Here is a 112,362-nt window from a genome sequence, read left to right on the forward strand (position 1 = left end):
ACACCGCCTTTCGGCGTCACAGGGGCCGGATCCCGGACATGTCGTGTCAGCTGACGCCAAGGTCTGGCATGCTGGACCCCATGGCTAGCCGAGCGGGCACAGTTGCCCTTCCCCAGGACCTTGTTGACATCACAGCCCTGCTGGACGCGTATTTCGACGTAACTCCGGACTTGGGCGATCCCGCGCAACGCGTGGCATTTGGAACGTCGGGACACCGCGGATCCAGTTTGAAGGCGTCGTTCAACGAGCCGCACATCCTTGCGATCACCCAGGCAATCGTTGAATACCGCGGCCGCCAGGGCATCACCGGTCCACTCTTCATCGGCCGGGACACCCATGCGCTGAGCGAGCCGGCACAGAACTCCGCCTTGGAGGTGTTGGCCGCCAACGGTGTGACCGTCCTGGTGGACGCCCGCCACGGATACACCCCGACGCCGGCATTGAGCCACGCAATCCTCAAATACAACCGCGAAGCCGCGCCGGGCACCCCCCAGGCCGACGGCATCGTGGTCACCCCCAGCCACAACCCGCCAGGCGACGGTGGCTTCAAGTACAACCCTCCCCACGGCGGCCCGGCGGACACGGATGCCACAGGATGGATTGCCGACCGCGCCAACCAGCTCCTTGAGAACGGCCTTCGCGGCGTCAAGCGCATCCCCTTGAACGATGCCCTTGCTGCCGACACCACCGGCAAGTTCGATTTCCTCAGCAGCTACGTGGACGACCTCCCGTCCGTGCTCAACCTTGACGCCATCCGCAACGCCGGCGTCCGCATCGGAGCCGACCCCATGGGCGGCGCCTCCGTTGACTACTGGGGTGAGATCGGCGAGCGCCACCAGCTCAACCTCACGGTCGTGAACCCCACCGTCGACCCGCAGTGGGCTTTCATGACCCTCGACTGGGACGAGAAGATCCGCATGGACTGCTCGTCGCCGTCGGCCATGGCATCCCTTATTCAGCGCATGGCCCCTGGTGCCAACGGCACCGCCGCGTACGACATCGCTACCGGTAACGACGCCGACGCCGATCGCCACGGCATCGTCACGCCTCTTGTTGATGGGGTGGGTGGGCTGATGAACCCGAACCACTACCTCGCCGTCGCCATTGATTACCTGTACCGGAACCGCAGCGGCTGGAACCCGGAGTCCGTGGTGGGCAAGACCCTCGTGTCATCCTCGATCATCGACCGCGTTGCCGGCGGTTTGGGCCGCAAGCTGGTTGAGGTCCCCGTGGGCTTCAAATGGTTCGTGCCTGGCCTCCTCTCCGGCGAAGGGGCTTTCGGTGGCGAAGAATCCGCCGGCGCTTCCTTCAACAAGCTCGACGGCAGCGTGTGGACCACGGACAAGGACGGCATCCTGCTGGCCCTGCTGGCGTCCGAGATCACGGCCGTCACGGGGTCCTCACCGTCACAGCTTTACAAGGGCCTCACCGATCAGTTCGGCGCACCCGTTTACGCCCGGATTGACGCCGCAGCAACCCGGGAACAGAAGTCCAAGCTGGGCAAGCTCTCCGCTGCTGACGTCACCGCCACGTCCCTTGCGGGCGAGGAGATCACGGCCAAGCTCACCGAGGCCCCCGGCAACGGCGCCTCGATCGGCGGCCTGAAAGTGGTCACCGAGAACGCCTGGTTCGCGGCCCGCCCCTCCGGCACCGAGGACGTCTATAAGATCTACGCCGAGTCCTTCAAGGGCGCCGACCACTTGAAGCAGGTGCAGGAAGAGGCCAAGGCGCTGGTCGACGGGGTCATCGCCTAGCCGCTCGCTCCCTCACGTCCCCGGGGGTTCCAGCCCCACGCTCTCTCACATCCCCGGGGTCTGCGGCGAGCCCTCTCTCACAACCCCCGGGGTCTGCGTCGAGCCCTCTCTCACCTGCCGCTGGAGTCGGGGCATAGACATCCACTACCTGGGGGAAAATGATGAGGCTTGAGGCATGGCACGTCCTGGTTTTACTCATCCTGCTGGTTGTAGCCGTCGTGGTTATCGTGGCAGTGACCTTGCTGGTCCGATGGGTTGTCAGGACGGCCGATCGTAGGGGCGGGTCCAACGGTTCCAAACGCAGGTGATAGAGGGTTCGGCTGAAACCCAGGGGACCTGAGAGACCGTCCGGCCCCAACCTGGGGGACCTGAGAGAGGGCTTGGCTTATGCCCAGGGGATATGCGAGAGGGTCTAGTAAGTTGGGTGGATCCGGGTGTCGAGCAGGATCCGCAGGACTTGTTCGAGCGGTTCGGTGAGTTGCTGCGCCGACGAGGAAGCCAAAGGCTGCACCTCCGTGGCCGTCCGCAGCATTACCAGCCCCAGCATCAACGCGATGGCCATCTGGGCCCGGAGAAGAAGTGGTTGCGAGTCGGGGTCACCGGGAGTCCAACCTGCCGCCGCGGCCAGTTGCTCGGTGAAGTGTTCCAGAGTCCTGCGGCGGATCGCGTCGGCATTTTCGTCACCGGATGAGCGGAGCAGGAGCAGGAGTTGCAGGGGGTCGTCCGCGTTCGGGGCCTGGACAACGTGTGCCAAGAGCCGGGCGATGACTTCGTCCACGCTTGCTGCAGATTGCCGGGTTTGGGGATCCAGCTCGTCCACCGTGCGGCTCATGCACGCTTCGAAAAGGCCCTCTTTCGAGCCGAAATATCTGTTGATGAGGGCTACATTGACTCCTGCGTCGGCTGCAATATGCCGGACTGTCGTGGCACGGTAGCCCTCGGTAGCGAAGCGCCGTCGGGCAGCGCGAACCAGCGCACGCCGCGTAATGTCCGAGTCCCGACCCGAACGGACCAGTTCGTCGTCCGCCACTGAACCTGCGCCGTCGGGAGTCTTTGCTGCTTGCTTAGCCACTCTCCCACTCTAGCCCGGCCAATCGACAAGTAAACGATTGTTGACATGAGCAACCAGTTGGATTTAGAGTCAATGTAATCAACCGTTTACATGCCGAGGAGAACCATGTCCAGCACCATTGAGCGCACCGCAAGCGCACCAACACCTGGTACGGAGGCCCACCGTAAGCGCGGTTCGGCGATCATCGCCTACCTTTCCCTCGGCGGCCTCTCCTTCGCAGTCCTGCAATCCCTCGTGGCACCCGCTTTGGGCACCATTGGGCGGGACCTTGGCGTGGCTACGAGCGATGCGAGCTGGGTGCTCACCGCTTACTTGCTCTCCGCTTCGGTGCTGACCCCGATCCTTGGCCGCCTGGGTGACATGGTGGGCAAGCGCAAAGTGTTGATAGTTGTCCTCTCACTGCTTCTGGTCGGCGCTGTACTGGCTGCCCTTGCGCCCAACCTGACAGTGCTGATCATTGGCCGCGTGCTTCAAGGCGCGGCAGGTGCAGTGATGCCACTGTCCATTGGCATTGTCCGCGACGAGCTTCCGAAGGAACGCGTGAGCGTCACCATCGGCCTCCTGTCCGCCATCTTTGGCATAGGGGCCGGAGTTGGAATCGTGGCTGCCGGCCCGATTGTTGAAGCATTGTCCTGGCACTGGCTGTTCTGGCTTCCTGCGGGCTTGGTGGTTATCGCCCTCCTGGGGGCGATCTTCGGAATGCCCGAATCTCCCGTAAAGACACCCGGCAAACTTGACCTCCTCGGGACAGGCATCCTTTCCGTAGGACTTGTCGCCGTACTTCTGGCCATCAGCGAAGGCCAAACCTGGGGTTGGGGAGACGGCAAAACCGTCAGCCTGCTCATCGGTGGCGGCATCGCTTTGATCGCCTTTGTGCTGGTGGAACTGCGGGTGGCGGAACCACTGATCGATGTTCGGCTGTTCCGCAACCGCGGCGTGTGGACCGCCCATATCGTCGCTTTGGCGTTCGGCTTTGCAATGTTCGGCACGTTCGTCCTGGTTCCCACGATCCTGCAGCTCCCAACGGTCCTGGGCTACGGGTTCGGCAAGACTGTCAGCGAGGCCGGTATTTATCTGTTGCCGACCGTCGTCGCCATGGTGATTTCCGGCGTCGTTGCAGGTGCCCTCATCCGGAAGGTGGGGCCAAAGATCCCCATGATCCTCGGCGCGGTTGCCGTCACAGTCGCCTTTATCATTCCGGCTCTGGGACATGGTGAGGAATGGCAGATCGTGGTCTCGGGCATTCTCACGGGCATAGGTATCGGCATGGCTCTGGCCGCCACCTCCAATGCGATTGTGGAGAGTGTTCCCGCAACCCAGACCGGCGAAGCCATCAGCGCCAACACAGTGTTGCGCACCATCGGCAGCAGCATCGGCACGGCCGTCATCGCCGCCCTCATCTCCTCCAACATCACCCCTCAGGGCGCACCGGCGGACGATGCTTTCACCATCGGCTTCTGGGTGTCCGCAGGTGTTGGCGTGCTGGCGCTCCTCGCAGCGCTGGTTGTACCGTCCCGGGTGAAGCGTCGCCAGAACGCCGAGGCGGCCGGTATCGACGACTTCAACGAAGCTCCCTAACCTCCATCAACGCAAAACGCCCGCTCACAGGACAATGAGCGGGCGTTTTTGCTGCGGAGAACTTGGGCCGTCCGGACTTAGATGGTGCGGACTTGGACGGCGCGAAACTTAGACTGTGCGGACAACGTCTTCGTAAGCGAACTTGGGCTTTGCTTCGCCCCATGCGTCCGGGCCGGGCTGGCCAATGTTGACCACCAGGAAGCTCTTCTGGTCGCCGGCCGGGAAGAATTCGGCGTCGATCGCGGAGAAGTCCGCACCGGTCATGGGGCCGGCCGCGAAACCGAGCGAGCGCACAGCCAGGATGAAGTATCCGGCCTGCAAATGAGCGTTGTTGTTGCCAGTAGCAGCGGCGAAAGCGGGATCGGCGTCGTACATCGCCTTGGGCGCGCCGTACTCGGGAAGGAACTTGTCCCACTGACCCTGCCAGTCGGTGTCGTAAGAGAGGATGGCGACCAGCGGAGCGGAAGCGGTCTTGGCCTGGTTGCCGCGGGAAAGTGCGTCAACCAGCTTGGCGCGGGCCTCATCGGAGCGGACATATGTCACGCGGAGCGGCTGGGAGTTGAAGGCCGTGGGGCCAAACTTGGTGAGCTCGTAGATGGCGCGGGCCTGCTCCTCGGTGACCTCACCGGCGAAGCTGTTGGCGGTACGGGCTTCGGCAAAAATGGCGTCGACTGCTGCGGCGTCAATGACTGCTTCTTCGTGGGCGATCGTCATTTCGTGAACCTTTCGCTGGGCCTGACCCTGAGCCGGCCGGGCACTTCTGCTTTCCATGGTTGCAACTTCAAGTTCCCTTGTCCTCTTCCCGTGACGGCCCGTGACGTTGAGCACACAGCGTGACTCCGCGTGTCGTTTTCTTGCGTTGCGGGGCCCGCTTTGCGCTTCATTCGGCGCGCGAGGCGCGTAGAGCGGGCCCCGCAATGGCGGTAATGTTGCACCGAATCCCAACACTCTTCTGAGGAAGGCCCCGCCATGAGCATGCTCGGCATGAAATGGAAGCTCCACGGTAACGGCAAGTCCATTCGCCCAGGCCACGTGGTTGCACCCGACGAGCGGCTCGCGTGGCCCCTGACCATCGGCATCGGCATGCAGCACGTGGTGGCCATGTTCGGTGCGACGTTCCTGGTCCCCATCATCACGGGCATGCCGCCGGCCACCACCTTGCTCTTCTCCGGCATCGGCACTCTACTGTTCCTCATAATTACCAAGGGCCGGGTGCCCAGCTACCTGGGTTCGAGCTTCGCGTTCATCGCCCCGATCATGGCGTCCCAGCAGCAGTACGGCGTCAGTGGCGCCCTGGGCGGCGTGGTGCTTGCCGGCGTCGTACTGGCGCTTATTGGTGCGGTGGTCCAGAAATTTGGCGCGGAATGGATCAACCGGCTGATGCCGCCGATCGTCACGGGCGCCATTGTGGCGCTGATCGGCCTGAACCTGGCACCGGCGGCGAAGAATAATTTCGACGCCGCACCGGTCACCGCCCTCATCACGCTGGTCACGATCATCCTGGTTTCTGTTCTGTTCCGCGGGATTCTGGGTCGCCTGAGCATCCTGGTGGGCGTCGTAGTGGGGTATCTCGTGGCGATGATGCGCGGCGAGGTGTCCTACGAAAAGATGGACGCCGCCGCATGGATTGGCCTGCCGCTGTTCCAGACCCCCGAATTCCACATAGGTGTGGTGGGGCTGTTTGTTCCGGTGGTCCTGGTGCTGGTTGCCGAGAACGTGGGGCACGTGAAGTCGGTGGCCGCGATGACAGGCCAGAACCTCGACGGCGTCTCCGGCCGCGCGCTGATGGCCGACGGCGCCGCGACGGTACTTGCCGGGTTCGGCGGCGGTTCCGGTACAACGACATACGCGGAGAACATCGGCGTCATGGCCGCCACCAAGGTCTACTCGACGGCGGCCTACTGGGTGGCCGGTATCTTCGCCATCCTGCTGAGCTTCTCCCCGAAATTCGGCGAGCTGATCGCCACCGTCCCGGCCGGTGTCCTGGGCGGCGCCGCAACGATGCTCTACGGCATGATCGGCGTGCTTGGCGTGAAGATCTGGGTGCAGAACAAGGTCAACTTCTCCAACCCGATCAACCTGACCACGGCTGCTGTTGCCCTGATTATCGGCATCGCGGACTACACATGGACCATTGGCGAGCTGAAGTTCACGGGTATTGCCCTGGGTTCCGCTGCTGCCCTGGTGATCTACCACGGCATGAAAGGGCTGGCCCGCTGGCGCGGGACCGTCGCTGAGCCGGAGACCGAGACGGCGGGGCTGCCGCCTGCGGTGAAGTCGGCGATGAACGCTGCGGCTAAGCGGGGCGGGAAGAAGGGGAAGTAGGGTTGCCCTTCAGGATTGCACGCACTGAACGTGGCACTGCGCCGTAACAGAATCGGCAGGCGCACGATGCATTGCCAGCGACGGATCTCGCGGATGCTCTGCTCCAGCTTGGGAGCCAGGATGTGGTGGTCGTCTTCGCACCAGGCTCGGTTGGTGAACCCATCGTCCTACTGAAGGATGAGCCTGAATCCTTTTGCATGACCTGGCTGACAAGTTGAACCCTGCGCCGCACACGGAGGCGTTGCCGTCGATCGTGCTGAGTGACGTCCTGGTTCAGGCGCTGGTTTCCGTGGATCACGAGCAGGCCGTGGAATCGTCGCACCAGCTCACGGCATTGCGCGAGCAGCTGGGGTACTGAGCCCGCCGATCACCATGGCCTACAGTGGACCACTCAAGGCCCTTGCGACTGTGGACGTACTGACTCCCAACGTGTCAGCAATCTCGCTGAGAGTCATCTTCTTACTCCTGAGGTTCCGCGCCGCTTCCAATTTGTGCGGGGTCATCGCCGGTGGCCGCCCACCAAGGCGCCCGCGGGCCCGGGCGGCCGCGAGCCCCACCGTGGTTCGCTCGGACAACCTGCTGCGTTCATAGTTCGCTATGGATTCGAACAACCCGAGGATCACCCGACCGTGCTGGCCTCCGGTATCCAACCAAGGTTCCGCCACTACCCGGAAAGTCACGCTCCGCTCGGCCAGCAGCGCAATGATGCCCACCAAGTCCGAGGTACTGCGTCCCAGCCTCGTCAGGTCACTCACCAGCAGCGAGTCCCCTGGCTTGAGTGCCTCTAAGCAGGCCCGCCATTGCTCCCTGAGCTCAGTTGCCCCGGTTGCACGCTCCTCATAGACATCCACGGCGCCGGCCGCTTTGAGCACTTGGACCTGATCCGCAAGGGACGGACCAAAGTTGCTTTCCCTGGCGTAACCAATAGAAATATTGAGTCTTTCCAATTTCCCAAAAAACCCCCATTTTTGAGTTGAAACCATTTGAATACCGTATTGGGTTTTGACACATGCGTATCCGTAAATATGCCCAGTAGATACACGGCGCTCACAAGTGCCCGATAATGACTTTTGGAAAGCGCATCCGCGGCTCTGCCATGACTGGAAACACAGGATCTGCCACGCCAGTATGACACAGCGAAATTAGAAACTAAAACAATTTTAAGAAAGTCCTTGATGTCTCTTGTCACATTGTCGACCAGAAGTGATACTCGAGTTACAACCGGCAAAGTGGCCGTGTAATTATCACCTAGGGAGGAGGGATGATGATGAAAAGCAACTATTCTGCTCCGCGTGTAGCGCGGGTGGGTTCGTTCCGTGAAGTGACAAACGGTGTTTGGTTCGGACGCTGGCGCGACATCTTCGGCGGTCGGGCATTCGTTAAGGTCGACATCGGCTGATAGCAGTACAGAGGTACGAGCGGGAGCCTCGTCATCATGACGAGGCTCCCGTTCTGCATCAGGCTTCCATCCGCCCAACACACGTCAGGTGCCAGGACACAATGCCACAACTCTTCTTAGCCAACAGGGGCAGTGCCACGGGATTGATCGACGAATCCACGGCATTGCCGTCCAGCGCCGATGTCATCATCCTCGATTCCAGGCTCAGTGAGCGGCAGCTGAGGGATTCTGTCATCCCCCATCATTCACGTGATAACAATGGAGCAACGCCGGGCTACGCTCGCGCCACCACCGGATCAATCTCAACAGCAGAGACGCTGTACTGGACTGACATCGGCGGAACACCGATTGCCTCGACATCCCAGGGAGCACTGCGGCGGATTGCCCACAGCAAGCTCGATGACAGCCGGGTCCGTCTGGCCCTGTGCACAAATTTGCCCGGCTTCCTGCGCCACCTTTCCTTCTGGGAAGGAATCAATACAGTGAAACCAGGTTCCACGCTCACCTACCACAATGGGCGTCCCCAGGTGCTGGATCAGGCAGTTGCGACGGACCACCCCAACCTGGATCTACCCGAAGCGGCTGAACTGCTGCTCGCTGAGCTGACACGGTCCATAGAACGCCGCATCTTGTCATACGGGACATTGAGCGCTGATGTGTCGGGCGGCATGGACTCCACCAGCTTGGCCTACGTACTGGATTCACTTCAGAAAGACAGCATTTACTACCATGCGGGTACGGACGATCCTCATAACCGGGATAGCCAGTACGCACGTCGAGCAGCATCGGAATTACACGGGGATTTCACTGAGCTAGAGTCGCTGACCGCCACAGCAGGCGCGTTCAGCGAATTCGATCAGAACATCCAAGGCCTCGATGACGGCCCGCTGGCATGGGCGGGGAATTCCAAGCACCTTAGGTTACTGCTCATTGATGCCTCCCAACGTGGGGTCAAGGCTCACCTGACGGGCGTTGGCGGCGACGAATTGTTTGATCCACTTCCCGCGACGGCCCTTGATCTCCTCACGACGTCATCGTGGAAAGCAGGTCTTCGGATAATTCGCCGGCTAGGGAAAATGCAGCGATGGTCCACGCTGGCTGTAGCCCGAGCGGTGGGGTCCAACGTCAACTTTGAAACTGAAATGCTGAGGCGCGTTGAGGCCCCAGCGGGGAACATCGTGGGGCCTGCTGAAGCTTTCTCGTGGGCGCCCGGATTCGGCATCTCCAAATTCGCCACAGCAGAAACCCGGGAAGTAGTGGCGGAAAAAGCCAAGGATGCGCTCAGACAAGGAGCCGGTCCGCACCATAAGGATCGCTTCAGGCATCAGATGACCGAGGCGGTCATGTTCCAAGGCGAAATTGTGCGTCAAGTGAATCATGCCTACGAACACCTCGGCGTTGCTTGGGAGGCGCCCTACTTGGACGATGCAGTATTCCGTCTCGTTCTGAGTCTGCCTACAGACATCCTCATTGGAACGCGCGACAACAAACCGCTCCTGGCACGGGCGACGGAGCCTGTTGCCCCCCGTTGGTTGTTCACTCGCGAAGACAAGGGTGAATACAGTTCCGACCTGTTCACCGAGTACAAGAAGCGACGACACGATCTGTCCCGCCTTTTCGACGAAAGTTACCTAGTGGACATGGGCCATATCAACGCTGACGCTGTACGCGATGCCTTAAGCATGCCGGTAGTCAGCACGGACGAACTCTTTGAAATCGAACAACTCGCCGGCGTCGAGAGATGGGTCAGGACCATTCAATGAGGAAGAACACAACCCGAACCGTCGAAGCTGGAGACGTATTCCAACCTTCACCGAAAATCACCTTCAACGTAGATGATGACGGGGTAACGGTCTTCGACGCCCGAGGCGGCACTTACTGGCGTGGAAACGCCACAGCGGCCGACGTCATGGCTGCAATCGAGCAAAATCTTCAGGTGGGTGACGTCGTTGACAAAATCTCTGAATCCTACGGAGTTGACCCCCACCGTGTGCGCCGGGACGTCCACGCTTTGATTGGTGAACTACAGCAGTCCGGAATTATCCGGAGGGTCAGCCTATGAGCCTCCCCATTAGTCGACAGCCGACCGTCGTGCCACGGCGGCTGTTCCGGTTTCGGACTCACGCGGCAGTCGGCGTCGCCTGGGTGATGACCTTGCTGCCGCCGACGCTTCTTCGGTCAGTTCTCCATGGCCTTTCGCATCCACACCGTTCCACCAACACCCGTCAAGCACGCCTCATGCGGGCGGCCGTATGTGCCGTTAGTGCCCGCTGCGCCGGCGAGGGGTGTCTGCAGCGGTCGATCGCAGCCTTCATGCTCTGTCGGATGGAAGGTCACTCTCCGGGATGGAAAACGGGATACCAACTTGAGCCCTTCGCTGCCCATGCATGGATTGAAGTGGACGGGGTGCCGATCGACGAGCCGCATCGTATCCGCAGCTACGTCCCTGTCCTCACCGTGGCTCAGCCCGGAGAAACGAGCAACAAATGAAGACCACAGCCAATACCTCTCGACGTGCCGGACTGACTGAATTGTTCCGTCACGTAGCCGTTCAACGCCGACTCGTTGTCCTCATCGTGATCCTCAGCCTTTTGGGATCTGCGCTTTCTTTGGCACAACCTTTGCTGGTCCGTGAAGTGATCGACCGAGTCAGCGCTTCCAAGCCCTTGGAACTCCTGCCATGGCTTGTTGGTGGGCTCATCCTTGTGGGGGGAGTTCTTGGTGGCATCAGGCAGTACCTAATCCAGCGCACCGCCGAGACCGCCATCAGGAGGTCTCGCCACAACCTCATCGACCACATCCTTCACCTTCCGGTTCCCACATTGGACCAGCGCCGCGTAGGCGATCTTGTGGCACGCGTGACGACGGACACCACAGTGATACGGAACATGCTGAGCCAAGGCTTTGTGGAATCCTTCGCAGGTGTTTTCACCATCATCGGCGCACTCGTGGCAATGCTCTTCCTGGACCCCGTTCTGGTGATCATTGCCTTGGGAGCCGCTCTGGTTTCGGTCGCAGCAGTCGTTTGGGTCACCTCCTACATCGAACGCGCCAGCCTCGGCGTACAAACTGCCCTGGGGAAGCTCTCGTCCTCCATGGACCGCGCCATCCGAGCGACACGAACTGTGCGTGCAGCCAACGCAAGTACACGTGAATCCCAACGCGTTAAGGAAGACGTGAACAGCGTCTGGACCATTGGACTACGCGTCGCGGCCACTACAGCATTGGTTTCCCCTATTTCCTCCATCGCCATGCAAGTGACCTTCCTCGCCGTTATAGGAGTCGGCGGGCTAAGAGTGGCATCGGGCGAATTGACGGTGGCCGACCTCGTTTCGTTCATTCTCTTCCTGTTCCTCCTCATCATGCCCCTCGGCCAACTGTTCGGCACCGTGAGTGCCATAGGGGAAGCGCTTGGAGGCGTGGCGCGTATTAACGAAATCCTGCAGCTCCCCACCGAACGGGACACACCCGTCGTGGCGGGCAACACGGTCCCCACCATCAGAGATTCCAGCCTGGTTTTCCGTGGTGTGAGCTTTGAGTACGACCATCCTTCCGAGGAGACGGAAGGGTCCAGTCAGCGGTCAACGTTGAGCGATGTCTCATTCCAGATCGGATCAAGTCAGCGAGTTGCAATCGTTGGTCCTTCCGGGGCAGGTAAGAGCACTATCCTGAACCTCATCGCCCGCTTCTACGATGCTTCCGATGGGCAAATCTTGTTCGGCGGAACCGACGTCAACCAAGTAGCCAGGTCAGCGGTCCGGGCCAACATCGCCTATGTCGAGCAGGACGCACCCGCTGTTGCCGGGACCCTCCGGGACAACCTAAACATAGGGAGTCCGGATGCCTCCGACGAGGACATGATGGCCATTCTTGAACGACTGAATCTCACATCTGTCCTTCGGAGGTCAGAACTTGGCCTCGACGCGGAGGTCGGTGAAGGAGCCGTGCTCCTCTCCGGAGGAGAACGGCAGCGAATTGCTGTGGCCCGGGCCTTGCTTGCAAACCCTTCGATGCTTCTTCTGGACGAATCGACCTCCAACCTGGACGGTGTGAGCGAGGAAAAGGTGAGGGAACTCATCGCCGACGTAACTTCGGGGTGCACCTTGGTCATCGTTGCCCACCGCCTCGCCACCGTGCAAAGCTCTGACTTGATCCTGGTGCTCGATGAAGGCAAGGTCGTGGCAAGCGGTACCCATACAGAATTGATGCAGACGTCGCCTCTTTATCGGGAACTCGCTCAGAACCAATTCCTGACAAATGAGATGGCCTATGAAGCAACGACACCCGAGCACGACGCGCAGCGCTGATCCAGAAAACGTTCGCCCCTCCGTAGTCCGGGAAACGATTATTCCGGTTCTGCTAAACGGTCTGGTCGGCCTCATTGTGGTGGCCGGGCTTTGGATCACCGTGGTTCCGCCGGAATCACCAGGACGGTTGGTCCAGCTGGCCCTGGGGGGCCTTGTTGTCCTCGGGCTCTGCCTTCGGTCCCGGTTTCCATGGCTTGCCGCTGCCTGGACCGGCGCCGTCACGGCGGCGGGGTGGGCGTTAGGAATGACTGAGGATCCTTTCCTGCTTACAGGGCTCTGTCTCTACATCGCCGCGGAAAGATTCGGGACACGCCTCTTTCCTGCATGGTTGATCGCGCTGGAAATTCTTCTGTTCGCATCCTTGCTTCTTGTCTCCGCCGAGGGCGCCGAAGCGCGCATCCGGGGAATTATCCTTGGCGCTGTCATCATCGGGGCAGCGTGGGTCTTGGGAATCCGCACCCAGCGCATGCGGTACGAAACCGAGCGCAATGCCCGCGCGCAGGAACGGCTTCGGCTCGCCCGTGATATTCACGACGTGCTGTCTCACACCCTGGGAGGGATTGGACTGCGGGCAGGTGTCGTGGCCCATGTAAAGTCGTCCACCACAGACGATCTACGATCCGCGCTGCAGGACATCGAGTCCGACGCCCGTGACGCGTTGAGGCAACTCCATGTCTTGATGCGCCGGGAACGCAGTGAAGCGGCTGACGACACTCCCCTGGGAAGCCTTCCGGAACTGGTGCAGGAGCTGTCGCAGCCGGCCATACGAGCCGGGATATCTGTTGTGATCGACGCCGACGAAGGTACCCAGGGCCTTCCGGCCGCGCAGCGAACCACCGCGTATCGGATCATTCAGGAGGCCCTGACAAACGTGATCCGTCATTCCGGAGCAAAAACCTGCCGGATCACCATCAGGACCGAAGGCGACGACCTGCGAATCAGCGTCCTCGACGACGGTCCGGGGGCAGCATTGGCTTCCAAGAACGGTCACGGGCTCACAGGAATGCGTGAACGGGCTGAGTTATTGGGCGGAACCTTCCAAGCAGGACGGGAGGCCAATGGATACGGGGTGGCTGTTTCACTGCCGGGAACTGCAGCGAGGGTGGAACACCGATGAACGAGATCAGCGTCCTCATCGCAGACGACGATGCTCACATCAGGACATCGCTGCGCCTTTTGATCGAGGATGAGCCGGACATGACGGTGACCGCCGTGGTTGTGGACGGCGCAGAGGCCGTAGAAGCCATCATGGATCATCAACCAGACGTGGCGTTGATGGATGTTCGAATGCCCCGGATGACCGGTCTTGAAGCTGCGGGGGTTCTGGCATCACGGAAGTCCCGCACCCGGCTGGTCATGCTGACCACCTTCGATATGGATGACTACGTCTATCAGGCGCTCCGCCAGGGTGCCTCCGGCTTTCTTCTCAAGAACGCACCGTTGCCTGACATTCTCAAGGCAATCCGAACCGCACATGAAGGAAACGCCCTCCTCGCCCCAGAGATCACCCGCCGCCTCATAGACCGCTTCACTCTGGGCCCGGCCGCACACGAACGCATCAGCGAACTGACACTTCGCGAACGCGAAACCTTGACCCTCATCGGACAAGGCGCCTCCAATAACGAGATAGCAGCGGCCCTGTTTCTCACGCGAACCACTGCGCGGACTTATGTGAGTCGAATTCTGACAAAACTGGGCGCCCGGGACAGGGCACAACTCGTAGTTATCGCCTACGAAAGCGGCCTGGTCGGCCCCTCGACCGTCTAATTTGGGTGACACAACTGTCTACACCTGCAGACAGACAAGCGGTGCCGGGCCGGATTGACTTGAGTCATGCCAGCATCTTCCAACGCGACCTCCGATGTGCGGACGGGATCGCGAACCACCATGATGCGCGCCGTCAGGGCCGAAACCACCAAACTTCTGACACTGCGTCTTTGCCTCAACACCATGGCAGGAACGGTGCTGCTCACGGTGCTTCTTTCCTGGATACTGACCAGCCTGATCGACGCTGCCCATAAAGCAGGGAGACCTGACGAGGCAGCCGGCCTTGAGGCTGGCACGGCCTTTTTGGTCATCCTCCACTATGGACAAATAGGGGTCATCCTTCTGGCGGCGTGGTCCATGCACCAGGAATCGGACACTGGCTCTCTTCGGAGCACCTTGATCAGCCTCCCGCAGCGCAGTGTTGTGTTGGCGGCCAAAGCGATCGTGATTGTCGTTGCCGTTTTCGTCACGGCGGTTCTGAGTGTGTTCGGGTCGGCCGGGATTCGTTGCGTGGTCATCGACTGCACCGCCGAAAGCAGCCAGATAGCAGCCACTCCACAAGCGGGATCAGGAATCCTTTGGGGCGTGGTCCTTTACTGGATCCTCATCGCTTTGTTCACCTACGCCTTGTCGGTGGTCCTGCGCAGCGGACTGGCAGCCATGGGTACGGTCTTGGCGATGGCCCTCATTGTCTCCACGTACCTGGTGAACATCACCCCCTTCGCCAAGTTCCTGCCGGATCAGGCCGGAGCCCAGCTCTACCAATTGCCGCATCCTGCGCCGGGCGACTTGGGACCTGCTACGGGCGGATTGGTCCTCGCGGTTTGGGTGGTCGCGGCTCTGATCGCTGCACTTGTTCTGTTCCGCCGCCAACCAGTTCGCCGCTAAGTGACATCGACTACCAAGGAGATCAATCAGTGATCGAGATCAAGAATTTGAGCAAGAAATACGGGCAGTCGGACGGAATCATCGACGTCTCACTGACTGCCGAGCCCGGGAAAGTTACTGCCTTTCTCGGGCCGAACGGGGCCGGCAAATCGACAACTTTCCGTCTGCTTCTAGGCCTCGATCGGGCGGACAGCGGGTCCGCTCTCATCGAGGGAAAACCCTACCGGGACCTCACCGCCCCCTCTGGACCGTAGGAGCTCAGTTCGACGGCTCGGGAGCCCACAAAGGCCGCACGGCCAAGGCCCATCTCACCTGGCTTGCGCAATCCAACGGCATTCCGCAGTCGAGGATCGGTGAAGTTCTGGAGGTCGTCGGGCTTTCGGACGCCGCCCGGAAGCGCGTGGGAGCGTACTCACTGGGTATGGGTCAGCGACTGGGGATCGCCGCGGCCCTCCTCGGCGATCCACGCATTATTGTTCTCGATGAGCCGACCAACGGCTTGGATCCCGAAGGCATTCGCTGGATCCGGGGGCTCCTGAGGACCCTTGCAGCCAACGGCAAGACGGTTCTTATTTCCAGCCATCTTATTAATGAGGTCCAGCACGTCGCTGACCACATCGTGGTCATTTCCGGTGGCCGCATTGTTCAGTCCGGAAACGTCGATGATCTGGTAGCCGGTCACCATGACCTGGAAGCCGCCTACTTCGATTGGACCGGCAGTGCGGCTAAAGGAAACGCCGTATGACTACGCTGGTGGACACTACCCGGAAGTCCAGCCTATTCCGTGCCGAACTCACCAAACTCATCACGTTGAGGTCCGTATGGATCACTGCAGCCCTGACGTGGCTCATCGTTGTTCTCATCGGGTGGTCCCAGGCGGCCCCGGTGGGAGACGCACTCCGAACCAACGACCCCGGGCTTGCACCAGGAGCGAGCCCGGAGACGGTGGGTTTTGACTGGGTTGCGCTGGGACTGATCGGAATCATTGTCATCGGCGTCATAGCCGCATCGAGTGAATACGTGTCGGGCCAACTGCGGAGCAGCCTGGTGGCCGCGCCGAACCGCGAGCGCCTGTATTGGGCGAAATGCGCTGCGTTGACAGTGTTCGTCACACTGCTGGGGCTCGTGACCATTCCGCTGTTGAGCTTGCTATCCCAGTCTGGTCTCGGCGAACTTTCCGTCATCAACGGGACCGTTCCGGCAGGCCTCCTTCTCCGCTGGGTTGGTGCCATAGCTTTCTGGGATGCCATAGCCCTCATTGGGTTCGCACTGGGCATCCTGCTCAAACAGACGCTGATACCGCTGTTTACGCTCATTGTGGTGTCGCAATTGTCGTTGATGTTGCTGCTGCTGACTCCAGCTTTTGCCTATTTACCCACTGTGGCCGGGGTCCTGCTGTTCGACCCAGGCCTGGTTACAGGTTCCTATCCGAATGCAGATCTGGGTTCTCTCACCGCCGCGATAGTAACCTTCACCTGGACAGCCGGCCTCGTGGCTTTTGCAGGGTTCAGGTTCAGCACGCGTGACGTCCGCGGCTGACTGAAGCACGACGGCGGTCCTCACCGAATGCTCGGGCGGGGACCGCCGTCGTGGTTCTCAACAGAACGTGCGGCGACGCCGTGTTCTTTCCAGTCACTGACCCGCTCCAACCACTCACCAAGGAGGGCCGCCGTTAGCTCCGGCTGGTCCAGATGCGCGTTATGCCCGGCCCGATCCAAGACGGCGGTGGTGGACTGTGCGTAGCTGCGCGCCAGCGCAGTCTGATCCTCAAACCCCACCACATGGTCCTGGCGCCCGGCGAGAATCAGCGTGGGCCCCTTAAAGCTGGCGAAGCGATTTTCCGGCTCGGTACGGAGTGCGTAACTGCTGGAAATCCGCTGGACTGCTGCCTGATCAAAGACTCGAAACCCCGGCAGAGCCGCGTCTCGGAAACGAAGCCAATTCTCGGGGGATTGGACCACGGCCATGGCCTCATAGTCGGCCGCATCCGCGGGTTCCAAGGCCGCCAAAAGGGTCGGGTCTGTTTGGAGCACTGTCTTGGCAGGCAGGGTTCGGGACCCGTTATCCGCAACCACCACTGGGCAAAGGAGTGCCAGGCCAAGAACCTGCTCCCCGAATTCTGCGACCATGTGACGGGCGATCATGCCGCCGAAGGAGTTTCCGAGGACTGCGAACTTTTCGGCACCGAAGGTCTGCCGGGCAAAGGAGACCACTGTTTCGGCCACGGCATCCGCGCTATCGATCTCAGGTCCTGCTGCGGATTGACCCATGCCCGGCAAGTCCACGTAGACCCGCCGCCACTGACCGTGAGCTTCGAACACGGGGTCGAGCCCCAGCAGTAGGCGATGATCGACACAGAATCCGTGGATGATCAGGATTGGGGTCCCCGCCCCGCAGTCAACAGAATGCACCCTCGAACGCTAACACCGGCGGCATGTGATCGCGGGTCAAACGTGACGAGTTGAGGACTCGTGAGCATCAACAGTGAGCGGTACGCAGCCACCGAGGGGCGGGTTCTCGGCAGAAAGAGCCCCCAATACCCCCGAGAACTAACCCCTCACCAACTTGAGATCTAACCCCTCGGCGAGCGGACTTACGAGGACACAGAACCACCGCGAGAGAGCGCTCTCTTGACGTACGTGACTTGCAGCACATACATTGGTCCCACATCCCAGAGAGCGCTCTCTCGCCCCAGGCGTACGGTCGCTCGAACACACAAAGGAGTGATCGTGGAGTTTTCGCGACTAAGGAAATTCACTGCCCTGGCGGGCGTAGCCTCACTGGCCCTCGTGGCAGCAGGCTGCAGCGGCGGAGGCGATAAGGCGGCGAGCGCCGACAACCCCGTCACACTGACCGTGACCACGTTCGGCACTTTTGGATACGACGACCTGTATGCCGAATACGAGAAGCAGAACCCCGGCGTCACCATTGAGGCCACCAACATTGACCGTGGTTCCAACGCCCGGACCGATGCGTTCACCAAACTGGCCGCCGGCTCCGGACTCAGCGACGTCACGGCCATCGAGGAAGGCTGGCTCGGCTCCATCATGGAGGTCTCGGACCAGTTCGTTGACCTCAAGGAGTACGGCGCCGAGGACATCAAGGACAACTGGGTGGACTGGAAGTTCAAGCAGGGCACCGACCCCAACGGCCGCGTTATCGGCTATGGCACGGACATTGGCCCGCAGGCCCTGTGCTTCAACGGCAAGCTCTTCGAAGCAGCCGGACTCCCGAGCGACCGCGAGAAGGTCGCGGAGCTTTTCGGCGGCAAGGACGCGAGCTGGGATACGTACTTCAAGCTGGGCCGCCAGTACAAAGAGGCAACCGGCAAGGCCTGGTATGACCAGTCCGGCTTCGTGTGGAACTCCATGGTCAACCAGATGGACGAGGGTTACTACACCAAGGACGGCAAGCTGAACGTTGAGGGCAACAAGGAAATGCGGGCAAAGTTCGACATGCTCGCTGCCGGCACTGCCGATGGCCTGTCCTCCAACCAGACCCAGTTCGACTGGGGCAACGGCAAGGCATTCGTTGACGGTTCCTTCGCAACCCACGTATGCCCGGCCTGGATGCTCGGCACCATCAAGGGCCAGCTCGAGTCGGCGGGCGGCGGCGCAGCCAGCGGCTGGGATGTAGCCGACGTCTTCCCCGGCGGTGCCTCCAACTGGGGCGGTGCTTTCCTCTCCGTTCCCAAGAGCTCCAAGCACCCCGCTGAAGCAGCCAAGCTGGCAGCATGGCTGACCGCACCCGAGCAGCAGATCAAGCAGTCCGCTGCGGCGAACAACTTCCCCAGCACGCTGGAAGCACAGGCAAAGATCGTTGAAGCAGCAAAGCCGAACGAGCTGTTCAACAACGCTCCCTACGGCGCCATCTTTGAGTCCCGCGCCGAGGGTGTCATCGCCCAGTTCAAGGGTCCGGATGACTCTGTAATCCAGGAAAACGTCTTTGGTCCGGCCCTTAAGATGCTCGATTCGGGCAAGGGCAACGCCGATCAAGCCTGGAATGAAGCCGTCAAGCTCCTCAACGACCTCGTGGTCAACAACTAGCAGCACCCGGCCGTGGGGCCTCCGGGAAACCGGAGGCCCCCTCACAGAGTCTGAGACCCGACCATGACCACCACATTGAACCGCCCGGCCGCCGGTAGAACGGCCGCCACCAAACCGAAACCGACCTTCCGCCAACGCCTCAACGTGTTCGACATGAAGGCGTCCCCCTACCTATATATCGCCCCGTTCTTCATCTTGTTCGCCTTGGTGGGCCTCTTTCCCCTGGGCTACACGTTCTTCGTCTCCCTCTTCGACTGGCACCTGCTCAAAGGCCAGGGAGAATTCGTTGGATTCCAAAACTTCGCGGAAGTACTGCAGGACCGTTTCTTCTGGAATTCCCTGTTCAACACGGTCAGCATCTTCCTGATCTCCACCATCCCGCAGCTGATCATGGCCACCATCATCGCTGCCGTCCTGGACCAGAACCTCCGGGCCAAGACCTTCTGGCGCATGAGCATCCTGCTCCCCTACGTTGTGACTCCCGTGGCTGTCGCCATGATCTTCACCAACATGTTCGGCGAGCAGTACGGGCTCATCAACAACATCCTGTCCAGCTTCGGCATCGATCCCATCATGTGGAAGAACGACACCCTCCCGAGCCACATCGCCATTGCCACCATGGTGAACTGGCGCTGGACCGGCTACAACGCGCTGATCCTCCTGGCCGCCATGCAGTCAGTACCGCGCGATATCTACGAGTCCGCTGCAATCGACGGCGCCGGCTCCATGCGCCGCTTCTTCAGCATCACGCTGCCGAGCATCCGGCCCACAATGGTGTTCGTTATTGTCACGGCGACCATCGGCGGACTGCAGATCTTCACGGAGCCCAGGCTGTTCGATCCCGTTGCGGCCGGCGGAACGGCCCGACAGTTCCAGACCACCGTGCTGTACCTGTGGGAGATGGCGTTCCAGCGCCAGAACTTCGGCAAGGCCTCAACCATCGCCTGGCTCCTGTTCCTGATCATCCTGCTCTTCGGCATCGTGAACTGGCTGATCTCCCGCCGCATCGCCACCAACGGCGACGATCGCGGAGCAGCCGGCCGCCGCCGTCGTCTGCGTTCTTCCGCTGCGAAAACAAAAGCGGACGACGCCGGCCTCGCCGCCCAGGCGGTCACCGCACCGGCAGCGGCACCAGACTCGACCCCGAGGAGCGGGAAATGACCCTCACGCAAAACCGGCCGGCAGCACCGGCTGCCCAGCAGAGTTCCCGGGCCCTGGCCACGCGGAAAGCCCTCTTCGGCAACGGCCGGCGCCCCGGCTTCCTCACTTACGGGCTCCTGATTGCGTTCTTCCTGGCCTCGGCCTACCCGCTGTGGTGGTCCGTGATCATCGGCAGCCGCTCCAACGAAGCCCTCGGTGAGACCTGGCCGCCGCTTCTCCCCGGGGGCAACTTCTGGACCAACGTGGGTGAAGTCTTCGACACCGTCCCGTTCTGGCTGGCACTGGGCAACAGCGTGCTGATCTCCGGCATCATCACCATCTCCGTGGTGGGGTTCTCCACCCTTGCCGGATACGCGTTCGCCAAGCTGCGCTTCCGCGGCCGGAACTGGCTGATGGTGGCAGTGATCGCCACCATGGCCATCCCGACGCAGCTGGGCATCATCCCGTTGTTCATGCTGATGCGCACGCTGGGCTGGACAGGTGAGATCGGCGCCGTCGTGATCCCTACTCTGGTGACAGCGTTCGGCGTCTTCTTCATGCGGCAGTATCTGGTGGACGTGATCCCGGACGAGCTGATCGAATCGGCACGCATGGACGGCGCGTCCATGATCTCCACGTTCTGGCATGTGGCACTTCCCGCGGCGCGTCCGGCCATGGCAATCCTGGGCCTGTTCACGTTCATGACGGCGTGGACCGATTTCCTCTGGCCCCTGTTGGTGCTCGACGCCGGCAACCCCACTTTGCAGACGGCGCTCAGCCAACTGCAGTCGGCCCGTTACGTGGACTACTCGATCGTCCTGGCCGGCGCCGTCATGGCAACACTTCCGCTACTGGCCCTCTTCGTCCTGGCGGGACGTCAACTCATATCCGGAATCATGCAAGGAGCAGTGAAGGGCTAATGCCATTCGAAGCAACAAACCACCCCGCGACCCCTCCCTTTAACAGGGTGTGGCCCGAGGGCTTCCTCTGGGGCTCGGCTACCGCCGCAGCCCAGGTGGAAGGTGCCAGCCATGAAGGCGGCAAGGAAGATTCCGTCTGGGACGCTTTCGCCCGCGTTCCTGGCGCCATTGCCAACGGCGAGACGTTGAAGGACGCGGTGCAGCACTACCACCGCATGCCCCAGGACGTCAGGATCATGAAGGACCTGGGCCTGGATTCCTACCGGTTCTCCACCAGCTGGTCCCGCGTCCGGCCCGGCGGCCGCACTGCGAACGCCGAGGGCTTGGACTTCTACTCACGCTTGGTGGATGAACTGCTCGACGCCGGCATCCTCCCTTGGTTGACCCTCTACCACTGGGACCTGCCGCAGGCGCTGGAGGAGAAGGGCGGCTGGGCCAACCGGGACACCGCCTACCGCTTCGTCGACTACGCGAACGATGTCTATTCGGCCCTCGGTGACCGTGTGCAGCACTGGACCACGTTCAACGAACCGTTCTGCTCATCCCTGCTTGGCTATGCGGCGGGCGTGCACGCACCCGGCCGCCAGGAACCGGAAGCAGCCGTCGCGGCCATCCATCACCAGCACCTCGCCCACGGTCTGGTAGTCAATGAGCTGCGGGGCCGGGGCGCCCAGCAGTTGGGAATCACGCTCAACCTCAGCAACTCCATTCCGCGGGATCCTTCCGACCCCGTGGACCTCGATGCCGCACGCCGGTTTGATTCGCTGCAGAACCGGATCTTCCTGGATCCGATCCTCCGCGGCGCTTACCCGGAGGACACCCTCAATGACCTTGAGCAGTTCGGCATCCGGGATGTCATCAAGCCCGGCGACCTGGACATCATCGGTGCACCCATCGATTTCCTGGGCGTCAACCACTACCACGATGACCTCATCAGCGGACACCCCACTGCTGAACACGGCGACGGCCACTCGGGCGGCGCAACCCGTCCGACGTCGTCGTGCTGGATCGGTTCGGAAGACATTTCCTTCCCGAGTCGCGGCCTGCCGCGTACTGCCATGAACTGGGAGGTCAACCCGGACGGACTGCGGAAGCTCCTGGTACGCCTGGGTGAGGAATACCCTGCGCTGCCGCCGCTGTACATCACCGAAAACGGCGCTGCCTACGACGACGTCGTCAGTCCCGACGGCGCGGTCCACGACGCCGAGCGGACCCAGTTCGTCCTGGACCACATCACGGCAGTAGGGGAAGCACTGGACCAAGGCGCCGATGTGCGCGGCTACTTTGTGTGGTCCCTCCTGGACAACTTTGAGTGGTCCTGGGGCTACGGCAAACGATTCGGGGTGGTCCGCGTGGATTACGATACTTTCGAGCGCACGGTCAAGGACAGCGGACTGGCCTACTCCCGGGTCATCGCAGCGGCCAAAGCATCATCCGCTGTCACCGCGAACGCCTAAAGTAGCCTTCAGAGGCATATTTTTCTTTACGTTCCGGAGATGACCATGACGCAGGACACCAGCGGCCCCCGGCCGGTACCCACCCTTGAGATGGTGGCTGCCTTGGCCGGGGTGTCGCGGGCCACGGTGTCCCGGGTGGTCAATGACAGCCCGAGTGTTGACCCTGAAATGGCGCAGTCGGTGAGGAAAGCCATCCTCGCACTCGACTACACGCCAAACCGTGCAGCCCGCTCCTTGGCCAAACGGCGGGCGAATGCGGTCACCCTGATCGTTCCGGAGTCAACGTCCAAGGTCTTCGCGGATCCGTTCTTCGCCTCCGTGGTCCAAGGCATCGCCCTGTATCTCACCGATACCGAGTACACGCTGAACATGGTGATTTCCTCGGAGTCGAAGCCGGAAAAAACCCGCAGCTTCCTGCTCGGCGGCAACGTGGACGGCGTCCTGGTGGTCTCGCACCACAGTGGCGACAACTCCTGGACGCACCTGTCAGGATCCCTTCCCATGGTGTTCGCAGGACGCCCCTTGGTGGGCGGCAAGGAAAGCTACTACGTGGACGTGGCCAACGAACAAGCTGCCTACGAAGTCACCAAGTTATTGACCCAGAGCGGCCGAAGGAACGTGGCAACCATTGCCGGCCCGCAGGATATGCCCCCTGGCTTGGACCGCCTGGCCGGATGGAGGACTGCAATGAGGGAGGCGGGTCTTGGGGAGGGCTTGATGGAGGAAGGCGACTTCACCTTGGCCTCCGGCGCAAAAGCCATGCACCGTTTACTGGATCGCGGTGTTCCCCTTGATGCCGTATTCGCTGCTAATGACCAGATGGCTGCAGGCGCCTACACCGCAATCCAAGGGCGGGGTCTTCGCATCCCGGAGGACATCGCCGTCGTGGGTTTTGATGACGATTCCTTTGCCACCTCGGTGACCCCCGCCCTTACTACTGTCCATCACCCGATTGTTGAACTCGGCAAGAAGATGGCCGAGACCCTGGTGAACCTGATCGAAGGTAAACCGGCAGAACGCGTCACCAGGATGCCTACCTCGATCGTGATCCGCGATTCCGTTTAACCCCATGCCTTGAAAGGCCGTCCATGCTTCCTGCTCCTGTCAGCACCGTCGCGCCTTCGGTCGCAACCGGCCGTCCGATCCGTTGGGGAGTAGTGGCCACTGGCTCCATTGCCCAACGCGTGGTGGAAGACCTTGCGCTCCTTGACGACGCCGTCCTCCAGGCTGTCAGTTCGCGCTCGGAGGCCTCTGCCCAGGCCTTTGCGGCGAAGTTCGGATTCGCCACGGCCTATTCGGATATAGGAACGACGCCCGGCTACCAGCGGCTGCTGGCCGACCCCGCCGTCGACGTCGTCTACGTCGCCACGCCGCACGCGCAGCATCACGCCGTCGCGCTGGCCGCCCTAACTGCGGGCAAGCACGTCCTCTGCGAGAAGCCCATCGCCATGGATGCCTCGCAGGCGCGGGAGTTGGCTGAACTGGCCCGCGATAAGGGGCTTTTCCTGATGGAAGCCGTGTGGACCCGGTTCCTGCCCAGCTTCTGCCGCGCCGTCCAGATCCTGCGGTCAGGGGAGATCGGGGAGCCGCGCTGGCTCCAGGCTGACCTCGGTTTCGTGCCCGCCTACGATCCCGCTGCGCGGATCTGGGACCCGGCCGCCGGGGGTGGGGCGTTGCTGGACCTCGCCGTGTATCCGCTGACATGGGCGGATGGAGTCTTCGGCGAGCCGGGCAGCATGGTTGCCAGTGGTGTCCTGACTCCCGAGGGCGTGGACCTGCAGAATTCCCTGGCCCTGAGCTACCCGGGCGGGGCGTATGCCCAGCTCATCACCTCAATCGGTGCGGAGTGCCCCAGCATAGTGACGGTGGGAGGTTCCGAGGGTTGGCTGCGTTCCTCCGCTCCCCTGTTCAACCCGGCCGAGCTCATCATTCAACCACGCAGCGGCACGTTGCGGACGGAGAAATTCGAGGTGCTCGGGCATGGGTTCAGCTACGAGTTGCGTGAGGTGACCCGGTGCCTCCAGGCCGGACTGACCGAGAGCCCGTTCATGACCCCTGGGGAGTCGGTTGGGATGATGGAACTGCTGGATGAGGCTCGTCGGCAGATGGGTCTGCGGTATTCGAGCGATCATCAGACTCCCACCGCAACAAATCCCCCGGCTGGCACTCCAGTACCTCGCACAGCGCTTCGAGCGTTGTAAACCGCACGGCTTTCGCGCGACCGTTCTTGAGCACAGCCAGGTTGGCCGGCGTAATTCCCACGCGTTCGGCGAGCACTCCTACGGGCATTTTGCGCTTGGCAAGCATGACGTCGATATCCACGATGATTGCCATCAGATGACCTCATCCAGCTCAGCCCGCAGGCCGGCGGCTTCGACGTCCCGGGCTACGGCTTGGGCGAGCAGGGTCCGCATGACCAAGACAACCAGGGCCACTCCACCGATCATCAGCGCTGCCCCGCAGATCAGCATGACGACGCCGGGCGCAATATCGCCGGGCGCCAGGATTACTGCTATGCCGAACATCAGTACTGCTGCGGCAGCGATGGCGCCGAAGATCACGTCCACAAAACGGAACGCTCCGTGGGAAAAGACAGTCCCTCGCCGCACCATCGTCAGCAGCCGCAACACACAGACAGCAACCACCTGCACACAGAGGATCCCCAGGACCACGATCACCAGCAGCGCCACGCGAGGACCGTCGGGCGCCCCGGCTTCAACCAGATCAGTTGAGAGCAGGGGAACCATCCACAACTGCACGAACAGTGAACCCGCCAGCACCATCGCGATCACTATCCGCAGTGCGAGGATCGTTAGCTTTCCCATGGAGACTCCTTTTATCGAACAACAACCTGATTCTATCGATATTCGATACTTAAGCAATTGACGCCCCTTTCAGGACATTAGTCAGCTTGCTTACTAGCGCGTCCTTCCCTAGGCTTGAACAGTTCAGACAAACAACTCTCACAGTGGCGGCCCACGCTCAAGAAGCACCCGCCGCGCAATGGAGGAGGAACAATGTCAGAACACAACATCGCAGGCAAGAAGGTCGCATTCCTGCTGACGGACGGCGTGGAGCAGGTGGAGCTCACCAGCCCATGGCAGGCGGTCAAGGATGCCGGCGGCGAGCCGACTCTCGTAGCTCCCTCCAAGGGAAAACTCCAGGGGTTCAACGGCGTGGAGAAGGGTGACACCTTCGACGTCGACCTTGCAGTGGCGGATGCCAACGCCTCCGATTTCGACGCCTTGGTACTCCCTGGAGGCGTCGTCAACGCCGACCATCTCCGCGTCGACAAGGACGCACAAAACTTCACGCGCGCCTTCTTTGAGCAGCACAAACCGGTGGCCTCGATTTGCCACGGACCGTGGATCCTCATTGAAGCCGGAGTGATCAAGGGGCGGAACGTCACCTCGTATCACACGCTCCAGACCGACCTGAAGAACGCGGGAGCCAACTGGACCGACGAGGAAGTGGTGGTGGACCAAGGCCTCGTCACCAGCCGCAACCCTGACGACCTTCCCGCCTTCAACAGCAAGGTTGTTGAAGAGATCTCGGAAGGCCAGCACGCCGGCCAGACCGCCTAGCGGTCACCGACCCCCATACGGCAAGTGCCGCCGTCGTACTTTCACAAGAAGTACGACGGCGGCACTTGCCTTTTTCCGTACCTCTCACTGCCCAGCTGGGCTAAGAAGCCCAGGGTCTCCGGCCCACGCACCGCGGATCCCCTGGCTGAGAGGAAGATACCTCGCGACGCAGCTTCCCTATCAACCTGGATGGAACTAATAGTGCAAATTATTTGCTAATTTATGTTCCGCCACTTTCGGCTAGTGACACACTCTGACTGCGCCCGCTTAATGTGGGGGCTTGCTCTTGTTTAATGATGGCGGGTCGGCTAACAATACGAACCTGAGCCCGCACCCAGCGAGGTGCACGGCCAGATTTCAATATTGACTGAGGCTAACCGTCCTGGTGTTGGATATTGGCCTCCAACAAAGGGGGAACGATGAAATTTTCGAAAATTGCCACGCCGAGGAATTCCAGGCGATCCGGAATCATTCTCGCAGTGAGCCTTCTCTTCGGAGCCACGATGCTCTCGGCGGCACCCGCACAGGCAGCCAACGGCGGCTACTGTTCCAAGCAAGTCATCATGTGGGCAGCAGATAACAACTACTACACGGTTCCGGCTGATTCGAACTTCAACATACTCTGCCGCTTGGACCAAGGAGCCAACTCCATCGCCGTGAAGTCCCTCCAAGCAGGTTTGAACGGCGCTTGCGCCGTAAGGGCAGGGCTCGTGGTCGATGGTGCTTTCGGTCCGGCCACACGGTCCGCACTGATCCGGGCTCAACAGAAGTTCGGGGTGACGGCGGACGGTATCTACGGTCCAAACACAGCCAAGGCATTCCGATGGACGTCGGGCAAAGGAAATTGCTACTCACATCCGAACGGGTAACTGATCGATCAGCAGCACTGCCCGTGGGTGCCGACGTCAACAACAATTTTGGCGTCGGCACTCGCGGGCAAACAGCCTAAAATCGGCAAGGATCCGCACCAGGCTGAATGGATGCATGATGAGATCCAACGCATAACGGCTCTAGGCGCCAAAAATATCAGGATCAACCAAAAACAAGTGGATTTTGGCTCTACTAAGGTGCTTGGTAACAACCGCCCAGACCTTCAATTCGACTTGGGTGGGAAACACCACGTGGTGGAACTGGATAGGCCAAAAACGGACTTCAGTGATGACACTGACCGGGGCATGGGTCACTTCCTGCGGATCCTGGCCAACGACCCGTCCTTGGCTAAAGACCAGCTTCGAATACTGCCGGTAGGGGATCCGATTAAAAGTGGTGGCAGTGAGACTGGTCAACGGAGAGGAACGGAGGAGGCCGTGGTGGTAAGAAGTGTCAGTGATGGTGACGCGCTGGCTGCTGAGCTGTTGCTGGGCAGCCGATGGGCGCCTATCACCAATCGGCTTTCGTTCATCAACCTGCCCCTGGAGGACGCCGCAGGCATTTGGCGTGAGTGGGAGGAGTCCAGGGACTACGAGGGCAAGGAAGGGGTTGTCACATCGGCCCATCATGGTGGGCTTGAGGACCTGCTAGGCGCACTCCTGCCCTTGGGATCGGTGACAAGAGTTCTCTTTTTGGAGACGGCCAATCCCAACTGGACCCTGGCAGTAGAAAATTCCTCCAGGAGTCCGGACCTTCATTCGGTCTTGACCGTCCAATACGGGCAAAAGAGGAAGATCAGGTCCGTTATCGTAACCGAGATCCCCCACACGCTGGAAAAGAAAACTCGTCAAGATCAATACCGAGGCTGCTACGGGGCCCGTAAACTCCAAGTGGTCGGGCCTGGAGGTTTCGCACGCACGGTTGCTGTGATCAACGAGGACAAATGGGTCTTCATCTCCAACGGCGACCCCTTCGACTTCGAGAACACAGCAGCTTATGGCCGGCCGCGAAAGGCGGAGCGTTTCACCCATGAAATGTTGGTGGACTACTGCCGGCACTTGGGACTCGATCCCTTCAATGAAAGCTTCTACGTTCCCAACGGTCGCGCCATTCTCGTGGAAAGCATCGTCAGTTACCCCGTAAAGGAATACACCTTGGCCGAAGCGCGGGCCGGTAACGAGGACCGGGACGTTCCACGAACCTGACTCGACCGGGCACCTCAATCGACCAACTGGACTACGAAACAGCGACGCTCAACGACCGTTCGTTGCTCGAGAAAGATCTGCGAATCGGCAAGCGGAACTACAACTTAGACAGCGCCCGTCCCGCCAGCGTTGGGACGACGGAAACGAGGAACCGATTCATGCAGAAACAGTTGATCCAGGCGGATCAGCTTGCCTCCCAGTTGTTGCTTGGCAGCAAGTGGGCGCCGGTGACGAATACGTTGTCGTTTATCAACGTGCCCCTGGAGGAAGCAGCCAAGGTTTGGCATGAATGGAATCAGTCGAAAGCTCAAAATAAGGACGATGCCTTGATGATCGAGGCCACTGGGACTTTGGAGGAACAGTTCGCCAGGTTGGTGCCGCTGGACAGTGGAGGGAGGCATCTGTTCCTGGAGACCAAGAACCCAGAATGGACCGCTGCTGTGAATAACTCCGTCTCAGGTCCAGACCTTAGCTCGATGCTCTATTTTCGATACTCACAGGCACGGGGCATCCGCTCGGTGACAGTCACGGAGATCCCACACTCTGTGGACAAGAAGAGCTATCCCGAGTACCGGGGAAGATATGGTGTCCGCAACATCATGGTGATGGGGTCTGAGGAATTCGCTTCCTATGTCAGCTTGGTCAACGATGACAGATGGGTGTTCGACAGGGACGGTACGGCGTTCGCTGATTTTGAGGACAAGGAAGCCTACAAGTCAGTCAGGGCCACCGATCGTTTCACTCACGACATGCTCGTCAGCTATTGTCGCCACTTGGGCCTTGATCCCTTCAACGAAGACTTTTACGTCCCCAACGGGCGCGGGATACTTGTGGACTTCAACAATCACTCAACAAACAAAACCTTCACCCTGGCCGAAGCCCGCGCCGGACGGGAAGACAGGGATGTTCCTTCTGTCGGACGCTAAACGACGGAGTCCTCGAGCCACGGAAATGACAGGAATAGACGTGACAACGGTGGACGAGATTCAAAAAATTCTCACCGGACAAGGGTTTCCCTCTCCGGTCCAGGCAGTGACCCCGGCCGGTGCGCCGGCGCTGGTCTGGGACCCCGAGCTGGCCGGCGAGGCATCGTGGCAGGTTCAGCGGGAGCTCACAGGTAAACTACCGGGCTGGCATGTCTTCACCTACGGAGTGGAACCCTCAGACCCTGAGGAACTCGCCGAGGCATGGGAAGAACAAGGCCCCGAATCCGACGACATACCTCCCCTGTTCGATCCGGACGCTGAACAGCAAGCACTGCACGAGTTCACCGTCACACCCGCCACGAGTGAAGAACCCGCGGACGCCGTGGCCCGCTCGGCGGTTCTGCCGGCAGAGGTTCCGGCGTACAGCGTCAGTGTAGGGAACCTGGTTGCTGTCCAGGTCGAGAATCCCGGTGACGTCGTCCACGCCGTTGAATGGGAGGGCGCCGACAACCTGGGCACACGGACCGAACTCGCGGTGCTGCTACGCCGCTGGAACCGGCTGGCCGGCGCTGTGCCAGTGCACCTCTCGGACACAGACAACGCCATCCTCGTCCTGGCCGTCCCGGACCTACCTAAAATCCAAGACGAACTGGAACAAGCCTGCGACGAAATCGCCATCATCTCCACTAACCCAGGCAGGACCGCTCTCATCGAACTCTGGTGGGACTAGCACCCAAACCCAATGCATAACCGAGATTTGACGCAGGCCCCGGGACCCTGGCGTCAAAGGTTCGGCGTGCACGAATACGAACGATTCCGTGCACATCCTCCTGAGTTTCCGTGCACATCCTCCGGAGTAAGGTAAGGACATAAATCCACGGCATCGCTCGGACGCGGACACCGTGGCCATCAGGGGCACGGGTGGCTGCGATTGCTGGCCGTCGAGGAAGCCGGCACAGGTCAGAGATGAAGTTGGTCCGCCAAGGAGCGGAAGGGCAAGGCAGCTGCTGAATGAGTGTCCCAGTTCCTTGGAACTGGGACACCCACGTTGGGACGGTCCCACCAGGCTGTTTTTGGCCGTAGCGGCACCCCGCCGCCGCGAAGTACCCGTTAGGCGGACTTGAAGAGCGTCCACTCCGGGGCATCTTGCAGACGGCTTCAGGGCACTCATCAAGGCACTTTTGAGCACTGGTGCATTGCCGATTGAGCATCCACGTAACATTTCAGTCCCGTATGTTGTCCCAAAACTTCTCTCACAAACAACAGTCACAAAGACAACTTCCGGGACAGTTGGGAACGTGGCTCATCAGCCCACATCCAAGCATGGGTTCGCAATGACCGACCCCAACGATCTTCGGCCGCGGCTGCCGACCCCCGACCGCCACAATGTTGCGCAGGTCACACATGCCGCATACTCTGGGGGACGCTGCAGCGTGGCAGCAAGGATGAAAGGCAGTGCATTGGCCAGCGAGAAGCTCTCCGTTGTTGTTCGGGTCGACGTTGACGGCGAACAAATTCAGATCGCCGCGACCGGTCGTGTGACCACTTTGAGCCTTCAGGGTCTTTACCCCGTGGTTCAGCGCACCAAGAGCCTAGGCGGCGGCTTGGGAGTCGAGATGGACCTGTCCCAAGCCACCATTGATGAAGACGCGTTGCGCCAACTCCACGTCTACTCCGAAATTCATGAGGTCCCCGTGCGCCTGAACCCGCACCACAACAACGTGACCGCCCTGCCATCCCGTGAACTCCAGACGGCCAGCCGCGCCGCCTGACGTCGCCACTCAAACCCGCCACACAACAGGAGAAACTGATGCGTAAAGTTACCGCCGGGCTGTTCCATTCTGTTGACGGGGTGGTCCAGGACCCCTTCAAGTTCCAGTTCGACAGCTTCGATGAGGATCTGGGCAAGGGACTGAGCAAGATGATCACCACCGTGGACACAGTGGTCCTGGGCCGCGTCAGCTACCAGGAATGGGCTGGATACTGGCCCAACGCTTCGCAGGATGATGATTTTGCTGCCTTCATCAATCCCGTGGAGAAGTTCGTCGCCTCGCGCACCCTTACAGAACCGTTGGAGTGGGAAAACTCGCACCTTATTGAAGGCGACGTGCAGCAGTTTGTCACCGACCTGAAGAGCCGCGACGGAGGCGAAATTGCCGTCTGCGGCAGTATTTCACTGGTTCGCCAACTCTTTTTCGCAGGCGTCCTGGACGAACTCACCCTCATGACCCACCCAGTGGTAGCCGGCAGCGGGCGGCGCATCTTCGAGGAAGGCGACCCCCTCCACCGCCTCACGTTGGAGGATCAGTACGCCACCAGCAAGGGCAACGTGGTCAGTACGTACAGCCTGCGCAAGGATTGAGGCACGACGCCGATACTCACCTGCCGCCGTCGTCCCGCCCGTGAAGTCACCCAAGCAGCAACGCCGCGCCCAGCTCGCTCCTGAAGTAGAGCACGCTGCGGCCGTAGCGGGTGGAGGTCACGAGCCCGGCGTCCCGAAGCACCCTGAGGTGCTGGTTTACAGCAGATGTTGAGACGCCAAAACGCAGCCCCAGCTCGGTGGACGATGCCGGTGCAGCCAAGGCCGTGAGCAGGCTTGTCCGGACCTCACCCAACACGGCCACTATGGCGGCCGGGTTCGTCACGCGCTCCGCTTCCCACATGGCACCTTGCCCACGCACCGGGTACATCAGCATGGGTGGGTCGCCGTGGTTTACGGGAGCCGAGGCCCTGCGGGTGAACATGGTAGGAACAAGCGTCAGCCCCAGGCCCTCGGTCTTCTCGGTCCTCGATGCCGGGTTCTTCAGCCTCACGGAGATCACCCGGCCATCGAATTCCACAGCACCGGACAAGTCGTTGAGCATGGTGAACAGCCCGCCCTGTGCAATCTGCCGGCCGCGGTAGACGATGTCCGCTTCCAGGATGGTGCGCATGCGCAGCCAATGCGGCGCGAAACAGGTGTCCCAGAATTCCCTGAGGATACGGACCAGGCGACCGACCGCCGGGCCGACAGGTCCGGAAAAGATGGCCGGAACGGTGCCGTGCACCCTGATCAAGTCTCCGTGAAACTGCTCCGCAGAAATTTGCTCCAAAACCGTGAACTCGTCATCGATCCGAGTAAGTGGGGACTGAGGACGGGGGTTCAGGAAGTCCGGCGTCCAGAGCCGATCATCAACCAGGGCAAGCAGTCCATCGAGGTCCAACCGGGACCGGGCCTCTTCAGTCCTGCGCAACCAAGGCAACTGAAGGGGATAGTGGCTGGGGTCGCGGATGGCCCTCAGGGAAAGCCCGAGTTCGCACAAAGGTGAGATGCCAAAACGCACACCACCCAGGTCTGCCTCTGACAACTCGTACTTCAACATGAAGCAATACGCTACATCAATACCGCGCGCCGTCCGTGGGTGACAGAACTATGGGGTGACCAAATCCTCCGCAACCGCTGCCCCAGCCGCAGAGCACAGCCTCCGTATGGCGCTCTCTGACCCCACCCTCAGGATCCTCGCTTCTGCCATCCTCGTCGCAACAGTAGGACGCGGCATCTTCCTCACGTTGACGGTTCTATATTTCAGCCGTTTCGTTGGGCTGAGCGCGGTCGAAATCGCCGTGATCCTCTCGGTTTCCAGCGGCGTGGGAGTCGCGACGTCCTATATCGGCGGCCGGCTCGCTGACCGCTTTTCCGCCCGTCGACTCCTGGTGGGCATGGTCGCCATTGAAGGTCTCGCGATCGCGACCTATACGTTCGCTGCGAACTTCAGCACCGCCGTCGTGATTGCCTGTATCGCGGTAGGCGTGAACCGGGGTGCGAACGCCACACGTTCGGCGATCATTGCCCGGGCCTTCGAGGGTCCGAACCGTGTGAACGCCCGCGCGGTCCTCCGCACAGTAACGAATCTTGGTATCGCACTGGGAGGCATGATCGCCGGACTCGCGCTGCTGGCCGGAACTGCCGAAGCCTTCCGGGCAATGATGATCGGCGCCGGCGTGGTCTACCTCCTCAGCGCGCTGCACCTGCGCCGCCTCCCCACCCGCGTGGACGCACCGCGCCATGACCCGGCCAGCCCGCTTCCGCAGCGACGCGTCTCCCCCTTTCGGGACCGCCGCTATCTGGTCCTGACAGTCCTGTCCGGCATCTTTGGCATGCAGTTCGGCCTTGCCGAAATGGGCGTGCCACTGTGGATTTCGCAGGACACCAGCGCGCCGGATGTCCTGATATCCGTCATTCTGGTCATCAACACTCTGTGTGTCGTTCTCCTGCAAGTCCCGCTCTCCCGCGGCACGCACGACCCACGGCGCGCAGGAAAGATCGTCATGACGGGCGGCGTGCTCATGGCCGTGGCTTGCGCACTCTACGCGACGGCGGGAGGAGTCCCGGTGGTGGCGGCCGTGTCCCTCCTGTGCGGCGCCGCGCTCCTGCACTCGTTTGCGGAGATTCTGTCGCAGGCGGGTGCGTGGGGACTGAGTTTTGAGCTCGCCGACCCGCTCCAGGCAGGGGCTTACCAAGGAATGTTCGGGATGGGATCTGCCCTCGGAGCCATGCTCGCACCGCTCGTGGTGACCGCCACCGTCGTCGAACATGGCGCGTTGGGTTGGGGCATCCTGGGTGCCGTCTTCCTTGGGTCTGCGGCAGGAGTCACGCTGATCGCGCGGAAAGCATCGACGACGCCGGCACTCGCCTGAGGGCGGTTGGCCAGCAAGAGGCGCCTCCCGCCGAATTGATCCTGCGGGAGGCCCCTGATGCTGATGGAGCCAGGGTCAGTGGCTACCGGTCACTTCCTGCCAGGGAAGCCGGTGTCCGTTGCACAGCTGGCTGGGCGATTCGCCGGCCGCAGCCAGGTCTGCCTTGAGTCCCTGGCGGACCAGCTGACCGTAGGACTGCACCCTGCCGCCCTCGGGAGCGGCGGCATTGGGGGTGTCGTTCTGACCCGAATACGAGCAAATGGAATTGGCGTTATCCGGGCCGCGTTCCACCTGTCCTGCGGCGAAAGCCGGTGTGGCCGACAACGCCGTCAGCGCACCTACACAGAGGGCAGCGGAGAGAAGTTTGATTCGCATTGTGTTACCTCGCTTTGTTGTGACGTGGCGTGCGCTCCCCAGCCAGCCCGACGCAGGTGGGAATAAGATAGCGCAACTCCGCGCCGAGGGTAAGAGCCTTTCGGTGGCGCCCCTGGGCAGCCCCGCCCTTACCCGTAGTCCGACCGAGGGGAAGTGCAGGCCTGACGCACCACAACAACCTTGCCGCAAATACTAAGCATGCTTATGGTAGTGGTGCGGCAGGCCCTATCCGACAGGCTCGAAAGGAGAGCGACCATGTCCATGACCGAGGTAGCCGACGGTGTCCATCGCTTCTCGGACGCCTTCGTAAACTTTTATGTGGTGGAAAGCAGCGATGGCTTGACCCTGGTGGACTCCGGACTCCCGGCCATGTGGACACCCCTGGAGAAGTCGCTCAAGGCTTTAGGCCACTCCCTCCAGGACATTCGCGCCCTGGTCCTGACCCACGCCCACTTCGATCACTTGGGACTGGCCAAGCGTCTTCATCAAGAGTTGGGCATTCCCGTGTGGGTCCATCGCGAGGACTCCTACATTGCTGAACATCCCTACCGCTACCGGCACGAACGCTCGCGGTTCATCTTCGCCCTGACCCACCCCAAGGGCCTGCCCGTGATGGCCAGCATGACCAAGGCCGGCGCGCTCAACGTCAAAGGCGTCAGCGAGCTGCGGCACTTCCCGGGGACCGGCGCGCTGCCGGTCCCGGGGAGCCCGGAAATCATCTTCTCCCCGGGCCACACGAGCGGCCATTGCGGACTTTTCCTGCGGAAACGCGGGATCCTGTTCAGCGGTGATGCCTTAGTCACCATGGATCCCTACACGCAACGAACCGGGCCGAGGATCGTTGCCGGGGCAGCCACTGCGGACAGCGCACTGAACCTTGCATCACTCAAGCAGTTGGCGGACACCCGGGCCGGCCTGGTGCTTCCCGGGCACGGCGAGCCTTGGACCAGGGGCATTGAAGAGGCGGTAACCATCGCCCGGGCAAACGGTCCGGCCTGAAGTGCTACTTCTTGCCGGCTTTCAAATCCGCAACAACCTTGGCAATTCGCCGCGCACGCGTTTCCTCGGTCTTGGCATCGGCGATCGGTTCGACGTAACGCCGTTGGGCGCTGTAGTTGAGTGTTCCGTAGAAGGCCTTTGCCTCGGGCTCAGCGTCCAGTGCGGCAGCCAGGTCATCTGGCACCTCCACCACGCGGGGCTCGGTATCCACTTCAAGGCCAACACCCACCGTGTCGCCTGCGGCAACGCCGGTGAGCTCACGGTTCGCCGAGCTGACGCCCACCATGTATTTCCCGGCCATCACCGCGATGCTGCTGCGGTAGCTCTTACCGTTGATGGTCACCACCACCGGGGGCCGCTTGCCGGCACCGAGGGCATCCACCACCTCCGGGGGAACCTCGATGCCTGCCTTGTTTCCATCGCCCACGATCGTGGTTGTGAATTCCATGTCCCAAGTATGCCGCCAGGCACCGGTAGACGCACTGCACGCACAGGACTACTTTCGAGATAACCGCAATCCAACAACCCAACCGCAAGGAGACAGGTAATGGACAACCAGGATCTTTTGGAACGCATCCAGTCACTGGTCGAGGAGGAGCACCGCCTCCGCGACTCCGCAGGATCAGAACACGACGGCGACGACAACCGCGCCCGCTTGGCCCACCTTGAGGCCCAACTGGACCAATGCTGGGACCTGCTCCGCCAACGCCGCGCCAAGAAGGACGCCGGAGAGAACCCGGACGAAGCCGAGCCAAGGCCCGTCAGCGAAGTGGAGGGCTACCGGCAGTAATTACGCCCCTTCAAGGAATTACGCTCCTTCAAGGACCTGGCTGGTAGCCCACGCGAGGTACTTCGCCGCGTTGGCAACGGCGTCCGCCACATCCGGGACGCCGCCTTTGCGCTGTGCGACATCCAGCAGTTGGGCGGCGGCAACAATGCCGTGCTTGGCCAGGTCCTCGGGCGTTACCGTAATGCGCCCCGCCACGGCGATCACGGGAATCCCGTGCACACTCGCGGCATCAGCCAAAGCGATGGGCGCTTTCCCGGTGAGTGACTGCTCGTCCATGGAACCCTCGCCGGTAATAACCAAGTCGGCCTCGCCGAGGTGCTTGGCCAAACCCGTAAGGCCCGCGACCAGTGCGAAGCCACCTTCCAGGGCGGAGTCGGTGAAGGCAAGGAACGACGCCGGGAACCCGCCTGCCGCTCCCGCACCAGGTACGTTCACATCGCGGCCAGTTGCTTCCCGAAGGAGCGACGCCCAGTTGCGTAGACCGGCGTCGAGCTTCTCCACCGCATCCTCGTCCGCACCCTTCTGCGGACCAAAAACATGCGCCGCACCTTCGGGCCCGTAGAGCGGATTTTGAACGTCGACGGCGATCCGGAACTTCACGGCGGACAGTCGCGGATCCAGTTCGGAGGCGTCCAGGGCCACGACGTCCACCAAGGATCCTCCCCCGAGCGGCACCACGTTCCCGGCCGCATCAACGGGCTTGAGCCCCAAGGCACGCAAGGCTCCACTGCCGGCGTCGGACATTGCCGAACCGCCCAAGCCGAGGACGATTTCGGTGGCGCCTGCGTCCAGGGCCGCGGCGATGAGCTGGCCGCAGCCGTAGCTGTGGGCGCGGAGCGAATTCTCCGGAGTGGGTTCCATGTGCGCAAGGCCGGAAGCCATGGCAGTCTCAATGACAACACTGGCCCCGCCGAAGGCGCCTTTCCGGATGGCCCATGAGGCTCCCACTGGCTTCAGGATCGGGCCGACAACTGCGTTGTTCCGCTCCTCATATCCGGCGGCAATGGCCGCGTCCAAGGTGCCTTCGCCGCCGTCGGCCACCGGGAACTGGGTGGTCACGGCGTCAGGGTAAACACGGAGGGCGCCTTCGGCCATGGCTGACGCGGCTTCGGCGGCGGTCAGTGATCCCTTGAACTTGTCCGGGGCGATGAGGATACGCATGGGTCCATCTTGCCAGCTTTACTCGGAAAGCGCTTGCCCGCGCGTAATGTGGGCGCCGGGACTACCCGCTGATCATCCGGACCGGGGCCCCGTCCAGCCACCCCTTCACATCTTCAAAAGCCCCGCCATAGAACTGGCGGTAACTCTCATGCGTCACGTAGCCAATATGCGGCGAGAGGACCGTCCGCGGGGAATGAAGCAACGCATGCCCGGCCGGCAGCGGCTCCTCGTCGAACACATCCAGCGCAGCTCCGCGGATCCACCCCTCTTCCAGCGCCTGGATCAGCGCAGCCTCGTCCACCAAAGGACCACGCGCAGTATTGACCAGCACGCCTTCGGGTCCGAGCAAGCGCAGTTCCTTGGCCCCCACGATTCCCTCTGTCCGCTCGGACAGCCGGAGGTGGAGCGTCACGACGTCGGACTCACGGAACAGTTCCTCTTTGCTGACCTTGCGGGCACCGGCTGCCTCTGCGGCGTCGGCCGTGAGGTTTTGGCTCCACGCCAGGACGTCCATACCGAACGCCTTGGCATAACCAGCCATCCGCTTGCCGATCTTGCCCAGGCCCACGATTCCCAGCGTCTTGCCTTCAAGCTCGAAGCCGACGCCGGCCTGCCAGCCCCCGGCGCGCAGCGAGTTCTCCTCCACCGTCAGATTCCGGGCAAAGGCCATCAGCAAAGCCCACGTCAGTTCGGGCGCAGCGGCCGGCGATCCACTTGTCCCGCACACCACGATTCCCCGCTCTGCCGCTGCCTCCAGGTCAATGGCTGCATTCGCCATGCCAGTAGTGACCAGCAGCTTCAGGTTGGGCAGGGCCTCAAGGACATCCTGCGGGAAGCGGGTTCGCTCGCGCATCGCCACAATGATGTCGAACGGCGCCAAGGCGGCCACGGCCTGCTCTGCCGAGACGAAAGGTGCGCTGAACACGCTGACCTTCACGCCGTCGTCGAGCAGTGAGTCCCACGGGGCATAATCGCCGGAGACCTGCTGGTAATCGTCCAGGATGGCTAAACGGAATCGGGTCACGTCCCTTATCCTCGCGCGGCGGCCGGTGGTACTCAACCCCATCTCGCGTTAGGTTTTTGAGTGTGAGCCAAAATGTGACGTCCACCATGCCCAAGCCCGAGCACCCCCGCCCACAATTGGTCCGTGAAAACTGGCTGAACCTGAACGGCACCTGGAGTTTTGAGATCGACGCCGGTGACTCCGGTTTGGAGCGCGGCCTCACCACCCGCGAACTCAACAGCGAGATCCTGGTTCCGTTCGCACCTGAATCCGCCCTTTCGGGGATCGAGCACGTCGATTTCATGGAAGCCGTCTGGTACCGGCGGACAGTGAGCATTCCGCAGGAGTGGGCCGGGCAGAACGTACTGCTGCACTTTGGGGCCGTAGACCACGACGCCACCGTGTGGGTGAACGGGGTTGAAGTTGCCCGGCACCGCGGCGGTTTTACGCCGTTCACCGCGGACCTCGGAGGAGTGGCCGAGCCCGGTACGGAAGCAGTAATTGTGGTGCGGGCCCGGGATTCCCGGCACGAAATGCAGGCCCGCGGCAAGCAGGCCACGTGGTACAACAACACCCACTGCCAGTACACCCGGACCACCGGGATTTGGCAGACGGTATGGATGGAGGCCGTGCCCGAGGTGCACATCAAACGCCTCCGGATGACGCCCAACCTTGCAGATTCCAGCATCACCGTGGAGGTGCCCGTCAGCCGGAATCGAAGCGGACATACCGTTACCGCCGTCCTCAGCGACAAAGGCGATGTACGTGTTGAGGCCAAGGCCAAGGCCAAGGCCGACCTGGACCTCACGCCATCTCTCCGGCTGACCATCCCCGAAGAATCCCTGCGCCCCTGGTCCATCGAAGACCCGTTCCTCTACGACCTCGAGGTCAGCGTGCGGGACTCCTCCGGCACTGTGGTTGACCAAGTCAGCAGCTACGCAGCGGTCCGTTCGGTTGCCCTGGACGGCAAGGTTGTCCGCATCAACGGCAAGGCTGTCTTCCAGCGACTGATCCTGGACCAGGGTTACTGGCCCGAATCGCTCATGACCTCGCCGGACGACGCGGCCTTGGTCAATGACATCGAGTTGTCCATGGCCGCTGGCTTCAACGGCGCCCGGCTGCACCAGAAAGTCTTCGAGGAGCGCTTCCTCTATCACGCTGACCGGCTCGGCTACCTGGTGTGGGGCGAGTTCGGAGACTGGGGAGTTTCCGGCGGAGGAACCGTGGGGCACAACCAAAAGCCCACAGCCAGTTTCGTGGCTCAATGGCTGGAAGTCCTGAAGCGCGATTTCAACCACCCCTCCATCATTGGCTGGTGCCCGCTCAATGAGACGCACCAAGTGATGCATGATCGCCCCACCGTGCTGGATGACGTCACCGAAGCCATGTTCCTGGCCACTAAGCTCGCTGATCCCACACGCCCGGTCATCGACGCCTCCGGCTACTCGCACCGCATCCGGGAAACCGACATCTACGATTCCCACTCCTATGAGCAGGACCCGGACCGTTTCCGCCTGGAACAGCAGGGCCTCGCTGACGGAAAGCCCTACATCAACCGGGCGACGGACGGCCAGGAGTACTCAGTTCCCTACGCCGGCCAACCGTACTTCGTCTCGGAATTCGGCGGGATCTGGTGGAACGAAGTTGAGGCACGCCAGGCCGTGGACGGAAGCGACGTCTCCTCTTCATGGGGATACGGCCAGCGGGTCAGCAGCGAGGAAGAGTTCTACACCCGCTTTGACGGGCTCTGCTCCGTGCTGCTGGAAAACCCGGACATGTTCGGTTATTGCTACACCCAGCTGACGGACGTTTTCCAGGAGAAGAACGGCATCTTCACCTTCGATCGCAGCAATAAGTTCGATCTGGAGAGAATCCGTGCCAGCCAGGTCCGGCCAGCCGCGATCGAAACCCGGAACCAGCCCCGCCGAGGTGGCATTTAACGGCAATGTGGGCGCCTGGGATTGTCATCAAATGCCAACTCGGCGGGGGTCCTAGACCCACTGGCCGCGGCGTACCAGGACTTCCTTGAGCAGGTCCAACCGGTCCGACACCAGCCCGTCAACGCCCAGGTCCAGCAGCCGTTCCATTTCCCCCGGCTCGTTGATGGTCCACACATGCACCTGCCGTCCCAGCCGGTGGGCACGACGGATAAGTCCCGGCGTCACCACGGGCAAGCGGCCGTACCGGACGGGAACCTGGAAGACGTCGACGCCGGAGAGCAGCTTGCGTGCCACAGCGGCAGGAAGTACTGGGCCCAGAAGGACGAAGAGCGCGGTCAAGGAGCTGCCAGCCGAGGACGCTGCACGCCGCGAAAGCCTGGACAGGACGGCCCGCCGTCGCCTGTCCGAGAAACTGGTGACCAAAACCCTGTCGTGGATGCCGTGCTTCTCGATTGCCGTAGCCATCGGGCCCACGGAGTTCCAATCCTTAACGTCCAGGTTCAGCCGGGCACCCGGCAAGGAAGTGACAAGCTCCTCAAAAGTTGGCACCGGCTCCACCCCGCCAATCCGGGCAGCCGCGACCTGGGCGGCCGTGAGCTCGGAAATCCTGCCCACGGAATCCGTCACCCGGTCCAGGGAAGAGTCATGGAATACCAGCAATACCCCGTCCGCGGTGGTGTGGACATCCGTCTCCAGGTGCACGGTCCCCAGGTCCACAGCGGCACGGAAGGCGGACATGGAATTCTCCAGGCCATTCAAGGAGAAACCCCGATGGGCGAAAGCCAAAGGGCCCACCGAACCGTCCTTGCGAAGGAAATAGGGCAGCGTCACTCCCGTAGCGTAGCCCATTGCCAAGGTGCGGCTAGGACTCCTGCGGAACCGCCGCCGTCGTCGGTTGTGGAACGATCGCAACGCCGTCGCTGACGTGGACCAGCGTGCGGCCGCGGCCGCCGTCGAGCTCCACCCACACTGCAGTGGCATCACCGGTGACGGCATCCACCACCCCGGACGATTCGTAGCCGGGCATCAAGGTGATGTTGACGCGGTCACCCTGGCGCAGCGAACGCCAATGGTGGTCCGGTTCGATCCGTCGCAAAGGCGCGGTATTGATGCTGCTGATCCGACGCTTGGCCATGATTTCCCCTACACATTTCAACGAGACGATTTCACCGTGCAAATTTCACCGTGCAAACGGGTTCTTGGCTGGAAGCCTACGGAGCCAAGTTGAACGCCGGTTGTATGGAAGCTGGGAACTGCGTGACACTGCGTGCTGGCAAACTGGGGGAATGACTGTGTTGATTGCCGGTTGCGGCGACCTTGGAACCGAAGTTGGACTGCGTTTCGCCGCTGCGGGACATGACGTGGTGGGCCTGCGCCGCTCCCCCGAAAAGCTGCCTGCCGGGATCCGCGGCATGTTCGCCGACATCTCTACCTCCGTGCCGGAACTGCCCGGGGACGTGGACATTGTTGTGGTGGCTGTTGCAGCGGATTCCTCCACGGAAGAGGCGTATCGCGCGGCGTACTTGAACGGGGTGAAGAACGTCCTGGATGCACTGGAGCGGCAAGCGATCGAGCCGCGACGGATCCTGTTCGTCTCCTCCACGGCTGTGTACAAGGACTCCGGTGGGGCTGTTGTGGACGAGTCGACGCCCACGGAGCCCACACGGTTCAGCGGCAAGGTCCTGGTAGAAGCGGAAGAGCTGCTGTTCAGCCGGACGCGCGGAACCAGCAGCGAGTCCATCTCCCTGCGGCTGGGTGGAATTTATGGGCCGGGTCGAACCCGGCTGATCGACCAGGTCCGCAGCGGCAAAGCCGCGATCCCCGCCCAACCGCGGCACACCAACCGCGTCCACAGGGACGATGCCGCGGCAATGATCGTGCACCTCACCACCATGGAGGCCGCTCCGGAGTCCGTCTATGTTGGCGTCGATGACCTGGCAGCCGAAATGGGGGACGTCATGCGCTTCCTCGCCGCTGAACTTCACTGCCCGGAACCCCCGACGGCGGCACCCGGCGACGCGTCCGACGCCGGCCCCGGCGACAAACGCTGTTCCAACGAACGCCTGCGGGCCACCGGCTTCCAACCCACCTTCCCCACCTACAAAGAGGGCTACCGGGCTTTGCTGGCCGGTGAGGGCGTGCGGCACCCGTGACCGTGGGGGCGCAGGGGGCTCAACTATGGGGGCGGGTTTACTTCGCTGTGCAGGCCGGGGCTGGACTGGCGTGGTGGATTGCCGTTTTCCTGTCGCCGGCGGTGCGCGGGGCTACGCTCGGCGGCCTGGACCCCGTACTTGTGGCGGCCTTTGACTTTCCACTGTTCGTCATCGGCTCCGGTGTGGCGGCCTTCGGCGTCAGGGCTGCAGCCGCCGTGGCCACCGGCTGGACGGTCCTCGTTGCGATCGCCTTGGCCGCCTACGGCACCATCACTACTGAAGCGGGGTGGGGCGTCCTGATCATGCTTGCCGCCGCCGCTTGTTCAGTTATCGCCTTGTTCTTTCTGGTGCGGGGCCGGGTGCCGACGGAACTGATCGTGCAGGGACCGTTCGCGTTCCGGCCGGCATCCACCCACCGCGGCACGGCAGCCAACGTGGCGGCAACCATGGGTCAGTTGGTTCTCTTCTGGGGATTCTTTCTGGTGGTAGTGCCGTCATTGCTTTCGTGGCTCGAGCAGCGCTGGCAGGTTGCCGTGACGTTCCCCTCCGCGGCGGCGCCTACAGGGCTGGCCTTGCTGGTGCTGGCCAGTTTCCTGGGCATTGCTTCGGCGGTGACCATGTCCTCCACGGGAGGCGGCACCCCGCTGCCCTCCTCCATGCCCAACCGACTGGTGATCGCCGGGCCATACAAGTGGGTCCGGAACCCGATGGCCGTGGCCGGCATTTCCCAAGGAGCAGCCGTGGGCATGATGCTGGGCTCGTGGTTGGTGGTTGCCTACGCGGTGCTCGGCTCGCTGCTGTGGAATTACGCTGTAAGGCCGCACGAAGAAGCGGACTTGGAGCATCGGTTCGGCGCCGAGTTCCAGCGATACCGTGAGTCAGTACGCTGCTGGGTTCCCCGCTGGTGAATGGACTGCCCTTGCAGTGATGGGGAGGCCCCTCAGTTCTTCGTCGACGAGTCCATCAAGCCATTGAGGAAGCCGTAATCCAAGGCTTCCGCCACCGTGGTGTACGTGCCCGTAGTGTTCAGCTCTTCAGTTGCCCGTTGCGCCACAGCGTAAGCGGCTTGGGCGATGCTGGATCCCAGGCTGACCCGGCCTACGCCCAGCTTTCCAAGCTCACCAACGCTGAGCGATCCTGCCCCCACCATGACATTGACGGGGACGGAAATCCCGGCGGTCAGGGCGGCGATGGTCCCTGCCTCTGATGCTCCTGGGACGAAGATGCCGTCGGCACCTGCCTCAATGTACTTTTCTGCCCGGGCCAGGACTTCCTCGATCTGCTCCTCAACAGTGCCGGCACCGGCCAGAAAGACATCTGTGCGTGCATTGATGAACAGGTCCTTGCCCGCTTGCCGTGCGGCATCCCGCGCTGCCGAAATCCTGGCGCAGAATTCCTCCGGGCGCCTGGAGCCGTCCTCCATGTTGATTCCCACCGCACCGGCTTCAAGAATCCCGGCGACTGTCGTAGCGATTCCCTCGAGCGTTTCGGAGAATCCGCCCTCGATGTCCGCAGTGACGGGTACGTTGACGGCCTCCACGATGCCGGCAACTACGGCCACGGCGCGCTCCCGGTCCAGCCGGTCGCCGTCGGGCAGGCCCAACGACCAAGCGACGCCCGCACTGGTAGTGGCAACAGCGGTCGCACCGGCTGCCGCAGTAACGACGGCGCTGGCCACGTCCCAGGCGTTGCTCAACGCCAAGGGCTTTTGGCTCGTGTGAAGGGATCGGAAGTGGGCGGCCGTTTGGTGATGTTCGAAGCTCATGAGTTCATTCCATCAGCCGGTGTGGAATCTGGCTGGCGGAAATCGGACATTACCAGTGCGGCGCCTGACTAGACCCGCTGCTCCGTCAGCATTGCCTCGAGAACCTGGGCCACGCCGTCGTCGTCGAAGTGCGGCGCCTGCTGCCCGGCGGCGAGGATGGCCTCAGGGTGCCCGCTGGCCATCGCGTAGCCGTGACCGGCCCAGCGAAGCATCTCGATGTCGTTCGGCATGTCGCCGAACGCCACAACATCAGCGGCTTCGATCCCCAGGGACTCAGCGTATTTCGCCAGGGTGACGGCCTTGTTGATGCCCGGAACGGACATCTCCAGCATCGCCGTCCGCGGCGCCGAGTGCGTTGTGCTCACCAGATGCTCCACCGCCGGCTGGACCTCGGCCAGGAACTCGTCCGGAGTACCCTTGCGGGTTATTGCCAGGAATTTCACGACGGCGTCATCCGCCGTGAGCGTCTCGGCAAGCGGTGCGGGGGTGAACTCGGCCAGAAGCTCGCTGGTTTCGTTCTCGATGAAGCCCGGCTCCAGCTGGAAACCCGTGAGGGTCTCAACAGCGAAGAGTGCATCGGGCCGGATGGATTTGATGATGCGGCGCGCTTCAAAAACGGACCCGGCATCAAGGACAGACGAGGACAGTGCCTTCTCAGATTCGAGATCCCACACCACGGCGCCGTTGGAACAGATCACGATCCCGCTGTGACCCAACTGCTCCTGCAACGGGTACAACCAGCGCGGCGGGCGACCCGTGACGAAGACGAGTTCCACCCCTGCGTCGCGGCACGCCTGGAATGCCTTGATGGTGCGGTCACTGATTTTGCCGTCGTGACCGAGGATGGTGCCGTCAATATCGCTTGCTACGAGCCGCATCATGCCAGTCTACGTGGGTAGCCCGTGCGTCCTTCACCGCTACAGCTGGTCAGGTTCATAGTCGAAAAACGCCGCTCTCGGGAGCACCTGCTTTTCCCAGAGCCTCTGTTTGTCTGCCCTACCCAGCCGTGCAATATCGGCAGCAGCGTCCCAATTGTCACGGATACTCGACACGAGATTGTCAATAATCTCCCGGCCTTGTGCTGCGCTGAGCCCGTATGTCTCGGACTCGCCCACCAAAGCTGCGAAGTTGGAGACCTTCGCGCCGCGATCACCGCGTCCGTAACGCATCGCCTGTTCGAAAGTATCGCCGGACCTCTGCCCTGGGGCCAGATCGTAAGCCGGTGTCAGTTCCAAATGTTTCCCGTCCCAGAACGCCGCGTGATTTCGCGCGTGATCGTCGTTGTTGCTAATGGCAATATTCATCGCGATGCGTTGAAACAGCTCTGGTCCTGGCTTGGTGGCATCCTTGGCGTACTCGCGGAGCACATCAAGGATCTGGGGGTATGACACGTACCGTGCGTACATCTCGTCCGTCTCGGCCATGGTCAGCCCCGACACTGCGTGGCGTCTCCCGCCCGCCCCGTCACGGTCGAATCGCTGGACAAGAAGGACTTCCCGTCCGAGAGACGGCACAACCTTGCTATCGGCCACGTTCATACCGGCGCGCCGGGCTAGTTCAAGCATCGCCCCCTCAGCGTTTACCACCGAGAAGACGCGGTCGTCGGACGAGGAAAACTTTGCGAGCCACTCGCTCCCGTCATCCTCAGTGAGCGTCGCCTTGGGACGCGCACCTCCGAGGCTGGTGCCATGAATCATGGCTGCCTCAAGACTTGCCGAAAGCTCGCCGCCTTCATCGAGGATGGTGGCGGCCCTGTGCAACTCGTCCAAGGTTGCCGAGTCATCCCTGGCCACGTACTCATCCCGATCAACTTGGAAGTCCAAAGCGCCGAAGCGGTTCGAACCCGAACTCAGCATGTAGTCGATCTCGCTAAGGGAGTTTGGGGCAACATTCCGCCTCCTCTCAATGACACCGCGACCCCACCTATCGGGGCTGCCATCCCTGAGAACGCCAGCGATGCTCAGTCCGTCTGAAGGCTCCTGCACTCCTGGCCGAAGGGGAAGCTCAGGGGCGAACAGGCTGATAGCGTCCGGGCGGGATCTGTAATTCAGGCCGTAGATGAACGTGACGAGCGGCCCGGATTGCTCCACCCTCCCGGCTACCACAGGCTCGGTTCCGCCCGGCAGCCAAATCCAAACGTAGAGCTCGTCAGAAATCGTCATCGACACTCCTGCTCTTCGGTCGGCGCACACGGCTGGGTAGGAGAGCCAGCATCTCCTCCCCACGCTGACGACGAATCGCCAGCTCTGCACGGTCTTCAATACCGAAGATGGGAACGCCTACGAGGTCCGCGAGTTCCATCATGGTGCCTACGGCCGCACCGCGGCTGCCGGCCTCAGCTGCGAGTACCGTCTGCTCCGAGACATTCGCACGAGCCGCCAGTTCCTTTGCGGTCCATTTTCGTTCTGTTCGTCCTTGGCGGATGAGTTGCCCCCACACGGTTAGGGCGTCCTGAATATGAGGACGAAGGGGGACGCTACGCTTCGCCATAACCAGCCTTCTTAAAACATCGCTTATTGCCCTTTAGAGATGTTTTATTATAGCGGTACCGCCGCCTTCAAGACGATGCTTGTCTGGAACGGAGGGAGTTGTCAGAATGTCCAGATCCGGGGCATAGTGTGAAGCCATGAGTGAGAAGACCAGCGAAGTCGAAGAACACAGCACCCGCGGGGCGTACGTCACCGGCAGTGAGTTCACCCGGGACACCAATTACATCGAGGACAGAATCACCCGCGACGGTGCCGCCGGACCCAATGGCGAGCCTGGCTGGCCTGTTGAGCCGGGGCGGTACCGATTGATCGCAGCAAGGGCGTGCCCCTGGGCCAACCGCGCTGTCATTGTGCGCAGGCTGCTGGGCCTTGAGGACGTCATCAGCCTCGGCCAGCCCGGCCCCACCCACGACGCACGCTCCTGGACCTTTGACCTGGACCCCGACGGCAAAGATCCCGTGCTCGGCATAGAACGCCTCGAGGAAGCATTCTTCCGCCGTTTCCCGGACTACCCGCGGGGCATCACGGTTCCGGCGCTTGTGGACATCCCGAGTGGCCAGGTGGTGACCAATAACTTCCCGCAGATCACCCTCGATTTCTCCTCGGAATGGACAGAATTCCACCGTCCGGGCGCACCGCAGCTATACCCGGAGCACCTGCGCGAGGAAATCGACACGGTCAACAAACGCGTCTTTACCGAGGTCAACAACGGCGTCTACAGGTGCGGATTCGCCGGATCCCAGGAAGCGTACGACGCCGCCTATACCCGGCTCTGGAACGCTTTGGACTGGCTCGAGGAGCGGCTGGCGGGGCAGAGGTACCTGGTGGGCGATTCCATTACCGAGGCCGATGTCCGGCTCTTCACCACGTTGGCGCGCTTCGACGCCGTCTATCACGGACACTTCAAGTGCAACCGGAACAAGCTCAGCGAGATGCCGGCGCTGTGGGCCTACGCCCGGGACCTGTTTCAGACGCCGGGGTTTGGGGACACCATCGACTTCGTGCAGATCAAGCAGCACTACTACATAGTTCACGAGGATATTAACCCCACGCAGATCGTCCCCGCCGGACCCGATCTATCCGGCTGGCTCACCCCGCACGGACGCGAAGCCCTGGGCGGGAGCCCGTTCGGCGAGGGAACTCCGCCGGGACCGGTGAAAGCTGGGGAGGAAGTAGCTGCGGGGCACGGAGCGGGCTAAGCGTCCTGGGCTCATGCCCGCTCGGCCCCCCGTTTATGCCTCGTCTATGCCTCGTCTATGCCACACCGTGATTAAGCTCGGCGCGCGTGGGCGGGTTCGCGCCTGCCCGTGACACCGTAACTGCAGCCGCCCGTGTGGCGTGATCCATGATGGCTTCCAAGGTTTCTGCAGGCATCGCCCGGAGCTCTGCGCGGTTCTGCGCGCCATCCAGCCCGTGGTCCACAATCGCGGACAACAGGCCGGCCATGAATGAGTCCCCCGCACCCACGGTGTCCACCACGTTCACGGACGGGGCGGCAACCTGCGCTTCCCCTGCCCTGGTCACACCCCAGGGACCCTGCGAACCCCGCGTGACCACTACCAAAGCCGGGCCTTCCGAGCCGCCCAACGTCAGCCAGCGGCGTGCGGATTCCACCGGATCAACACCGGGGTAGAGCCATTCAAGGTCCTCATCCGAGGCCTTCACGACGTCGGACAGCACCACGAAGCGCTCGGCCTGGGTCCGTGCGTATTCAACGTCCGTAATGATGCTCGGACGGCAGTTGGGATCGAAGCTGATGGTGCTGTTCGGGTGGGCATACTCGACGGCGGCAAGCACCTCCGCTGCGCCAGGCTCCAAAGCGGTGGCGATCGAACCTGTATGCAGCAAAGTGGCGCCTTGGAGCATCAGCGGCAACCGCGCGGCGAGTCCGGGCAATTCCCAGGCGAGGTCGAAAACGTAGGTGGCGGCGCCGTCGTCGTCGATCTGCGCTGTGGCCACGCTGGTGGGCTTTCCGTCGGGCGGAAGCGGCACCATGACCGAACTCGACCGCAAATGCGCAGCAATGGAATCACCGTAGGCGTCCTTGCCGTAGCGGCCGATGAACTGCACAGGGTGGTCCAGGCGAGCCAGGCCGACAGCCACGTTCAGCGGACTGCCGCCAACGTGCGCCTCAATTCCGGACGGACGTTGCACCACATCAACAAGGGCCTCACCAATGACTGTCAGCATGGGACAACTCTGCCAGAGGTCGGGAGCGCCCGACCAACAATTACGAGAGCAGCCGTTGCACCAATTCCCGGCACTTTTTATATGCCACGGCTTTTGGATCAATCAGGTCGAAGTGGTCGCCGGGTACGCGAAGCAACTGGGCTGCGCTTCCAGCAGCCGTAGCCGCAGCAACATATGCCTCGGACTGGCTGGCGGGAACGTCCTCGTCATCCGTGGCGTGAACGGCATATACGGGGACATCCAGCGGCAGCGAACTCATGGGATCCGCATACTTATGCCGTTTGGGGTATCTGGCGGAATCGCCGCCCATCAGGTTGCACACGGCGCCGTTGCTGAGGTTCAGCTTCTCCGCGGCGGCGAGGTTCAGGAGGCCGGACTGACTGACGACGCCGGTCAGGTGCACGGCGTTGTCCTCCGGGCTGCGCTGGAGCTGGCGATCGGCGTCGGGCGTTCCGATGTCCGAGAGCCGCTGCCGGCCAGCAGCCCAAACAGCCAAATGGCCGCCGGCAGAGTGACCCAGGGCCACCACTTTGCCGAGCTGGAGGTTGTGGTCGCCGGCAATGGTGGACAGGTGGTCGATGCCGGCCAGGATGTCCTCGAAAGTATGGGGCCAACCACCACCGTTACCGGCCCGCCGATATTCGAGGTTCCAAGCAGTGATGCCGTGCGCTGCCAGATCCCGCGCGAGGGGCTCGCCGAGCTCCGCGCCGTACTGTGAGCGCCAATAACCGCCATGGATCACAACAGCGATTCCACCGGCAACCGCAGACGCGCCACGATGGTTTCCGTTGGACGGTTCAGGTATGAAGAGTTCGCCCCATTGGCTGGGGTGTTCGCCGTAGCTGTACTTGTGCCGCAACATTGCGCCCTCCTTTGTACTGAGCCTATCGTGACGATTCACTGGTTTGGCTAGAGGCACCCCGACGGCGAGTGGCTCGGTTCAGTGTCGGACCCGCACCGTAAGCTGGGGGCATGGCAAGCAATTGGGACAGCCTGGACCAGGAACAGCGCGACGCGGTAGAGGCGAACGTGGCGCTCTATGAGCGTGTCCGCCCAGCTTTGAAGCGGGTTACGCGTGATGTCCTGCTGACCTTGAGGGACATGCTGAACGACGCCGAGGTCACACCTTTGTTCGTCACGGGTCGGACCAAGACGGTGGAGTCATTCCGGGAAAAGATTTCCCGGACGGACGATCCCCTGGAGCCGGGCGGGCCTCGGTTGCTGAAGTTCCCGGATCCTTTCCGCACGTTGAACGACATGGTGGGCATCCGCGTGATCACCAAGTTGCCGGCCGAAAACGCTGCCGTTGCCAACATCATCAAGCGCCAGCGGCAACTTTTTGATTGCCGTGGAGACCGGGAGAAGGACATCGGTTCAATCGAGTCCGGAACCTACGGTTATTCCAGCCGCCACCTCATTCTGCGCACCATCCAGAACGAGGCCGTCAAGGAGTACCAGCACGTCTTCAACCCGGAAATGCCCGCCAACGGCAGCTACTTCTTCGAATGCCAGATCCGCACCGTCTTTGCGCACGCGTGGAGCGAGATCGAGCACGATATCCGTTTCAAGGCCGAAGACCCGCGCGCCTGGACCCCGCATTTCGACCGCCAGTTCACGGCCACTGCAGCCATGCTGGAAACGGTGGAGAGTGCCTTCGCCGATCTTCACGAGCGGTACGAGGAAGTCCGCGGCTACTGGGACCTTGAGGGTGAGGGCGGCTCACCGCTGACGCCCAACAGGGTCCGTGACGTCTGGCGTACGCTCCTTCCTCACGTTGACCGTAAAGTTGATGATGACTGGGGATGGGCTGCCGAACTGCTTGCCGCCCACGGACTGACCAAGACCGTGGAGCTCGCCGGACTGCTCAGCGCCAACCGGATCACCGAGGTCCGCAAGGCCCTGGACCATCGCTATTCCCCAGGCCCGGACCGCCTTTTGGATGACCTCCTGCTGTGGCAGTACGGAACCGGACACATCGATCTCACCGCTGAGGCGCCCGACGTCGTCCCGCACCCGCGGCGCGACAGCCTCCAGCGGCGCCTTAAGCAGATTGAGCGCTACCGCCAGACTGCGCTCTAGGACAACTGCACTGTAAGGACCCATGACTCCCGAGCAACTCATGTCACTGCGGGCGACGTTCCGCTCGCCCCGCCGCCTCTTGACTGAATCCCTCGCGGGGCTCGTTGTGGCCCTGGCTTTGATCCCCGAAGCCATTGCGTTCTCCGTGATTGCCGGGGTGGATCCGCGTATTGGCCTCTTCGCATCATTCACCATGGGCGTGGTCACGGCCTTGGTTGGCGGCCGTCCCGCCATGATTTCCGCGGCCACCGGTGCCGTGGCCTTGGTGATCGCCCCGGTGATGAAGGAACACGGGCTCGACTACTTGATTGCCACGATCATCCTGGCTGGCGTTTTCCAGATCATCCTGGCGGTCCTGGGTGTCACGAAACTGATGCGCTTCATCCCCCGATCCGTGATGATCGGGTTCGTCAACGCCCTGGCAATCCTGGTGTTCATGTCCCAGATGCCCGAGCTCTTCAACGTGCCGTGGATGGTCTATCCCATTGTCATCGTGGGCCTGGTGATCGTGTTCGGACTGCCCCGCATCACTACCGCCATTCCTGCGCCGCTGGTGGCGATCGTGGCCATCACGCTGGTGACCGTACTGGGTGGCATCGACGTTCCCACCGTCAGCGACAAAGGCGAACTCCCGGACAGCCTGCCCGGGTTCTTCCTTCCCAACGTGCCCCTTAACCTGGAAACCTTCCAGATCATTGCTCCCTTCGCGCTGTCCATGGCACTGGTGGGCTTGCTGGAATCGCTGATGACGGCCAAGTTGGTGGACGACATCACGGATACGCGTTCCAACAAGACACGGGTGTCCTGGGGCCAAGGTGCCGCGAACATCGTCACCGGTTTCCTTGGTGGCCTGGGCGGGTGTGCAGTGATCGGCCAGACCATGATCAACGTCAAGGGCTCAGGGGCTCGAAGCCGCCTCTCGACCTTCCTGGCCGGCGTGTTCCTGCTGGTGCTGGTGGTTGTCCTAGGCGATGTTGTGGGCATGATTCCCATGGCGGCCCTGGTGGCGGTGATGATCTTCGTTTCGCTGATTACCTTCGATTGGCACTCCATCCTGCCCTCCACGCTCAAGCGACTGCCGAAGTCTGAAACCGCCGTCATGCTCATCACCGTCGCTGCGGTGGTGGCGACGCACAACCTGGCGGTGGGTGTCGGCGTCGGCGTCCTGACCGCCATGGTGCTGTTCGCGAGGCGGGTAGCCCACTTCGCCACGGTGGAGCGGACCGAACTGGAGCTCAACGGCGAGCATGTTGCAACGTACACCGTGGACGGCGAACTCTTCTTTGCCTCGTCCAACGATCTGTACACGCAGTTCGACTATGCGAAAGATTCCTCAGAAGGCATAGATCGGGTGATCATCGATCTCCATGGTTCACACATCTGGGATGCCTCCACGGTGGCGGTGCTGGATTCAGTGACCGAGAAGTACTGGAATCATGGGCGGGAAGTGGAGTTCATCGGGCTCAACGAGGCCAGTATTCGGATGCGCGAGCGCCTCGCGGGGAAGCTCAACTCCTGACCCCAACCAAGTGACATATACGCTCCGACGAATGTCACGAAGTCGCGGGGCCGCCGGGGTGAATGTGAGCATGGATGAATGCTTGAGGCAACCAATTCCCCGTCGAAAACCGAAGAAGCCGCTACCCCTGCCAACCCCGCACTTGCTGCGGAAGCCCGGATTGCACGCATTGCCGTTACCGTATTCCCCATTTTGGTAGTGGTTGCAGGCGTGCTTGGCTTCCTGCTTCCGGACCTCTTCAAACCGATGGGCGTCGCGGTTCCCTACCTGCTGGGCGTCATCATGTTCTGCATGGGCCTCACGCTGACCCCGCCCGACTTCGCCTCGGTAGCACGGCGCCCGTGGGCTGTGGCGCTGGGCATTATTGCCCACTACGTCATCATGCCCGGTGCCGGCTGGCTCATTGCAGTGCTCCTGCAGTTGCCGCCGGAACTGGCCGTCGGCCTGATCCTCGTCGGCTGCGCCCCGTCCGGCACTGCGTCCAACGTCATGGCATTCCTGGCCAAGGGCGATGTGGCGCTGTCCGTGGCCGTTGCCTCGGTTTCCACCTTGATCGCGCCCATCGTGACGCCCGCACTGACGCTTTTCCTGGCAGGCTCCTTCCTGCACATTGACGCCGGGGCCATGGTGATGGACATCGTGAAGACCGTCTTGCTGCCCGTGATCGCCGGACTGTTGGCCCGGCTGTTCCTTTCGAAGCTCGTCGCGAAGGTTCTTCCGGCACTTCCTTGGGCCTCCGCCGTCGTGATTTCACTGATCGTGGCGATCGTCGTGGCGGGCAGTGCCAGCAAGATCGTGGCTGCCGGTGGGATCGTTTTCCTCGCAGTAGTCCTCCACAACGGGTTCGGCCTGGGCCTTGGCTACTTGGCGGGCAAGCTGGGCAGGCTGGATGACAAGGCACGCCGGGCCCTCGCCTTTGAGGTTGGCATGCAGAACTCCGGCTTGGCCGCGACCCTGGCCACCGCACACTTCAGTCCCCTGGCTGCCCTGCCATCCGCAGTGTTCTCGCTCTGGCACAACATCTCGGGGGCGATCGTGGCAGCCTGGCTGGCACGACGGCCCCTGATGGACTAGCTCCTAAGACTGCGTGGTGCCGCGGTGGTGCAGCTTCCACGGCGATGCCACCCGGATGCCCTCCGCCGGGGTGGTGCCCGCCAAGCGGTCAAGCAGCATCCTGACTACTTGCTCGAACATCGGCTCCGGACCCACGGTGGTGAGCGCCGGATCATATTCCTGGCCTTCGGTAGAGTTTCCCACTCCCACGATTTGGACGTCCTCAGGGACCCGTAGGCCCAGGCGGTAGGCGGCGCGAATGGCTTGCAAAGCTTCCATATCGTCCGTGCAGAAGATGGCCGTGGGCCGGTCCGGAAGTTGGAGCAGCTGCAAAGCCGACTGGTACGCTGTGGCCGGCTGATGCTGCGATGTCCTGACCAAGGACTCGTCCAGGGGTATGCCTGCCTTCTTCAGTCCGGCTGCGTAAGCATTGAACCGGCTTTTGGGCCGGCCATCCGGAGCGGCCATGCGGATGCAGGCGATCCGACTGTGGTTTGCAGTGAGATATTCCATGCACTCCGCCAGCCCTTCGTCGGATTCGGGAGCCAGGACATCGAACCCGGCGGGCTTCATGGTTCCGGAGATCACCACTTGCGCAACCCCGCGGCGGGCCAATTCGGTCACTGTTTCATCCTCGGAGCGCGCTTCCGGGAAGTAGCCGATGATGACGCCATCGGCGCCGCCGGACATCATGAACTTCCTCCAGTCGTCGCCCAGGAGGATGACCGGCTGGTAACCGTGCTCGGGGAGAATCCGGGCTGCGGCTGTTGCGAGGGCCCGGTCCCACGGCCAGTCCAGGTTTCCAATGGCCACCGCCACCACATCCGTCTTGCCGCGACGCATCCCCCGGGCTGCCTGGTTGGGCACATACCCGAGCTCCTTGACCGCGGCCAGAACCCTGTCCTGCGTGGGCTGGCTGATCCGGGTTGTGCCGCCGTGACGGCCGGAGAGAACGTAGGAAACTGTTGTCAGCGATACATCCGCCGCCATCGCTACGTCCCGGATGGTGGGCTTGGATCCCTTGCTCACGTTGCGACTCCTGGTAGACGGCCAATCTCTTGAACTCTAGCCGCAACCGGCGTGGACTCCCCTTGACGCAATTAGTTGAGAACGTTAACAATTGCGGGAGCCTACAAATACGAGCGGGAGATCTTTCGATGAAGAACTGGGCAGGAAATCTTGAGTACTCGTCTGCGGACGTCCAGCGGCCCACAACCGTGGAGCAGCTGTGCGGGCTGGTAGCCAAGGCAACGCAGATCAAGGCCCTTGGTTCCCGGCACTCCTTCAACACCGTTGCCGATACCGAAGGCACCCACCTCCTCCTCGATGCCCTTCCGCAGGAGGTCGTTTTGGACACCGCCAAGGGCACGGTGAAAGTCAGCGGTGGCATCAGCTACGGCGCCCTCGGCCGCGCGCTCGAGGAACAGGGCTATGCCATCCACAACCTGGCCTCGCTCCCCCACATCTCCGTTGCGGGTGCCATCCAAACCGGCACGCACGGCAGTGGAGTCAACAACCCCTCCTTGGCTGCCGCCGTCGTCAGTATTGACCTGGTGCGCGCCTCCGGCGAGCTGGTGACCCTGACCGCGGACGACGACGAATTCCTCGCCAGTGTTGTGGGCGTGGGAGCCTTGGGCATTGTCACGGGACTGGAGCTGGCAGTCCGGCCGAGCTTTGAGGTCCGGCAGCGCGTGCTCACCGGGCTGTCCTGGGATGGCGCTTTGGCGAACTTCCAGGCCATTGCTTCCAGCGCGTACAGCGTCAGCTTCTTCACGAACTACACCGGCGACACCATCCCCCAGGTTTGGCTCAAGGCGCTGGACTCCGAAGCTCCCCTGCCTGATTTGTTCGGGGCAACGGCTGCGACGACGGCCATGCACCCATTGCCGGACATGTCGGCCGAAAACTGCACGGAACAGCTGGACGTGGCCGGGAAGTGGCTCGACCGCTTGCCACACTTCCGCCACGAGTTCACCCCCAGCAACGGAGAAGAACTCCAGAGCGAATTCCTTTTGCCGCTCGACCAGGCACCGGCTGCCCTGCAGGCCGTCCGGGCCCTCGCCCACAAACTGGCCCCGCTCCTGTTCATCTCGGAAGTCCGGACCATTGCGGCTGATGAATTCTGGCTCAGCCCGTTCTACCAGCAGCAAAGCGTAGCGCTGCACTTCACGTGGAAACCCGTGCAGCAAGAGGTGGAAGCTGTGCTGCCCGAGCTCGAGGAAGCTCTGCGCCCGTTCGGTGCCCGGCCGCACTGGGGCAAGCTGTTCACGCCCGGCCAGTACGACTTTGCCGCACTGTACCCGCGGTTCGAAGACTTCCGGGCCCTGGTGCAGGCCCACGATCCCTCGGGGAAGTTCCGCAACGAGCTCCTGGACAGCGTGCTGGGCGTAGCCGTTAAGTCCTAGCCCCCAACCACGTTGCCCACCCTCTGTTCCCTCGCTGGCTGCAACGGGAAAGGGTTGTCAGCGTGGTTGGCGGGTTTAGGAGATGTGCGCCAACACGGCGCCGGCAGTGACCACGCCTCCTGGCGCGGACACGACTTCCGAGAGCGTTCCTGTGCGGTGGGCGGGGACCTGGGTTTCCATCTTCATGGCCTCCAGCACCACCAAAGGGTCACCGGCGGATACCTCTTCGCCGGGTTCGACAAGCCACTTCACTACTGTTCCGGCCATGCTGGAGACGAGGGCTGATTCGGCCGGGGAGTCACCTGTGCCGATGACAGAACCCGGCGTATCGGTCGATGGTGAAAAGGCCGGAACACCCTGTCCGGAGCGGGCCCAACCATCCAGGAGGTCAGCCGGGAGCCCCACAGCGAGGCGTTTTCCGTCGACATCCACGGTGATGGTTCTGCGCTCACCCTCCGGGGCCATCACTTTGAACTCCGGATCCACCGGGATCTGGTCTGCGAAGTCCGTCTCTATCCAGCGGGTGTGGACCCGCATCCCGGCAACGGAGGTGAAGTCCTCGGACTCCAGGACTGCGCGGTGGAACGGCAAAACGGTCGCCAGGCCGGTGATGTTGATTTCGGCAAGTGCCCGGCGTGCACGGCGGAGTGCCTGTTGGCGGTCAGCGCCCGTCACGATCAGCTTGGCCAGCAGCGAGTCGAACTGGGGCGCCACGAACGATCCGGAACGGACTCCGGTGTCCAGGCGGATGCCCGGACCGGTAGGTGCCTCGAAGACGGCAACGGTGCCTGGTGAGGGAAGGAATCCGCGGCCGACGTCCTCGGCATTGATGCGGAACTCGAAGGAGTGGCCCCGCGCCACAGGATCTTCCAGGACGCTCAGCGGCAGGCCGGCGGCGATGCGGAACTGCTCCTGCACCAGGTCGATACCTGCGGTTTCCTCCGTAATGGGGTGCTCAACCTGGAGCCGTGTGTTCACCTCAAGGAAGGCCACGGCACCGTCGGCCGAGACAAGGAACTCCACCGTTCCGGCACCGTAATAGCCGGCTTCGCGGACAATTGCCTTGGCACCTTCGTAGATTTGTTGCCGCTGCACGTCACTGAGGAACGGGGCGGGAGCCTCCTCCACCAGCTTCTGGTGGCGCCGCTGCAACGAGCAATCGCGGGTGCCCACTACAACTACGTTCCCGAGTTTGTCTGCGATGATCTGTGCTTCCACGTGCCGCGGCCGGTCGAGGTACTGCTCCACGAAGCACTCGCCGCGGCCAAAGGCGGCAACAGCTTCACGGACTGCGGAATCGAACGCTTCCTCAACTTCGCCGAGCTCCCGGACCACCTTCAGCCCGCGGCCACCACCGCCAAATGCGGCTTTGATGGCGAGGGGAAGTCCGTGCTGCTCAGCGAAAGCACGGGCCTCCGCAGCCGACGAAACAGGGCCGTCGCTGCCGGCAACCATGGGTGCGCCCGCGCGGACGGCGATCTCCCGTGCCGTGATCTTGTTGCCAAGCAAGCGGATGGACTCAGGTGAGGGGCCGATCCACTCGAGGCCGGCGTCGAGTACCGCCTGTGCGAAGTCCGCATTTTCGGACAGGAAGCCATATCCGGGGTGGACGGCGTCCGCACCGGACTGCGCTGCGATATCGAGGAGTTTCCCCATGTTCAAATACGTTTCAGCCGGCGAATTTCCCACCAAGCTGTAGGCTTCGTCGGCAGCACCGGCATGCATGGCATCGGCGTCGATGTCCGCGTAGACGGCGACAGACTGTATGCCTGCGTCATCGCAGGCTCTGGCGACGCGGACTGCTATTTCGCCACGGTTCGCGATCAGGACCTTGCGCATCAAATACTCACTTTTCTGGGGACTTGTTGGTGGTGAAATCCGGGGAATCCGGGACGAGGCGGAAGCGGATCCTTCCGCCGATGGGAACCTGCGCGGCGAGGTCAAGGTGTTCGGCACGCACCACGCCAATCACCGGGTATCCGCCCGTGATGGGGTGGTCCGCCAGGAAGAGGACCGGCAATCCGGCCGGCGGGATCTGGAGGGCTCCGGCCATGGTTCCTTCACTGGGCAGTTCGCCATCCCGCGTGCGCTGCAACGGCGTTCCGTCCAGGCGCATGCCCACCCTGTTGGACTGCGGTGTCACCAGCCACTCCTGATTGCAGAGCGACTCCAGGGCATCGGCGTCGAACCAATCCGCCCGCGGCCCGGGAATGACGTCGAGCACAGTGACTCCCGTTCCCCGGAGGTCCGGGAAATCCGGCTGGAGTTCGGGGCTTCCCACCGCTGTGGACGCCGTTTCGTCACCCACAGCAAGGACCTGCCGGATGGTCAATGGGGCGGGTCCGATCCCGCTCATAGTGTCCGCGGACCGGCTGCCCAGAACTTTTGGAACATCCACACCACCACGGATCGCGATGTAGTTCCGGAACCCCGCTTCCGGAGTGCCCACAGTGAGGACTTCGCCGTCGAGCAATGCGAAAGGAGCGGCCATGGGAACGGTCCGCGTAGCACCCGGCTGGGCGCCGGCGTCGTCCGCCTCTTCGGCTTCAACCCACGACGGCGACTCGATGGTCAGGGTCGTCGGCGCACCGGTCACAGCAATCACCTGATCACCAACAGCTTCCAGTGCCAGCCCGCCGTTGACCGATTCGATGGCCGCAGCTGAAGCGGCGTTCCCGACCAACCGGTTGGCCCGACGCAACGAGGCCCTGTCCAGGGCGCCCGCAGCCGAGACACCGAGGGGACCATAGCCTCGGCGGCCGAGGTCCTGGATAAGGCTCTGCGCGCCTGGGTTCAGTATCCGCAGGCCGGGCTCAGCGTGATCCTCCTTATCGGGTTCGCGCGCTGGGGATTCAGCAGCCGTGACCACCTCGCGGACGGCCCGGTACTGGACCCGGTCACCTGGCCGGACAAGGGCCGGCTGTGCCCGGTCCAGGTCCCACATCCTTGAACCGGTGCGTCCAATGAGCTGCCAACCGCCCGGAGACCGGCGCGGGTAGACCGCGGAATACTGTCCGCCGAGAGCTACGGATCCGGCCGGCACAGCCGTCCGGGGGGAAGAGCGTCGTGGAACCGTGAGGACTTCATTTTCGCCCACCATGTAACCAAACCCCGGCGCGAAACCTGCAAAAGCAACAGTCCAGATCTGGCCCGTATGGGCGGCTACGACGCCCTCAACACTCAGGCCGGTGAGCTCCGCGACATCCGCCAGGTCCTCGCCGTCATACACGGTATCGATGACCACCAGCCCGGAATCGGTCACGTCCGGCGCAATGAGTTCCAGCTCCAGCAATCGTGCGCCGATTGCCCGGGTGGCCGCTGCGGACTCACCCACCACCATGACAGTTTCTGCGGCGGCCAGAACATCCACTTGTCCCGGCAGCGGGGACTTGTTGAGCATGCCCTGCAAGGCAAGGACGTCCGGGAGTCCGTCCAGTTCCGCCAGCACGGCACGGGTGCCCACCGGCCTAACGGAGCGAACCCGCTTGGCAGTGGCTGTGTGCATCACGGTTCCCATTGTTCGTTACGCCGCCGGCTGGGCGTGCGTCCCCTGCATGAGCCGGACGTCTTCTTCCGGCTTGGGGTCGCGGCCGAGGAGCATGCCAACGATCGTGACAATGGCAGCAACGAGGATGTAAACGGCAATCAGGTACCAGCCGCCGGTTCCTCCTCCGTAGAGGAGGGTGAAGATCACCGGGGCGAATCCGCCGCCGATGACGCCGGCCAGGGTGTAGGCCAAGGAACTGCCGGCATAGCGAAGCCTTGCCGGGAATTGCTCGGTGATGAAGGCAGCCTGCGGACCGTACATGAAGGCGTGGAGCGCCAGGCCGATAACAGCGCCCAGGATCAGCATTCCAACGGACTTTCCTTGAATCATCAGGAAGAATACCGGGATGTAGGCCGCGGTTGCAGCGGCAGCGATGCCGTAGACCCAGCGGCGGTTGAAGCGGTCCGTCAGGGCGCCGGCAAGCGGGATCAGGAAGAGTTGGAAGGCCGAGCCGATCAGGATGGCGGACAGCACGTTGCCCGTGGTCATTCCCAGTTCCTTGGTGGCGTAGACGGCCACGAACACGGTGAACAGCGAGTAGAGGATGTCGGGGCAGATGCGGGAAAGCGAGGCAGCAATCAGCGCCCGGGGCTGGGTGGTGAAGACTTCTTTGATGGGAGCCTTGGGACGGTCTCCCTGGGCTTGGATGGCCTTGAACACTGGGGTTTCCTCCAGCTTCAGGCGGATCAGCAAGCCAAAGACCACCAGCACTGCCGAGGAGAGGAATGCCACACGCCATCCCCAGGAGAGGAAGGCCTGGTCGCTGAGCGAAGCCGCAAGAATGGCGAGGACGCCGTTGGCCATCAGGTTTCCTGCCGGCGGGCCAATCTGTGCCGCCGACGACCAGAAGCCGCGCCTGTTGGGGTCGCCGAACTCACTCGAGAGCAGTACGGCGCCACCCCACTCGCCGCCGACTCCGATGCCCTGCGCGAGGCGCAACAACACAAGGATGATCGGGGCCGCCAGGCCAATCACTGAGTAATCGGGCAAGGCTCCGATGAGGACTGTGGCTGCGCCGATCAGCAGCAAGGTGAAGACCAGGACGTATTTGCGGCCGATCTTGTCGCCGAGCCGGCCAAAGATGACGCCACCGATCGGACGCGCAAAGTAGCCAACTGCGAAGGTGGAGAAGGACAGGATGAGCGCAACGAATTCGTCGTTGCCCGGGAAGAAGATCTTAGGGAACACGAGGGCCGAAGCCACCGAGTAGATGGCGAAGTCGTAGTACTCAAGCGAGGTGCCGGTGAGGCTGGCGATGTACGCCTTGATGGCGCCGGCCGGTGGCTTCCTTGTCACGGCCCTGGCTGCCTTGTTGGTGCTGGTCATGATTTCCTCCGGGGGGATGAGGGATGTGATGCAGAGTCTTGTTGCAGTTAGAGGAACGAGCCGACGGTAACGCCGGCCTCGCCCAGAGCGGACTTCACGGCGGTAGCCATTGCCACGGCTCCGGGTGAGTCACCATGCACGCAGATGCTCTCCGCGCGGATTTTCAGGATGGAACCGTCACGGGTCTTGACGGATTGTTCGGTGGCCATGCGCAACACGTGTTCAGCCACTTCTACGGGGTCATGGAGAACCGCGCCGGCTTGTGAGCGTGCCACGAGTGTTCCGTCCGGGTTGTAGGCACGGTCAGCAAAAGCCTCAGCAACGCCACGAAGTCCTGCTTCTTCAGCGAGACGCAGCACTTCGGAGCCCGGGAGGCCGAGAATCGGGAGGTTGGGGTCCACCGACTTAACAGCATCCACCACGGCACGCGCCTGGGCCGTGTTCTTGACGATGGCGTTGTAGAGGCCACCATGCGGCTTGACGTACTGGACGCGGGCACCAGTGGTGGCGGCAAGCGCCTGCAGCGCACCAAGCTGGTAGACCACGTCATCAGCCAGTTCAACAGGATCGATGTCCATGAAGCGGCGACCGAATCCAGCGAGGTCCCGGTAGCCAACGTGGGCACCAATAGCGACGCCGGCCTTGGCCGCCTTTTCGCAGGTGCTGCGGATGACACTGGGATCGCCGGCGTGGAAGCCGCACGCAACGTTGGCGCTGGAGACGGAGGTGAACATGGCAGCATCATCGCCGAGCGTCCAGCGTCCGAAAGACTCTCCGACGTCGCTGTTCAGATCGATGGTTGCCATGATGTGATCCCTGCCTCGTGATGTGCGTTACATCCAGCATGCACCAATCTGCTGGATTGTTCAACAATCCAGCGATCCTATTTTTCGGCAATCGTGTAATTTTGGAGTTATGGCCAGTGAAGATCAGGAACCAAGCGAACACGCTGGCTTTGACGGTGCGCGGGCACGCGTCCGCATGAAAGTCCCCTCCGTGGCAGAGCGGGTCGCTGAAGAACTGCGCTACCAGTTGGCCGAAGGCTTCCTGGTTCCTGGCGCCAAACTGACCGAAGCCACCATTGCCGAGGATTTGGGCGTCTCCCGGAACACGGTCCGGGAAGCTTTCGCGGAACTGGCCGGGGAACGGCTTCTCCTGCGCCAGCCCAACAAGGGCGTCTTTGTGGCAACCCTTGAAGCAGGCGATATCCACGATGTTTATACGGTTCGCCGCGCCATCGAAGTCAGCTCCATCCGGGCGGGGGGTTCACCGGAGCGCATTGCCGCCGTCAGGGCCGCCGTCGAAGAGGGCAAGCGGGCCGCTGCGGCCAACGACAACGAGGGCCTGGGCAGCGCCAACCAGCACTTTCATGGCGCAATCGTCGCCCTGGCCGAGAGCACCCGGCTGGACACGATCATGGCCCAGATCCTGGCGGAGATGCGGCTCTACTTCCACAAAGCCACCATGAACGCCCACTTCTACAGCGATTGGCTCAAGGAAAACGAGCACATCTGTTCGGCGCTGGAAGCCGGCGAACTGGAGCGTGCCGCGGACCTTCTCCTTGCCTACCTCAACCGCTCAGAGCAGCAGCAAACAACAATTCACGGCGAGTAGTCAGCGCTCCTCCCCAGTTGGTCACCCCAAACGCGCCAAATTCCCGCTACTTGGGCGCAGGAACGCATCAATTTCCCCACCAACCGGGCAGGAGCGTCACGGCGGAGTGATCCAACCGGGCAGGAGCGTCACGGCGGAGTGATCCAACCGGGCAGGAGCGTCAGCGTTTGCCCTTCTTGCGTGAACCTTTGCCCCGGCCCTTGTCCGGATTCGGAGCGTAGCGCTGCGCGACCGCAGGCTTCCTGGGGCCTCCACCGCGGCGATCCGGCTTGGGTTCCTTCTTGGGCTTCTCCTGCTGCGCCGAGGGCTGGCGCGAACTCTGTGCGGTTCGCCCACGGACAATGCCGATGAATTCCTCGATCACCGGACTGTCAGTACCAATCAGCCATGCCAGGCCAATCTGGGTGGTGGGGGCACCGGTCAGGCGGCGCATCACAGTGTCCTTGGCATTCAGGTGCCGTGCCACCGACATGGGCAGGATTGCGAGTCCGGCGCCGGAGGCAACCACTTGGAGGGCCATGTCCGGCCCGCCCATCTCGTCAATGTCGAGGAAGTTCTCCTCGGAAAGATCGTCGAGGGCCACCTCTTCAAACACCGAAATCTCGTGCCCCTTGGGAGCCACAACCACGGGCTGTTCTTCATACAAAGGGATGACGTTCAAGCCTTCGCGCTCAACGGGCAACCGAACGAAGCTGAGGTCGGCGGAACCGTCACGCAAAACCGAAACCTGGGCGGCGTCGTCGGACATGAAAGAGTGCAACGGGAAGTTCGGCATCCGTTCTTCCCACCGCCGGATCCATTTCCCAGGAGTCACACCGGCAACATAGGCGAAGCGGAGGCCGGCTAGGGGTTCGGTTGTTTCGGCGGAATCTTCAGCGTCTGGCACACACTCACAGTACCGGCCAGATACCCTTGAAGCATGACGTCCTCGAACTCCCAGTCCATGAAGCCGGCAACCGTTGCCAAGAAACTCGGCATCTACCTGCCCGCAACACCCCAGGAGTTCCAGGATTCGTCCATCTCCCGTGAAGAATTCGCTGAACTCCAGGCCAACCCGCCGGAGTGGCTCGCCGAACTGCGCCGCAACGGCCCGCACCCGCGCCCGGTGGTGGCGCAGAAGCTGAACGTCTCCATCAGCGGCCTCGCACGCGGCGGCGTCGAGGATGCGCTGACGACGGCGGAGATCACCGAGCTGCTGCAGACTCCGCCGCAGTGGCTGGTCACCGAGCGCGCCACACACGCCGCTGTCCGGTCCGAGGCGCAGCGTGTCAAGGACGAGGCCGCCAAGAAGGCCGCAACGAAGGAAGCCCGCGACAACGCTGCCGCAAAGCGCGATGCTCCGAAGACCTCCAAGCGCGACCACGCGTAGCCTTCACGAACTGTGGCCGGGACCTGCGTCCCGGCCACAGTTGTTTAAGCTCAGTCCTGGTGGAGCTGGACGAAGTTCCCGCAACCGTCGTCGAAGACTGCGCTGACGCCGAAAGGGTCCTCGGAAGGTTCGCCTTGGAACGTCACTCCGGCGGCAAGCAGACGCTCGTACTCAGCCCTGACATCCGGCACGCCGAAGGTGATGGCGGCCAGGCCGGACTCGTGCAGGGCGTTCATGTAGTTCGAGGCGATGGGGTTGTCACTGGGTTCGAGCAAAAGCCCTGGCGAACTGCTGTCTTCCGCGCCTGGATCCTTGATGATGTACAGGTTGTACTCGGGCGTACAGGTTGTACTCGGGCATGGCCATCAGGGTCTCGAAGCCGAGCGTCTCCGTGTAGAAAACGTGGGCGGCGGCGGGGTCCTTGACGTGGATGCTGCACATTTTCAGTCTCATGGTGCCTAGGCTACGCCCCGGGTCTGACAACCTGACCGCGAAGGGGCATACTCTAGAGGCGTGAGCATCAAGGAGTAAGCCCTTGAATCGCACCAAAGAGCGCATCGCGCTGAACAAAGACCCGATTGCCGTCGGGTCTTTTGTTTGTTAACGATGCGGCAGGCTCTTGCCCACTGCCACAGAGTCTACCGAGAGTTGACTATCTGAATAGCAGGCCACTCCGAGCCACCCCTCGCGCCCACGCAGCCACTGCCGCATACTGAATTCAAAGCAGCGAATTCGCCTGGAGGTGGTCCGATGCCCGCCATGATGCTCCTGTGGGGTGTTGCCCTGGTTCTTGCAACCGCAGCAACCACGTATGTCCTGCACAGGAAACTGACCCACGGCCGCGGCCCGGAGCCGGACGGCGTGTTTTGGGACTTGTTCGGGGGGCTCGTCGTCATAGCGCCCGCCATCATTGTCCCTGCCGTCCATTGGTCTCCCGCCGGGCTCATCATGGTTTTTGTGGGGGTCGCTACTGCGGCCGGAACCCTGCTGAGCATCCGCAAAGTGGAGCGCCTCCACGCAGCTGAGCCCCGCCGTCGTGCTGGTTTCCCGGACGACGCAGCCCGCCACGAAAACATTCTGGAGCAGTGGCGTCAATACGAGCTCGATCCCGCCCGGACCATCGATTTTCCTGCCATGACGGACGTGAGGGCTGCCGAAACAGCGGCGCTGACGCGGGCCATGCGGGAGGCCGAGTACTGCAAGGTGACAGCTGGAACCGATTACCGTGCCGCCGTCGAGCGTCTTGCCGAGGCCCTGGCCGCGGCCGAGCGGGCCGCCGGCGTCCCTGCAGCCGCCCTCCCCTCGCCCAGATGACACCTAACGACAATCCCAGTGATCAGGATTGTCGCTAAGTGCAGTCTCGGCGGGGCGGCAGGAACCTACAGAACCTTGCCCTTGAAGAACTCGGGCCGCACCCGGTACATCACCAGCATGATCACCACGCCCAACAGGATGACGCCCATACCCAGGACGAATACCATCCCGACGCCGCCCACCGATGAGCCCGAGCCGTATTCCGGATCCAAAGAGTCGATGGCCGTCTTCACGAACATGACCAGCAGGATGACGCCGCCCACCAACGGTGCCAGGAACTTGAAGAAGAACGAGCGCGCACCGCGGAAGGCCTCTGCACGGAAGAACCAAACGCAGGCCAGCGCGGTGATGCCGTAGTAGAAGCAGATCATCATGCCGAGGGCCGTGATGGTGTCCCAGAGTGCATTCTCGGACACTGTCCTGGTGATCACGTAGAACGCCGCAGCGGCTATGGCGGCCGCGATCGTGGCGAAGCTTGGCGACTTGTAAGTGGGGCTGATCTTGCCGAACTTCGGCGAGATGGCGCGGTAGTGGCCCATGGCCAGCATGGTGCGGGCCGGGGAAACGAACGTCGACTGCAGCGATGCTGCGGAGCTGCTCAGGATGGCCAGCGACATCAGGATCGCGAACGGGCCCATCACCGGACCCGCCAGTACGGCGAAGATGCTGGACTGGTTCTCCGGATTTCCTGCGCCCAAACCGGTCTCGCCAACGCCGGCGAAGGACAGGGTTGCCAGCGCGACGGTCATGTAGATGATCACAATGACCAGCACCGTGATGGTCGCTGCACGCCCCGGGGTCTTCTCCGGGTTCTTCGTTTCCTCGTTCATGGTGAGGGTGACGTCCCAGCCCCAGTAAATGAAGATCGAGAGAGACACACCTGCGGCAAAGGAGGAGAAGGAGTCCACGGCGAACGGGTTGAACCAGTCCGGTGAAATCGCGGTGGCATCGAAAGCCGTGCCGTTGGCGACGTGGGCGAATGCAGAGACCGCGAACCAGCCCAGGACCAACAGTTGGAAGGCCACAAGCACGTACTGGACGCCTTTGGTGGTCTCCATGCCCCGGTACGAGATCCAACATGCCAGGGCAATGAAGACCAGGGTGGTGGCGATGTTCAGCGGCAGGATCTTGCTGAGATTGGCCAGTTCCGGATTGCTGAAGATCTGGGCGAGCATCAGGTAGAAGAAGTCCACCGCCACGGCCGCCAGGTTGGAAAGCACAATGATGGTGGCCGCGATCAGCCCCCATCCGCCCATCCAACCGATCCACGGACCGAACGCGCGGGTGGCCCACGTAAAGGAGGTACCGGCGTCGGGCATGGCGTTGTTCAGTTCGCGGTAGCCCAAGGCCACCAGCAGCATGGGGATGAAGCCCACCAGGAAGATGGCGGGCAGGTGCACGCCTACTTCGGACACCGTTGGCCCCAGGGCCGCGGTCAGCGTATAGGCGGGCGCGATGCAGGAAACGCCGATCACGACGGCGCCGATGAGGCCCACCGATCCGGCCTTCAGGCCCTTTTCACTCAGGGCCGGCGTTTCTTTCGACTGGACCGTCTTTGGTGCAGTTGACATGGGTTTTGCCTCTCAGGCGATTGCTAGGCGCTTTGGCGCGTGTAGTCGCGGGGAACCACGATCATGGGGACGGGGAGGGCACGCAGGATCCGGTTTGCGGTGGTGCCGAGGAACGTGGCCCGCCGCTGGGCCAGGCGGCTGGAACCGATGAGCAGGATTTCGCCGTCTTCCCAGTCGAGCCGGTCCACGGCTTCTTCGATGGTGCGGCCTTGGGCAACGACGATTTCCGGTTCGGGTGCATCAGCAGAGCGGCCGGCGTCAGCGGAACCCACGACGGCGGCAAGCCGGGCGGTGGCATGCTCCCGGGCGGCGTCGGCCAACTCAGGCGAGTCACCGCTGTCGAGCGCCAACAGCGAGACGAGCCGCAGCGGAAGGCCGCGATCGCGGGCGGACTCGACGGCAACATCCAGGAGCTCGTCTGCGCCCGGACGCGTGCCGAATCCGCAACTCATGCGGGTGATGGGATCGGTCCGGTGATAACCCTGGGGCGCCAGCACGACTGGAACCGGCGATGAGTGAAGCAGCGAGCTTGCAACGGAGCCGATGGTGAAGCGCTTGAACAAGCCGTTGTTGGTGGCGCCGATGACCAGAGCCGCTGCATCCATTTCCACCGCGGCATCGATCAGGGTTTGGGCCTCGGAGTCACCGCGGCGGATGTGCCCGCGGGCGGTGACATCGGCCGGAACCAGGGCGAGGCCTTCGTCCAGCCAACGCTGCGCCTGTTCGGTCAGGATGTCGTTGTAGCCGGTCTCCGGTGGGTAGACGGCGTTGTATGGGGAATCCTCCGGCACCACCAGGACAAGGTCCAGGCTCACATCGTGATTCCGGGCCAGCGCAACGGCGAGGTGAACGGCGTCGTGCCCCCTCGCGTTGGCGGTGTAACCCACTACGTAGCGCATGGTGGTCCTTTCCTGGGTGGTGCTCAACTGGATGGTTCTTCCAACAGCGGCGCTGCTTAGGCGGTGCTGCTTAGGCGGTGCCGCTTAAGCGGTGCTGCTTAGAAAGAGGAGCCGGCAGGCCGGGCATTGTGCTCCCGGCCTGCCGGTTTAATGCTTGGTCCTAGGCGACCGGGACTGCGCTCAGCTTGTTGGCTTCGACAATGCGGGCGGCAGTTGCCTGGCCCATTCGGACCGCACCGTCCACGTGCTGGTAGCCCTCGGCTGCCAGGTCGGACGAGGACCAGTAGATCGGTCCGACATTCGCGTGCTGGTCCTTGCCGTAGCGGTGCAGGCCGCCGAGGTCGTAGCTGGATGCGTAGGCACCGCGGGTCCATTCTTCGGAGCCCCAGTCGGACTCGTAGTAGACCTCGGGGTTGAGGGCCTTGTCGCCGAGGAAGCCGGCGATCGACTCAAGGATGGCCTTCTTGCGGTCTTCGGCGCTGAGCTCGAACACGGCGTCGGCCTTTTCGTCGGAAACGAAGCCCACCAAGGTGCCGCGGGTGTCGCCGTGGTTGGTGTTGTCGTAGACCTCCTGGACCAGTGCGCCGGCGCTGAAGCCGGTGCCGGAGAGTCCTTCTTCACGCCAGAACGGAGTGTCGTACACAGCGTGGACCTTGATGACCAAACCCAGGGACTGGTGCTGGTGCATCTGGTGCTGGCGGCGCGGCAGCGGCGGGTCGAAGGAGACGCGGGAGTACAGGTTGGGCGGCACGGCCATGATGACGAAGCGGGCGTTGACGGTTGCCTGCTCGGACACGACGGTCACGTTGTTGTTGTGGTCCCACTTGATGGTGCGGACAGGGCTGTTGAGGATGACGTCGTCGCCCAGCTCTGCTGCCTGCAGGAGGGAAACCTGCTGCATGCCGCCGATGACGCGCTTGTCCAGGATGAAGTCCTCATCCGTCAGGTGGCTGAAGGATCCGGCCGAGGCAGCCATGAGGACTGCCTGCAGAGCGGAGAAGGCGTGGGCCGGCTTGGTGAGCATGCCACCGGCGATGAAGAGGCCGATGTTGTTGCAGGCTTCCTCGTCGCTGGAGTTTTGCCGCAGCCAGTGGTGGAAGGAGATGGTGTCCAGCTCGCGTGCCTTGGGGTGGGCCCAGGGTTCGGTGGGGCCGATCTCGGCTGCGAGGCCGTCCAGGATGGCCACGAGCTTGTCCATCTCGGCTTTGGTGGTTTCATTCACCGGGAAGGTGTCACCGGTGTACTGGGTGCGCTTGCCGTCTGCGCCGATGTAGACGGACTCGCCGTCGCGGTAGCGCGAGTACATTTTCAGTCCCAGCTCGTCCAGCAAGTCCATGAGGGCTGTCTGGTCCGGGGAGACCCACTGGCCGCCGATTTCCAGCATGGCGCCATCGATGGTGTCGGTCCAGGTGCGGCCGCCTACCCGGTCGCGTGCTTCGAGCACTGCAACGCTGAGTCCGGCCTTCTTCAATTCGCGTGCGGCCGTCAACCCTGACGGTCCGGCGCCGACGATCACAACGTCGCGATCAAGATTCTGCATGTTGTCCTCTCCGTGGCCGTCCGTGGTGGCTGACCAATAAATGAATGGCATTCATTTACATCCATAGTAGCGCCGGAGTCAGCCCGTGTGAAGACCCAGTGGAATAATGCTGGGGACACAGGCAGCAGAAAGGCTCCCGATGCCCGCACCCACCCCCGCTACTTCCAGCCCTGCCGGTGCTGTGCGCCGACGCGCCGGACGACCCACTGCGGCCATCCTGGACCAGGACGGGATTACGACGGCGGCGCTCCAGTTGATCAGCAACAAGGGCTACAACGGACTCACCATGGCGGCCCTTGCGCGCTCCTTGGGCGTTGCACCCTCCGCCCTCTACAACCACGTGGCCTCCAAGGACGACGTACTGCTTCTGGTGGAAGACCACTTGGCCGCCATGGTCGACGTCTCCGCTTTCGGGGTGGAGCCCTGGGATGAAGCTGTACGCCGCTGGGCCTGGTCCTACCGCGACGTTTTCTCGGAGCATACGCCGCTGATCCCCGTCATTGCGGTACTTCCGGTGGCCGATGCACCCAAGACCCTGGCCATGTACGAGGCCGTGACGGCCGGATTCCGCGATGCCGGATTCCCTGAAGAAAAGATCATCTCGGCGATCGTCGCCCTGGAAGCTTTCGTATTCGGCGCCGCCTACGACGTCAACGCACCGGAGGACATATTCGACGCCGGCAGCCTCGCCGGGCAGGTCCCCAACCTCACGGCCGCAGTGGACCGGTTGGCTTTGGAACGGCATGAGCGTCCCACTGACGTGGCTTTCAGCTTGGGGCTTGAGGCACTGATTGCCGGATTCGGGGCTTTGCGGGGATAGCTTTCCGTGGTTACCGGGTTGAACCGCTGAGGCTGAGGTAGCGAATTTCGGTCGAGTTGTCGGTATACGTCACCTCTACGGGAACGCTTTGGCCGGAGGAGTTCGGCAGTTCCCCGCCCGGGAGCCAAAACGCGAACTGGCCCTTGGACACCGTGGCCGTGATCTTTTCCCCGGCCCTGCTGGTGTAAGCCATTGCTGCAATATCGGGGCCAACCTGGCCCGAAGCCATGGAGAGGGGATTGTCTGCAATGACGCCGGTTCCCAATTGCGTCGCCTTGATTTCACGGGCTACGGGTTTGCGTCCATCGGCGGGCTTTCCCACTGAGCCGAAGGATCCCTTCTTAAACCATGCTGCGGTGGAGTCGGTGGTGCAGGTGGCTTCGAAACCATCAGCGCCGCTGAGGACAACAGTGGTCCAGGCCCCACGCCTCTCGGCAATGGCAACTTCCGCCGCGTCAACATCGCCGGCGAACATGCCATCACCAACACCCTTACTCGATCGGACGCAATCGGAGACCGCGCTCTCCCTCTCGGCACCGACCAATCCACCCGGAGCGGCGGTCCACGTTGCGAAGGCAGGGTCTCCACCTGAGAGTGCCGGCACCACCAGGAACCCGGCCGTCGCGGCAACAGCAACGGCACCCAAAGCGAAGGTTCGACGACGACGGCGGCTTGGGTGCGCTGTCGTGGTTATGTATCCAGCGACTCCGGGATTCATGCCCGTAGAGGTCGGATGGGACCTGAGGATGCGTTCCAGATCGTCCTGCGAACGGCGCAGGTCGGGAGCTGTACTCTGCCCGGCTGCGTCCATGGAACGCAGAAGTGTGTCGATGTTCCGGTTGTTTTTCATGGTGTCCTGGCCTTTTCGGAAAGTGTTGCGGGCAGTTCGTCCTGGGGGACATGGTCCAGAAGGAGCCGCAGGGCCCGCCTTGCGCGGGTAAGGCGGAGCCGAAACGCCACCGGAGAAATACCCACCACCTGGGCTGCCTGGGGTGCCGCCAGGTTCTCGAAGACTGCAAGCCCCAGGGTCTCTTGATGGACCTCGGAAAGAAGCGCCCAGGCCCTGCCCAGATCAACGCGGCTGCTGACGAGGTCAGCATGGGAATCAACGTGGGATGTGTCTGTTGCCTCAGCCAAGCGGACACCAAGGGCTTGCCGCCGCTGCTCTCCGCGGCGGGAATTCAGCATGAGATTGCGTGTGATGCCGAAGAGCCAGGCCCGGGCGTCATCCTGGTGCTTCGGAGCTTCCGGAAACCGCCGCCAGACTATAAGGAATGCCTCCGCCACTACGTCCTCGGCGTTCGCCGCGTCCGTGCGGCGCTGCACAAAGCCCAGAAGGTCGGGGTAGGCGGATTGGTACAACGACCGAAAGGCCTCTTCCCGATCCGGGGCTCTCGAAAGGTAGCTCATACCCTGTACCTGTCCGCCACGTAGCCAAGTGTGTTGCAAGGGCACGGAAAAACGAAAGTAATCGCCGCGTACCAATGACGTGGAACCGGAACCCTGCCCTCCGCGTCCGTCTCGCCTCCGCCGCCCGCTGGAGCGTGATTCCGGAAGCGATGAATGATTCACTTGACTATGGCCATGGGAGAACTGCGCACCGCGAAAACCGATGACCTTGAGGTTGCCTACTACGACAACGGTCCGGCGGACGGAGCAGTCGCGGTACTCCTGCATGGCTTCCCCTACGACGCCCTCAGCTTCGAGGCCGTTGCCTGCATGTTGGCGGACCGCGGGATCCGTTCCATAACCCCGTACCTGCGGGGCTACGGCCAGACCCGGTTCCTTAAGTCCTCGACTCCTCGCTCCGGACAACAAGCCGCCGTCGGACAAGATCTGCTCGACCTCATCGATGCCCTTGAATTGCAGCGTCCAGTGGTGGCCGGGTATGACTGGGGCGGCCGCGCTGCCTGAATTGCCGCAGCCGTCCGCCCTCTGGACATAGCGGGCCTGGTGACTGTCGGGGGCTACGCCATCCAGGACATTGCTTCGTCGATCAAGCCCGCGGAACCACTGGACGAGTATCGGGACTGGTATCAGTGGTACTTCAACACCGATCGCGGACGCGCCGGCCTCCAAGCCAACCGCGACGAATTGTGCCGCCTGCTTTGGCAATTGTGGTCGCCGGAGTGGGCCGACGCCGACGAGGCATTCAACTCCAGCAAGCCCAGCCTGCACAACCCCGATTTCGTTGATGTCGCCGTGCATTCCTACCGTCACCGCCATCGCGCCGCGGTTGGCGATGATCGATTCAACGAGATCGAAGCATTTCTTGCGAAGTCACCGCCTATCCCGGTACCAACCATTTCGTTCGACGCCCTGGCTGACGGGTTCGGGCCGGACGACTCCGCGCGGGACAGGCAGCATTTCGCCGGTCCTTTCGAAGTCCGCAGGCTACCCGGAATAGGTCACAACGTGCCTCAAGAGGCGCCCCGAGCGTTCAGCAACGCTGTCGCCGACCTTGTGTTCGCTGCTATCTGACTTGAAGGGTTTGCCCATCAATGACAGGACTCCAGCCGGACGGCGGGGAACTCTTGTAATACAAGTCTCCAACTTGTAGCCTAAGTGCTAGGCAAGGACGCCGCACCCACTAGGAGACCCATGAGCACCGTAGACCTCATTCGCCACGTCAAACTTTCCACGGCACGTTTGCCCCTCACCGTTCCCATCAGCGATGCCAAAGTCTTCACCGGCCGGCAGAAACCCATGACCGAAGTGGTGTTCCTGTTTGCCGAGATCACCACGGAACAAGGGCACAGCGGCATCGGCTTCAGCTACTCCAAGCGCGCCGGCGGCCCCGCCCAGTACGCCCACGCCAAGGAAGTCGCCGAAGGCATCATCGGCGAGGACCCCAACGACATCGGCAAGATCTACACCAAGCTCCTCTGGGCCGGCGCCTCGGTGGGCCGCTCGGGAGTGGCAACGCAGGCGTTGGCCGCAATCGACATCGCGCTCTACGACCTGAAAGCAAAGCGCGCCGGACTCCCCCTGGCCAAACTGCTGGGCTCCTACCGCGACTCCGTGCAGACCTACAACACCTCCGGCGGCTTCCTCAACGCAACGCTGGACGAGGTCAAGGAGCGCGCCACACGGTCCATCGACGAGGGCATCGGCGGCATCAAGATCAAGGTTGGCCTGCCGGATTCCGAGGAGGACCTGCGACGCGTGGCCGGAGTCCGCGAGCACATCGGTTGGGACGTCCCGCTCATGGTGGACGCCAACCAGCAGTGGGACCGGGCCACGGCCCTGCGCATGGGCCGTCAACTCGAAGAATTCAACCTCGTCTGGATCGAAGAGCCGCTGGATGCCTACGACTTTGAAGGCCACGCCCACCTTGCCCAGGTGCTGGACACCCCGATCGCCACCGGTGAAATGCTCGCTTCCGTGGCAGAACACAAGGGACTCATCAATGCCAACAGTTGCGACATCATCCAGCCCGACGCCCCGCGCGTCGGCGGCATCACCCAGTTCCTGCGCCTCGCAGCATTGGCGGACGAGCGAGGCCTCGGCCTGGCACCGCACTTCGCCATGGAAATCCACCTCCATCTCGCCGCCGCGTACCCCCGCGAGCCGTGGGTGGAGCACTTCGACTGGCTTGACCCCTTGTTCGAGGAGCGCCTGGAGACCAAGAACGGCCGCATGATCGTCCCGGACCGCCCCGGCTTGGGCGTCACACTCAGCGGGCAGGCGCGCGCGTGGACCACGGAATCGGTGGAATTCGGCGCGTAATCTTGAACCCATGAGCCGAAACCTGACCGCGGATCTCGCCGCCGACCTTCGCAACCGCATCGTCGACGGCGCCATCCAGCCAGGTGAGAAGCTCCCCAGCGAAAACACCCTTATTACCGAGTTCGGGGTGAGCCGGACCGTGGTCCGGAGCGCCCTGACCCGCTTGCAGGCCGAAGGCCTTGTTGAAACCGAACGCGGGCGCGGCAGCTTCGCACTGACCCCGCCCGCGGACGGTCCGGCAACAGCACCAGGAAGCCGGCCCGTTTCCAGCATGGAAGACCGGCTGCAGATGCTCGATTTCCGTATCGGCGTCGAAACTGAGGCTGCAGCATTGGCGGCCAAAAACCACAGCGAACACCAGCTCAAGGCCGTGCATGGCGCGCTGGAACAGTTCACCGCGAGCTCAGGCCACCCGGCCCATTCCATGAAAGCGGACTTCGAGTTCCACAGGGCCGTTGCCGCCGCAACGGGCAATCCCTTTTATACGGACTGCATCTCCGCCTTGGGCCAAACCATGATCACCATGCCGCGCCCCCGCCTGGTGGCCAGCGAAGACCAGGACTCCCCCGAACGTTTCGCCCAAGTGGTCCACGAGCACTCCTCTATATACGCAGCAATTGCGGAGGGCGACCAAGTGGCTGCCGCGGCAGCCATGCGCCTGCACCTGAGCAACTCACGACGCCGGTTCACCGGTTCTGCGCGCAGCTGACGGATTGCTCGGCGGCCCCACCCAACCAGGTAACAGCAACTGCTCCAGTGGAGCGTTATCTGTCACCCAGTTGGGACAGCAGAGAAAACAAAAGAGCCCCGATCCTAAGACCGGGGCTCTTTCAATTGCGTGCGCGAGGGGGGATTTGAACCCCCACACCCTTTCGGATACTGGCACCTGAAGCCAGCGCGTCTGCCGTTCCGCCACTCGCGCGCAACTTCTTTTTCCGGACTTCAGCGGGTTTCCCGGCTTCGTTTCCTTCAAAAGCAGCGAGATCAAGCATAACGGACATTCCGGGCAAAACACCAATCGGGAGGATGGGACCCCCTCCGGCATGCGTCGGAGCCCCCAAAAGACCCCCTACCAACAGGTGAACCCCACGGAAATTTCATGGCCCGACTCCCGCGCCATCAAGGGCCGGAACCGAACTTTTCCGGGTCGCAAGGCGTTGTGGATTAAGGTCATTCCCAGTCAGTCCCAGTAGTATCGGGAAGTGGAAGGGCCGTCAGGCGCGTACTTCGCTGTGTGCACAGGCGGACCAAACGCACGGACTATCGGACCAGGCACAGCGGTGCCGCGGCAAGGAAAGGAGAAGGACATGGGTTTGCTGGACAAAGTCGAGCGCGGCATTGAAAAAGCCGTTCGCAACGTCTTCTCCACAGGGTCGCGGGCACGTGTTGAGCCGGTGGAGATTGCGAGCAAGCTAAGGCGCGAGTTGGACAATAAGTCCCTCACTATCGCTGCCGGGCGAACGCTCGCTCCCAATGTTTTTGATGTCCTGCTCAGCGACGAGGATTTCGCCAGGGCCCAGGAATGGGGAACGCCGTTGGCGGAGGAGTTGTGCGACGTCGTCATTCAGCACGTCCGCAGCCAGGGCTACACCCTCCAGGGCCCTGTCCGGATTTCGTTCCGGCGCAATGACGAAGAACGCGCCGGTCACTTTGAAATCAACTCCCGGACAGAAAAATCCTCCGATGACGCCGCTCCCGCGGCCCCGGCTCCACGGGCCAACGTTCCGGCGGCCCCGGCACGGCAGCCCACCCGACTCCAGCCTGTCCTGGACATCGGCGGCCAGCGCTATTCCCTCAACGCCCAGTCGGTGGTACTGGGCCGCTCCTCGGAGGCTGACATCCTGGTGGATGACACAGGCGTCTCCCGAAAGCACCTTGAGGTCCGGACGCAGAACGGCAGCACATGGGCCGTTGACCTTGGCTCCACCAATGGCAGTTACGTCAACGGGCACAAGGTAAACGGCAGCGTGGAACTTACAGACGGCTCAACCATCACGATGGGACGTACCAAGATTATTTTCCGCCTTCTCCCCCAAAACCCGGGTGGCAACGCGTGAACGACGTCAGCGAACTGACCATCACAGCGCTTCGCTTCGGATTCCTCCTGCTGCTGTGGGTCCTGATCTTCAGCATCGTGTCCACCATGCGCCGTGACTTCCAGATCGGCCGGAAAGCCGTCACCGGCGTTCCGACAGCCCGCGAAGTGCGCAAACATCCGGAGCTGGCAGCCTCACCGCCGCCGGCCATCCAGCACGCACGCACCTTGGTGGTCACCGAGGGGCCGCTCAAGGGCACCACTGTTCCTTTGGCTGCCAGTCCCATCCTGCTTGGCCGCGCGCAGGAAGCCACACTGGTCCTGGAAGATGACTACGCTTCGGGAAGACATGCCCGCCTGTTTCCACAGGGCAGCCGCTGGTTCATTGAGGACCTCGGCTCCACCAACGGCACCTACCTGGCCGATCAACAGCTCACCCGCGCATTGCCGGTTGAACTTGGCGTCCCCGTGAGAATCGGCAAGACGGTCATTGAATTGAGGCCGTAGTCCATGGCCTCCCCCGAGACCCCCGAAGGCAAGGAAACGCCTGCGGAGCGCCCACTGATCATGCGCTACGCAGCCCGTTCCGACGTCGGACGGATCCGCTCCAAGAATGACGACTCCGCGTATGTGGGTCGTCATCTGGCGGTGGTTGCCGATGGCATGGGTGGTCACGCCGGCGGTGACGTTGCTTCGGCCTCAACGGTCCTGGACATGATCCACCTGGACCACGACGACTATCCCGACGGCGCCGAAACCGTCCTCGCGGACGAGATCCAGACCGCCAATTCCTTGCTCTCGGAGCTGGTTCACCAGAACCCCAAGCTTTCCGGCATGGGAACTACCGTGACTGCCCTTCTGCTGGAAGACCGCAAGCTCCATTTTGCGCACATCGGCGACTCACGCGCTTACCGGCTGCGTAACAAGAAGTTCGAGCAAGTGAGCATCGACCATACGTTCGTGCAGCGCCTCATTGACGAGGGACGCCTTCGTCCGGAGGAAGCCGAAACGCATCCCCACAAGAACGTGCTGATGCGCGTCCTTGGCGACGTCGATGCCAGCCCCGAGCTGGATCTTGACGTCCTTGATGTTGAACCGGGAGAACGCTGGCTCCTGTGCTCCGATGGCCTCAACTACGTAGCCGGGCATGTTGTGGAGCGCATGGTCCGCGAGACCAAGGACCTCCGCGAATGCGCTGAGATCCTGGTTGACCTCACGCTGGAAGCCGGCGCCCCGGACAACGTCACCGTCGTGATGCTCGAGATTGTGGAAGAGACCGACGACGACGTCAACACGGCCGCCGTCGACGTCGTTCCTGCTGCGGCGCTTGCCGCGGTAGACGAACCCGAACCGGTCACTGGCTCCACGTCTTCCGAAGGTCCGTCCGCCACCAAATCCGCTGAAGATGCGATCTCCGACTCCAAGACGAAAGCAGCCCGGGAGGCCGACGCCGGATCGTCATTCAGTGCCGGCGACCCCAGTGACTCAGACGAGGAAGCGGATGAGGCATCCTCATCCGCAGACGAGTCCAAAGAACCTCCCACCACCACTGATCCACACCTGGGCGAGCACCTGTCGGCCGAGGTCCTGCGCGAAGAATTGGCCAGCCGCCCCCATGAATTGGTCGGTGCCGCGGCAACGGCTGCGGAGACCGGCTCCATCCCCACGGTGGCGGGACGCACCGTTGCCCGAAGGGCTGCCACTGTACTGACCCACAAGGCCGAACAGGATCGCGTGGAAGAGGACGAGCCCGTCAGGCGCCGCGTCCGCTGGCTGATGCCGGCCGTCGCCGCAGTGCTTGTAGTAGGCGTAGTGGTTGGGCTCTGGCTGGGCTATGCCTGGACGCAAACCCGTTACTACGTGGGCGAATTCGATCAGCGCGTGGCAATTTTCAATGGAATTTCGCAACGACTCGGCCCCATTCAGCTTTCCCGGCTCGAGGCCGTAACCGACATCAGGGTGGATTCATTGCCGGAATACGGCCAGCAGAGCGTGCACCAGACGGTTCCCGCGGGTGACCTCGACGACGCGCAGGCCATTGTGGAGAACTTGAAGAACACGGGCAGCGCTTCGGCCAACTGCCCCACCACGACGGCGACAGCCACGCCGTCGCCGTCGCCCACCGCCACTGTGCCGGTTCCGAGCACGGCGGCCGTCGCCACGCCTACGCCCACCCCGACTCCCTGTGAGGCGGCCAAATGATCCAGACTGATACTGCTCCCAAACCGCGCCGGAATGTCGAGCTTGTCCTCATAGTCCTGGCCCTCGCCGTCGGTGTCGGCGCAAGTGCTTTGGTCAGCATCAACTCCGATGTCGGACTGGACCGTGACTTCTGGTTCCAGTCGAGCTTGCTGGCTGTGGCGGCCTTCGCCTTCCACATGGTTCTCCGGCTCCGGGCAAAGTATGCCGATCCGGTAATACTTCCTATCGTCGTGGCCCTCAACGGATTGGGGCTTGCCTTGATCCACCGCATGGACGGGCCCGGGGACGATACCGGCAACAACCAACTTCGCTGGACCCTGATCGCCATGGCTGTGTCTATCGCCGTGATCTGGTTCCTCAAGGACCACCGGATTCTGCGCCGTTTCACCTACATCTCGCTGGCAGCCAGTGCGTTCCTGCTGGTTCTTCCCCTGATCCCGGGCATTTCCGCCGGTGAAATCCTGGGTGCCCGCGTATGGATCCGTGTTGGTCCCATGACCTTCCAGCCAGGCGAAATCGCCAAGATCACGCTTGCAATATTCTTCGCCGGGTATCTTTCCTCGAACCGGGACCTCATCCTCTTGGCCGGCCGCAAGATCGGCCCCATGCAGTTCCCGCGTTTCAAGGACCTCGGGCCCATGATCACCGCTTGGTTGGTCAGCATCGGCGTCCTGGTCTTTCAACGGGACCTCGGGTCGTCCATTCTCTTCTTCGGCCTGTTCATCGTGATGATTTACGTGGCCACCAGCCGTATTTCCTGGGTGGTCATCGGCCTGTTGTTGATCCTCGGCGGCGGCTTCATCGCCTCGCAGATCTTCTCCCACGTGGCCTTCCGCATCGACAGCTGGATCAATGCTTTCACCCCTGAGGTCTTCGGCAGGTCCCCGGGCGGCAGCGGCCAGATCGTCCAGGGCTTGTTCGGCATGGCCGATGGCGGCCTGGTAGGAACAGGGCTTGGCCAAGGCCGGCCCGATCTGGTTCCTTTCGCCAACAGCGACATGATCGTGGCCCTCATCGGCGAGGAGCTTGGCCTGATCGGTCTTTTCGCCGTCGTCATGCTGTACTTGCTGCTCTTTACCCGAGGCTTCCGTGCTGCCCTTGGCACCCGCGATGCTTTCGGAAAGTTGCTGGCATGCGGTTTGTCCTTCGCGATCGCCCTGCAGTGCTTCGTGGTGATCGGCGGCGTCACACGGCTCATTCCCTTGACCGGCCTGACCACGCCGTTCCTGGCAGCCGGTGGTTCCTCGCTCCTGGCCAACTGGATCATCGTGGGTTTGCTGCTCATGATCTCCAATACGGCCCGCGGGCCGGTGGACACCACACCCATGGTGGGCAAATCCCCGGCCAGCAGTAACGCGCCCGCACGTAAACCGACCACGGGCCAGACACCCAGCGCACCAACAGAGGCGGTGAAGCAACAATGAACCAGGCTATTCGCAGCTCCTGGATGGCCGCCGTCGCCATGTTTGCGTTGATCTTCGGCGCCATCAGCTATGTCCAGGTCATTGGCGCGGACGATCTCAATGCCAACCCCTGGAACCAGCGCGCCATCCTCGCCTCATTCTGTAACGACCGCGGTGCGATCATTGTGGGGGGCAAGCCGGTTGCCGAGTCTGTTACCGGCACCGAGTCCTGCGCGTTCCAGCGCAAGTACAACGAGCCCGAACTCTACGCAGGCATCACGGGTTACTTCTCAAAGGGCTTCGGCTCGACGGGTCTTGAACAGTCCATGGGCGATACTTTGGCCGGAAACTCGGACCAACTCTTCCTGGACCGCATCAGCCAGATGTTCCTGGGCAACGAGCCCAAGGGCGCGTCGGTGGAACTGACCTTGGACCCCGAAATCCAGAAACTGGCTTTCGACCTCATCCCCGATGGGCAGCGCGGATCCATCGTGGTCACCAACCCCAGGACCGGTGCTGTCCTGGCGATGGTCTCCAAGCCGTCCTACGACCCCAACCTGATCGCAACCCATGACACCACCGCCGCAGCGGCGAGCTATGCAGAACTGAACCAGGTCCCGGGCATCAACCTGAACCAGAACGTCAGCGGCCCCACGGGAAACCTGCTTTCCCCGGGCTCGGTGTTCAAACTCATCGACACTGCTGCTGCGCTGAACTCGGGCAAATACAACAAGGACAGCGAGCTGCCGAACCCCAGCGCCCTGCCGTTGCCTGGTTCCAGTGCGAGCCTGCCCAACTATGCCGGCGGTAACTGCAATGTCCGGGAGACGGCGTCGTTCGCTTTTGCTTTGGAACAGTCCTGCAACACACCGTTCGCCAGCATCGCGCTGGACCTCGGCCAGGATGCCATCCGGGAGCAAGCCCAAAAGTTCGGCTTTGGTGAGACCTTCGGCGATCAACTCAAGCTCCAGCAGGCCCCGAGCATTTTCCCTGAGGACCTCGACCAGGCCCAGCTCGCACAGTCTTCCGTGGGCCAGCGCGACGTCAAGGCCACTCCGCTGCAGATCAACATGATGACCGCAGCGATCGCCAATGGCGGAGTGCAAATGAAGCCCAACCTGATCAAGACGGTCCGCGCTCCGGACCTCCGCGTCATCAGCGAACTCAGGCCCGAGGCCCTCCGCACCAGCACTACGCAGCCCATCGCGGCACAGATCACCGAGTGGATGACCAGTGCCGTGGACAACGGCATTGCCAAGGGTGCTGCAGTGCCCGGCGTCAAAGTGGCCGGCAAGACCGGTACAGCCGAACTCGGCGATTCAGGTTTGAACAACTCATGGTTTACCGGGTTCGCCCCGGCAAACGATCCGCAGGTAGCAGTCACCATTGTCATGGAGAGTGTGGACGTGCTCAGCGGTGCCCAGCTAACCAGTCCGAACGCAAAGAAGATTTTTGAGGCGGTGTTGAATAAGTGAGGCCTACTTCGGGAATCACACTCGGCGGCAGGTTCCAACTGACCAGTCGCATTGCGATTGGCGGCATGGGCGAGGTCTGGAAGGCCAAGGACCAGATCCTTGGCCGGATCGTTGCCATCAAGGTGCTCAAAGAGGAATACACGGGCGACCCCGGCTTCCTCCAGCGGTTCCGTGCCGAGGCGCGTCACACCGCGCTGCTCAACCACGTGGGCATCGCCAACGTCTTCGATTACGGCGAAGAAGCCGGCTCGGCCTATTTGGTCATGGAGCTCGTTCCTGGACATCCCTTGAGTGGAATCCTTGAGCGCGAGCAGGTGCTGTCCCCGGACATGACCTTGTCCATCATTTCCCAGACTGCGCGGGCCCTGGCAGTTGCCCACGCACAGGGCCTGGTCCACCGGGACATCAAGCCGGGCAACCTGCTGATCACCCCTGACAACCGGGTCAAGGTCACCGACTTCGGCATCGCACGCCTTGCAGACCAGGTTCCGCTGACACAGACCGGCCAGGTCATGGGCACCGCCCAGTACCTGGCTCCCGAGCAGGCAACCGGCCAGACCGCCACTGGTTCCTCGGATATCTACTCCTTGGGTGTCATTGGGTACGAGTGCCTCACCGGCCACCGTCCGTTCTCCGGCGAATCGCAGATCGCCATCGCTTTGGCACAAGTCAACGATGCTCCGCCGCCCCTGCCGGAAACCCTGCCCACTCCCGTGCGGGCCCTCCTGATGTCCATGCTGGCCAAGGACCCCAAGAACCGTCCCGCCAACGCCATCAAGCTGGCCGAAGCCGCCGATGCCATCCGCAACGGCGACATCGCCACGGCCCACGCCGCCGTACCCGGCATGCTGCTGTTCGAGTCCAATACCGGACCCATCACTGCGCCGGTGGACACCGCAACGGCCCCCACCGGCGTCGTCACCTCGCCTTACGGTAAGGAGCAGTCCTCGACGGCGACCTCCGCACTTCCGGTCCTGGGCGCAGGTGCAGCCGGTGCTGCCCTGGGAGCAGCAGCTGCCTCTTCTGATCACCCGCTGTCACGCGCCAATGCACTGGAGGCAGAGCGCCAGCTGAACGACGAAGAGGAAGTCGCCTACACCGAAGAGGAAAACTTCGACGATCGCGATCCCGAACGCAAGAAGCGCAGCCCCTGGACCTGGCCCTTGGTTGCCTTGATCCTCCTGGTGCTGTTTGCGCTGGTTGGATTCCTGATTTCGCAGTCCGGATTCTTCTCACCCAGCCCCAGCCCGAGCCAGTCCACTTCTGCAAGCCAGAGCCGGACGGCGAGCCCTACATCCACCTCGGCTACGCCAACACCAACGCAGACGTCTGAGGCGCCGTCTCCGACGCCGACGCAGTCGACGCCGCAAACCATTAATCTGATTTCCGCTGAGTACCTCGGCAAGCCCTTTGAAACCGTCAGCGCCCAGCTCGCCGCCCTCGGCCTCCAGGTCAAGGGCGAGCAGGTCTTCGATGACGATGCTGCAGTCGGCATCGTGACCGACATTAATCCAACGGGTGCTGTTCAGCCCGGTGAAGTGATCACTGTGCAGTATTCAAAGGGTCCGCAGGCACCCGCGACAGTGGCGGTTCCTGCCATCGGAGTGGGTGTCGACGAGACACGCGTGCGGGCTGCTATCGAAGGCGCAGGGCTGCTGTGGGTTGCCGGGGATCCCGTCAATGGAGCAGTCGGCCAGCAGGCCGGTACGTTCGTTAGGTCCTCACCCGCTGCTGGAACGGAAGTTCCCGAGGGCTCCACTGTGACCTACTTCCTGTCCAAGGCTGCCGCACCCACCAGCCCCGGTTCCTCCAGCGCCAGCCCCAGCGGCAGCCCGAGTAAATAACTGATCCGACATGTCTACCCCCCGCCAAGGTCCCGCGCATCGAGAGGAGAGCACACCTGTGTCTTCACAGCGCATCCTCAATGACCGCTACGAACTCGGTGACCTGATCGGTCGTGGCGGGATGGCGGACGTATACCGCGGAACGGATACTTTGCTGGGGCGGACCATCGCGGTCAAGATCCTGCGTGCAGATCTTGCCCGTGACCCCCAGTTCCAAGCCCGCTTCAAACGCGAAGCCCAGGCTGTGGCGGCGTTGAACCACCCGTCAATCGTGGCCATCTTCGATACCGGCGAATACTCCGTGCCCGGAGGCCCCGGCGAGGACGTCCGTGTCCCGTTCATCGTCATGGAATACGTGGCCGGCCGCACCCTGCGGGACATGATCAAGGCGAACGAGCTGGGGGTTGAGAATTCCATCGGCTTCACCCTCGGTGTCCTTGCGGCCCTGGAGTACAGCCATCGCGCAGGCATAGTCCACCGCGACATCAAACCGGCCAACGTCATGGTCTGCGCAGATACCGGAGACGTCAAAGTCATGGACTTTGGCATCGCGCGTGCCATGGCGGATTCCGCTGCCACCATGACCCAGACACAGGCAGTTGTAGGCACGGCACAATACCTTTCGCCGGAGCAGGCCCGCGGCGAAACCGTGGACGCCCGCAGCGACCTCTACTCAGCTGGTTGCCTCCTCTACGAGCTGCTGACCAGCAGGCCGCCCTTTGTTGGAGACAGTCCCGTCTCCGTGGCCTACCAGCACGTCCGTGAAATCCCGGACATGCCCAGCGCCCACAACCCCGATGTCTCCGAAGCCCTCGATTCGGTCCTGGCCAAGGCTCTTCAGAAGAGCCGGACAGACCGCTTCCAGGACGCTTCGTCCTTCCGGCGCGCACTCCGCGCTGCAAGCAACGGCATTCCAGTTCCGGCTCTGCCGGCCAGTGAGGCGCCTACAGATCCGAACGACCTCGTGGATCAAGAGGACCCTGCTACCCAGCTCCTGAGCTCCACCGCTGTCGGTTTGCTGTCAGCGGATGAATTCAAGGACGCCGAGTACAGGGACGAGCCTGTTGACCAGCAGCCGGATGAGCCGCTTCCCTTGGGCCTCCCACCGGAACGCGAGCGGTCAGCGGGACAGAACAAACGGCGTCGAACCTGGATCGCTACCCTGGTGATCTTCACGGTCATTGTCCTGGCAGGCGGCGGTTTCTGGCTTTACAACCTCATGAACACGCAGCCACCGCCCCCGGCGAAAATCGCCGTGCCCGTGGTGGCCAATATGTCGGAATCCCAGGCAATTCAGGAACTGTACTCAGCAAAACTGGTTCCCAAGAGCGTGCGGGAGGCCAGCGATACGGTGGCCAAGGACATGACCATCGGCACGTCGCCTACCGCCGGTTCCATGTTGGATCAGGACACCGAAGTTGTCCTGAAGATCTCCAGCGGACCCAGCTCCGTGACCATTCCGGCCGACATCGTGGGCCGTACGGAGCCGGACGCCCGTGACGCCCTGCGCAGGCTGGGCATCACCGGCGACATCGTGACTGTCCGGACGCACAGTGCCACTGTGCCCGTGGGACTGGTGATCAACACCGGGCCGGCCCCTGGCGGAGCCATCGCCATCAGCTCCAAGGTGGAGCTCCAGGTCTCCTCGGGCAAGGTACTCATGCCCCAGCTGATAGGCCTGCCCCTCGCTGAGGCGGAAGCCGCACTGAAGACAAATGGTTTGCCCATGGTGGTGGCGGAGCAGGAAAACTCAGAGGTGGCCGCAGGCACAGTGACCGCCCAGAGCGAAACGTTCAACACCGAAGTGGATCAGGGTAAGTCAGTCACCGTCACGGTAGCCAAGGCCCCCGCGCCCAGCCCCACACCCACTCCGACTCCAACGGAAACCGAGACGGACAAGCCGACCCCCAAACCGACGCCCACCAAGAAGTAACGGGAGGGCCGCCCGCCGCGACCGCCAACCGCGACCGCCAACCTCCGCGTGCTGCTCCTTCGTCGCTTTGACGCACGCTTCCGGTTACCGGCCCGCGGCAGGGCGGTCTTCTGCTTACTAGTGCTTGATCAGCGGGCTCAGCTTGGAGGCGCGTTCGGCCGCTCCGGTCATGCCCAATGACTCCAACCAGTTGCCGAGCATCTGGTAGCCGCCTTCCGTGAGGACCGATTCCGGGTGGAACTGGACCCCGCAGAGGGGTGCTGTCCGGTGCTGGAGACCCATGACTACGCCGTTGGTGGTTTCAGCGGTGATCTCCAGGACGTCCGGGATGGAATCGCGAACCGCGGCGAGGGAGTGGTAGCGCGTTGCCGTGACAGGCGAGGGGAGTCCGGCGAAAACGCTCTTGCCTTCGTGCTGCACGGGAGATGTCTTGCCATGCATGAGCTCAGGCGCATGGGTCACTACGCCGCCGTATGCTTCGGCCAGGGCCTGATGCCCCAAGCAAACGCCGAACATCGGCTTGCTGTTCTCACCACACCACTTGATGAGCTCTATGCAGACGCCGGCTTCCGCAGGGGTGCCTGGACCCGGCGAGACGAGAACGCCGTCGCGGGTTGCTGCGAGCTCGGTGGCCTCGGCGAGTGTCACGTCGTCGTTGCGGACCACGGTGGTCTCGGCTCCGAGCTCCTGGAGGTATCCCACCAAGGTGTAGACGAAGCTGTCGTAGTTATCCACTACAAGAATTTTTGTGCTCATGGCTGCTGCACTAAACCAATCGTTGAGTCAGTCAAACTGGTGAATTGGGAGAACCAGGGAAAAAGGAACTGGACCATCAGTACCAGGGCTGCTGCCACCAGTACCAAACAAGTCAGGATCCGTACCCAGACCGGTCCCGGCAAGTTGCGGAAAATCCATGCGTACATCCGCTACCCCTTTCCTTGTGCCTTGGCTACTTGGGCGGCAATTTCCGACGGCGGTCCTGCTGATGCGGGCTGCCACCCCTCCATCACGGAGTAGGCGATGATGCGTTCCTGCGACCCGAAGCGCGGGTTGCAGCTGGTCATGGTCAGGATTCTTTCTTCCGGCGCGACACCCGGCTGGGTGGGGACGGGCAGCAACACATCGGTCCGGTTGGGGAGGACGATTTGGTTGTTGCGGAAGACGTAGGTGTAGTACCCGTCAACGGTTTGAACGTAGATCTTGTCCCCGGGAACCAGCGTATGGATGCTGTCCAGGACGGCTCCATGCGTTTGCCGGTGGCCCGCCACCGCGAAATTGCCAATGGAGCCGGGCATGCTGGTGCTTCCGTAATGGCCAAGGCCCAGCGTGTCCAGGACATCAGCACCGGTTCCTTCGATGATGGGACGGGTGTAATCGGCACCGAAGCGGGGGATGTACATAATCCCGATCGTTTGCCCATTGCCGGGGGCTGTACCTATTACGGGATCCCCAAAATCAGCCGGGTTAACCGATTCCGCCGGAGCCACCGGCCCGGTGAGCTGGTGGGAGAATTCCTGGATGGCTTGGGTCTGCTTGGCGTTCGCCTCGACGTTGGTCCACCACAGTTGCCAGCCCACAAACAACAGCAGGACAACGCCGCCGGTGATGAGCAGTTCGCCCAGGATCCGGCTGAATATTCGAACGACGTCTGAAGCACGGAGGCGCTTGCGGGGAGCTTGTTCCTGCCCCCGACGCCCGGACGGCACGGCAGAGGCCGCCGTCGTCTGCTGATGCGCCACAGCGTCTCCTTGGATCGGGCGCGGGCGCGGCGGGCGGGCCCCCGGTTGCGGCTAGACTTGACAGCTAGAACCAACCCGGAACGCCGCGTGGCCGTTAACCGCTGGAATTTTCCTTCCTGCAGGATATCAAGGCTGGCTGGAACGGGTATCAACGTACAGCCAAGGAGGATCCGTGCCCGAGTCCAAGCCCCGCAAGCGGCCTGCCCGTCAGGACCAGCAGGCTTCCACAGCGCAGCAGTACAAGCCAAACCCGGTTTGGTACAAGGCCGTCATGTTCGGACTGATGATCCTCGGTCTCATCTGGATCATCACTTTCTACATCACCGAGGGTCAGTTCCCGGTCCGCGACTGGGCGTCATGGAACATCGTTGCCGGCTTCGGCATCGCGATCGTGGGCTTCCTGATGACCACGCGCTGGCGCTCCTAGGAAACCTGCACCTCACATCTGCGTGCCCGTGGACGTCTACAAGATATGAGCATCCGGCACACCACCATGGATTCCCCGTTGGGACAGTTGACGTTGACTGCCAGCGGGGAATTCTTGACGGGCATTTTCTACGAGGGCCACTGGCATATGCCTCCTCCCGATTACTTCGGGGTCCCCACAGGGCTTGAAGATCCGGTTTTCGCCCATACCCGGCATGAACTTGGCGAGTATTTGGGTGGCCACCGCACTGTTTTCAATGTCCCGCTCCAGGCCCACGGAAATCCCTTCCAGGAGAAGGTCTGGGCGCGCCTCCAAGATATCCCCTTCGGCGAGACCGTCAGTTATGGCGGGTTGGCCGTTGAATTGGGGGATCCGCACTTGGCACAGGCCGTAGGTTCGGCTGTTGGCCGCAATCCCATCAGCATCATCATTCCGTGCCACCGCGTGGTGGGACGCAAGGGCCAATTGACCGGGTATGCGGGCGGTCTTCGGAACAAGCGCTACCTTCTTGAACTGGAAGAGCCTGCTGCAGTGAAAGAAGGAAAGCTCTTCTAATGGGTAAGAGGCAGGCGGTCAGCAAGAAGCCTTTTGAGACGGTAGTGGAGGAGCAGGGCGCCACCGTCCTGCGGGTATGCCGCGCGGTCCTGGGAGTGCACGACGCCGACGACGCCTGGTCTGATACCTTCCTTGCTGCCCTTCAGGCTTATCCGGGCCTTCCACAGGAGGCCAACGTGCAGGCTTGGCTGGTCACTATCGCCCACCGAAAATGCATTGACCATCTGCGCGCGGGCAACCGGCGTGCGGTCCCGGTGGATTCCCCGCCCGAACACCCTTCCCCCCTTGGCATTCCCGGAGCGGACCATGCCGAATTGTTGGACGCGGTGAACCACCTTCCACCCAAACAGCGGCAGGCAGTGGCGTATCACTACCTTGCCGGACTTCCCTATAAGGACATTGCCGCACTTTTGGGGGGTACTCCTGAGGCTGCACGGCGTGCTGGAGCGGACGGCGTCAAAGCCCTTCGCAATGCACTGGCTTCTCTACCGGCGTTGGTTGATGTGCCTGCGCTGGTGCATTCACTTCCAAAGGGAGAAATCCGATGACCCTTGACCCAACCACTGACCGCCTGGACGTGCTGTCCCTCCTGGAACCCCTCGATGCCGGGCTGGAGCCCGCACTTGAGAGCCTCCGCGCCCGCCTTGCCCGGGACGCCCAACTGACCCACACCTTGGATGTCGCCTACAGGGTAGTGGACTCACCTGTGGGAAAACTGCTGTTGGCTGCCACTGACCGGGGCATAGTCAGGGTGGCCTTTGATGTGGAAAACCATGCCGAGGTCCTGCAGCGCCTGTCCGAAACCATCAGCCCCCGCATTCTTCAAGCGCCGGCGCGGTTGGATGATGCTGCATGGCAACTCGAGGAGTACTTCAACGGCAGCCGGAAAGAGTTCGATCTCACGGTTGACTTCCGCCTGTCCCGTGGGTTCCGGCTCAGTGTGTTGCAGCACCTGCCCCGGATTGCCTACGGGCGCACCGAAAGCTATGCGCAGGTGGCGTCGGCTGCGGGAAGCCCCAACGCTGTGCGGGCCGTTGGAACCGCCTGTGCCACCAACCCGCTTCCCGTCATCATTCCGTGCCACCGGGTAGTGAAATCGGATGGCAGTTTTGGCGGCTACCTCGGCGGGCCGGAGGCGAAACGCGCCCTGCTGACCCTGGAGGCAGCAGCGTGAACGACGACGCCCTGTTCCCGTTGGAGTTGGTCCAGGCAGAAGCGCACGACGCCGGACCCCGGCTGATTGCCCCGGGCGCGGTTTATGTTCCCGGCTGGCTCACGGCCGAACAGCAGCGGTGGATTGTGGGTCGCTTCGGTGAATGGACGCAGGGCCCCGTGCCGTTGCGGGCCGCAACACTTCCGGGCGGCCGCAAGATGTCAGTACGAACCGTCTGCCTTGGGTGGCACTGGCAACCGTATAAGTACACGCGGGAAGCCACCGACGTCAACGGCCGCCCCGTGCTGGATTTCCCTGATTGGATGGTTCGTTTGGGGCGGAAAGCCGTTGCAGACGCCTATAAGTCCGGAATCGACGGTGAGGAAGGCCTGGAGGGTTTGGAATGCCTGGGTGCCGTCGCCGAGGGCTACACACCGGACGCCGCGCTGGTGAATTTCTACGACGACGGTGCTGCCATGGGTATGCATCAGGACAAGGACGAACACTCCGGGGCGCCTGTCGTGTCCCTCAGCATCGGCGAAGACTGCCTTTTCCGCTTCGGCAATACGGAGACCCGCACCAAGCCGTACAAGGATGTTCGCCTCCGCTCGGGAGACCTGTTCGTCTTCGGTGGGCCTTCCAGGTTTGCCTTTCATGGCATTCCCAAAGTCTTCCCCGGAACTGCTCCGAAGGATTGTGGCCTCACGCACGGCAGAATCAATATCACCATGAGGGTCACGGGGTTGTCCTAGAACCCTGAATGTCAGAGCCACACGGCAGAATATCTCCAATAGGCACAACAACTGGCCGGGGTTCCAGCAACCTCGGCCGCGGAGGAGCATGCATGAGTCCGGACAACGGCACCGTCATTGGTGAAGACGGGCTTGCACGGCCCCTGTGGGCTGCTTCAGACCCTCTTATGCAGGCTTACTACGATCACGAGTGGGGAATGCCTGTCCGGGATGAGCAGGGCATGTACGAGCGCATCAGTCTCGAGGCGTTCCAAGCGGGGCTTTCCTGGGCCACGATTCTCCGGAAACGGGAAGCATTCCGGGCGGCCTTCGTGGACTTCCACCCAGAGAGCGTTGCAGCCTTCACTGAAGAGGACGTTGAACGTCTCATGATGGACGCCGGCATTGTTCGGAACCGTCTCAAGATCCGTGCCGCCATCACCAATGCCAAAGCAACCATTGCACTGCGCGAAGAGGGCGGGCTGGTGGACTTTGTATGGTCTTTCCAACCTGAGACCACCCCGGCACCGCATACCTTTGCAGACATCCCCACCACTTCACCGGAGTCGATCGCGTTGTCCAAGGCACTCCGGAAGAAGGGCTTCGCGTTTGTTGGGCCCACCACCATGTACGCGCTCATGGAAGCAATCGGCATCATCGACACCCACCTCTTGGACAGTCATCGCCGTGGATCCTCAGGAGTGTGGGTCTAAGCTCGCGACTCGCCGAAAGCGTGAATCGGTGAAGGTATCCCTGGCTCTTATCCCCGGCGATTGTCCCTTGCTCTTGTCCACAGAAGTGCGCAACTTTATCCACAGGCGTGGATAAACTCTGTGGACATCCACACAAATGCCGCCGAGATCGCCGGATCGGCGCCAAATTTGCCCTCCTTGAGGGGTGGACGCAGTTATACCCAGTGTGTACGGCGCTGTGGATAGTGCTCCAAGCTTCACCCAAAGTTCAACACTGTGGGATTGCAGGTGTTGCTTGCGGAGCCGCCAAAGGACATCACGGAGTCACATAGCTTGGTTGGGGATCCATTAATTCCCCAGCGAAGGCCCCGAGGTCGGCGGCCGGTTCCAGGGGGCTCTCCCTGGGTTACCCACTTAATAACAACCGCCTACCCACAAGTTATCCACAGATGGGGAAAACTTGTGGGTTTCACGACGCAGATCCGCGCCATGACGGACCGTAGGGGCCTTCCAGCCATGTGAACTACACGTGTGTAAGTTATTAACAGTGTTGATAAGCCTGTTGATAGAAAGCGCTCCGGGGAGTGATTAACAGGGTTGTCCACAGTTGTTGGTATCGAGCCCCATTTGTCCACATTTCTGCACCCGACGGGGACAAAGTTATCCACAGGTGTGGAGAAATTCATGCCATTCGGGGGATATCTACGGATCTGGCGGCTCTTGAAGAGGGTTTTGGACCTAACTACACGCTTGTAAGTTACGCACAGTGTGGATAACAGCTGTGGATAACCAACAACTACGGCCCCCCCTTGCACCGGGTTGGGGGCCGGGCCGCCACATGCGGGCCACCCGGCGGCGTACCGTGGTCCCATGAAGAGCGACTTCAAGAAACTGGTCACCACCTACAGCGCCAAGCACGGGATATTCGCCGTGGTTACAGTCCCCAAACTGCAATTCCTGATGATTGACGGCCATGGTGATCCCAACAGCTCCCAGGCATACAAGGACGCTCTGCTCACGCTCTATCCGGTGGCCTACAAGCTCAAGTTCTTCAGCAAAGAGCAGCTGGGGCGGGATTATGCTGTGATGCCGTTGGAAGCCCTGTGGTGGGCCGATGACATGGAGTCCTTCACCTCGGCCAGGGACAAGTCCCAGTGGGACTGGACGTTGATGATCATGGTCCCTGACTGGCTCGGACCGGATCATTTTGCAGCTGCACGCGAGGCCGTTGCCGGGAAGGGGGAGGCCGTCGCGTGGGACGCTCTCCGCTTGGAGCACCTTGAGGAAGGCATGAGTGTGCAAACACTTCATATAGGGCCCTACGACGACGAAGCTCCGGTCCTTCAGGAGATGCATGGAAGCTTCATTCCCGGGCAGTCATTGGCCATGACAGGCAAGCACCACGAGATCTACCTCAGTGATCCCCGCCGTACGGCTCCCGAAAAGCTCAAGACGATACTGCGGCAGCCGGTCAGGCCGGCTGAAAGCTAAGAGGGCAGCAGCCGGAAACGACTTCCCGTCGGGCCCGACCCCGTCGCCGGGTGCTGCTAAGCAGCCAGCGCGGTCAAGTCAGTTGGCGCGGTCAAGACAAGCCGACCCTGACCCATCAGCCGGCGCAGTTAGCCAAAGCGAGCGGCTAGTCAGCCGGAGGTGACGCGGAACCACGTGGCCACAGCCAACAGGCCAGCCACCAAAACGAGGCCACCGGCTTGGAGGAGGCCCCGGTTCTTGCCCTGAGGGGCATAGGCAATCACTGCGGCAGCGAGGCCGCCTGTGATCAGACCGCCCAGGTGCGCCTGCCAGGCAATGCTGGGAACAAAGAAGCCGATGGCACCATTGATGGCAATCAGGACCCAGAGTTGTTTGGTTTCGCCGCCCCGGTGTCGTTGGACCACCAGCATGGCGCCGAAGAGGCCAAAGATGGCCCCCGAAGCACCCACGACGCCCACCACGGGCCGGTCGGGAGTCAACAAAAGGAAGCCCACTGATCCGCCGATCGCGGACAGCAGGTACACGGCAAGGAATCGGATCCGCCCGAGCAAGGGCTCAAGGGCCTGTCCGAAGATCCACAGCGTGTACATGTTCAGGACAATGTGGAGCAGGAATCCCTGGGAATGCAGGAATGCGGCGGTGAGCATGCGCCAAGGCTCAGTATCGGCAAAAACGTTGGCAAAGGCGAAGTTTTGGAACACTGCCTCGCCGGGCACAAGCCACTGAAGGACAAAGACCAACAGGCACAGGCCGATGATCGTGTACGTCACCAAAGGCTTGCCCACGGCCAGGGCGCCGCCGTACGGGGACCGGTAGACCGGCGTCGAACGTTTTTGTTCGTTGATGCAATCAACGCATTGGAACCCGACGGCGGCCGCCCGCTGGCACTCGGGGCATGCAGGGCGCCCGCAGCGCTGGCACCGCACATAGGAGGGCCTGTCCGGGTGCCTGGGGCACACCGGAATATCAGCGGACGGCTCTGCCGACGGGATTCCGTAACTCATGAGCTCAGGTTCAGGGTGTGACTAGAGCTGTTCGATGTCGATGCTGTTGATGACGACGTCCTCGACGGGGCGGTCGCCCATGCCGGTACGGACGGCTTCAATGGAATCCACAACCTTGCGGGATTCCTCATCGGTGACCTCACCGAAGATGCTGTGCTTGCCGAACAGCCAGTCGGTGTTCACGGTGGTGATGAAGAACTGTGACCCGTTGGTGCCCTTGCCCATCTGGATGCCGGCGTTGGCCATGGCCAGCTTGTAGGGGGCGTTGAAGGTCAGCTCGGGGTGGATCTCGTCGTCGAACTGGTAGCCCGGTCCGCCAACGCCGCGACCCAGGGGATCGCCGCCCTGGATCATGAAGTCCTTGATGATGCGGTGGAAGATGGTGCCGTCGTACAGCGGCGTTCCGGTCTTGTCTTCGCCGGTCTCGGGGTGGTTCCAGGACTTTTCGCCCGTGGCCAAGCCAATGAAGTTGGCGACCGTCTTGGGCGCGTGGTTGCCGAAGAGGTCAACCTTGATGTCGCCGAGGGTCGTGTGGATCGTTGCTTTTGCGGTTGCGATGGTCATGGCCCCATTCTTCCATGCAGGGTCAACGCCGGTGCAGTTGTAAAGCCGGTTCTGCGCTCGGTGAAATCCGGGACGAATCCGGCAGATGAATAGCCGGTGTTCGCCAAGCGACGTAGGCTAGCAACAAACGAGCATGTGTATCGGGAGGTAGTTGTGAAGAAATCAGACCGTATTGCCCGCGACCTCGAACAATCCGTTGTGGCCGGTGTAGACAACGCCCGCGACTGGGCGGCACCCCGTGTGGAAGCCGCTGTCAACTGGGCTGTTCCGCGTATCCAGCACGGCATTGATACCGCTTCCCCCAAGATCCAAGAGGGGCTGAAGTCCGCGGCGCACAACCTCGCCGACGGCGTTGCTGTTGTTACGCCGCGGATTCAGGATGGATTGGCGCACCTTGCGCCGAAGATCCATGACGTAGTGGAGGACGCAACGCCCAGGATCCAGGAGACGCTCAACAAAGCCACTCCGGCCCTCGGCATCGCCCGGGACAAAGTAGTGGACGAGTACCTGCCCAAGCTGTCCGAGCAATTGGGCCAGGCTTCGGTAGCCGTTCACCACGCTTTGGAGAATGCACCGGCACAAGTTGATGCCGTGGCGCAGAAACTGGTCGATTCCGGCGTTGTACACAGTGTCCAGGAGCAGGCCCAGGCTACAGGCAAGCACATCAAGGCTGTTACGGATCGGGCCGGCAAGGCAGTTTCCACCGCTTTGGTGAAGGAGCAGCCCAAGCCGAAGAAGCGCGGTTGGCTGATCGTGACCGTCATTGCTGCGGCCGCTGCCGCCGGTGTTGCGGCCTGGAAGGCTTCCAAGCCTGTGGAAGACCCGTGGAAGACGCCTTCCCCGGTCACGCCGACGCCCGCTCCGATTCCTGCTGCCCCGGCAGCTGCTTCGGCAGCGGATGATGCCCCGGCATCAGCAACGGCCGCCGCGTCCACTGGGTCCGGCACCGCCGACATCACCCCTGAGGAAGCCGCGGCTGAGGCAGAGCAGGCCACCAAGGATGCCTTCAAGAACGTTGAGGACTCCTCTGCGAAGGTGGCAACCGACGCCAAGACTGCCGTGAAGAACATTGCGGCCAGCTTGCACAAGGACTCTGAAGGCTCGGACTCCGATGCCAAAGGTGCACAGAACTAAGCACTGACATGAGGCCTTGAGCAGGCCAATACGTCAACAAACTGAAGGGATCCCGGTCATGGCCGGGATCCCTTCAGTGTTTGCCGGCTTGTAACCAAAGCCTCCGCGGGTGGCGCGGCCCCGGGTGTTAGATTTGGAGTGATGTCAGCCGATAGACCCTCTGCGGGTGCCCAACAGGATGGTCCGGTGCCCCCGGGCGTGTCCATCGTCATCCCGGCGTATAACGAAGAAAGCGTCATTCGCCAGTGTCTCATCGCGGCCATTTACCAGTCCGTTCCTGCTGACGAGATCATCGTGGTGGACAACCTCTCCACGGACCGGACCGCACGTATCGTGCGCCAGATGCAGCAGGAATATCCCGAGAGCCCCATTATCCTCCTGCGCCAGGAAGCCTTTCAGGGGCTGATTCCCACCCGCAACCATGGGCTGAACAACGCCACAAGCGAGGTGGTGGGACGTATCGACGCGGATTCCGTCCTGGAGCCGGATTGGGTTGAACAGGTCCAAAAAGCGTTCATGGACCAGTCGGTCGCTGCCGCAACGGGTCCTGTTGTCTATTACGACATGCCCATGCGCCGCTTCGGCCTCAAGGCGGACGACAAGATGCGCCAACTCATGCTGCGCCTGGCCAAGCACCAGTACCATTTCCTCTTCGGTTCCAACATGGCTCTTCGACGTTCAGCTTGGGAGACCATCCGCGACGAAGCGTGCCTGGACCCCAAGGATGAGATGCACGAGGATATCGATCTCTCCTTGCACCTCTTCGAGCACGACCTCAAGGTGCAGTATGTGCCACAGATGGTTTCCGGAATGTCCGCCCGCCGGTTGGAGGATTCACCCCGCGATTACCGCTACTACGTGCAGCGCTTCGACAGGACCTACAAGGCCCACAACGTCAAGAAGATGGCACTCAAAGCACCCATGGTGGTGTTCTTTTCGGTATATTTCCCGGCCAAGATACTCCGCGCCATCCACACTTCCAACGCCGCGCAGGGCGCCCGCCGCGGTGGCCTTTAGCGGTACAGCGACAAAGCGCGCGCGCCCGACGGCGGATCCTCAGTCAGTGCCCAACCCGGCTTCGCGTTGGTCTGCTTCAGCCCGGCCCCGCCGCTGCCCGGCGACAACTACAGCCAGGCCAACCAGGATCAGCGCCAGTCCTGCATAGGTCCCGGCAGGCAAGGTCTCAGCAAGGAAGATGGCTGCAAGGATCGCAGCGCCCGGAATCTCCAGCAGGATGATCATGGACACCAGCAGCGGACTCATTGTGGCCAGCAAGTGGTTGAAGGCCGTGTGTCCTACCAACTGCGCGCAAACGGTGATGGCGATAATGCCAAGCCAGCCTCCGGCGTCGAACCCTGTCAGTGGCTGGGCGCTGAACAAAGCCATCACTGCCACGATCGCCGCGCACATGCCGTAGCAGAGCGTGGTGTAGGTACCGGTTCCCATGGATTGGCGGGCCTTTCCTCCCGCCAGCGTGTAGAGGCCGGCCAGTGCTCCGCCTGCCAGGGCCAAGAGGTCACCCAGCAGTGCTTCAGGGGATGAGCCCATGTCGAATCCCGTGATGGCCACGACTCCGCCGAAAGCGATGCCCAGGCCAACCAATACCGGCCATCGGTGCCGCGTTCCCCGGAACAACTGGAACACCGCGATCCATGCCGATTGCAAGCACACCAAGGCCGTAGCGGCAGCCACCGACGTCAACTGGAGGGCGGTAATGAAGCAGGCGAAGTGGAAGGCCAGTGCGACGGCAGCAACAGTGGACCAGCCAAATTCCCGCCGGGTGATCCTGCTGAACGCTTTCGGCTCGCGGATAGCCACCGGAGCTGCCATGACGACGGCACCAATCGCGTTCCGCCAGAAAGCGATCGCCAAGGCCGTCACTGAAGTAGCTCCCAGGGTGCCCGCGATGAGCGGTCCGGAAGAGGCGACACCCAGGACACCCAGGGCGGCAATGAGAAGGGTCACGGATCAACACTAGTGGGGCGCGGGTGCGTTCCAGACCCTATCTGATGCTCCAACAGTGTGATTGTCTTGACTCAACATTCCAGTGAGCCGGTAACGGCGTACCCAAGGGGTTATCTGATTGAACACCGCACCCGCCGGCTCCGGCACCAAGCGCCGGCGGTCTCTTCTGCTGCTGGTGGCAGGGTTGCTCGCAGCTGCCCTGGTTGCCGCCGGCTGGTTCGCTGTTTCACGTGAGCGTCCCGATGGTCCAGGCGGAGCCGAAGTCAGTACAGGTGTTCCAAGCATCTTCCCGGTACCTCAGCATGCCCGGTTGGGGAATGGGGCCCCGGTCCCCATCACCGGGCACGTGTACGTTGTGGCACCGGCCGGAACGGACCAGGCCTCGACTGCCGCCGTCCGGGACCTCGTTGCTGCCTCAGGAGGAACCGCGGAGGTTGTGACAACCCTTCCGTCCCCACAGGAAGGGTCATCGGCCATCCATCTGGGCACTGAGTCCGCGGTGGGCCCGGTCCTCAAAGCCTTGCAAGTGGACGGCGACTCCTCAGTCCGTGATGCCCTTGGACGCGCTGAAGGCTATTCGATCGCGACCGGACAGTCCGACGGGATTCCGACGGCGGTTCTCGCCGGACGCGACGACGACGGCGTTTTCCACGCCGTCCAGACCCTCCGGCAGGTGCTTAAGGACGGCGCTGTGGCCCCGGTCCAAGTAAGTGACTGGCCGCTGATGGAAACACGTGGTGTGATCGAGGGCTTCTACGGAACGCCTTGGTCCCACGAAGCCCGTTTGGATGTCATTGAATTTGCGGGCAGCCAGAAAATGAACACCTACATCTATTCGCCCAAAGACGATCCCCTGCTCCGGGACAAATGGCGTGAGCTGTACTCGGACAGGGAGCTCAGCGAGCTGCGGGAATTGATAGACGCCGCGGCCGCCAACCATGTCCGGTTCAGCTACGCTCTCTCGCCGGGGATTGACGTTTGCTATTCGCGTGAAGCGGACCTTGAAGATGCCGTGGCAAAGCTTGAATCCCTGTATTCGCTGGGGGTGCGCTCGTTCGTGATTCCCTTGGACGACATCGCCACCAAGGTCCAATGCGCGGAGGACCTCCGGGAATTCGGCGCCGGACAAGTGAACCTGGCGAAAGCGCAGGCATCGTTCGTCAATGACGTCAATGCCAAGTTCATCTCCGGCAAAGCAGGTGTCCTGCCGCTCGAAACGGTCCCCACCTTCTACAACGGATCCGGAAGCACTCCGTACAAGAAGGAACTTGGCCGCGCACTGAACCCCGAAATTGTGGTGCAGTGGACGGGAGAAGACGTGGTCTCCCACCGGATCAGCACGAAATCGGCGGAAACTGCGGGCGATACCTACGGGTCACCCGGCAAACCGCGGAGCCTGGTCATCTGGGACAACTATCCGGTTAATGACTTCTCCCAGGACCATCTCTTCCTGGCGCCCGTGATTGGCCGGGACGCCGACCTTCACCGAACCATCAAGGGAATCGTCACCAACCCGATGATCCAGCCCTACCTCTCCCTGCCGGCAATCTTCAACTACGCAGATCTCTCCTGGAATGGGCCTGCGTACAAGCCCGGGCCATCCATGGATGCCGCGCTGTCCTTGCTCGCAGGCCCAGACCCCGAAGTGCGGGCAGCCGTACGGGCTTTCGTGGACCTGAACCAGGACTGGCAGGACGACGAACTCACACCTTCAGCACCGGAGCTTCGCCGGGATATCGACCAGTTCTGGTCGGAGTACGACGCCGGCAAGTCACCATCGGCGGCACTGAGGGACCGTGCTGGGCTGCTTCAAAAGCTTCCCACGCTCCTGCCACGCATGGCCGAGCCCGGTTTCGCGCAGGATGGCACTGCATGGATTGCAGCGGCGTCGGAGTACGGGCGGGGTGTGGAAGAGGCGATCACCATGCTGGAGGCAGCCAAGCGTGGGGATACGCAAGCCGCTACTGCGGCCCGGTCCGCCGTGGAGGGTGCCCTGAAGACAGCCGGAGCCAAGACACAGCCCACCTTGGAACTCGGCGTTGTGACCCCCGTCCTGGGCAACGCCGAGCTCGCGGCTTTCCTTGAGCGCGCCCTGCAGCGGGTTGCGGCAGCCTGAACGGTTGATTGCTGGGCGCTGGTTGCTGAGCGCCTGTTGCGGGACAGCTAGGATCCTGCGGACTGCGGGACAGCTGGTTGCGGGACAGCGGGACAGCGGGTTGCGGGACTGCAGGTTGCGGGACTGCAGGTTGCGGGACTGCAGGACAGCTGGGTCCTGCGAACTGCGGGACAGCTGGGTCCTGCGGACTGCGGGACAGCTGGGTCCTGCGGACTCTAGCCCCTACCCGGTCGCGGACCACTCCCCGGGGTTCTCTGCCCTGCCGAATAATCAACGGGCCCGATCTTCTGGTTAAGAGCACCCGGTCTTCTGGTTAAGAGCACCCGGTCTTCTGGTTAAAAGCAAAAGTCCCGGTCATTTCTGACCGGGACTTTTCTTATGGTGGAGGCACGGGGACTCGAACCCCGAACCCCCTGCTTGCAAAGCAGGTGCGCTACCAATTGCGCCATGCCCCCATAAGAAGCAACCCGTCAATCATACCCCATGTCCAGGCTGGTAATTACCAGTTCGGACCGGGCCCTTCGGCTAGTCGACCGTGTCGGTTGACTTGCTCCAGACATCTTTCCGGGCCTCGGATTCCTGCGCCTTTTTATAGACCAGGACACCTGCGACTGCCGCTGCTACAACTACCAGCAACTTCTTCACAAGTACCTCATTCCGGTTCAGTTTTACCTGAACCTCTTTCGGTTCCGTGGGCGTACCAGGACTTGAACCTGGGACCTCTTCGTTATCAGCGAAGCGCTCTAACCGCCTGAGCTATACGCCCCGATGCCTCATCGGGCCGAGATATGACTGTACAGCACATCCCGGCCCGATCTCAAATCGAGGCATTTCCGAGAGGGAATTCCGCCTAAAAAGGCGGAATTCCGCGGATTTTTCTTAGTCGTCGGTCAGGGTGACGCCGACGCCACCAACCAACGTTGCGGAAATGTTATAGAGAACGGCGGAAAGCATGGACAGTGCCGTCAGCAGGACCACGTTCACCACGGCAATAATCGTGGCAAAGGACGCTACCTGGCCCAGCGAAGCGATCTTCTTCAGTTCGAATCCACTGCCTTCGGATCCGGCCAGGGTGCCAAGAAGGCTGTCCACCTGGTTGAAGATGCCTGTGAGATCCAGCACTGTCCACAGAACGATGGCTGCCACTACGGTGACGATGCCCAGTGCAACGGACAGGAGGAATGCCATCTTCAGCACGGACCAAGGATCCACCTTGCTGACCAGCAGGCGTGCGCGGCGAACCTTTGCCTTGGGGGCAGGCTTCACCAGGCCGGGAGCACCCTGTGCGGGGCGCTGACCCGACTGGGCGGGACGTTGTCCGGGCTGCGCCGGGCGCTGTCCGGGAGCACCCTGGGCGGGACGCTGACCCGACTGGGCCGGCCGCTGGCCAGGAGCACCGGTTGGACGCTGCCCGGAGCCGGTCCCGGTTGCGGGTCGTGCGCCTGCGGCATCGGATCCGGAAGCCCCGGATCCGGGACGCTGCTGGGGCCGCGCAGGCGTTCCTGCCTGGGCGCTGCCTGAGGGCTGCCGGAGTCCGCCGGGGACACCTGTGCTCGGCTTGGGATATGAGTCGGAATTACTCACTCGTTACCTCCGGTGTTGTCTTCGTTCAGCTCCGCGCCCGTTTCAGTTTCCGGGTCTGCGTCGTTTTCCGTTTCGGCCGTCACGGTCGCCTCAGAGGCGCCGTCGTTTGCAGCCAACGTTACGTCATCGTCGAGTCCGTCTTCTGACTCTTCGACTTCCAGGCCGCGTTCGCTGTTGCGCGCAACCTCAATAATGCGGTCATTCTTGTCCGGCTTGGCGAAGATGACGCCCATGGTGTCACGGCCCTTGGCCGGCACGCCGGTTACCGCCGAACGGACCACCTTGCCGCCCTCCATGACCACCAGGACTTCGTCTTCTTCCTGCACGATCAACGCGCCCACGAGGTCACCGCGGTCTTCAGCAAGCTTGGCAACCTTGATCCCCAACCCGCCACGTCCCTGCAAACGGTATTCGTCCACAGCGGTCCGTTTGGCGTAACCGCCCTCAGTCACGATGAAGACGAAGGAACCGTCCTGGACGACATCCGCGGCAAGCAGTTCGTCGTCTTCACGGAACTTCATGCCGGTCACACCGGACGTAGCGCGGCCCATGGGGCGCAGTGCGTCATCGGTGGCTGTGAAGCGGATGGACTGGCCCTTGCGCGAGACCAGCAGGAGGTCGTCGGTCTCGCTGACCAACTGGGCGGAGACCAATTCGTCCTCATCGCGCAGGTTGATGGCGATAACGCCGGCTGTGCGGTTGGTGTCGTAGTCCTCAAGCCTTGTTTTCTTGACCAGGCCATTCTTGGTGGCAAGCACCAGGTATGGAGCCTGCTGGTAGTCCCGCAGGTCCAGGACCTGGGCGATGTGCTCGTCCGGCTGGAAGGCCAGCAGATTGGCAACGTGCTGGCCCTTGGCATCGCGTCCCGCCTCAGCGAGCTCGTATGCCTTGGCACGGTAGACGCGCCCCAGATTGGTGAAGAACAACAACCAGTGGTGGGTGGTCGTGACAAAGAAGTGCTCCACGACGTCGTCGCCACGCAACTGGGCACCCTTGATGCCCTTGCCGCCGCGCTGCTGGGAACGGTAGTTGTCGCTGCGCGTGCGCTTGACGTAGCCGCCACGCGTAATGGTGACAACCATTTCCTCTTCGGGGATCAGGTCTTCCATGGACATGTCGCCGTCGAAACCCATCAGGATGTGGGTGCGTCGGTCATCGCCGTGCTTGGCGACAATCTCTGCAAGTTCCTCACTGATGATCTGGCGCTGCCGCTCTTCGGAAGCCAGGATCGCGTTGTATTCCTGGATCATCGCTTCGAGCTCGGAGTGGCGGTCCTGGATCTTCTGGCGTTCCAGGGCGGCCAAACGACGCAGCTGCATGTCCAGAATGGCCCGGGCCTGGAGCTCGTCAATCTCCAGAAGCTCCATGAGGCCTTCACGCGCAGCCTCTGTGGTGTTGGAGGCACGGATGAGCGCAATGACTTCATCCAGCATGTCCAGGGCCTTGAGGAGCGCGCGCAGGATGTGCGCTTCTTCCTCGGCCTTGCGCAGGCGGTACCGGGTACGGCGGGCAATGACGTCCATCTGGTGCGCAACCCAGTGCCGGATGAAGGCATCAAGGCTCAAGGTGCGCGGAACGCCGTCGACAATTGCCAGCATGTTCGCCGAGAAGTTGTCCTGCAACTGCGTGTGCTTGTAAAGGTTGTTCAGGACCACCTTGCCAACGGCATCGCGCTTGAGCACAATCACCAGTCGCTGGCCGGTACGGCCCGAGGTTTCATCACGAAGGTCCGCGATGCCTGAAATCTTGCCGTCCTTGACCAGTTCGGCAATCTTGATGGCCAGGTTGTCCGGGTTTGCCTGGTACGGAAGCTCTGTCACCACCAGGCAGGTACGGCCTTGGAGTTCCTCGACGTTGACCACGGCACGCATGGTGATGGATCCACGGCCGGTGCGGTAAGCGTCCTCGATGCCCTTATGGCCCAGGATGGTGGCGCCGGTGGGGAAATCCGGGCCCTTGATGCGCAACAGCAGCGCTTCAAGGAGCTCTTCGCGCGTGGCCGTGGGGTTCTCAAGTGCCCACTGGACACCCTCGGCGACCTCGCGAAGGTTGTGCGGCGGAATGTTGGTGGCCATGCCGACGGCGATGCCGGAGGAGCCGTTGACCAGCAAGTTGGGGAAACGCGCCGGCAGGATGGTGGGTTCCTGGTTCTTGCCGTCGTAGTTGTCCTGGAAGTCGACGGTTTCCTCGTCGATGTCCCGGACCATCTCCATGGCCAGCTGCGCCATTTTGGTTTCGGTGTAACGCGGAGCAGCAGCGCCGTCGTTGCCGGGCGAACCGAAGTTGCCCTGGCCAAGAGCCAGCGGGTACCGCATGGTCCAGTCCTGGATCAGGCGCACCAAAGCGTCGTAGATCGCCATGTCACCGTGCGGGTGGTACGTACCCATGACATCGCCCACCACGCGGGCACACTTGTTGAACGAGCGGTCCGGACGGTATCCGCCGTCGAACATCGCGTAGAGAACGCGGCGGTGCACCGGCTTCAGGCCGTCCCGGACATCCGGAAGGGCGCGGCCCACGATGACGGCCATGGCGTAGTCCAGGTAGGACCGCTGCATTTCGGTCTGCAGGTCCACCTGCTCGACGCGGTCGGTCAGCACATCACCCTCAAGAACTACATCCTCGGCGTCGTTCGATTCCGCCGGGACTTCGGGAGTTTCGTCACTCATAATCTAAGGTTTCCGTTTCAGGTATATGTCAGTTCTGGAATATTCAAAGCCCTTTGCGGAGCCCTAGATATCGAGGAACCTGACGTCCTTGGCGTTCTGCTGGATGAAGTTTCGGCGCGACTCAACGTCTTCGCCCATCAGGACGGAGAAGGTCTGGTCTGCAGCCAAGGCATCATCCATGGTGACCTGCAGCAGCGTCCGGCGATCCGGATCCATGGTGGTGTCCCATAGCTCGGTGTAGTCCATCTCGCCCAGACCCTTGTAGCGCTGGATGCCGTTGTCCTTGGGGAGTCGCTTGTTCATCGCGGCACCCTTGCGGATGGTTTCATCACGTTCGCGGTCGCTGTAGACGTAATCGTGGGCAGCGTTGGACCATTTGATCCTGTAGAGCGGCGGCTGGGCCAGGTAGACGTAGCCGTTCTCGATCAGTGGGCGCATGTAGCGGAACAACAGTGTCATCAAGAGGGTGGTGATGTGCTGGCCATCAACGTCAGCATCGGCCATCAGCACGATCTTGTGATACCGGAGCTTGGCTATATCGAAGTCCTCGCCAATACCCGTGCCGAATGCCGTGATCATGGACTGGACTTCCGCGTTCCCCAGAGCCTTGTCCAAGCGGGCACGTTCCACGTTCAGGATCTTGCCGCGCAGGGGCAGGATGGCCTGGGTTTCGGGGTTGCGGCCACGCTTGGCCGAGCCACCGGCGGAGTCACCCTCCACGAGGTAGACCTCGCATCGCGAAGGATCCTTGGACGAGCAGTCGGAGAGCTTGCCGGGCATGCCGAAGGATTCCAACGGGCTCTTACGGCGGGCGTTATCGCGTGCCTTGCGGGCAGCCATGCGTGCCTGGGCAGCCGAAATTGCTTTGCGGATGACATCGCGGGCAGGGCCGGGGTTACGTTCCAGCCAGTCACCCAGCTGATCCGTGACGACGCGCTGGACAAATCCCTTGACCTCGGAGTTACCCAGCTTGGTCTTCGTCTGGCCTTCGAACTGCGGCTCGGAAAGCTTGACGGAAATAACAGCCGTCAGGCCTTCACGAATGTCATCACCGGTAAGGTTGTCTTCCTTTTCCTTGATGATGCTCTTCTCGCGCGCATAGCGGTTGATCAGGGAGGTCATCGCGGCGCGGAAGCCTTCTTCGTGCGTTCCACCCTCATGCGTGTTGATGGTGTTCGCGTAGGTGTGGACGCTTTCCGAGTACGCAGTGGTCCACTGCATGGCAACCTCGACGGCGATGTGCCGCTCGGTGTCTTCGGTTTCGAAAGCGATGACGTCCTCGTGGACGATCTCCACCTTCTTGTTCGAGTTCAGGTGCTTGACGTAGTCCAACAGGCCATCCGGGTACTGATACACCACGGTCCTGTGTTCGGCGGCTACTTCACCTTCAGTGGCCACGGCATCCAGGTCGAGGTCGCCATCGCCATCGCGGGAAGCGGGACGCTCATCGGTCAGCGTGATCCGCAGGCCCTTGTTGAGGAAGGCCATCTGCTGGAAGCGGGCACGGAGGGTTTCGAAATCGAACTCGGTGGACTCGAAAATGGTGCCGTCCGGGTAGAACGTCTGGGACGTTCCGGTGACGTCTGTTTCTTCTCCCTTGACCAGCTCGCCCTGGGGCTTGCCGCCGTCGGCGAAGGTCATCCGCCATACGTGGCCCTGCCGGCGGACTTCCGTGTCCACACGGCGGGACAAAGCGTTCACCACGGAGATACCCACACCGTGGAGGCCGCCGGAGACTGCGTAACCGCCGCCACCGAACTTGCCGCCTGCGTGGAGGATGGTCATGACCACTTCAACCGTCGGCTTGCCTTCGGTGGGGTGGATGTCCACGGGGATGCCGCGCCCATCGTCAACAACTCGCACGCCACCATCGGCACGGAGCGTGACCTCAATGTGGCTGCAGTAGCCGGCAAGCGCCTCATCAACAGAGTTGTCCACCACTTCATAGACCAGGTGGTGCAAGCCGCGAGGGCCGGTGGATCCGATATACATGCCGGGGCGTTTGCGCACCGCTTCGAGGCCCTCCAGCACGGTGATGTCGCTGGCACCGTACTCCCTGGGCGCCACCTCAGGCGTGTCAGGCTTGGGAACAGTCTCCTCTTCGGGCTCTACTGCCAAGGTCTCTGCATTGTCGTTAGCCACAGGCGCTTTCGACTCCTCTGTACTCGATGTCGGCCGTTCCCGGTGGTGTCCACGGCGAACCGCAGCCGTCAACGGGCACGTGACTGATTGCGCCGACTAGTCGGACGTAGGGGGTACCCTGCCACAAGAGTGGATCCAGGAACCCCAACGACGTTTCACCGGCGCTCAGTGATCTACACCAATTCTATCGTGGAAACGCACAAATCCTTGCAAATACGGGGGCAGCCCAGAGCTGAATATGGCCGTGGGAGGCCGCTGGCCCTATCTGCAATGGCCCTGCGGTGGTCCCGATGGGGGCCTATACGACTCCGGGGCGTTGAATCGCCCTGCACGCCGTTCAGCCGTAAGTGTCCCGCGGTCCGCGACCGTTCACGCTGCGCCCGCCCTTTCGCCAACTCGGAGCCGAAGGACCCAGCACTTGAATGCTGGTCACTACGCCTTCGCCCAGTTCGTTGCGGAACATCTCCAAAAGACTGCTGCTCAGCAGACGAAGCTGCGTAGCCCAGGCCGTGGAATCGCAGCGAACATGGAGCGTTGTGTCCGTGAAGCTCTCCGGCGTGCAGTGGGCGGAAATGTCCGGTCCAACCAAGGTTTCCCATTCGGCCATGACGGATCCCACGGCCACAGGCGACGTCCACCCCCGCTCGGCCACCAGGCGTCCCACCACATTGCCAAGGCCCAACGGATCACGGCCGCTTCCATGAAATTGCGCAAAACCCCTGGTGTCCCGGATGCCCTTCCGCTTAGGGGCCGATCCGGGCCTGGGCGCGCGCTGCCGGACTTCACCGCGGGCGGCCGCGGCCTCCCGCATCCGGTTCAGCGCCGCCTGGGCGGCGTCGATTTCGTCCGGATCGCGGCCGGGTTGAAGTCCGTCGCGGCTATCCTTCGCCATCGATGCCTCCCGGAACAACGGTTACGCGCCGTCCGGCCAGCTCCTCAGGGATATCGGCGTCGACGGCGGCAGTCACCAGTACTTGCTCGGCACCGGCGACTATTGCAGCCAGTTTACGCCGGCGCTGTACATCAAGTTCGGCAAACACATCGTCCAGGATCAGGATCGGAGCGGTACCCCCGGTGCGCGCGTCATCGAGCATCACATAATAGGAAGCCAGGCGCAGGGACAAGCACATGGACCACGTCTCGCCATGGGACGCGTAGCCCTTGGCCGGAGCTTGGCCCAACACCAGTTCCAGTTCATCGCGGTGCGGACCCACCAGGGAGATGCCGCGTTCCAGTTCCTTTTTCCGCGATGCTGCGAATGCCTGGATGTAGCGTTCGGTGAGTTCGTCAATGGACAGCAGCCGGAGGTCATCAACCGACGCAGAAGGTTCCGTACCAGGATCGGCGGGACCGCCGTCGTCGTCCAGTACGCCCTGGATGGTCGAGCGGTAAACCGCACCGGCCTCTTTGGAACCATCAGTGAGCTGCGCGTAGGCGCTGTTCAGGTGCGGACGTAAACGTTCCACCAGTTCCAGCCTGGCATGGAGCAGTTCGGCCCCGGCCCGGGCCATGTGCTGGTCCCAGACGTCCAAGGTTGCCTCATGGCCGGCCGTGAACTTACCCGCACGGGCAGATTTCAGGAGGGCATTGCGTTGTTTCAGGACGCGATCGTAGTCGCTTCGCGTAGCAGCATGCCGTGGAACCAGGCTGACCAGCAGCTCATCCAGGAAACGGCGGCGGTTCGAGGGATCGCCCTTGACCAGAGCCAAATCCTCCGGCGCGAACAACACCGTGTGGCAGATCCCCAGAATGTCCCTGGCACGCACCGGATTTCCGCGGTTGATACGGCCCCGATTTGCTCGCCCGGCATTGATTTCCAGCTCGAGCATCGTGGATTGTTCTCCACGAACGAGCCTGGCCCGGATCATTGCGCGCTCAGCACCGAAGCGCAGCAGCGGTGCGTCCGTGCTGACCCGGTGGGAGCTCAGGGTCGCCAGGTATCCGATTGCTTCCATCAGGTTGGTTTTGCCAATTCCGTTGGAACCAACCAGGACAGTCACACCAGGGCCGAGTTTGAGGTCGACTTGTGCGTAACTGCGGAAGTCCGTCAGCGAAAGATGTTCGAGGTACACGCCGTTTGCAGGACTCCTGCGGCCTAGTTGGCCGGACGGGTGGCGTGTCCGCCGAACTGGTGGCGCAGGGCAGAGACCATCTTCATGGCAGGAGAGTTGTCCTCGCGGGAAGCGAACCGGGCGAAAAGCGCCGCAGTGATGGCCGGCGCCGGGACTGCGTTGGCGATTGCTTCCTCAACAGTCCACCGGCCCTCGCCGGAATCTTCAACGTAGTCGTCAATCGAAGCCAGGCCCGGGTCTTCGTCAAGTGCCTTGACCATGAGGTCCAGCAGCCAGGAGCGGACCACAGTTCCTTTTTGCCAAGCCCGGAAAGTACCCGGAAGATCCTTCACGATGTCCTTGGCCGCCAGCAGTTCATAGCCTTCGGCGTAGGCCTGCATCAGGCCGTATTCGATGCCGTTGTGGACCATCTTCGCGTAATGGCCGGCACCCACGCCGCCAACGTGGACGAAGCTGTCGGCACGTTCGCCTTCAGGACGGAGGGCATCAAAAACCGGCATTGCCAGTTCGATGTCTTCATCTGCGCCGCCTGCCATCAGGCCGTAACCATTCTCGAGGCCCCAAACGCCACCGGAGACACCGCAATCGGCAAAGCGGATGCCTTTTTCGGCAAGGGCAGCTGCGTGCTTCTGGTCCTCGGTGAAACGTGAGTTGCCGCCGTCGATGACCAGGTCGCCGGGGCTGAGCTTCTCGCCAAGTTCGCTGACCACGGCATCGGTGATCGCACCTGAGGGAACCATGACCCACACCAGCCGGGGGCTGGGAAGCGCGGCGATGAGTTCATCCACGGAAGCAACATCGGTGACGTCCGGATTGCGGTCGAAACCAGTAACTTCGACTCCACCGTTCCGCATGCGCTGCCGCATGTTGAAACCCATTTTTCCGAGGCCGATCAGACCGATGTGCACAGTGTGAGCTCTTTTCTGCGAAGGTGGCGGGTACGTTTCGGTTAGTTGGGGAGGCGGACCGGCATGACGAGGTAGCGGTAATCGTCCTGGTCTTCTCCGTCAGCCTCAGCCTGGGCCGTAATCATGGCCGGCTTGGGAGCCGTGGTGAAGGAGAAGCGCACGTACTTGGTCTCGATAACGCTCAAGCCTTCAACAAGGTAGTGAGGATTGAAGGCAACAGTGATGTCTTCGCCGGAAAGTTGGGCCTCGAGTTCTTCGGACGCCTGGGCGTCCTCGCCGGTGCCGGCGTCGAGGTTCAGCAAGCCTTGGGTGAAGGCCAAACGCACGGGAGTGTTCCGCTCTGCGACGAGGGACACGCGGCGAACGGCCTCAACGAGTTCCTGGGTCTGGACTGTTGCGTGGATGGGCGTGGAATCCGGGAACAGTGAACGGATCTTGGGGTAATCACCATCCACCAGGAGTGAGGTGGTGGTGCGTCCGCCGCTTTCAAAACCAATGAGCCGGCTGTCGTCATCCGCCAAGGCCAGGTTGATGTCACCGCTGCCACCAAGGGTCTTGGCAACCTCGTTCAGCGTCTTGGACTTGACGAGGGCGCTTGTGGAAATTCCTGGTGTGACCGGCTTCCAGGGAACTTCGCGCATGGCGAGGCGGTAGCGGTCGGTGGCAAGGAGGGTGATGAGGTCATCCTCGATCTCCATGCGCACACCGGTGAGGATCGGGAGGGTGTCATCCTTGCTGGCCGCAATGATTACCTGGGAAACAGCCTGGGCAAACGCATCGCCGGGCAGCGTTCCACTGATGGTGGGCAGTGCCGGGAGTGCGGGGTATTCACCCTCAGGCATGGTGGCCAAGTGGAAGCTGCTTCGGCGGCAGGTCAATGTCACCTTGCTGCCATCGGTCTCCACTTCCACGGGAGCTGAAGGAAGGCTGCGGCAAATATCAGCCAGCAAGCGCCCGGACACCAGGATGGTTCCCTCGACAGCGATGTCAGCAGGAATTTCCAAGCGTGCCGAGGTCTCGTAGTCAAAGCTCGAGAGACTGACTGTTCCTGCCTCAGCTTTGAGGAGGAGGCCGGAAAGTACCGGTACGGGCGGCCGCGGAGACAACGACCGCGCGGTCCACGTAACGGCTTCTGCCAGGACGTCGCGGTCGACTCTGAACTTCACGGAGGGGTGCCGCCTTTCATTGCTGCTGCCATGTAGTACCTGCGGATTCCTGCTTGGAATCCGCTAAAACTTCGCAATCCGGCACCGGAACCTGCATGGTCCGCACTGAGCGAACTACAAACAGACCCAAGGATGGGAGCGCTGCTGACAGCTTAGCCGGAACATCCGCGATTAACCCATCCCCGCTTGGCCGGACCCCTCGTATGTGGACAGCCGGAAGCCGGCCTTGGGACCTCTGGTTGGTCTGCTTCCGCCGGGGCGGTGAGGTGGCAGAACGAGATTGTTATTTGAGGGATTTCAATTTTTTGGGATTCGTAGTGTTAACAACTGCTGTGGAAACTGTGGATAACCCGATCCCACCGCGTCGTTCCGCGGTTAAGCCCTGTTCACGGATTGTGCGTTAACTGGGTTTTAAACAGGGTGTGGATGGGGACAACTCTCAGGGCGGTTTTTAACGATCCACAGGCGCCTTAAGGGTTTTAAGCCCATTAACCGAGCTTGTCCCCTTAAGTATCCACAGGCTTATCCACATGCACCTGTTAATAAGGTATGTAGTGGCGCCTACGTTGTGGATGTCAGGAGTCGCGCTGCTGCTGTTTGATGCGGTTGGTGAGCTCAGTGACCTGGTTGTAAATCACACGACGCTCAGCCATCAGCTCGCGGATCTTGCGGTCAGCATGGATGACGGTGGTGTGATCGCGTCCACCAAGTTCCTGGCCGATCTTCGGCAGGGACATGTCAGTCAGCTCGCGGCACAGGTACATCGCGATCTGCCGGGCGGTCACCAACGTGCGGGTGCGGGACTTGCTGCAGAGCTCTTCCATGCTGAGCTTGAAGTAGTCCGCTGTCTGGTCCAGGATCTGCTTCGCGGTGATCTCCTGGGCTCCGTCATCAGTGATCAGGTCCTTGAGCACCATTTCCGCCAGGGCCACATCCACCGGCTGGCGGTTGAGGCTGGCGAAGGCCGTGACCCGGATGAGGGCACCTTCAAGTTCGCGGATGTTGCTGGAGATCTTGGACGCGATGTACTCCAAGGCGTCATCCGGTGCGGACAGGCCTTCGCTGAGGCCCTTTTTGCGGAGGATCGCAATGCGGGTCTCAAGCTCAGGGGGCTGGATGTCCGTCAGCAGGCCCCATTCGAAACGGGACGTCATGCGGTCCTCGAAGCCGGCGAGCATCTTGGGTGGCTGGTCCGAGGTGATGACAACCTGCTTGTTGGCATTGTGCAGGGCGTTGAACGTGTGGAAGAACTCCTCCTGGGTCCGGTCCTTGCCCGCCAGGAACTGGATGTCATCGATCAGCAGCACATCGACATTCCGGTACGTGGTCTTGAAGCTGGTGCCTTCGTCATCACGGATGGAGTTGATGAAGTCGTTGGTGAATTCCTCGGAGTTCACGTAGCGGACACGGATCCCGCTGTAGAGCCGGCGGGCATAATGACCGATCGCGTGCAGCAGGTGGGTCTTGCCCAGGCCGGAGTCGCCGTAGATGAACAACGGGTTGTACGCCTTGGCCGGCGCTTCGGCGACGGCGACGGCGGCCGCGTGCGCAAAGCGGTTGGAAGAGCCGATCACAAAGGTGTCGAAAATGTACTTGGGATTGAGCCGGCCAAACTCATGCGAGGTGCTGGGCGGAGTGGGCTGTGGCTTCGGCTCAGCGAAGTCGGACACAGCGGAAAGCTCGACGACGGGCTCCGGCTCTGCATGGACGGGCACCAGATCGGTGTCCACATCGATCGCGCAGCGGATGTCGTCGGAGAAGACGCTGCGGAGTGCATCGTCCAAGGCGTCCTTGACCTGGGTCTGCAGGACTTCGCGGGTGAGTTCGTTGGGAACGGCCACCAAGAGTGTGGAACCAATGAGTCCCTGCGCCTGGGCGAGGATGACGAAACCGCGCTGACGGGGTGAAACCCGGTCGTCCTGTTCCATGAGGCTCAGCACCCTGCGCCAGGAACTTCCGACAGTGTTGGCGTGGTTGGCTTCGTCTACTGTCATCAATCAGTTCCTAAATTCTTGCTTGCCGGCGTTGCTGGCAGCCGAAGTCTCTCCGGCCGCTCTGTTCTGGGCGATAATCCACAGAGTTATACACAGCGGGTGGACATTGGGCTACTGAGCCACTCTAGGGGATGGAAACGCTAGAAGATAGCTGGGAAGTTGCCTGTGGATAATTACACCGTTGTTGTTCTTCGAAACGGTCTGTGAGCCACTTCATCCACAGGCTGGGAACATGGGTTGGGCACAGCTGTGGATAGCTCCGCGGCAGGCTCCCGGTTTGACTGTGGGTGCCTTTTTGCCCTAACGTTGTGAAGTCCTTTGTGTCCGCTTTTGAGATCAGTTGTAACCCCGTACGTTCACCGTACGGAAGGCAACGGCGGCAGGCACATACAAAACTTAGCGTCGGCCAGTTCTTCCCCTTTTTTGATCGGGTGGGCGCACCTTTGATCCACTGGAGTAACTAACGTGAGCAAGCGGACTTTTCAGCCGAATAACCGCCGTCGGGCCAAGAAGCACGGCTTCCGCCTTCGTATGCGCACCCGTGCCGGCCGCGCCATCCTGGCTGCCCGTCGCGGCAAGGGCCGCGTCGAACTGTCGGCGTAAACAACTGACTTGTCGGTCAGGGTCTTTTTGCGGGTTCGACGGTGCTAGCCACCCCTAACCGTCTGCGGACGTCTACCGACTTTTCAACAACTGTACGTTCCGGCGTCCGCAATGGACGCCGGAACTTAGTGTTATATACGGCCTCTATCGGGGCCGGGGAGCCGAGTCGAATCGGTTTCATTGTCTCCAAAGCCGTCGGGAACGCTGTGACCAGGAACCTCGTTAAGAGGAGACTGAGAGAAGCAGGCGCACTTTCCTTGCACACGCATGGAACCGGCCTGGCGGTGGTGGTCCGGGCATTGCCCGCAGCTGCATCTGCCAGCTGGGAGCAACTGCTCTCCGACTACAACGCCGCGCTGGCTGTGACGACGAAGCGATTGGGTGGCTCAGCTCCACGCAATGCTTCGACCGAACACCACGGCACCACAACGGAAGGGACACCGCGTGCATGACATAAGCACCGCCGTCGTTCCTTCCTCAAGCGACCCCTCCGGCAAGGTTCCGCATCGGAGCCTTCCGGCGGCGGTAGGCATGTTCCTGTGGGAGCTGCCCCGCAACATCCTCATTCTTTTGCTGAAGACGTACCGCAAGGTCATCTCGCCCCTGTACGGCCAGGTTTGCCGGTTCTTTCCCTCATGCTCCGCGTACGCGCTGGAAGCAGTAACGGTGCATGGCGCCGTGAAGGGCAGCTGGCTCGCAGCCAAGAGGCTCGCCAAATGCCATCCTTGGAACGCCGGCGGAGTGGACCACGTCCCCGCCGGTCATCGTCACTGGCCTGAAGGCCGGACGCCCACAATTGTTGTACTGAACAATCCGGACCAGTTCCTGGCTGCTCAGGCTGATGAAGAAGGCCGCACAGCGGCCTAACGAATAGGGATATCGTATGGACTTCTTTGAAACAATCATGTTTCCGTTCAAGTGGCTGGTGTCAATCATCATGGTTGGCTTCCACGAGGGACTGAGCTTCATTGGCCTGCCCGCCGCGAACGGCTGGACGTGGACTTTGTCCATTATCGGCCTCGTGCTGGTGATCCGTGCCGCCTTGATTCCCGTCTTCGTCAAGCAGATCAAAGCGCAGCGCGGCATGCAGCTGCTGCAGCCGGACCTGAAGAAACTTCAGACCAAGTACAAGGGCAAGACCGATCAGCTGTCCCGCCAGGCCATGGCGCAGGAACAGATGGCGCTGTACAAGAAGC

General features: G+C 62.1%; 111 protein-coding genes, 3 tRNA genes and 2 pseudogenes (1 of these 116 only partly in view). 68 read left to right on the plus strand and 48 right to left on the minus strand.

What is annotated here, in order from left to right:
- Window positions 1–80 precede the first annotated feature (80 nt).
- Window positions 81–1,754: a phosphoglucomutase (alpha-D-glucose-1,6-bisphosphate-dependent) gene (gene pgm, locus BLQ01_RS04895; protein ID WP_254779229.1), complete on the plus strand. Its 1,674-nt coding sequence runs from the start codon at window positions 81–83 to the stop codon at window positions 1,752–1,754.
- Between the two features lie 412 nt (window positions 1,755–2,166).
- On the opposite strand, the gene BLQ01_RS04900 is transcribed toward pgm, so the two are convergent.
- Window positions 2,167–2,826 carry a TetR/AcrR family transcriptional regulator gene (locus BLQ01_RS04900; RefSeq protein ID WP_217638347.1) on the minus strand — a complete coding sequence of 220 codons (660 nt, stop codon included), beginning with the start codon at window positions 2,824–2,826 and terminating at the stop codon, window positions 2,167–2,169.
- Window positions 2,827–2,931: 105 nt separating this feature from the next.
- Here BLQ01_RS04900 and BLQ01_RS04905 point away from each other — a divergent pair, with 105 nt between their 5' ends.
- Window positions 2,932–4,404, plus strand: a complete 1,473-nt coding sequence (locus BLQ01_RS04905) for an MFS transporter (protein ID WP_091550432.1) — start codon at window positions 2,932–2,934, stop codon at window positions 4,402–4,404.
- A 108-nt stretch (window positions 4,405–4,512) separates the two neighbouring features.
- Here BLQ01_RS04905 and BLQ01_RS04910 read toward each other — a convergent pair whose 3' ends face one another.
- Window positions 4,513–5,118, minus strand: coding sequence for a malonic semialdehyde reductase (locus BLQ01_RS04910; protein ID WP_026540915.1), 606 nt, complete (start codon window positions 5,116–5,118; stop codon window positions 4,513–4,515).
- Between the two features lie 255 nt (window positions 5,119–5,373).
- Here BLQ01_RS04910 and BLQ01_RS04915 point away from each other — a divergent pair, with 255 nt between their 5' ends.
- Window positions 5,374–6,729, plus strand: coding sequence for a uracil-xanthine permease family protein (locus BLQ01_RS04915; RefSeq protein WP_026547191.1), 1,356 nt, complete (start codon window positions 5,374–5,376; stop codon window positions 6,727–6,729).
- Window positions 6,730–6,922: 193 nt separating this feature from the next.
- Window positions 6,923–7,087 (plus strand): hypothetical protein, encoded by a 165-nt coding sequence (locus BLQ01_RS22290; protein ID WP_155854590.1) that lies wholly within the window; start codon window positions 6,923–6,925, stop codon window positions 7,085–7,087.
- 19 nt (window positions 7,088–7,106) lie between these two features.
- Here BLQ01_RS22290 and BLQ01_RS04920 read toward each other — a convergent pair whose 3' ends face one another.
- Window positions 7,107–7,712, minus strand: coding sequence for a recombinase family protein (locus tag BLQ01_RS04920; protein WP_309803845.1), 606 nt, complete (start codon window positions 7,710–7,712; stop codon window positions 7,107–7,109).
- 284 nt (window positions 7,713–7,996) lie between these two features.
- Between BLQ01_RS04920 and BLQ01_RS22060 the strand changes: the two genes are divergently transcribed.
- The 11 genes from BLQ01_RS22060 (at window position 7,997) to BLQ01_RS04965 (ending at window position 16,629) form a co-directional block, all read left to right on the plus strand.
- The gene (locus tag BLQ01_RS22060) at window positions 7,997–8,128 is read left to right on the plus strand and encodes a lasso RiPP family leader peptide-containing protein (RefSeq protein ID WP_235036171.1); all 132 of its coding nucleotides are present in this window, start codon (window positions 7,997–7,999) and stop codon (window positions 8,126–8,128) included.
- Between the two features lie 101 nt (window positions 8,129–8,229).
- Complete coding sequence (locus tag BLQ01_RS04925; RefSeq protein WP_026540918.1) at window positions 8,230–9,891, plus strand: asparagine synthase-related protein; 1,662 nt, start codon at window positions 8,230–8,232, stop codon at window positions 9,889–9,891.
- Window positions 9,888–10,190 carry a PqqD family protein gene (locus BLQ01_RS04930; RefSeq protein ID WP_026540919.1) on the plus strand — a complete coding sequence of 101 codons (303 nt, stop codon included), beginning with the start codon at window positions 9,888–9,890 and terminating at the stop codon, window positions 10,188–10,190. The genes BLQ01_RS04925 and BLQ01_RS04930 overlap by 4 nt, the downstream gene beginning before the upstream one ends.
- Window positions 10,187–10,618 (plus strand): lasso peptide biosynthesis B2 protein, encoded by a 432-nt coding sequence (locus tag BLQ01_RS22845; protein ID WP_081733309.1) that lies wholly within the window; start codon window positions 10,187–10,189, stop codon window positions 10,616–10,618. The genes BLQ01_RS04930 and BLQ01_RS22845 overlap by 4 nt, the downstream gene beginning before the upstream one ends.
- Window positions 10,615–12,435: an ABC transporter ATP-binding protein gene (locus BLQ01_RS04940; protein WP_091550434.1), complete on the plus strand. Its 1,821-nt coding sequence runs from the start codon at window positions 10,615–10,617 to the stop codon at window positions 12,433–12,435. Before BLQ01_RS22845 ends, BLQ01_RS04940 begins: the two co-directional genes overlap by 4 nt.
- 244 nt (window positions 12,436–12,679) lie before the next feature.
- Window positions 12,680–13,552: a sensor histidine kinase gene (locus BLQ01_RS04945; RefSeq protein ID WP_175493356.1), complete on the plus strand. Its 873-nt coding sequence runs from the start codon at window positions 12,680–12,682 to the stop codon at window positions 13,550–13,552.
- A complete protein-coding gene (locus BLQ01_RS04950) occupies window positions 13,549–14,202 on the plus strand; it encodes a response regulator transcription factor (RefSeq protein ID WP_091550437.1) in 654 nt (217 codons plus the stop codon). Before BLQ01_RS04945 ends, BLQ01_RS04950 begins: the two co-directional genes overlap by 4 nt.
- Before the next feature lie 66 nt (window positions 14,203–14,268).
- Window positions 14,269–15,090, plus strand: coding sequence for a hypothetical protein (locus tag BLQ01_RS04955; RefSeq protein WP_091550439.1), 822 nt, complete (start codon window positions 14,269–14,271; stop codon window positions 15,088–15,090).
- A gap of 29 nt (window positions 15,091–15,119) precedes the next feature.
- Window positions 15,120–15,344: an ATP-binding cassette domain-containing protein gene (locus BLQ01_RS22600; RefSeq protein ID WP_254779233.1), complete on the plus strand. Its 225-nt coding sequence runs from the start codon at window positions 15,120–15,122 to the stop codon at window positions 15,342–15,344.
- Between the two features lie 107 nt (window positions 15,345–15,451).
- Window positions 15,452–15,835, plus strand: a complete 384-nt coding sequence (locus BLQ01_RS22605) for an AAA family ATPase (protein ID WP_368086111.1) — start codon at window positions 15,452–15,454, stop codon at window positions 15,833–15,835.
- The gene (locus BLQ01_RS04965; protein WP_051420847.1) at window positions 15,832–16,629 is read left to right on the plus strand and encodes an ABC transporter permease; all 798 of its coding nucleotides are present in this window, start codon (window positions 15,832–15,834) and stop codon (window positions 16,627–16,629) included. Before BLQ01_RS22605 ends, BLQ01_RS04965 begins: the two co-directional genes overlap by 4 nt.
- 20 nt (window positions 16,630–16,649) lie before the next feature.
- On the opposite strand, the gene BLQ01_RS04970 is transcribed toward BLQ01_RS04965, so the two are convergent.
- Window positions 16,650–17,501, minus strand: a complete 852-nt coding sequence (locus BLQ01_RS04970) for an alpha/beta fold hydrolase (RefSeq protein ID WP_091550440.1) — start codon at window positions 17,499–17,501, stop codon at window positions 16,650–16,652.
- A gap of 318 nt (window positions 17,502–17,819) precedes the next feature.
- Between BLQ01_RS04970 and BLQ01_RS04975 the strand changes: the two genes are divergently transcribed.
- From BLQ01_RS04975 to BLQ01_RS22850, 6 genes and pseudogenes are all read left to right on the plus strand, one after another.
- Window positions 17,820–19,136 carry an ABC transporter substrate-binding protein gene (locus BLQ01_RS04975; RefSeq protein ID WP_091550442.1) on the plus strand — a complete coding sequence of 439 codons (1,317 nt, stop codon included), beginning with the start codon at window positions 17,820–17,822 and terminating at the stop codon, window positions 19,134–19,136.
- Window positions 19,137–19,199: 63 nt separating this feature from the next.
- The gene (locus BLQ01_RS04980; protein ID WP_091550443.1) at window positions 19,200–20,297 is read left to right on the plus strand and encodes a carbohydrate ABC transporter permease; all 1,098 of its coding nucleotides are present in this window, start codon (window positions 19,200–19,202) and stop codon (window positions 20,295–20,297) included.
- On the plus strand, window positions 20,294–21,196 hold the full coding sequence (locus tag BLQ01_RS04985; protein ID WP_026547196.1) for a carbohydrate ABC transporter permease: 903 nt from the start codon (window positions 20,294–20,296) through the stop codon (window positions 21,194–21,196). The genes BLQ01_RS04980 and BLQ01_RS04985 overlap by 4 nt, the downstream gene beginning before the upstream one ends.
- Window positions 21,196–22,653: a GH1 family beta-glucosidase gene (locus BLQ01_RS04990; RefSeq protein WP_091550445.1), complete on the plus strand. Its 1,458-nt coding sequence runs from the start codon at window positions 21,196–21,198 to the stop codon at window positions 22,651–22,653. Before BLQ01_RS04985 ends, BLQ01_RS04990 begins: the two co-directional genes overlap by 1 nt.
- A gap of 45 nt (window positions 22,654–22,698) precedes the next feature.
- Window positions 22,699–23,718, plus strand: coding sequence for a LacI family DNA-binding transcriptional regulator (locus tag BLQ01_RS04995; protein WP_091550447.1), 1,020 nt, complete (start codon window positions 22,699–22,701; stop codon window positions 23,716–23,718).
- A gap of 23 nt (window positions 23,719–23,741) precedes the next feature.
- A pseudogene (locus BLQ01_RS22850) lies at window positions 23,742–24,152 on the plus strand (Gfo/Idh/MocA family protein); the annotation flags it as partial.
- A gap of 547 nt (window positions 24,153–24,699) precedes the next feature.
- On the opposite strand, the gene BLQ01_RS05005 reads toward BLQ01_RS22850, so the two are convergent.
- On the minus strand, window positions 24,700–24,987 hold the full coding sequence (locus BLQ01_RS05005) for a helix-turn-helix domain-containing protein (RefSeq protein ID WP_081733568.1): 288 nt from the start codon (window positions 24,985–24,987) through the stop codon (window positions 24,700–24,702).
- Window positions 24,987–25,478 carry a DUF2975 domain-containing protein gene (locus BLQ01_RS05010; RefSeq protein ID WP_026540930.1) on the minus strand — a complete coding sequence of 164 codons (492 nt, stop codon included), beginning with the start codon at window positions 25,476–25,478 and terminating at the stop codon, window positions 24,987–24,989. Before BLQ01_RS05010 ends, BLQ01_RS05005 begins: the two co-directional genes overlap by 1 nt.
- Window positions 25,479–25,670: 192 nt before the next feature.
- Here BLQ01_RS05010 and BLQ01_RS05015 point away from each other — a divergent pair, with 192 nt between their 5' ends.
- From BLQ01_RS05015 to BLQ01_RS05045, 7 genes are all read left to right on the plus strand, one after another.
- Entirely contained in the window at window positions 25,671–26,237 is a 567-nt protein-coding gene (locus tag BLQ01_RS05015; protein WP_026547201.1) for a type 1 glutamine amidotransferase domain-containing protein, read from the plus strand.
- A 419-nt stretch (window positions 26,238–26,656) separates the two neighbouring features.
- Window positions 26,657–27,106, plus strand: coding sequence for a peptidoglycan-binding domain-containing protein (locus tag BLQ01_RS05020; protein ID WP_217638348.1), 450 nt, complete (start codon window positions 26,657–26,659; stop codon window positions 27,104–27,106).
- A gap of 111 nt (window positions 27,107–27,217) precedes the next feature.
- Entirely contained in the window at window positions 27,218–28,312 is a 1,095-nt protein-coding gene (locus BLQ01_RS05025; RefSeq protein WP_217638349.1) for a hypothetical protein, read from the plus strand.
- 158 nt (window positions 28,313–28,470) lie between these two features.
- On the plus strand, window positions 28,471–29,238 hold the full coding sequence (locus BLQ01_RS05030) for a hypothetical protein (RefSeq protein ID WP_091550451.1): 768 nt from the start codon (window positions 28,471–28,473) through the stop codon (window positions 29,236–29,238).
- 40 nt (window positions 29,239–29,278) lie between these two features.
- Window positions 29,279–29,968 (plus strand): DUF4253 domain-containing protein, encoded by a 690-nt coding sequence (locus BLQ01_RS05035; protein ID WP_091550453.1) that lies wholly within the window; start codon window positions 29,279–29,281, stop codon window positions 29,966–29,968.
- A 715-nt stretch (window positions 29,969–30,683) separates the two neighbouring features.
- Window positions 30,684–31,010, plus strand: coding sequence for a hypothetical protein (locus tag BLQ01_RS05040; RefSeq protein WP_175493357.1), 327 nt, complete (start codon window positions 30,684–30,686; stop codon window positions 31,008–31,010).
- A gap of 38 nt (window positions 31,011–31,048) precedes the next feature.
- The gene (locus tag BLQ01_RS05045; protein ID WP_091550454.1) at window positions 31,049–31,600 is read left to right on the plus strand and encodes a dihydrofolate reductase family protein; all 552 of its coding nucleotides are present in this window, start codon (window positions 31,049–31,051) and stop codon (window positions 31,598–31,600) included.
- A 46-nt stretch (window positions 31,601–31,646) separates the two neighbouring features.
- Here BLQ01_RS05045 and BLQ01_RS05050 read toward each other — a convergent pair whose 3' ends face one another.
- Window positions 31,647–32,600, minus strand: a complete 954-nt coding sequence (locus BLQ01_RS05050; protein WP_026540942.1) for an ArsR/SmtB family transcription factor — start codon at window positions 32,598–32,600, stop codon at window positions 31,647–31,649.
- 55 nt (window positions 32,601–32,655) lie between these two features.
- Here BLQ01_RS05050 and BLQ01_RS05055 point away from each other — a divergent pair, with 55 nt between their 5' ends.
- Window positions 32,656–33,915, plus strand: a complete 1,260-nt coding sequence (locus BLQ01_RS05055) for an MFS transporter (protein ID WP_254779237.1) — start codon at window positions 32,656–32,658, stop codon at window positions 33,913–33,915.
- Between the two features lie 75 nt (window positions 33,916–33,990).
- Here BLQ01_RS05055 and BLQ01_RS05060 read toward each other — a convergent pair whose 3' ends face one another.
- Window positions 33,991–34,290 carry a hypothetical protein gene (locus tag BLQ01_RS05060; RefSeq protein ID WP_026540944.1) on the minus strand — a complete coding sequence of 100 codons (300 nt, stop codon included), beginning with the start codon at window positions 34,288–34,290 and terminating at the stop codon, window positions 33,991–33,993.
- A 255-nt stretch (window positions 34,291–34,545) separates the two neighbouring features.
- Between BLQ01_RS05060 and BLQ01_RS05065 the strand changes: the two genes are divergently transcribed.
- On the plus strand, window positions 34,546–35,289 hold the full coding sequence (locus BLQ01_RS05065; RefSeq protein ID WP_091550456.1) for an MBL fold metallo-hydrolase: 744 nt from the start codon (window positions 34,546–34,548) through the stop codon (window positions 35,287–35,289).
- A 4-nt stretch (window positions 35,290–35,293) separates the two neighbouring features.
- Here BLQ01_RS05065 and BLQ01_RS05070 read toward each other — a convergent pair whose 3' ends face one another.
- Window positions 35,294–35,737 (minus strand): YdeI/OmpD-associated family protein, encoded by a 444-nt coding sequence (locus tag BLQ01_RS05070; RefSeq protein WP_091550458.1) that lies wholly within the window; start codon window positions 35,735–35,737, stop codon window positions 35,294–35,296.
- Between the two features lie 99 nt (window positions 35,738–35,836).
- Here BLQ01_RS05070 and BLQ01_RS05075 point away from each other — a divergent pair, with 99 nt between their 5' ends.
- Entirely contained in the window at window positions 35,837–36,079 is a 243-nt protein-coding gene (locus tag BLQ01_RS05075) for a DUF2630 family protein (protein WP_026540948.1), read from the plus strand.
- An 18-nt stretch (window positions 36,080–36,097) separates the two neighbouring features.
- Here BLQ01_RS05075 and BLQ01_RS05080 read toward each other — a convergent pair whose 3' ends face one another.
- A complete protein-coding gene (locus tag BLQ01_RS05080; RefSeq protein ID WP_091550459.1) occupies window positions 36,098–37,240 on the minus strand; it encodes a glycerate kinase in 1,143 nt (380 codons plus the stop codon).
- 61 nt (window positions 37,241–37,301) lie between these two features.
- A complete protein-coding gene (locus tag BLQ01_RS05085) occupies window positions 37,302–38,264 on the minus strand; it encodes a D-2-hydroxyacid dehydrogenase family protein (RefSeq protein WP_254779239.1) in 963 nt (320 codons plus the stop codon).
- A 74-nt stretch (window positions 38,265–38,338) separates the two neighbouring features.
- Between BLQ01_RS05085 and BLQ01_RS05090 the strand changes: the two genes are divergently transcribed.
- Window positions 38,339–40,183 (plus strand): glycoside hydrolase family 2 protein, encoded by a 1,845-nt coding sequence (locus tag BLQ01_RS05090; protein ID WP_091550463.1) that lies wholly within the window; start codon window positions 38,339–38,341, stop codon window positions 40,181–40,183.
- Window positions 40,184–40,234: 51 nt separating this feature from the next.
- On the opposite strand, the gene BLQ01_RS05095 is transcribed toward BLQ01_RS05090, so the two are convergent.
- Window positions 40,235–41,032, minus strand: coding sequence for a glycerophosphodiester phosphodiesterase family protein (locus tag BLQ01_RS05095; protein ID WP_091550465.1), 798 nt, complete (start codon window positions 41,030–41,032; stop codon window positions 40,235–40,237).
- 13 nt (window positions 41,033–41,045) lie between these two features.
- On the minus strand, window positions 41,046–41,318 hold the full coding sequence (locus BLQ01_RS05100) for a hypothetical protein (protein WP_026540953.1): 273 nt from the start codon (window positions 41,316–41,318) through the stop codon (window positions 41,046–41,048).
- Window positions 41,319–41,469: 151 nt separating this feature from the next.
- Between BLQ01_RS05100 and BLQ01_RS05105 the strand changes: the two genes are divergently transcribed.
- Both BLQ01_RS05105 and BLQ01_RS05110 read left to right on the plus strand, forming a co-directional pair.
- Window positions 41,470–42,336 (plus strand): NAD-dependent epimerase/dehydratase family protein, encoded by an 867-nt coding sequence (locus tag BLQ01_RS05105; protein ID WP_254779241.1) that lies wholly within the window; start codon window positions 41,470–41,472, stop codon window positions 42,334–42,336.
- A 47-nt stretch (window positions 42,337–42,383) separates the two neighbouring features.
- Window positions 42,384–43,244: a methyltransferase family protein gene (locus tag BLQ01_RS05110; protein ID WP_091550469.1), complete on the plus strand. Its 861-nt coding sequence runs from the start codon at window positions 42,384–42,386 to the stop codon at window positions 43,242–43,244.
- Window positions 43,245–43,276: 32 nt separating this feature from the next.
- Here the strand turns inward: BLQ01_RS05110 and BLQ01_RS05115 are convergent, their stop codons facing one another.
- The 4 genes from BLQ01_RS05115 to BLQ01_RS05130 all read right to left on the minus strand — a co-directional run bounded on the left by BLQ01_RS05115 (window position 43,277) and on the right by BLQ01_RS05130 (window position 46,591).
- Window positions 43,277–44,101 (minus strand): isocitrate lyase/PEP mutase family protein, encoded by an 825-nt coding sequence (locus BLQ01_RS05115; RefSeq protein ID WP_091550470.1) that lies wholly within the window; start codon window positions 44,099–44,101, stop codon window positions 43,277–43,279.
- A 68-nt stretch (window positions 44,102–44,169) separates the two neighbouring features.
- Window positions 44,170–44,979 carry an HAD family hydrolase gene (locus tag BLQ01_RS05120; RefSeq protein ID WP_026540957.1) on the minus strand — a complete coding sequence of 270 codons (810 nt, stop codon included), beginning with the start codon at window positions 44,977–44,979 and terminating at the stop codon, window positions 44,170–44,172.
- Between the two features lie 39 nt (window positions 44,980–45,018).
- Window positions 45,019–46,263: a type II toxin-antitoxin system HipA family toxin gene (locus tag BLQ01_RS05125; protein ID WP_091550472.1), complete on the minus strand. Its 1,245-nt coding sequence runs from the start codon at window positions 46,261–46,263 to the stop codon at window positions 45,019–45,021.
- Window positions 46,250–46,591: a helix-turn-helix transcriptional regulator gene (locus tag BLQ01_RS05130; protein WP_026540958.1), complete on the minus strand. Its 342-nt coding sequence runs from the start codon at window positions 46,589–46,591 to the stop codon at window positions 46,250–46,252. Before BLQ01_RS05130 ends, BLQ01_RS05125 begins: the two co-directional genes overlap by 14 nt.
- 136 nt (window positions 46,592–46,727) lie before the next feature.
- On the opposite strand from BLQ01_RS05130, the gene BLQ01_RS05135 reads away from it, so the two are divergent.
- Window positions 46,728–47,789: a glutathione S-transferase family protein gene (locus BLQ01_RS05135; RefSeq protein WP_091550473.1), complete on the plus strand. Its 1,062-nt coding sequence runs from the start codon at window positions 46,728–46,730 to the stop codon at window positions 47,787–47,789.
- A gap of 55 nt (window positions 47,790–47,844) precedes the next feature.
- Here the strand turns inward: BLQ01_RS05135 and BLQ01_RS05140 are convergent, their stop codons facing one another.
- Both BLQ01_RS05140 and BLQ01_RS05145 read right to left on the minus strand, forming a co-directional pair.
- Window positions 47,845–48,780 carry a carbohydrate kinase family protein gene (locus BLQ01_RS05140; RefSeq protein ID WP_026547226.1) on the minus strand — a complete coding sequence of 312 codons (936 nt, stop codon included), beginning with the start codon at window positions 48,778–48,780 and terminating at the stop codon, window positions 47,845–47,847.
- Between the two features lie 40 nt (window positions 48,781–48,820).
- Entirely contained in the window at window positions 48,821–49,642 is an 822-nt protein-coding gene (locus tag BLQ01_RS05145; RefSeq protein ID WP_026540961.1) for an alpha/beta hydrolase fold domain-containing protein, read from the minus strand.
- A 110-nt stretch (window positions 49,643–49,752) separates the two neighbouring features.
- Between BLQ01_RS05145 and BLQ01_RS05150 the strand changes: the two genes are divergently transcribed.
- The 3 genes from BLQ01_RS05150 (at window position 49,753) to BLQ01_RS05160 (ending at window position 53,452) form a co-directional block, all read left to right on the plus strand.
- Window positions 49,753–50,859 (plus strand): GTP pyrophosphokinase, encoded by a 1,107-nt coding sequence (locus BLQ01_RS05150; RefSeq protein ID WP_026540962.1) that lies wholly within the window; start codon window positions 49,753–49,755, stop codon window positions 50,857–50,859.
- Between the two features lie 22 nt (window positions 50,860–50,881).
- Complete coding sequence (locus BLQ01_RS05155) at window positions 50,882–52,378, plus strand: SulP family inorganic anion transporter (RefSeq protein ID WP_091550475.1); 1,497 nt, start codon at window positions 50,882–50,884, stop codon at window positions 52,376–52,378.
- A gap of 78 nt (window positions 52,379–52,456) precedes the next feature.
- Window positions 52,457–53,452 (plus strand): bile acid:sodium symporter family protein, encoded by a 996-nt coding sequence (locus BLQ01_RS05160; protein WP_026540964.1) that lies wholly within the window; start codon window positions 52,457–52,459, stop codon window positions 53,450–53,452.
- Between the two features lie 3 nt (window positions 53,453–53,455).
- Here BLQ01_RS05160 and BLQ01_RS05165 read toward each other — a convergent pair whose 3' ends face one another.
- Window positions 53,456–54,460 carry a LacI family DNA-binding transcriptional regulator gene (locus BLQ01_RS05165; protein WP_091550476.1) on the minus strand — a complete coding sequence of 335 codons (1,005 nt, stop codon included), beginning with the start codon at window positions 54,458–54,460 and terminating at the stop codon, window positions 53,456–53,458.
- A gap of 128 nt (window positions 54,461–54,588) precedes the next feature.
- Between BLQ01_RS05165 and BLQ01_RS05170 the strand changes: the two genes are divergently transcribed.
- A complete protein-coding gene (locus BLQ01_RS05170; protein ID WP_091550478.1) occupies window positions 54,589–55,836 on the plus strand; it encodes a D-arabinono-1,4-lactone oxidase in 1,248 nt (415 codons plus the stop codon).
- A 75-nt stretch (window positions 55,837–55,911) separates the two neighbouring features.
- On the opposite strand, the gene BLQ01_RS05175 is transcribed toward BLQ01_RS05170, so the two are convergent.
- Genes BLQ01_RS05175 through BLQ01_RS05190 form a run of 4 tightly spaced genes read right to left on the minus strand, consistent with a single transcriptional unit; the run spans window position 55,912 to window position 61,515 of the window.
- Window positions 55,912–57,675, minus strand: a complete 1,764-nt coding sequence (locus tag BLQ01_RS05175; RefSeq protein ID WP_091550479.1) for an acetyl/propionyl/methylcrotonyl-CoA carboxylase subunit alpha — start codon at window positions 57,673–57,675, stop codon at window positions 55,912–55,914.
- A gap of 7 nt (window positions 57,676–57,682) precedes the next feature.
- Window positions 57,683–59,353 (minus strand): 5-oxoprolinase subunit B/C family protein, encoded by a 1,671-nt coding sequence (locus BLQ01_RS05180; RefSeq protein WP_091550481.1) that lies wholly within the window; start codon window positions 59,351–59,353, stop codon window positions 57,683–57,685.
- A 6-nt stretch (window positions 59,354–59,359) separates the two neighbouring features.
- The gene (locus tag BLQ01_RS05185) at window positions 59,360–60,709 is read right to left on the minus strand and encodes an MFS transporter (protein WP_091550482.1); all 1,350 of its coding nucleotides are present in this window, start codon (window positions 60,707–60,709) and stop codon (window positions 59,360–59,362) included.
- A gap of 47 nt (window positions 60,710–60,756) precedes the next feature.
- Window positions 60,757–61,515, minus strand: coding sequence for a LamB/YcsF family protein (locus tag BLQ01_RS05190; protein ID WP_026547237.1), 759 nt, complete (start codon window positions 61,513–61,515; stop codon window positions 60,757–60,759).
- A gap of 109 nt (window positions 61,516–61,624) precedes the next feature.
- Here BLQ01_RS05190 and BLQ01_RS05195 point away from each other — a divergent pair, with 109 nt between their 5' ends.
- The gene (locus tag BLQ01_RS05195) at window positions 61,625–62,323 is read left to right on the plus strand and encodes a GntR family transcriptional regulator (protein ID WP_026540971.1); all 699 of its coding nucleotides are present in this window, start codon (window positions 61,625–61,627) and stop codon (window positions 62,321–62,323) included.
- A 160-nt stretch (window positions 62,324–62,483) separates the two neighbouring features.
- On the opposite strand, the gene BLQ01_RS05200 is transcribed toward BLQ01_RS05195, so the two are convergent.
- A complete protein-coding gene (locus tag BLQ01_RS05200; RefSeq protein WP_026547239.1) occupies window positions 62,484–63,209 on the minus strand; it encodes a LysR family substrate-binding domain-containing protein in 726 nt (241 codons plus the stop codon).
- A 33-nt stretch (window positions 63,210–63,242) separates the two neighbouring features.
- On the opposite strand from BLQ01_RS05200, the gene BLQ01_RS05205 reads away from it, so the two are divergent.
- The gene (locus tag BLQ01_RS05205) at window positions 63,243–63,692 is read left to right on the plus strand and encodes a DUF5997 family protein (protein ID WP_026540973.1); all 450 of its coding nucleotides are present in this window, start codon (window positions 63,243–63,245) and stop codon (window positions 63,690–63,692) included.
- 50 nt (window positions 63,693–63,742) lie between these two features.
- Here BLQ01_RS05205 and BLQ01_RS05210 read toward each other — a convergent pair.
- Window positions 63,743–64,145: pseudogene (locus BLQ01_RS05210) on the minus strand (VOC family protein).
- Between the two features lie 297 nt (window positions 64,146–64,442).
- Here BLQ01_RS05210 and BLQ01_RS05215 point away from each other — a divergent pair.
- On the plus strand, window positions 64,443–65,006 hold the full coding sequence (locus BLQ01_RS05215) for a hypothetical protein (RefSeq protein ID WP_091550484.1): 564 nt from the start codon (window positions 64,443–64,445) through the stop codon (window positions 65,004–65,006).
- Between the two features lie 65 nt (window positions 65,007–65,071).
- Here the strand turns inward: BLQ01_RS05215 and BLQ01_RS05220 are convergent, their stop codons facing one another.
- The 3 genes from BLQ01_RS05220 to BLQ01_RS05230 all read right to left on the minus strand — a co-directional run bounded on the left by BLQ01_RS05220 (window position 65,072) and on the right by BLQ01_RS05230 (window position 69,016).
- A complete protein-coding gene (locus tag BLQ01_RS05220) occupies window positions 65,072–66,577 on the minus strand; it encodes an APC family permease (protein ID WP_091550485.1) in 1,506 nt (501 codons plus the stop codon).
- 23 nt (window positions 66,578–66,600) lie between these two features.
- On the minus strand, window positions 66,601–67,476 hold the full coding sequence (locus tag BLQ01_RS05225; protein ID WP_091550487.1) for a universal stress protein: 876 nt from the start codon (window positions 67,474–67,476) through the stop codon (window positions 66,601–66,603).
- Window positions 67,477–67,636: 160 nt separating this feature from the next.
- Window positions 67,637–69,016, minus strand: coding sequence for a flavin monoamine oxidase family protein (locus BLQ01_RS05230; RefSeq protein ID WP_026540978.1), 1,380 nt, complete (start codon window positions 69,014–69,016; stop codon window positions 67,637–67,639).
- A 106-nt stretch (window positions 69,017–69,122) separates the two neighbouring features.
- Between BLQ01_RS05230 and BLQ01_RS05235 the strand changes: the two genes are divergently transcribed.
- Window positions 69,123–69,836 (plus strand): TetR/AcrR family transcriptional regulator, encoded by a 714-nt coding sequence (locus tag BLQ01_RS05235; RefSeq protein WP_026547245.1) that lies wholly within the window; start codon window positions 69,123–69,125, stop codon window positions 69,834–69,836.
- Between the two features lie 10 nt (window positions 69,837–69,846).
- Here BLQ01_RS05235 and BLQ01_RS05240 read toward each other — a convergent pair whose 3' ends face one another.
- Both BLQ01_RS05240 and BLQ01_RS05245 read right to left on the minus strand, forming a co-directional pair.
- A complete protein-coding gene (locus BLQ01_RS05240) occupies window positions 69,847–70,686 on the minus strand; it encodes a hypothetical protein (protein WP_091550489.1) in 840 nt (279 codons plus the stop codon).
- Entirely contained in the window at window positions 70,683–71,246 is a 564-nt protein-coding gene (locus tag BLQ01_RS05245) for an RNA polymerase sigma factor (RefSeq protein WP_091550490.1), read from the minus strand. The genes BLQ01_RS05240 and BLQ01_RS05245 overlap by 4 nt, the downstream gene beginning before the upstream one ends.
- Before the next feature lie 153 nt (window positions 71,247–71,399).
- On the opposite strand from BLQ01_RS05245, the gene BLQ01_RS22510 reads away from it, so the two are divergent.
- The 4 genes from BLQ01_RS22510 to BLQ01_RS05260 all read left to right on the plus strand — a co-directional run bounded on the left by BLQ01_RS22510 (window position 71,400) and on the right by BLQ01_RS05260 (window position 74,274).
- Window positions 71,400–71,750, plus strand: a complete 351-nt coding sequence (locus BLQ01_RS22510) for an alpha/beta fold hydrolase (protein ID WP_217638350.1) — start codon at window positions 71,400–71,402, stop codon at window positions 71,748–71,750.
- 39 nt (window positions 71,751–71,789) lie between these two features.
- Window positions 71,790–72,317 (plus strand): alpha/beta fold hydrolase, encoded by a 528-nt coding sequence (locus BLQ01_RS22515; protein WP_217638351.1) that lies wholly within the window; start codon window positions 71,790–71,792, stop codon window positions 72,315–72,317.
- Between the two features lie 120 nt (window positions 72,318–72,437).
- Complete coding sequence (locus BLQ01_RS05255) at window positions 72,438–73,565, plus strand: L-talarate/galactarate dehydratase (protein WP_091550492.1); 1,128 nt, start codon at window positions 72,438–72,440, stop codon at window positions 73,563–73,565.
- 10 nt (window positions 73,566–73,575) lie between these two features.
- Window positions 73,576–74,274 carry a FadR/GntR family transcriptional regulator gene (locus BLQ01_RS05260; protein WP_026540984.1) on the plus strand — a complete coding sequence of 233 codons (699 nt, stop codon included), beginning with the start codon at window positions 73,576–73,578 and terminating at the stop codon, window positions 74,272–74,274.
- A gap of 130 nt (window positions 74,275–74,404) precedes the next feature.
- On the opposite strand, the gene BLQ01_RS05265 is transcribed toward BLQ01_RS05260, so the two are convergent.
- A tRNA-Leu gene (locus tag BLQ01_RS05265) sits at window positions 74,405–74,487 on the minus strand.
- A gap of 385 nt (window positions 74,488–74,872) precedes the next feature.
- Here BLQ01_RS05265 and BLQ01_RS05270 point away from each other — a divergent pair.
- From BLQ01_RS05270 to pknB, 7 genes are read left to right on the plus strand one after another with little or no spacing between them, the layout of a single operon-like run.
- Window positions 74,873–75,622, plus strand: a complete 750-nt coding sequence (locus BLQ01_RS05270) for an FhaA domain-containing protein (protein WP_026540985.1) — start codon at window positions 74,873–74,875, stop codon at window positions 75,620–75,622.
- The gene (locus BLQ01_RS05275) at window positions 75,619–76,107 is read left to right on the plus strand and encodes an FHA domain-containing protein FhaB/FipA (RefSeq protein WP_026540986.1); all 489 of its coding nucleotides are present in this window, start codon (window positions 75,619–75,621) and stop codon (window positions 76,105–76,107) included. The genes BLQ01_RS05270 and BLQ01_RS05275 overlap by 4 nt, the downstream gene beginning before the upstream one ends.
- Window positions 76,108–76,110: 3 nt before the next feature.
- Window positions 76,111–77,802 (plus strand): PP2C family protein-serine/threonine phosphatase, encoded by a 1,692-nt coding sequence (locus BLQ01_RS05280; protein WP_091550493.1) that lies wholly within the window; start codon window positions 76,111–76,113, stop codon window positions 77,800–77,802.
- The gene (locus tag BLQ01_RS05285) at window positions 77,799–79,226 is read left to right on the plus strand and encodes an FtsW/RodA/SpoVE family cell cycle protein (protein ID WP_091550495.1); all 1,428 of its coding nucleotides are present in this window, start codon (window positions 77,799–77,801) and stop codon (window positions 79,224–79,226) included. Before BLQ01_RS05280 ends, BLQ01_RS05285 begins: the two co-directional genes overlap by 4 nt.
- Window positions 79,223–80,680, plus strand: coding sequence for a penicillin-binding transpeptidase domain-containing protein (locus BLQ01_RS05290; protein WP_026540989.1), 1,458 nt, complete (start codon window positions 79,223–79,225; stop codon window positions 80,678–80,680). The genes BLQ01_RS05285 and BLQ01_RS05290 overlap by 4 nt, the downstream gene beginning before the upstream one ends.
- Complete coding sequence (locus tag BLQ01_RS05295; protein WP_091550497.1) at window positions 80,677–82,524, plus strand: protein kinase domain-containing protein; 1,848 nt, start codon at window positions 80,677–80,679, stop codon at window positions 82,522–82,524. Before BLQ01_RS05290 ends, BLQ01_RS05295 begins: the two co-directional genes overlap by 4 nt.
- Before the next feature lie 10 nt (window positions 82,525–82,534).
- Window positions 82,535–84,457 carry a Stk1 family PASTA domain-containing Ser/Thr kinase gene (gene pknB / locus BLQ01_RS05300; RefSeq protein WP_091550498.1) on the plus strand — a complete coding sequence of 641 codons (1,923 nt, stop codon included), beginning with the start codon at window positions 82,535–82,537 and terminating at the stop codon, window positions 84,455–84,457.
- Window positions 84,458–84,574: 117 nt separating this feature from the next.
- Here pknB and BLQ01_RS05305 read toward each other — a convergent pair whose 3' ends face one another.
- Entirely contained in the window at window positions 84,575–85,213 is a 639-nt protein-coding gene (locus BLQ01_RS05305) for an aminodeoxychorismate/anthranilate synthase component II (RefSeq protein ID WP_026547255.1), read from the minus strand.
- 170 nt (window positions 85,214–85,383) lie between these two features.
- Window positions 85,384–86,211, minus strand: a complete 828-nt coding sequence (locus BLQ01_RS05310) for a class E sortase (RefSeq protein WP_026540994.1) — start codon at window positions 86,209–86,211, stop codon at window positions 85,384–85,386.
- 157 nt (window positions 86,212–86,368) lie between these two features.
- Here BLQ01_RS05310 and BLQ01_RS05315 point away from each other — a divergent pair, with 157 nt between their 5' ends.
- From BLQ01_RS05315 to BLQ01_RS05345, 7 genes are all read left to right on the plus strand, one after another.
- Entirely contained in the window at window positions 86,369–86,623 is a 255-nt protein-coding gene (locus BLQ01_RS05315) for a cell division protein CrgA (protein ID WP_026540995.1), read from the plus strand.
- Between the two features lie 45 nt (window positions 86,624–86,668).
- Entirely contained in the window at window positions 86,669–87,178 is a 510-nt protein-coding gene (locus BLQ01_RS05320; RefSeq protein WP_091550500.1) for a methylated-DNA--[protein]-cysteine S-methyltransferase, read from the plus strand.
- Window positions 87,178–87,726 carry an RNA polymerase sigma factor gene (locus BLQ01_RS05325; protein ID WP_026540997.1) on the plus strand — a complete coding sequence of 183 codons (549 nt, stop codon included), beginning with the start codon at window positions 87,178–87,180 and terminating at the stop codon, window positions 87,724–87,726. Before BLQ01_RS05320 ends, BLQ01_RS05325 begins: the two co-directional genes overlap by 1 nt.
- Window positions 87,723–88,352 carry a methylated-DNA--[protein]-cysteine S-methyltransferase gene (locus BLQ01_RS05330; protein ID WP_091550502.1) on the plus strand — a complete coding sequence of 210 codons (630 nt, stop codon included), beginning with the start codon at window positions 87,723–87,725 and terminating at the stop codon, window positions 88,350–88,352. The genes BLQ01_RS05325 and BLQ01_RS05330 overlap by 4 nt, the downstream gene beginning before the upstream one ends.
- Window positions 88,349–89,083, plus strand: a complete 735-nt coding sequence (locus tag BLQ01_RS05335) for an alpha-ketoglutarate-dependent dioxygenase AlkB family protein (protein WP_091550504.1) — start codon at window positions 88,349–88,351, stop codon at window positions 89,081–89,083. The genes BLQ01_RS05330 and BLQ01_RS05335 overlap by 4 nt, the downstream gene beginning before the upstream one ends.
- Before the next feature lie 92 nt (window positions 89,084–89,175).
- Entirely contained in the window at window positions 89,176–89,775 is a 600-nt protein-coding gene (locus BLQ01_RS05340) for a DNA-3-methyladenine glycosylase I (protein WP_026547261.1), read from the plus strand.
- An 849-nt stretch (window positions 89,776–90,624) separates the two neighbouring features.
- Window positions 90,625–91,245 carry a GyrI-like domain-containing protein gene (locus tag BLQ01_RS05345; RefSeq protein WP_091550506.1) on the plus strand — a complete coding sequence of 207 codons (621 nt, stop codon included), beginning with the start codon at window positions 90,625–90,627 and terminating at the stop codon, window positions 91,243–91,245.
- 149 nt (window positions 91,246–91,394) lie between these two features.
- Here BLQ01_RS05345 and BLQ01_RS05350 read toward each other — a convergent pair whose 3' ends face one another.
- Both BLQ01_RS05350 and BLQ01_RS05355 read right to left on the minus strand, forming a co-directional pair.
- Window positions 91,395–92,249, minus strand: a complete 855-nt coding sequence (locus tag BLQ01_RS05350) for a rhomboid family intramembrane serine protease (protein WP_091550508.1) — start codon at window positions 92,247–92,249, stop codon at window positions 91,395–91,397.
- A 21-nt stretch (window positions 92,250–92,270) separates the two neighbouring features.
- Window positions 92,271–92,813 carry a peptidylprolyl isomerase gene (locus BLQ01_RS05355; protein ID WP_026541003.1) on the minus strand — a complete coding sequence of 181 codons (543 nt, stop codon included), beginning with the start codon at window positions 92,811–92,813 and terminating at the stop codon, window positions 92,271–92,273.
- A gap of 153 nt (window positions 92,814–92,966) precedes the next feature.
- Between BLQ01_RS05355 and BLQ01_RS05360 the strand changes: the two genes are divergently transcribed.
- The gene (locus tag BLQ01_RS05360) at window positions 92,967–93,947 is read left to right on the plus strand and encodes a hypothetical protein (protein ID WP_091550510.1); all 981 of its coding nucleotides are present in this window, start codon (window positions 92,967–92,969) and stop codon (window positions 93,945–93,947) included.
- A 141-nt stretch (window positions 93,948–94,088) separates the two neighbouring features.
- Window positions 94,089–94,964 (plus strand): glycosyltransferase family 2 protein, encoded by an 876-nt coding sequence (locus tag BLQ01_RS05365; RefSeq protein ID WP_026541005.1) that lies wholly within the window; start codon window positions 94,089–94,091, stop codon window positions 94,962–94,964.
- Between the two features lie 39 nt (window positions 94,965–95,003).
- Here BLQ01_RS05365 and BLQ01_RS05370 read toward each other — a convergent pair whose 3' ends face one another.
- Window positions 95,004–95,912 carry a DMT family transporter gene (locus tag BLQ01_RS05370; RefSeq protein WP_091550512.1) on the minus strand — a complete coding sequence of 303 codons (909 nt, stop codon included), beginning with the start codon at window positions 95,910–95,912 and terminating at the stop codon, window positions 95,004–95,006.
- Between the two features lie 118 nt (window positions 95,913–96,030).
- Here BLQ01_RS05370 and BLQ01_RS05375 point away from each other — a divergent pair, with 118 nt between their 5' ends.
- On the plus strand, window positions 96,031–98,028 hold the full coding sequence (locus BLQ01_RS05375; protein WP_091550514.1) for a glycoside hydrolase family 84 protein: 1,998 nt from the start codon (window positions 96,031–96,033) through the stop codon (window positions 98,026–98,028).
- A 379-nt stretch (window positions 98,029–98,407) separates the two neighbouring features.
- On the opposite strand, the gene BLQ01_RS05380 is transcribed toward BLQ01_RS05375, so the two are convergent.
- The 11 genes from BLQ01_RS05380 to dnaA all read right to left on the minus strand — a co-directional run bounded on the left by BLQ01_RS05380 (window position 98,408) and on the right by dnaA (window position 110,563).
- A tRNA-Ala gene (locus BLQ01_RS05380) sits at window positions 98,408–98,483 on the minus strand.
- Between the two features lie 70 nt (window positions 98,484–98,553).
- A complete protein-coding gene (locus BLQ01_RS22520) occupies window positions 98,554–98,673 on the minus strand; it encodes a DLW-39 family protein (RefSeq protein WP_209320078.1) in 120 nt (39 codons plus the stop codon).
- 47 nt (window positions 98,674–98,720) lie between these two features.
- Window positions 98,721–98,794: transfer RNA gene (locus tag BLQ01_RS05385), tRNA-Ile, on the minus strand.
- Between the two features lie 113 nt (window positions 98,795–98,907).
- Entirely contained in the window at window positions 98,908–99,612 is a 705-nt protein-coding gene (locus tag BLQ01_RS05390; RefSeq protein WP_026541007.1) for a DUF3566 domain-containing protein, read from the minus strand.
- Window positions 99,609–102,281, minus strand: a complete 2,673-nt coding sequence (gene gyrA, locus BLQ01_RS05395; protein WP_139183440.1) for a DNA gyrase subunit A — start codon at window positions 102,279–102,281, stop codon at window positions 99,609–99,611. Before gyrA ends, BLQ01_RS05390 begins: the two co-directional genes overlap by 4 nt.
- Window positions 102,282–102,344: 63 nt before the next feature.
- The gene (gyrB, locus tag BLQ01_RS05400) at window positions 102,345–104,423 is read right to left on the minus strand and encodes a DNA topoisomerase (ATP-hydrolyzing) subunit B (protein WP_026541009.1); all 2,079 of its coding nucleotides are present in this window, start codon (window positions 104,421–104,423) and stop codon (window positions 102,345–102,347) included.
- Between the two features lie 337 nt (window positions 104,424–104,760).
- Window positions 104,761–105,315, minus strand: a complete 555-nt coding sequence (locus tag BLQ01_RS05405) for a DciA family protein (protein WP_026541010.1) — start codon at window positions 105,313–105,315, stop codon at window positions 104,761–104,763.
- A complete protein-coding gene (recF, locus tag BLQ01_RS05410; protein ID WP_091550516.1) occupies window positions 105,302–106,495 on the minus strand; it encodes a DNA replication/repair protein RecF in 1,194 nt (397 codons plus the stop codon). Before recF ends, BLQ01_RS05405 begins: the two co-directional genes overlap by 14 nt.
- 23 nt (window positions 106,496–106,518) lie before the next feature.
- Window positions 106,519–107,403, minus strand: coding sequence for a phosphogluconate dehydrogenase (NAD(+)-dependent, decarboxylating) (gene gnd / locus BLQ01_RS05415; protein ID WP_026541012.1), 885 nt, complete (start codon window positions 107,401–107,403; stop codon window positions 106,519–106,521).
- Between the two features lie 41 nt (window positions 107,404–107,444).
- Window positions 107,445–108,569, minus strand: a complete 1,125-nt coding sequence (gene dnaN, locus BLQ01_RS05420; RefSeq protein WP_026541013.1) for a DNA polymerase III subunit beta — start codon at window positions 108,567–108,569, stop codon at window positions 107,445–107,447.
- A 575-nt stretch (window positions 108,570–109,144) separates the two neighbouring features.
- Window positions 109,145–110,563, minus strand: a complete 1,419-nt coding sequence (dnaA, locus tag BLQ01_RS05425) for a chromosomal replication initiator protein DnaA (protein WP_026541014.1) — start codon at window positions 110,561–110,563, stop codon at window positions 109,145–109,147.
- 465 nt (window positions 110,564–111,028) lie between these two features.
- Between dnaA and rpmH the strand changes: the two genes are divergently transcribed.
- The 4 genes in view from rpmH to yidC are tightly spaced (at most 41 nt apart) and all read left to right on the plus strand, a layout consistent with a single transcriptional unit that may run on beyond the window.
- Window positions 111,029–111,166, plus strand: coding sequence for a 50S ribosomal protein L34 (rpmH, locus tag BLQ01_RS05430; RefSeq protein WP_011776797.1), 138 nt, complete (start codon window positions 111,029–111,031; stop codon window positions 111,164–111,166).
- A 41-nt stretch (window positions 111,167–111,207) separates the two neighbouring features.
- Entirely contained in the window at window positions 111,208–111,618 is a 411-nt protein-coding gene (gene rnpA / locus BLQ01_RS05435) for a ribonuclease P protein component (RefSeq protein ID WP_026541015.1), read from the plus strand.
- On the plus strand, window positions 111,548–112,033 hold the full coding sequence (yidD, locus tag BLQ01_RS05440; RefSeq protein WP_026541016.1) for a membrane protein insertion efficiency factor YidD: 486 nt from the start codon (window positions 111,548–111,550) through the stop codon (window positions 112,031–112,033). Before rnpA ends, yidD begins: the two co-directional genes overlap by 71 nt.
- Window positions 112,034–112,049: 16 nt before the next feature.
- A protein-coding gene (gene yidC, locus BLQ01_RS05445; RefSeq protein WP_026541017.1) for a membrane protein insertase YidC crosses the window boundary here: on the plus strand, window positions 112,050–112,362 show its start. Its footprint extends 659 nt past the window's final position; the window shows 313 of its 972 coding nt (coding positions 1–313); it begins with the start codon at window positions 112,050–112,052; its stop codon lies off the right edge, out of view.

Source organism: Arthrobacter sp. UNCCL28 (assembly GCF_900102805.1).
Lineage (GTDB): Bacteria > Actinomycetota > Actinomycetes > Actinomycetales > Micrococcaceae > Arthrobacter > Arthrobacter nicotinovorans_A.

Coding starts and splice junctions, on each gene's coding strand:
- BLQ01_RS04950 (WP_091550437.1), top strand. CDS start 13,549: ATGAACGAGATCAGCGTCCTCATCGCAGACGACGATGCTCACATCAGG.
- BLQ01_RS04920 (WP_309803845.1), bottom strand. CDS start 7,712: ATGGTTTCAACTCAAAAATGGGGGTTTTTTGGGAAATTGGAAAGACTC.
- BLQ01_RS04915 (WP_026547191.1), top strand. CDS start 5,374: ATGAGCATGCTCGGCATGAAATGGAAGCTCCACGGTAACGGCAAGTCC.
- BLQ01_RS05240 (WP_091550489.1), bottom strand. CDS start 70,686: ATGAAAAACAACCGGAACATCGACACACTTCTGCGTTCCATGGACGCA.
- BLQ01_RS05260 (WP_026540984.1), top strand. CDS start 73,576: ATGAGCCGAAACCTGACCGCGGATCTCGCCGCCGACCTTCGCAACCGC.
- BLQ01_RS05270 (WP_026540985.1), top strand. CDS start 74,873: ATGGGTTTGCTGGACAAAGTCGAGCGCGGCATTGAAAAAGCCGTTCGC.
- BLQ01_RS05145 (WP_026540961.1), bottom strand. CDS start 49,642: ATGTTGCGGCACAAGTACAGCTACGGCGAACACCCCAGCCAATGGGGC.
- BLQ01_RS05280 (WP_091550493.1), top strand. CDS start 76,111: ATGGCCTCCCCCGAGACCCCCGAAGGCAAGGAAACGCCTGCGGAGCGC.
- BLQ01_RS05015 (WP_026547201.1), top strand. CDS start 25,671: ATGTCAGAACACAACATCGCAGGCAAGAAGGTCGCATTCCTGCTGACG.
- BLQ01_RS04945 (WP_175493356.1), top strand. CDS start 12,680: ATGACTGAGGATCCTTTCCTGCTTACAGGGCTCTGTCTCTACATCGCC.
- BLQ01_RS05230 (WP_026540978.1), bottom strand. CDS start 69,016: ATGCAGAATCTTGATCGCGACGTTGTGATCGTCGGCGCCGGACCGTCA.
- BLQ01_RS22510 (WP_217638350.1), top strand. CDS start 71,400: ATGATTCACTTGACTATGGCCATGGGAGAACTGCGCACCGCGAAAACC.
- BLQ01_RS05215 (WP_091550484.1), top strand. CDS start 64,443: ATGCCCGCCATGATGCTCCTGTGGGGTGTTGCCCTGGTTCTTGCAACC.
- BLQ01_RS05290 (WP_026540989.1), top strand. CDS start 79,223: ATGAACCAGGCTATTCGCAGCTCCTGGATGGCCGCCGTCGCCATGTTT.
- BLQ01_RS05030 (WP_091550451.1), top strand. CDS start 28,471: ATGCAGAAACAGTTGATCCAGGCGGATCAGCTTGCCTCCCAGTTGTTG.
- BLQ01_RS05305 (WP_026547255.1), bottom strand. CDS start 85,213: ATGAGCACAAAAATTCTTGTAGTGGATAACTACGACAGCTTCGTCTAC.
- BLQ01_RS05160 (WP_026540964.1), top strand. CDS start 52,457: ATGCTTGAGGCAACCAATTCCCCGTCGAAAACCGAAGAAGCCGCTACC.
- BLQ01_RS05080 (WP_091550459.1), bottom strand. CDS start 37,240: ATGCGTATCCTCATCGCCCCGGACAAGTTCAAGGGATCACTGACCGCC.
- BLQ01_RS05125 (WP_091550472.1), bottom strand. CDS start 46,263: ATGACGATTTCTGACGAGCTCTACGTTTGGATTTGGCTGCCGGGCGGA.
- BLQ01_RS05255 (WP_091550492.1), top strand. CDS start 72,438: ATGAGCACCGTAGACCTCATTCGCCACGTCAAACTTTCCACGGCACGT.
- BLQ01_RS05195 (WP_026540971.1), top strand. CDS start 61,625: ATGGCCAGTGAAGATCAGGAACCAAGCGAACACGCTGGCTTTGACGGT.
- BLQ01_RS05325 (WP_026540997.1), top strand. CDS start 87,178: ATGGGTAAGAGGCAGGCGGTCAGCAAGAAGCCTTTTGAGACGGTAGTG.
- dnaA (WP_026541014.1), bottom strand. CDS start 110,563: ATGACAGTAGACGAAGCCAACCACGCCAACACTGTCGGAAGTTCCTGG.
- BLQ01_RS22845 (WP_081733309.1), top strand. CDS start 10,187: ATGAGCCTCCCCATTAGTCGACAGCCGACCGTCGTGCCACGGCGGCTG.
- BLQ01_RS22060 (WP_235036171.1), top strand. CDS start 7,997: ATGAAAAGCAACTATTCTGCTCCGCGTGTAGCGCGGGTGGGTTCGTTC.
- BLQ01_RS05345 (WP_091550506.1), top strand. CDS start 90,625: ATGAAGAGCGACTTCAAGAAACTGGTCACCACCTACAGCGCCAAGCAC.
- BLQ01_RS05020 (WP_217638348.1), top strand. CDS start 26,657: ATGAAATTTTCGAAAATTGCCACGCCGAGGAATTCCAGGCGATCCGGA.
- BLQ01_RS05185 (WP_091550482.1), bottom strand. CDS start 60,709: ATGACCAGCACCAACAAGGCAGCCAGGGCCGTGACAAGGAAGCCACCG.
- BLQ01_RS04930 (WP_026540919.1), top strand. CDS start 9,888: ATGAGGAAGAACACAACCCGAACCGTCGAAGCTGGAGACGTATTCCAA.
- BLQ01_RS05235 (WP_026547245.1), top strand. CDS start 69,123: ATGCTGGGGACACAGGCAGCAGAAAGGCTCCCGATGCCCGCACCCACC.
- BLQ01_RS05010 (WP_026540930.1), bottom strand. CDS start 25,478: ATGGGAAAGCTAACGATCCTCGCACTGCGGATAGTGATCGCGATGGTG.
- BLQ01_RS05205 (WP_026540973.1), top strand. CDS start 63,243: ATGACGTCCTCGAACTCCCAGTCCATGAAGCCGGCAACCGTTGCCAAG.
- BLQ01_RS05350 (WP_091550508.1), bottom strand. CDS start 92,249: ATGAGTTACGGAATCCCGTCGGCAGAGCCGTCCGCTGATATTCCGGTG.
- BLQ01_RS04955 (WP_091550439.1), top strand. CDS start 14,269: ATGCCAGCATCTTCCAACGCGACCTCCGATGTGCGGACGGGATCGCGA.
- BLQ01_RS04910 (WP_026540915.1), bottom strand. CDS start 5,118: ATGACGATCGCCCACGAAGAAGCAGTCATTGACGCCGCAGCAGTCGAC.
- BLQ01_RS04925 (WP_026540918.1), top strand. CDS start 8,230: ATGCCACAACTCTTCTTAGCCAACAGGGGCAGTGCCACGGGATTGATC.
- BLQ01_RS05170 (WP_091550478.1), top strand. CDS start 54,589: ATGAAGAACTGGGCAGGAAATCTTGAGTACTCGTCTGCGGACGTCCAG.
- BLQ01_RS05075 (WP_026540948.1), top strand. CDS start 35,837: ATGGACAACCAGGATCTTTTGGAACGCATCCAGTCACTGGTCGAGGAG.
- BLQ01_RS05245 (WP_091550490.1), bottom strand. CDS start 71,246: ATGAGCTACCTTTCGAGAGCCCCGGATCGGGAAGAGGCCTTTCGGTCG.
- BLQ01_RS05150 (WP_026540962.1), top strand. CDS start 49,753: ATGGCAAGCAATTGGGACAGCCTGGACCAGGAACAGCGCGACGCGGTA.
- BLQ01_RS05175 (WP_091550479.1), bottom strand. CDS start 57,675: ATGCGCAAGGTCCTGATCGCGAACCGTGGCGAAATAGCAGTCCGCGTC.
- BLQ01_RS05190 (WP_026547237.1), bottom strand. CDS start 61,515: ATGGCAACCATCGATCTGAACAGCGACGTCGGAGAGTCTTTCGGACGC.
- BLQ01_RS05330 (WP_091550502.1), top strand. CDS start 87,723: ATGACCCTTGACCCAACCACTGACCGCCTGGACGTGCTGTCCCTCCTG.
- BLQ01_RS05045 (WP_091550454.1), top strand. CDS start 31,049: ATGCGTAAAGTTACCGCCGGGCTGTTCCATTCTGTTGACGGGGTGGTC.
- BLQ01_RS05155 (WP_091550475.1), top strand. CDS start 50,882: ATGACTCCCGAGCAACTCATGTCACTGCGGGCGACGTTCCGCTCGCCC.
- BLQ01_RS05025 (WP_217638349.1), top strand. CDS start 27,218: ATGCATGATGAGATCCAACGCATAACGGCTCTAGGCGCCAAAAATATC.
- BLQ01_RS05220 (WP_091550485.1), bottom strand. CDS start 66,577: ATGTCAACTGCACCAAAGACGGTCCAGTCGAAAGAAACGCCGGCCCTG.
- BLQ01_RS05140 (WP_026547226.1), bottom strand. CDS start 48,780: ATGCTGACAGTCATTGGTGAGGCCCTTGTTGATGTGGTGCAACGTCCG.
- pknB (WP_091550498.1), top strand. CDS start 82,535: ATGTCTACCCCCCGCCAAGGTCCCGCGCATCGAGAGGAGAGCACACCT.
- BLQ01_RS04940 (WP_091550434.1), top strand. CDS start 10,615: ATGAAGACCACAGCCAATACCTCTCGACGTGCCGGACTGACTGAATTG.
- BLQ01_RS05060 (WP_026540944.1), bottom strand. CDS start 34,290: ATGCGAATCAAACTTCTCTCCGCTGCCCTCTGTGTAGGTGCGCTGACG.
- BLQ01_RS05340 (WP_026547261.1), top strand. CDS start 89,176: ATGAGTCCGGACAACGGCACCGTCATTGGTGAAGACGGGCTTGCACGG.
- pgm (WP_254779229.1), top strand. CDS start 81: ATGGCTAGCCGAGCGGGCACAGTTGCCCTTCCCCAGGACCTTGTTGAC.
- BLQ01_RS04980 (WP_091550443.1), top strand. CDS start 19,200: ATGACCACCACATTGAACCGCCCGGCCGCCGGTAGAACGGCCGCCACC.
- BLQ01_RS05105 (WP_254779241.1), top strand. CDS start 41,470: ATGACTGTGTTGATTGCCGGTTGCGGCGACCTTGGAACCGAAGTTGGA.
- BLQ01_RS05135 (WP_091550473.1), top strand. CDS start 46,728: ATGAGTGAGAAGACCAGCGAAGTCGAAGAACACAGCACCCGCGGGGCG.
- BLQ01_RS04905 (WP_091550432.1), top strand. CDS start 2,932: ATGTCCAGCACCATTGAGCGCACCGCAAGCGCACCAACACCTGGTACG.
- BLQ01_RS05365 (WP_026541005.1), top strand. CDS start 94,089: ATGTCAGCCGATAGACCCTCTGCGGGTGCCCAACAGGATGGTCCGGTG.
- gyrA (WP_139183440.1), bottom strand. CDS start 102,281: ATGAGTGACGAAACTCCCGAAGTCCCGGCGGAATCGAACGACGCCGAG.
- BLQ01_RS05320 (WP_091550500.1), top strand. CDS start 86,669: ATGAGCATCCGGCACACCACCATGGATTCCCCGTTGGGACAGTTGACG.
- BLQ01_RS05285 (WP_091550495.1), top strand. CDS start 77,799: ATGATCCAGACTGATACTGCTCCCAAACCGCGCCGGAATGTCGAGCTT.
- BLQ01_RS05120 (WP_026540957.1), bottom strand. CDS start 44,979: ATGCGGCTCGTAGCAAGCGATATTGACGGCACCATCCTCGGTCACGAC.
- BLQ01_RS05405 (WP_026541010.1), bottom strand. CDS start 105,315: ATGGCGAAGGATAGCCGCGACGGACTTCAACCCGGCCGCGATCCGGAC.
- BLQ01_RS04965 (WP_051420847.1), top strand. CDS start 15,832: ATGACTACGCTGGTGGACACTACCCGGAAGTCCAGCCTATTCCGTGCC.
- BLQ01_RS05225 (WP_091550487.1), bottom strand. CDS start 67,476: ATGCGCTACGTAGTGGGTTACACCGCCAACGCGAGGGGGCACGACGCC.
- BLQ01_RS05100 (WP_026540953.1), bottom strand. CDS start 41,318: ATGGCCAAGCGTCGGATCAGCAGCATCAATACCGCGCCTTTGCGACGG.
- BLQ01_RS05005 (WP_081733568.1), bottom strand. CDS start 24,987: ATGGCAATCATCGTGGATATCGACGTCATGCTTGCCAAGCGCAAAATG.
- BLQ01_RS04995 (WP_091550447.1), top strand. CDS start 22,699: ATGACGCAGGACACCAGCGGCCCCCGGCCGGTACCCACCCTTGAGATG.
- BLQ01_RS05065 (WP_091550456.1), top strand. CDS start 34,546: ATGTCCATGACCGAGGTAGCCGACGGTGTCCATCGCTTCTCGGACGCC.
- BLQ01_RS05180 (WP_091550481.1), bottom strand. CDS start 59,353: ATGGGAACCGTGATGCACACAGCCACTGCCAAGCGGGTTCGCTCCGTT.
- BLQ01_RS04990 (WP_091550445.1), top strand. CDS start 21,196: ATGCCATTCGAAGCAACAAACCACCCCGCGACCCCTCCCTTTAACAGG.
- BLQ01_RS04985 (WP_026547196.1), top strand. CDS start 20,294: ATGACCCTCACGCAAAACCGGCCGGCAGCACCGGCTGCCCAGCAGAGT.
- BLQ01_RS05070 (WP_091550458.1), bottom strand. CDS start 35,737: ATGGAATTCACAACCACGATCGTGGGCGATGGAAACAAGGCAGGCATC.
- BLQ01_RS05040 (WP_175493357.1), top strand. CDS start 30,684: ATGAAAGGCAGTGCATTGGCCAGCGAGAAGCTCTCCGTTGTTGTTCGG.
- BLQ01_RS05050 (WP_026540942.1), bottom strand. CDS start 32,600: ATGTTGAAGTACGAGTTGTCAGAGGCAGACCTGGGTGGTGTGCGTTTT.
- BLQ01_RS05130 (WP_026540958.1), bottom strand. CDS start 46,591: ATGGCGAAGCGTAGCGTCCCCCTTCGTCCTCATATTCAGGACGCCCTA.
- BLQ01_RS05355 (WP_026541003.1), bottom strand. CDS start 92,813: ATGACCATCGCAACCGCAAAAGCAACGATCCACACGACCCTCGGCGAC.
- BLQ01_RS05095 (WP_091550465.1), bottom strand. CDS start 41,032: ATGGGCTACGCTACGGGAGTGACGCTGCCCTATTTCCTTCGCAAGGAC.
- BLQ01_RS05115 (WP_091550470.1), bottom strand. CDS start 44,101: ATGAGCTTCGAACATCACCAAACGGCCGCCCACTTCCGATCCCTTCAC.